The following is a 115343-nucleotide window of genomic DNA, read 5'->3' as shown; positions in this document are numbered from 1 at the left end:
CCGTGGCCTTCGCCGTATAACTCCATCCATGGACATATCCGCTCCCGGCCGTCCGTGGCCTTCGCGGTATAACTCCATCCACGGACATATCCGCTCCCGGCCATCCCGGACCCTGGTGGTGTAGCCCCTGCACCCGGATCAGCGGATCACGCTATTCTCAAGTGACAACAGCGTGGCATTGCCACCGATGGCCGTGGTATTTGTTGTCCGTGTTCTTTCCGTGGCAAACCGCAGCAGGTAGTGTGGACCACCCGCTTTGGGTCCGGTGCCCGACAGACCGAGGCCGCCAAACGGCTGTACTCCCACCACCGCGCCAATCTGGTTCCTGTTAATGTAGACATTTCCCACCCGTACCCTGGTGTCGATATAGCGACTGGTGGTTTCATTGCGCGAGTGTATTCCCAGGGTGAGACCATATCCCGAGTTGTTGATCTGTAGAATCACATCATCCAGCCGGGAGGCCTTAAAACGAATCACATGTAAAACAGGGCCGAAGTGCTCTTTACTGAGCTGATCCATGTGCTGGATCTCAAACGCCACCGGTGCCACAAAGCAGCCCGCCTCGGCATTCAGCGGCAGCGGAGTCTCGGCAATCAGGGTGGCCTGCTCGCGCATTTCGGCAATGTGCCGCTGCAGCGTGCGGCGCGCCTCCTCATCGATCACCGGCCCCACATCGGTATCCAGCTCGCAGGGGTCACCCACCTTCAGTTCAGCCATTGCCCCCTTGAGCAGTGCCAGTATGCGCTCCGCCACATCGTCCTGGAGAAACAGTACCCGTAGCGCGGAACAGCGTTGCCCGGCGCTGGCGAAAGCGGAGGAGATCACATCCTTGATCACCTGCTCCGGCAGGGCCGTGCTGTCCACGACCATGGCATTCTGGCCACCGGTCTCGGCCACCAGTGTGGCGACTGGACCGTTGCGCATGGCCAGTGAGCGATTGATCAGCCGGGCCGTCTCGGTAGAGCCGGTAAAGGCCACGCCGGCAATGCGTTCATCGGCCGTGAGCAGCGGCCCGATACGGCTGCCCTCCCCCGGCAACAAGTGCAACACGCTATCCGGAATACCGGCCTGGTGAAACAGCTCCACGGCTCGGGCGGCGATCAGGCTGGTCTGTTCCGCCGGTTTCGCAATCACACTGTTGCCGGCCGCCAGGGCCGCCATCACCTGGCCGGTAAAGATGGCCAGCGGAAAATTCCAGGGGCTGATACAGACAAACAGCCCCCGGCCCTGCAGATAGAGTTCATTGGCTTCGCCGGTCGGACCGTCCAGCAATTGCGCCGAATCAAAGTGCAGTCGCGCCTGCCAGGCATAATAGCGGCAGAAATCCACCGCTTCCCGCACCTCGTCAATAGCATCCTGGATGGTCTTGCCGGCCTCCAGGTGGCAGAGCGCTATCAGCTCCGCCCGATGCTCCTCCAGCAGATCGGCCGCCCGTTCAAGGGCAACCGACCGCTTGGCCACCGGCGTAGCGTTCCAGCCGGCGAATGCCTCGCAGGCTACGGCAATTGCCTGCCCGACGGTCTGTTCATCCGTCTGAATCAGACTGCCCACATGAATCACCCGATCATGTGGAGCATGAACCTGCACGACCTCACCGGACTCGATCCGTTTGCCCTTGATCAGCGGCGCGGCATGCCAGGACTGGCGGAAGAATGCCTGTACCTCGCGCTGCAGCGGCAGCCATTGATCAGCCACATTAATGTTGACTCCGCAGGAGTTAATGCGCCCTTTTCCATAGATATCCGGGGGCAACGGAATACGCTCATTGGACAGGGAACTGTACTGGCAGAGCTTGGTCAGAGGATGCTCGATCAGGGACTCCACCGGGGTTTTTTGGTCGATCAGCCTATGCACGAAAGAGGAGTTGGCGCCGTTTTCCAGCAGCCGGCGTACCAGATAAGGCAGCAGGTCCTTGTGGCTGCCGACCGGTGCATAGATCCGGACACGGCTTGCATAGCGCTCGATAACGGCCTCATAGAGGGCGTCACCCATGCCGTGCAGGCGCTGAAATTCATACTGATCATGGGTTGCCATGCTGACGACACTGGCCACCGTGTGGGCATTATGGCTGGCGAACTGAGGATAGATCAGACCTTTCAGCTGATCACTCAACAGGAAGCTTGCACAGGCCAGATAGGAGACATCGGTCGCCTCCTTGCGGGTAAATACCGGGTAACTTTCCAGACCCAGCTGCTGGGCATGTTTAATCTCGCTGTCCCAGTAGGCACCTTTCGCCAGGCGTAACGGGATCAGGTCACCCTGTTTACCAGCCAGCGCCGCCAGCCAGAAGAGCACCGGCAGCGCCCGTTTTTGATAGGCCTGGACCACCAGGCCCAGATTGCCCCAACCACGGCTGATCTGATCCCGGTAGAGCCGTTCAAACACCTTCAGCGACAACTCCAGCCGGTCGGCCTCTTCCGCATCAATGGTGATTCCCACATCCAGTTCCCGGGCCAGTTTGATTAGCGCCAGCATCCGGTCACCCAGTTCGCTAATCACCCGCCGCTCCTGCTGCTGTTCGTAGCGTGGATGCAGGGCGGAAAGTTTGATCGATACAGTGGAACGGAAGGAAGTGTCCGAAGGGAAGGTATCGCTGCCTATGGCCTTGATAGCGCCGCTGTAGGCTTCGAAGTAGTGCTCGGCATCCCGGTCGGTAAGCGCCGCCTCCCCGAGCATATCGTAGGAGTAGCTATAACCAGCCTCACGCTGCTTACGACTGTTGGCCAGCGCCTCGGTGATGGTACGGCCCAGCACAAACTGCCTGCCCATGATCTTCATCGCCTGGTGCATCGCCTGCCGCACCACCGGCTCACTCAGCCGGTTGACCAGCCGATTGATCACACTGGCCGGCTCATCCTCAATCCCGGCATCCAGGGTGATCACCTTGCCGGTCAGCAGCAGTCCCCAGGTTGATGCGTTCACCAACAGCGACTTGCTCTGCTTCAGGTGTTGTTTCCAGTCCGCGATACCCAGCTTGTCCTTGATCAGGGCATCGGCGGTGGCGCTGTCCGGAATACGCATCAGCGACTCGGCCAGGCACATCAACAACACCCCTTCCCGGGTATCCAGGCTGTACTCCAACAGCAAGGCATCGATCATGTGCATGGCATCATCCCGCGCCCGCACCGCCCTGACCAGCTCGGCACTCTCGCGGGTGGTCTTCTTCAGCAATTCGGGCGTGGGTCTGGCAAGGGGGATCAGCGTCTCCAGCAGACTTGATTCATCCACGCAATACATGGCGCTGATGCGAGATTTGAGCAGATCAGGGTCTTGCTGAATTGTGGCAATATTTAAGGCAGCACTGGCATCAAATAGGGGCGTCACAGCACTTGGCTCCTTTGGGTGGACCCGCAGACTCACCTGAGTAAAGCGGCCGGTTACCTCTATAAAACTGTAGCATGCAATTATTCCAGTGTTATCTATGCTCCAGACTAACGACAAGCATGGCGTACTGCTGACAAAATGCCACGACCTTTTATTTGATTCTTACGCCTGATCGCCGAAGAAGACGAAGAACCGGCGAAAATGGTTACAAAATAATCTGTCTTCTCCATATCCGGCATTCTTGAAGAGACAGAAACCGGAGCCACCGGCTGCGAAACCGAATCGGCATCAGGTTCTAAAGAATGGCTGCATCCAGACACTTCATTCGACCTGGAGGTTTCATAGAAACAATGCTCAATACCCGGTTGCTGCAGTGCAACCCTGCAGTTAAGCTGGCAGTCCATATTTCAGGCAACTTATTGCCCCGTATGCGCTGCACACCTCGGGCTGCAGGCCGAACGCAGGTTTTGCCACATCACGGTTGGCGTACAAATAATCCTGCGGGAACGATAATCAGGTAAATCCATGCAATCTGAACAAGTAATCACCGAACGGGGAACGGGCACACCACTGGTCCTGCTGCACAGTTCCCTGAGTAGCAAGACACAATGGAGCAAGCTGAGCGAGCAACTGATCACCGGATACCGGATTATCGCGATCGACCTGTATGGCTATGGCGAGAGTGAATTTCCCGACTCTCCCAATCAGTTCAGCCTCGCCAAAGAAGCAGCTCGGATAGCGCGGATTATCAGGCAATACCTGGGCAATGAGCGATTCCATCTGATCGGACACTCCTATGGTGGCGCCACCGCACTGCGACTGGCCCACGAAAATCCATCCCGCATCCTTTCTCTTGGACTGTACGAGCCGGTAGCCTTTTTCCTGCTTGACCAGAGCGAGCCGGCTTACCGGATCATGCAGCAGGTGGAACAGCAGATAGCGTCGAACCTTGCTAAGGGTGATATACCTACCGCCACCGCCCACTTTATCGACTTCTGGAGCGGCCAGGGCACCTACCAGGGACTCCCGGTGGAGAAACAGCGTATGCTGGATCGCTACATCAACAAAGTGTTGCTCGATTTTCAGGCCGTGCTGCGGGAGACCCTCAGGGCCGAAGATTACCGGAATCTGGCACTGCCTGTCTGCCTGCTGCGCAGTCAGGAAAGCCCGTTACCGACCCGTCGTGTAGCCGAAGTACTGGAACATACCCTGCCCCGACTGGAGGCCCACTGGGTCCCGGGAGGTCACTTGGCGCCGATCACAAACGCCGATGAGGTCAATCCTTACTGGATAAACTTCCTGCGACATCTTCGTGAGCCGGCAGGACCGGAAGAGGATGAGCGAGCTAAGCTATTATTGTGACATTGCACAAAAAGTTTGAAATCAGTCCGCTTGAAACGGCAACGTCCAGCGTGATGGAACGGCTGCCCCGAATCGAAGCGGACCATAGTCTGATAACCCATTCCGGAAGCAACGACTGAGTGCCACCAGCTACCGGAAACCCACTACGCCGTATTGCAAGGAGAAGATAATGAGCGAAACCCAATTTCGCGCCCTGGTTATTGAAGAGGCTGAACCGAAGAAATATGTCTGCGGTATCAAGACCCGTTCCGTCAACCAACTGCCGGCTGGCGAAGTGCTGGTTAAAGTGCACTACTCGGCCCTGAACTACAAGGACGCCCTCTCTTCCATCGGCAACAAGGGAGTGACCCGTAACTATCCTCACACCCCGGGTATCGATGCCGCCGGTATCGTCGCCGCCAGCGAACATAGCGATTTTGCGGTGGGCGACGAGGTGATCGTCACCAGCTACGACCTGGGCATGAATACCGATGGCGCCCTGGCCGAGTACATCCGCGTGCCTGCTGCCTGGGTGATCAAGCGGCCGCAGAACCTGAGCCTGAAAGAGGCCATGATGTTCGGCACCGCAGGCCTGACGGCTGGACTGATGATGGATGCCCTGGTGCGCAACGGTGTCACTGCCAATCATGGCCCGATACTGGTCACCGGCGCCACGGGCGGGGTGGGAAGCCTGGCGGTGGCGATGCTGGCCAAGGCCGGATTTTCGGTTACGGCCGTCACCGGCAAGGCGGATGCAGCGGACTTTCTCAAGTCCCTCGGGGCCAGCGAAGTGGTCGGTCGGGAGGCGATTATCGAGACCGAACGCCCGATGCTGAAGGAGCAGTGGGCCGGCGTCATCGATGTCGTGGGCGGTGACATGCTCGCCAGCGCCATCAAGGCGACCCGCTACGGAGGCATTGTCACCTGCGCCGGACTGGTGGGTTCTCCGGAACTAAACACCACGGTCTTTCCTTTCATCCTGCGCGGGGTTTCACTGATCGGCATCGACTCGGCCGAAACCGCCATGGCCAACCGGGTTACCGCCTGGAATCGCATGGCCAGTGAATGGAAACCCGACTGCCTGGAAAAACTGACCACCGAGATCACTCTGGATGAGGTGGCGGATCGGCTGAAGGCGATACTCCAGGGCAAGGCCCACGGCCACTACCTGGTCAAGATAGCCTGACGCCCACCGATCAGGGATAATGGCCGCCCGCGGCAACGCCGCGAGTGGCCATTTTTTATTCCAGACCATCGACCACCACCATGAAAACTGACTCAGAACAGGACCGGGTCTACTCGGACCCCAGAGAACAGGTTGGCGAATTCGTTTTCGACCAACAGGTAGCACGGGTTTTTCCCGACATGATCGGACGTTCCGTGCCGGGCTATGACAGCGTGATCAATCTCAGCAGTGTACTGGCGGCCCAGTATGTGCAACCGGCGAGTCTCTGTTATGACCTGGGTTGTTCACTGGGCGCCACCTCGCAGGCAATCCAGCGCGGCATCCGGGTACCGGGTTGTCGCATTATTGCGGTGGACAACTCACCGGCCATGCTGGAGCAGGCGGTGAAGCGGTTGCCGGCGACCACTGACGCCACACCCATCGACTTTGTCTGCGCAGACATTGCGCAGATGGAATTTAAAAACGCCTCCATGGTGACGCTCAACTTCACCCTGCAGTTCATTCCACTTGAACAGCGGACCGCTCTGTTACAACGCATCCAGGCAGGTCTGCGACCGGGCGGCATCCTGATCCTCTCGGAAAAGATCCGCTTTGACGACCCGGTGGAGGAGCAGTTGCAGATCGAGATGCACCACGCCTTCAAACGGGCCAACGGCTATAACGACCTGGAGATCAGCCAGAAACGCAGCGCCCTGGAAAATGTATTGATTCCAGAGAGTCTGGAGCAACACCAGACCCGGCTTAAGCAGGCCGGTTTCCAGCGCGCCGACCTCTGGTTCCAGTGCTTTAACTTCGTCTCTCTGGTAGCGCGAAAAGGATGATCGACTATCAGGCACTCTATCCGTTGATGCAGACCTACGGACTGGATGGGTGGGCGGAACGGCTACCGGGGCAGTTGGAGCAAATTTTCAAGCAGCGCCCCCATGGCGACCTGGATCGCTGGCTTTCAGCCATTGAGCAACTGCCGGCGCTGGAGCCTGGAGAGGTCACTCTGGATCAGTCACGCATTTCCTCCGCCGGAACCCGTTCCCTGACGGAATCGGAACATGAGACGATCTATGCACTGCTCCAGCAACTGCACCCCTGGCGCAAGGGGCCGTACCAGATCCATGGTATCCATATCGATACCGAGTGGCGCTCGGACTGGAAGTGGGACCGGCTAATCCCTCACATCAGCCCACTTCGGGGAAGAAGCGTGCTGGACATCGGCTGCGGCAACGGCTATCACTGCTGGCGCATGGCCGGCGAAGGCGCGGGACTGGTCATCGGCATCGACCCGACCCAGCTGTTTCTGGCCCAGTTCCTTGCCATCCGTCATTTTCTGGGAGCCCACTGGCCGGTTCATCTGCTGCCGCTCGGCATTGAGGATCTCCCCAACGATCTGCGCGCCTTCGACACGGTATTCTCCATGGGGGTGCTCTATCACCGCCGCTCCCCCATAGACCACCTCTATGAGTTGAAGGCGGCATTGCGGCCCGGTGGCGAACTGGTCCTGGAGACCCTGGTGATCGAAGGCGAACGGGGCCAGGTGCTGGTGCCGGAGGGCCGATACGCCAAGATGCGCAATGTCTGGTTTATCCCCACCCCGGATACGCTTTCGGGCTGGCTGGAACGTTGCGGATTCCGGGATGTGCGGGTGGTGGATGTAACCCAGACCACCACCCAGGAGCAGCGCGCAACCGACTGGATGCGCTTTGAATCCCTGGCCGACTATCTTGACCCGGCGGACAACCGCCGCACAATCGAAGGGCATCCGGCGCCGCTACGGGCCACCCTGCTGGCCACCGCGACATAATCCAATTATTCAGTCCGCACCCTGGTGTTGGGGTCTTCCCTCGCCCCATCCTACGGGCTATTCAGGCCGTAGGGTGGATAAGCCCGGAGGGCGCATCCACCAAACACCATTGCCTGGTGGATGCGCTTCGCTTATCCACCCTACGGTGTTTGGTGGCCACCGCGACATAATCCAATTATGCAGCCGCCATTTCCGGGGGCTACTTGCCGCCCGCCGCCATTTTCAGCGATGCCTCGATCGCATCCGGCGCATCGGATATCTTCATAAAGGTAGACATGGTCAGATCGGGAAAACTCTGGGCGATGCGAAACTTGCCGTGCAGCATGTAGACCTTGTTGCCGGAAACCAGCAGATCATAGGGCAGATGAGCAGTGTGCCGCATCTCGGCCTGATCGATAATCTGCATCACCGGCGCATCGGCACCAACTCCCTCTTTTACCGCCACATTGAACAGAGACTCCTCCTTGCCAATCACATCGACTCTGGAGATTTTACTCACCCCCCCTTTCCCGGCGGCAAGGCCCGCCTCGACGGCATCCAGCGCAGCCTGATGCGAGTCATAGCTGGCCAGTTCCACCTGGTCGTCAAAATAGGGCATGAACATCATGTAGTGATATTCACGCAGATTCTCTGCCGTGCGACCACCTTCCGAGCCAAAGGTTTTCTCCCGGCCCAGGGCGGCCTGCAGACGACTTGACAACGCCTTGAAATCACCGGCCATGCGGTAGACATTGCCCATCCACTGCGGATCGGTATAACTGACCTGCACCACTCCATCCCGTTCTGTCAGGGAAACCCTGATGGCAGCCCCATAGCCACCCATCGGAGACGCCGAAGCCTGCTTGCGCAAGCTCTCATCGGTAATAATCAGGATATGAGCCCCGGCATAGGGGGCATATTCACCGGCAATAGAAAAACCTGCCTCACCCAATGCCGCCTCGACCGTTTGTAACTTGGCATCCAGTGGGGCCGATACAGTCTCCGCCAGCACAAAGGGCCTGACCCGGTCTGCCTCCTGGGCGACAAGTGAAAGCGTGGTTAAACAGAGTGACAGCAGCACGGCTGCAAGATGGACAGTTCGCATGGTTTCCTCCCAAAGTTGTCATGGACCTTTGTAGCGGTCTCTTTTATCTGCTCACGGGTGAGCAGTACGAATCTAGCAGATCAACCCGAAGAATAACATTCGATCTTTTTATTTTAGTAATAAGTCGCCAACCACAGAAACCCCGGGATGAGCAGGTTTACGACATCTTCAGAAGCCGGTTGGCTACAGACAACGAGCGAACACAATTACGCAGTCCGATAATCCCGGTTTTGCTTTTGTGCCTGATATTGGCCATGCTACAAAAGTGATGAAAAAACCCAACTTCTACAGCAGCCAGGGGTTTGACCGGCTGGATCGGTATCGGGATGATCCGGCATGGCTGGAGAGCATACTCAGCAGCGAAAACAGTCGCCTGCTTCCGGTATGGCGTAATCAACACCTGGTAACCCGTCAGCACCGACCGGTCTCTTTTCCCGCCAATCGGGATGGCGGACTGCTGGCGCTGTCCGGTGAACTGATTCTGCTGGGCAGCGACCCTGAAGGCGTCATCTGGCTGGCTCTGGATATCTCCCATCTGGAGCAGCCCGAGAAGATGCTGCCCGGGCGGGAGGCACAGAGTTTTCGCGATCTCCGCATTGTCGGCCCGCTGATTGACCGCCACAGCGGCGCGCTGCTTGCCCATGCCCGGGCAATGACCTACTGGCACCGGCATCACCGATTTTGTGGCGATTGCGGCAGCCCGACCGAATCGACCCGGGCCGGGCATATGCGCATCTGCGGCAACCCGGCCTGCCAGAGGGCACACCATCCCAGGACCGATCCCGCCGTGATCATGCTGATACATGACGGGGACTACTGCCTGCTGGGCAGGCAGCCAAGCTGGCCACCGGGGATGCACTCCACCCTGGCGGGCTTCGTCGAGCCGGGAGAAAGCCTGGAGGATGCGGTAGCACGGGAAGTGAGCGAGGAGGCCGGTATCCGGGTGACCGATATCCGTTACCACTCATCCCAGCCCTGGCCATTCCCTTCATCCATCATGCTCGGTTTCTACGCCAGGGCGGCCAGTACCGATATTCAGGTGGATGGTGTGGAACTGGAGAGCGCCGGCTGGTTTCACCGGGATCAGTTATTGAATTCACCCGAGAATGAGCAGTTCCATCTGCCGAGAAGGGACTCCATCTCCTGGCGTTTGATCGAGACCTGGATGCACTCGGAACAACGGGATTAATCAACTATGCCAGTGGCATGGACATCCGGGGCGTTGCCCAGCTATGGTCTGATACCGTAAATAAAGCTGCGAATCACTTGGGCAGATAGTCGTTCAGCGCATCAACCATCTGTTTGGCCGAGATACCGTGGGCAAACTTGGTGATGAATTCGCCGTTGGGCGCCATCAAATAGACGCTGGCCGAGTGATCCATTATATAGAGATCGGGATCACCGCCCTCCTCGATCACCTTCTCATACTTCACCTTGTAGCCACTGGCTACCCGATCGATCATCGTCTTGGTACCGGTCAGACCCACCAGATCCTGATTGAAGTATTTCACGTAATTTTTCATCACCTGGGCATTATCCCGCTCCGGATCCACGGTAATGAAATAGGGCTTGATCAACGCAGCCCTCTCACCCAGCATATCCAGCGCCAATGACATTACCTGCAACGAGGTGGGGCAGATATCAGGGCAGAAGGTGTAGCCAAAATAGACCAACTGGAACTTGCCCAGCATATCCTTCTCCGTGACCAGCTTGCCGTTATGGTCGATCAGCATGAATTTGGCGCCGACTTTGGCGGTCTCCGGCTGGAACTGATCCTCAGCGGCTAGCTGTACCGGTTCACCGCTGTACTGAAGACAGCTTTTGATGGTATCGGTGTTTTTCTCCATGAGCTCAAAATAGAGCTCCGGTCCCGCTTTCATTCCAGCTCCAAAACTGTCCAGGGTACCGACATTGATATCAACACCCTCGGTCAACAGGGGCAACTCTGGCATCGGCATACTACGTTCAGTCAGCAGACAAGCATAGTAACCCTCTTTCAGCTTCGCATGATTCTGCAGCAATGAAAGTGCATCTACCGGCTGTTTTGGCGATTGGGCCAACACACCCCGGATTTTCAGTGCATAGGCTTGTTCGAAATACTGCAGGGTGTCGTAATAGGCCATTCCCACGCCACTTTTCAGTCCCCGATAGCCGTACTCCAACTTGCGGTCCAGTTCGGCCACCCGTGCCAGCATTTGAGCACGGTTTCTCCGGTACAGATGAGCCCTGCCGTTGTCCGCATCCATCAGCGCCCTGGCGAGCTCATCCACCAGGATCAGAACATTACGGCTGTCCATCCAGAAAAACGGGTCACGTTCCGTGGAATCTTCACCCTTGCTCCAGCGGGACGGCAGGATCTTCAGTTCCGGATTATCCAGCAGCGTGACTACCCGCACACCCGACTGCAGGACCTGGGCAACCGGCTTAATCAGAAACCGCTCCAACTCCGGCCCCACCCAGACAACCAGATTGGCCTCGGCCAGGCCAGCCTGCTGGGATGCACTCATCTGATAATCAAACGGCTGATTATCGCCATCTACCAGCAGTTCAGGACCTTCCGTGCCGACCATCAGACCGGACAGAATGGAGTGAATCGGCTTTATGCTGGCAACTACCCGGAACTTCGATTCCGCAAGCAATGACTGGCTGCCAAGCAACAGCAAGAGCGCCAGGAATACAGAGTGTCTGGAGTTAAAAAACAGTGCGGTTAACCTGTTCACGGATATTTACCCACCTACATTTGTCACGACCCAGTGAATGGATCTATTGATTGGCGAATTCAGATTCCAGTACCAGGATCGCTGCATCAACCTGCTGGCTGAATGCCGCTTCGGCCGGGCATTCCGCCTTGGTCTCAATGAATTTCAGAAAAGCGGTATTGGTGGCGCTATCAAATGCCTCACCATATTGGCGACGTTTTGGAAGCGCCAGCACCAGTGCCTTTTTCATGCGCCGGGTTTCGTTAAGAAAATGGCAGTTAAGTGCCACACCATTCAGCTCACCCAGTTTTTGTATGGCATCGAACTGCTTGTCGTCCACGCCCTCGGCCAGCGCCAGACCATTGACCAGCAGTGCCAACAGAAATGGAGCAGCCCATCTGATAACCATCATTGTTTTCATCGCCTGAAGTTAAAGGAATATAAATATGCAGCGCGGATTATAAGGACATGACACTACAAGGTAATTGCTCAAAATCAATCATTGGCCTATCAACAGATCAGGCCCGCACTCCGAAATAGCCGTTCAGCTCTCATCATCCCTGGCACCGGTGTAGAACTCCGGCCAGCGCGCCTTGACCTCCGGCCCGTCGCTGGCCAGGGCGATACAGGTATCGAGGATGCGTGGCCGGCTGCGCACCGGCTGCTGGTTAGCACGCTCCTCGAGGGCCGAATGCATGGTCTGATAAGCCGTGGTGGCAAGCGGTCCGAGCAACTCCATCAGGTGCGTGCAGCTCAACTTGCGCTCGACCCGGTTTCTTACCTCGCGCATCCAGCCCGGCCCGATTTTCAATCCAATCAGCTTGCGCATGGTTTCTGCAGTCTGCTTGCACACCGGATACGGTGTATCGTCAGAGACGGCAATTACATCATGAATAACAAAATCGAGATCCATGGTCACCCGCAGATGCAGCCCGTGCACCGGCGCACCCGGCTGCATATAGCCGCGGTGGGTGGTGTCAAACCCAAAGGTTTTGGTATCGGTCAGATGGGCTTCCAAATCCCACAGCCCATCCTTGCGCAGATAGCCTTCACAGGTAATTTTGCGGGTGTGGAGATGTTCACGTTCAACAGGTCTGGGTAGTGGCACAGTGGTTCAATCTCATCAGTCTACGAAGATTGGGAAAGATAATGTCAACGGCAACGAATATCAAATCAGAAGCGTATACCTATCCAATATCGGCCGCTATCAAGGACGGTTCACCCAACGGATTATAACTGCGTACCGCTATCAATACTTGATATAAGCCAGGTAAGAAAAGTCCGACCGGTGTATGGGTTTTAACCAGAAAGACAAAGGCCCGAAGTTTGACTTGCCTGAGTAGCTTGACGCCTCCCACGGAGCGGCATATCGTCAGCGAATATGTCACCATTTCAACGTCTTGCCTTATTCCTGATCCTCATTCCCCACTGCGCCCTGGTTGGCGCTGCGAGCTTGGTCGGACAACCGATTAACATCGCCGATCATATCCGCAACGGGGACCGCTTCATGGGCATCGAACTGCTGGGAAGCCTGTCGCTGAGGGGAGATCCGGCACTGGCGGAACTCTCCGGGCTGGCCTGGGACGAAGACGAACAGCTCCTGCTGGCGATCTCCGATCAGGGCCGGGTGCTGAAGCTGGCGCCCCGCTTCAGCAATGGCCATCTCAGCCAGATTGAACTGATAGCGGCTCACCCCCTGCAAGACCGGCGGGGTAAACCACTGCGTGGCGGCTGGAGCGACGCCGAGGGGCTGACCCTGGAAAACAGTGCCAACGGCGTCCGGGGAGACAGCCGGCTGGTCATCTCGTTTGAACGGCACCACCGCATCGAGCGTTATCAACCGGACGGCGTATGGCACTCTACCCTGCCCCTGCCGGATCTGTTGCGGCGGAGCGGTTACCGACCGAAAACCAACCGGGGCATGGAGGCCGTCACCCTGCACCCGCAACAGGGTATCATTACCGGTCCGGAATATCCGCGCGCAAACCAATCCCACTATCTCATCAGCATCTCCGGCCGGACCTGGCAATACCAGCCCAAAGAAGCTGATGGCGCCCTGGTGGCGCTGGAGGCGCTGCCCAACGGCGATCTGGTACTGCTGGAGCGGGCCTATACCTCGATCTTTTCCCCCTGGGTGATCAGCCTGACCCGCATACGGGCCGCCGACCTGGTCTCTTCGAGCAGCGTGACAACTGAATTGATCGCCCGGTTTGACAGCGGTCAGGGCTGGCTGATACAGAACATGGAGGGGCTGACCCGCCACCAGGGGATGCATTTCTTCATGGTCAGCGATGACGGCAACAAACCCTGGGCACAGACCCAACTGGTCTATTTCAAAATCGTGGGGGAGTGAGCGCTCCCCATACCGCCTGCCATCTCTTCGTCCAGCAGCGGCTGCAGTTGTGTCCAGACATGTTCCAGCATCAGCGGCTGACCCGCCGCGTTGGGATGAATTCCGTCCCCCTGCATCCAGTCCGGCCGATCCGCCACCCCTTCGAGAAAGAACGGCACAAGCGGTACTCTGCGCTGCTCGGCCAGATCCCGGTAGATCTGCAGGAACTTCTCGGTAAACGCCTTGCCGAAATTCGGAGGCAGCATCATCCCCAACAGCAGTGGACGGCTATGGGCAGCCCGGGCAAGTGTTATCATCTGATCGAGATGATCGCGGGTCTGATCATTTCCGAGTCCCCGCAGGCCGTCATTGCCGCCCAGTTCGATAATCAGGATATCCGGCTGGAACTGTTCAAGCGCCTGGGGAAGACGTGAAAGACCGCCGGCGGTGGTATCACCCGATATGCTGGCGTTAACCACCCGATGGGGATAACCCGCCTGTTGCAGGCGATCTTGCAGCAGGGCGACCCAACCGCGGCTACGTTCAATACCGTAGGCCGCGCTCAGACTGTCACCGAGAACAAGAATCACCGGCTCGGCAGCCGGCACATTGGATATAACAAACATCAGCAGCAGGAAAAGTTTTTTCATGGACACAGATCATAACCCAGATAGCATCCTGGTAAAGGCCAACGGTGTCGGCAAACAAGTCAACGGTCCGGGCGGCAACCTGACCATTCTGCAGGATGTGTCACTGCAACTGGCCAGCGGTGAAGTCACCGCTATTCTGGGCGCATCAGGTTCGGGCAAGTCGACCCTGCTGGGACTGCTGGCCGGACTGGATGAGACCAGCAGCGGCGACATAGAGCTGTTCGGCACATCCCTGAACTCGCTGAATGAAGACCAGCGCGCCGCGCTGCGCGCCGGCAAGGTCGGCTTTGTATTTCAATCCTTTCAGCTGCTGCCCGGCATGACTGCCCTGGAAAACGTGATGCTGCCGCTGGAACTGGCGGGCGTCTCCCACCCGGCAGAGGGCGCCACCGAGGCGCTGCGCCAGGTGGGCCTGACTGATCGGCTGCACCACTATCCCGGCCAGCTCTCCGGCGGCGAGCAGCAGCGGGTGGCCATTGCCCGGGCTTTTGCCTCCGGCCCCAAGCTGCTGTTTGCCGATGAGCCGACCGGCAGTCTCGACCAGGCAACCGGCAGCCGCATAATCGACCTGCTGTTCCAGATGCGGGAACAGACCGGCGCGGCACTGCTGCTGGTCACCCACGACGAACGGCTGGCGGCACGCTGCGACCACCGCCTGCAGATCGAAAACGGCCAACTGGAGAGCAGCGCATGAACACATTCGTGCTGGCCCTGCGCTTTCTGCGCCGTGACTGGCGCAGCGGGGAGCTGCGGCTGCTGGTACTGGCCCTGATCATTGCCGTATCGGCAGTAACCGCAGTGGGATTTTTTACCGATCGCGTGGAACAGGCGATGATCCTGCAGGCCAACCAGGTGATGGCGGCCGACCTGGTGCTCTCCAGCAGTCGGCCGGTGCCGGAAAGTTTCGAACAGCAGGCGGAGGCGCTCGGCCTGCGGACCGTCCACACCCTCAGCTTTCCCAGCGTGATCATGCACCGGGACGAGACCCAACTGGTGGAGGTCAAGGCGGTAAGCCGTGGCTATCCCCTGCGGGGGGAACTGCGTGTCCGCACCCAACCCTCGGCTGAAGAACAGAGTGTCACCGAACCGCCCATCCCCGGTAACCTGTGGGGCGAGGCGCGCCTGATGGCTGCCCTCGGGCTGCAGCCTGGCGACCAGGTCTCACTGGGCGAGACGAACCTGGCCCTGGAACAGATCCTGAGTCGCGACTCGGCTCTCGGCAACAGCTTCTTCCGACTCGGGCCGGAAGTACTGATCGCCCTGGAGGATATTCCCAAGACCGGGCTGGTCACCCCGGCCAGCCGGGTGCGCTATCGCCTGCTGGTCGCGGGCGATCAGACCCAGGTGGAGGCATTCCAGCGCTGGACCGGATCACGGCTCCCGCGCGGGGTGCGACTGGAGCACCTGAGTAGCGCCCGTCCCGAACTGCGCAATACCCTGGACCGGGGTAGCCGCTTCCTCAGTCTGGCCGCACTGGTAGCGGTGCTGGTGGCCGGTGCCACGGTTGCGCTTTCCACCCGACGGTTCGTGGAACGTCAGTCGGACACCAGTGCCATCATGCGCTGCCTCGGGGCCAGTCAGTCACTGATCCTGCGGGTACTGCTGCTGCGCCTGCTGCTGCTCGGCCTGCTGGCAAGCCTGCTGGGGATTGCCGGCGGCTGGCTGGCGCAATATCTTCTGGCCGGCCTGCTCAGCGACTGGTTCGGTGGCACACTGCCACCCCCGACCCCGTGGCCGGTGCTGGTCGGCCTGGGCACCGGACTGATCACCCTGATCGGCTTCACCCTGCCACCGGCCCTGCGGCTCGGGGCGGTGCCACCGTTGCGGGTACTGCGGCGCGACCTGGGGGCACCACCCGCGAGCACCTGGCTGTTGGCCCTCTGCGCACTCGGCGCCATGGCGTTGCTGATGCGCTGGCAGGCCGGTGACGCCACCCTGGCCGGTTGGGTACTACTCGGCACCCTCGGCACGGTCTCTCTGCTGCTGTTGGTGGCCTGGGCGCTGATCCACCTGCTCAGACCGTTACGCCACCGCGGCGGTACCCTGTGGCGACAGGGACTCTCCGGACTGCTCCGGGACCCGGCCATGACCGCCCTGCAACTCTCCGGCTTTGGCCTCGGGATACTTGCCATGTTGTTGCTGGTAATAATCCGCGTGGATCTGCTGGATGCCTGGCAACGGACTATCCCGGAACGGGCACCCAACCATTTTCTGATCAATATCCAGCCGGAAGATGCGGAGACGATGGGTGAGTTCTTCCGCCAACAGCAGATCGAACAGGCCGGCATCTACCCGATGCTGCGCGCCCGCCTCACCCGAATCAACGCCAGTCCGGTGTCGCCCGATCAATATCAGGATGACCGTGCCCAACGGCTGGTGGAGCGCGAATTCAATCTCTCCTGGGCGGTTGAGCCACAGAAAGAGAACCACATTGTGTCCGGTCACTGGTGGGACGCATCGAATCAGGAGTCACCGCTGTTTTCGGTAGAGACAGGGATAGCGGAAACACTTGGCATCAAGCTGGGTGACAAGCTCAGTTTCGATCTGGCCGGGGTGCCCATCGAGGCAGAGGTGTCAAATCTGCGGCAAGTGCGATGGGACTCTTTCCAACCCAACTTTTTTGTCATCGGCACGCCGGCCCTGCTCAGGGATCATCCCACCAACTACATCACCAGCTTCTATCTGCCACCGGGTCAGGAGGCATTGCTGGCGCAACTGGTCAAACAGTATCCATCCGTCACCATTATCGATGTCAGCGCCATCATGCAGCAGATTCGGGAGATCATGCAGCGCGGCTCGCTGGCGGTGGAGTATGTGTTTCTGTTCACCCTGGCGGCCGGCCTGCTGATGCTCTATGCCGGGATTCAGGCCAGCCGCGAACACCGGCGGCAGGAGTCGGTGGTGCTGCGAACCCTGGGCATGCAGCGCAAAGGGCTGATCCAGGCGGCCGGAATCGAGTTCATCACCCTCGGTATGCTGGCCGGTACCCTGGCCAGTCTCTGCGCCACCGTCACCGGCTGGTTCATTGCCACCGAGGTGTTCGGTTTTGCCTTCCAACCCAATGCCTGGACCGCCATCATCGGTATCCTCGGCAGCGGTATCGCCATCGGACTGGCCGGGGTTTTGGCCACCTGGCCACTGACCGTGCAACCGCCGTTGCGGATGCTGCAGAATCGCTGATGCCTCGACAACAATACAACGCCTTTCTGCTGACCCGTCACTGGCGTGACGGGCCCAATGGCGTTGAACTGCAGTTCTGGGCACATTCACCAGCCGGACCGTTGCGGCTGGTCTATCCGGAGCAGAAAGCGGTCTGCTTCATTGCACGCGATAGCGAACTGCCAATGGATGGGTTCAGGATGGAACGCAAGCCATTGAAGCTGACCGATATGCTCGGTCAGCCGGTGGATGGCCTCTATTTCCGCCAGCAGCGCCAGTTGCAGCAGTTTCGCGAGCGCACCGCCGGCAGCAGCACCCTGCTGCTGGAGTCGGATATCAAGATCGCCGACCGTTTCCTGATGGAGCGCTTTGTTACCGCGCCCTTACAGGTCACCGGCAACCCGGTTCAGCGCAACGGTTATCTGGAGCTGGTCAATCCGCAAATCCGACCGGTCGATTTCCAGCCCGAACTCAGTTATCTGAGCCTGGACATAGAGACCGACGGTACCGCCAACCAGGTGCTGTCCATCGCCTTCTGCGGACCGGGAGTGTCCCGGATCCTGATGCAGGGCGAGGCTGCCGAATGGCCCAGCGATCTGCCGATCCACTGGGTCAGTGATGAGGCACAACTGTTGCGGCTGTTTCTGCAGCAGATGGAACAACTTGACCCGGACCTGATCCTGGGCTGGAACCTGGTCAATTTCGACCTGGACTACCTGGAGCGGCGCTGCAGGGCGCACCACATCCCCTTCAGCCTGGGCCGGGGCGGCGAACTGGCCGCCATCCTGCAACCACAACAGAGCGGGCAGGCCCGGGTGGCGAGCATTCCGGGGCGGGTGGCGCTGGACGGCATTGACAATCTGCGCGCCGCCTTCTGGTCATTTGAGAGTTTCGCACTGAATCATGTGGCCGGCGAGCTGTTGGGGCGTAAAAAACTGATCAGTGACGGCCAGGATAAGCTGGCCGAGATACGACGCCAGTTCCGCGAAGACCGACCCGCCCTGGCCGCTTACAATCTGGAGGATTGCCGCCTGGTCGAGGATATCTTCCACAAGACCGACCTGATTAACTTTATCCGGCAGCGCGCCACCATGACCGGACTGTCACTCGGCCGGCAGGGGGGATCGGTGGCCGCATTCGATAACCTCTACCTGCCACTGTTGCATCGGGAAGGCGTGGTGGCCCATGACATCGGCGCCTTTCGTCATTCACAAACCAGCCCCGGCGGCTATGTGATGGATTCCCGGCCGGGCCTCTACCAGAATGTGCTGGTGCTGGATTTCAAGAGCCTTTATCCAAGCATCATCCGTACCTTCCGCATCGACCCGCTGGGCATGGCCTTTCCCGGCGACGACCCGGTTCCCGGTTTTCTGCAGGCCCGGTTCGCCCGAGAGCGCCACCTGCTTCCGGGCATTATTACTGAACTCTGGGCCAAGCGGGATCTGGCCAAGCAGCAGCAGGACAAGGCGCTCTCCCAGGCGATCAAGATCATCATGAACTCCTTCTACGGTGTGCTCGGTTCCAGCGGCTGCCGTTTCTACGACCCGCGCCTCGCCAGCAGCATCACCCGCCGTGGTCACGAGATCATCACCCGCAGCCGTGACTGGCTGGAGTCAGCCGGCTATCCGGTGATCTATGGCGACACCGACTCGGTGTTTGTGCTGCTCGGAGAAGACTATGACGAGGCGCGCTCCCGGGAGACCGGCCAACAGCTCGCCCGGGATCTCAATAGCTGGTGGAACGACACCATTGCACGGGAATTTCGTGTTGAATCAGCCCTGGAGATCGAATTCGAAACCCACTTTATTCAATTCATTATGCCCACCATCCGCGGCACCGAGACCGGCAGCAAAAAGCGCTATGCCGGCGTGATCCGTAATTCCCAGGGTGAATATGACCTGGTGTTCAAAGGCCTGGAGAGCGTACGCAGCGACTGGACCCCGCTGGCCCAGCGTTTCCAGCGGGAACTCTATCGGCGCATCTTCTTCAACGAACCCTATGAGGCCTATATCAGCGATCTGGTCGGCCGGCTGAAACGCGGTGAACTGGACCGGGAACTGGTCTATCGAAAACGGTTGCGCCGCAAACTGGACGACTATCAACGCAATATCCCTCCCCACGTACAGGCGGCGAGAAAGCTGAACAAGCCAGGTCGCACCATCAATTACCTGATCACGCTCAACGGTCCGGAACCGGTGGAGCACTATTTTAATGGCCGGGGAACCAGCCCGATCGACTACCAACACTATATCGATCGCCAGATCGAACCGGTGGCCGATGGCATCCTGCACTTTCTCGACGACAGTTTCAAACGCATCACTGCCGATCAGATGGCACTGTTCTGAACAGCAACAATCTGTTCAGCGATATCGGCGTGCGGACACCGGATCGACCTGGCAAGTACGAGCCATGATAAGTCCAGGTAGAGGTGTTAAAATATTTTCATGTATCTGCTGCTGATTGAAGACAATCCCGACCTGATCGAGAACCTGTGTGAATTCTTTGAATCCATGGGGCACACCGTGGATATCGCCTATAACGGCCTCGCAGGTTTGGGGTTTGCACTCGAAAACAGCTATGACGTGATTGTTCTCGACCTGATGCTGCCTGGCATGGATGGCCTGGAGGTCTGCTCACGGTTACGCCGGGAGGGACACGGCACCCCCGTCCTGATGCTCACCGCCCGCGATACACTCCATAACAAACTGGAAGGCTTCGCCAGTGGGGCCGACGATTATCTGGTCAAGCCTTTTGCGCTGCCGGAACTGGAAGCGCGCCTTAACGCCCTGTCCCGGCGTGGTCGCAGCGAAATTACCCGGCGACGCCTGATCGTCGGTGATCTGCAGTTTGATCCGGACACGCTGCGCGTGGAGCGCGACGGACGGCGTATCGAACTGGCGCCCATTCCACTTAAAATTCTCGCCCTGCTGATGCGCCGCTCCCCGGGTGTTGTGCGACGGGTGGAGATCGAGCGCGAGATATGGGGGGACGATCCACCCGACAGCGACACCCTGCGCGCCCATCTGCATGCCCTGCGAACCGCCATTGACCGTAATTTCAAACCCGCCTTGCTGCACACTATTCGAGGCATGGGTTACCAGCTAACCGGCCCCGATGGCCGCTAGCTGGACCCTGCGCAACCGCGTTGCAATCACCCTGGCCCTGTTCGGCGCGGTGGTGAGTCTGGCGTTGGCCACCACCATTTACTTCGCCTCGCATGATCTGGAGGCACGCCTGATTGATGACACCCTGACGGCAGAACTGGATGATTATGTCGCCCGGCGCCAACGTAATCCGCTCTCCCTGCCCGAACACACGGCTACCATCCGTGCCTATGTGGTGGCCGCGCAGGGAGGAACCCGCCCTATTCCGGACGAGATCAAGACACTCGCCCCGGGGCGTCACAATCTCGTGGTCGATGGCATCAGCTATCGTGCCGCCGTGCGCAAGGTACGCGATCAACGCTTTGTCGTGCTCTACGACACCAGCGCGCTGCACCAGCGGGAGACCAGCTTCCTCATCCTGCTGTCGGGGAGCGTGCTGATCGTTACGCTCATTTCCGCGCTGGCCGGACGCTGGCTGGCCGCACTCATCATTGCACCGGTTACCGAGCTGGCACGCCGTGTTGCACAACTTCATCCCGAAGATGAACCCACCACGCTGGCACGGGAGTTTCCCTGGGTGGAGATTCACCAGTTGGCGGGGGACTTTGATACCTATCTCCGACGTTTGCACGATTTCATTGAACGGGAGCGCCTCTTCACCGGTGATGTCAGCCACGAACTGCGTACCCCCATTGCCGTCATAAACGGCGCCACTGAACTGATGATGCTGGATACCACGCTCGATGATAAGAACAGAAACCGTGTTGCACGAATATCCCGGGCCGCCATCGAGATGGGTGAAATCTCTGCGGCCCTGCTGGCACTTGCCCGGGAACAGGGTGATGCGGGCAGCCCGTCGACGGAATGTGATGTCCTGCCGGTTGTCAAGGAAGTCATTGAGCGCTATCGCGACCTGTTCCGCCACAAACCGGTTACCTTGGTGCTGGACGTCGGGGCGCCATCGCATATACAGGTCGATCACGCCATTCTCTCCATGGTGCTGGGTAACCTCCTGCGCAATGCCCTGAGTTTCACCGAACGGGGTGAAGTGCGCATCCGGCTTGATGCCGATAACATCCGCGTGGAAGACTCGGGTCCGGGTCTGGGTACGGAAAACCCGACTGAATTGTTCCAGCCCTATGTACGGGGTAGCCGGAGCCGCGGAGCGGGTTTGGGGCTCTCACTGGTATGGCGCCTGTGCGAACATGAAGGCTGGCGGATTATCCTGGAAAATCGTCCCGATGGCGGTACCCTGGCACAACTCTCCCTGACCTCGGGAAACTGAACCTGATTCGGTTTCCAGGCCGCCCTATACACTCCGTAAACATTGCCTATCCATTCGCTATACCACCGCTTCGGTAGAGTACCGCTCGAGTGAAAGCCGAGTAGTGACTCCCCTGCCCCTCTCTTTCTGGAGAGGGGCAAAATACTCCCTCTCCACCCGGTCAACGACCCGCTGAAAGTCAGGTGGGCGTTTAACCAAATTGGGAACGCTGGCCCAGTGATGAGGCGTTGTAACGGGTATTTCCTGCAAGGCAAATATAACCGGACATGACATCTTCGCCATACCTGTCAGATGGCACTAATCAACCAGGATCTGCCATGCAGTACCTTAACACGCATCCCGACACCCGCCTGCCAGCTGGTTTGCGGTCAATCCGCATCAGATATCTATTCCTGATTCCGCTGCTACTACTGGCGGCTTTCGAACTGAGTGTTATCCAGTTGATTTTGCTCACACTGGCATTCGGGCTGGGATTGAGTTTCGTCGAGCGGCTAAATCAATTATCAAAATCCAGTCCACGGTCCAACTCCTCCGGCATGCGCAACCTGAAAGCCTTTGATGGCGGTTCATTTCCAGCAGATCGGACACCTTCGCCAGCACAGAGCAGCGGACGGGCTGTCTACGACGGCGGCAGTTTTGAGCGCGCCCACTTAACACGATGAAAGCATTATCCGGAAATCCCAATCTCTTCACCGGCGCAGATCGGCCGCTGTCGATGCCTCAGCGCCTGTTGCTCCTGTTGCCTTTTCTGCAGTGGCTACCCGGTATTACACGTCAGAGCCTGCAGCGTGACCTGATGGCCGGGTTGACCGGGGCGGTCGTGGTGCTGCCTCAGGGCGTCGCATTTGCCACCATCGCTGGCATGCCGCCTCAGTATGGCCTGTATACGGCCATGATCACCCCCATCATTGCAGCGCTGTTTGGCTCATCACGTCACCTGGTTTCCGGACCGACCACGGCAATCTCAATCGTGGTCTTCTCCTCCATCAGTCAGTACGCCACCCCGGGCACACCCGAGTTTGTACAACTGGTGCTGACCATGACTTTTCTGGCGGGCATCTATCAGCTCGCCTTCGGCGTGGCACGACTGGGGGTGTTGGTAAATTTTGTTTCCCATACCGTGGTGGTCGCGTTTACCGCCGCGGCGGCCATCCTGATCGCCACCAGCCAGATCAAACATGTGCTGGGACTGGAACTGGCGCGCGGACACTCATTTGCAGATACCTGGCTCGGTGTCTTCCAACATTACGACCAGAGCAATGGCTACGTACTTTTTATTGCGCTCGCCACACTGGCCGTGGCGCTGTTCAGTCGTCGCCTGTCACGCAAAATGCCACACCTGCTGCTGGGCCTGATCGTCGGCTCGCTGACCGCCTTCTTTCTCGGCGCCGACGCCCACGGCGTCGCCCTGGTCGGCAGTATTCCGGCCCAGCTGCCACCCCTCACCAGCCCATTGTTCAACATGGATGCCATTCGGATGCTGGCGCCCCAGGCTTTTGCGGTAGCGCTGCTTGGCCTGATTGAGGCCGTATCCATCGCCCGTTCTGTCGCCACCCGCTCCAATCAACGTATCGACGGCAACCAGGAGTTTATCGGTCAGGGTCTCTCCAATATCGTTGGCAGTTTTTTCTCAAGCTATGCGGGTTCAGGCTCATTCACCCGCTCCGGGATCAACTACGACTCAGGGGCACAGACCCCCATGTCGGCCATCTTTGCCGCAGTTATCCTGATGGCCATTGTGTTACTGATAGCACCTCTGACCGCCTATCTCCCGGTCGCGGCAATGGGCGGGGTGATTTTACTGGTCGCCTATAACCTGGTCGATTTTCATCACATCCGTGCAATCTTCAATACCAGCCGGCCGGAATCTGCAATCTTTCTCGTCACCTTTTTTTCCACCCTGTTCCTGGAACTGGAATTCGCTATCTATATCGGCGTACTGTTGTCCCTGGTGATCTTTCTGGCCAAGACATCAAAACCAAAAATCACCCTTTTGGCGCCAGACCTGACGCAGAAAAACCGGGCATTTACAGATATCGAAACCAAGCCGCTTCAGGAGTGCGGACAACTCAAGGTCGTGCGCGTGGACCGCTCCATCTATTTTGGCTCAGTCAGTTACCTGCAGCTCAAATTGCAGATGATCTCCGCGACTTACGGTGTCAAACATATCCTGTTGATTGCATCCCGCATCAATTATATCGATATGGCGGGCGCCGAACTGCTCGCTCAGGAGGCCAGACGTCTGAAGGCGAATGGTGGCGGACTCTATGTCTATGGTTTAAAGGACGAGCTCTGGCAGTTTCTTGCCGAAGGCGGCTATCTGAAGATGATAGGTGCACAATATTTCTTCGATAACAAAACGGATGCCATCAGCGCCATCTACCGTAAACTTGACCACCAGACATGTCGTCAGTGCAGCAAGCCGATCTTCATCGAGTGTCAACGCGAACAAGCGGTCACATCTTGATTATCTTTCTCCCCTGGTAATGTGTCGGCCCTGCAATCGGCGTCAGTTATTGCGGACGGTTAGTCTTCGAGGGCATGTCACTGTTACAGCAGAAGCGCAGCCAGAGCCATCCCATGATACCGGCCAACAGGGAGGCCACCAGGATGCCCGACTTCGCCGCGATCAGCTGATCCTGCTGGGCAAAGCCAAGATCGGCAATGAAAATGGACATGGTAAAGCCCATACCACCCAACATGCCGATGCCGACAATGTGCCGGAGATCCAGGCCATCCGGGAGGCGGCCGAGTCTGAATTTAATCGCAATCCATGCCATCAGCGGGATACCGATACTTTTACCCACCACCAGCCCCAGAACAATACCCGAGGTGATACCACCATCCCAGAGGTATTCAAGCGTGTTGTAAGAGAGCGGAATACCGGCATTCACCAGGGCAAACAGCGGCAGGACGAACAGAGCCACGGGGTGTTCCAGTGCCCGCTCCCATCGGCGTAACGGAGTGGTGGCCTTTGCCGCGGCGACCTGGACCCCCTCCACAATATCGTGCTGGTCAATATTCTCGAGAATATTCTCGCTGCTGTCGCTCTTTCGCTCCATCCGTTCAAAACGGCTCATCAGGCGATGTGTTTTCTGCAAGAACCAGCCGGTGTCACGCTTTGGGCGTGCCGGTACGGTAAATGCCACCATAATGCCGGCTACCGTGGCATGCACCCCAGACATATACAGCATGCTCCAGAGAATCACTCCGCCTGCCAGGTAAATCCAGGAGTTACGGATACCCAATAGATTGACAAGCAATAACAAGACAAACGCCAATGCCCCAGAAGCCAGGTACAGGACATCGATTGATTCAGTATAAAAAAACGCAATCACGAGAATCGCACCGATATCATCAATAATGGCCAGTGCGGTCAGAAAGGCGAAGGCAGACGCCGGAATCTGTCGGCGCAACAGGGCCAGGATACCAACCGCGAAGGCGGTGTCGGTTGCCATGGGAATACCCCATCCATGCTCGGTTTCGGAACCGAAGTTGAGCAACAGAAAAAGTAGCGCCGGAAACAACATGCCACCGATTGCTGCGGCAATAACCGGCAGTGTACGGCTAAAATCCTGCAGCTCTCCCGCCAACAGTTCCCGTTTTATCTCAAGGCCCAATAAAAAAAAGAATAGGGTCATGATGGCATCATTAACCCAATGGTGCAGACTCAAGCTAAAGGAATGGTCATCCACTACCAATCCAAGAGGAGTTTCAATAAAGGACTGGTAGCTGGTACTAAACTGCGAGTTGGCAAGAAAAAGTGCGATACCGGTGCAGAGAATCAGCAGTATGCTACTGGTGGTTTGATCCTTAATAAAATATTGAAACGGCGTTATTACCTTTTCAAATTGCCTTTCCAGGTCGGTTTGAACTGTACTCCTGTGTGCTGATTGTTTATCCATGAGATAATTATTCCAGGGTATCAATCTTAAATCGCCCCTTCACCGGGTAGGGATTAACAGAAACAATCAACCTATTCGTCTGTTTGATAAGGTTGATTGCTCTCTATCATGTAGACTGAGTGCAATGCTTGTCGCATGACTATTAAAACTAATAGACAGGTTATCGCCTATGCACAATCTAGTTTTAGGAATCAGTTTACCAATCCTGGCGGTCTACACATTAATGTTTGCCGGTGCGGTCCATGCATCCGATATCACTCTCGCCGCGGCCAATTCAACCTGCACCACCATCAAAGCGGTAGGTGAACAATTTTCCCAGACCCGTGACATTAAAATCAATTACATCTGTAAATCATCGGGACTGCTGGCCAAGGGGATTCGTGGAGGTGCAATCCAGGCCGACATCTATATCTCAGCCAATAAACATTGGATGGATTATATGATTCAAGGTGGCTTTGTGGCTGCCGATAAGGTTATTAGCCCCTGGGGCAATCGCCTGGTGGTAGGCGCACCTGCCAACAGTCCTCTGGAACTCCACGAGTGGAATGATTTGACATCGGATAAAATAAAAAAAATCCTGATTGGTGATCCATCTACCGCACCCTTTGGCCGCTATGCAAAACAGGCCATGCAGAAGACCGGTGTCTGGGAACGGGTCAAGCAGAAAATTACCACGAAAAAGCATATCACCCTGCTGGCCGAAACGCTGGCGCAATCCGATAACAATACCGTCGGTATACTTTTCTCAACCAATCTCAGCGACCGGGTACGACCACTCTACTCAATCGATCCTTCCTGGCATCCAGACATCCGATACTACATGGCGCCGGTTGAACAATCCGCCGGTAAATCAGCGACAGCCGACTTGTTGGATTATATTCGCAGCGACCCCGGCATCGAGATATTCAAAACCGCCGGTTTTGATGTAAGCCTGCAGTGAACAGATAGCAGCCTATGATCGGAAAGCTGGGAAACTGTTCTCTATATCGGCAACTGATCATACCCATGTTCAGTATCGGCCTTATCTCATTGCTCGGTACGGTCTATTTTTCCCACATCCTCAAAGAATCAGTCGCCGCACTTGATACGGTATATGTTGATGGTGACATCAGACTTCGCAATCTGGAGAAAATTGAAAAACAGGTCACCGCTTACCGTGCGCTTAGCCTCCGACACCTGACTACCGAAAGTTTCTCTGCCATGGAGGAGATCAGCCAGGAACTTGACCGGACCAGACTGGCCATCATCGACACGTTGCCGGCTTCCCGCCACCGCATTCAATTACATGAGTACACCACACCCCAGACCAATGATTATTCACTGGATCTTTCCGGTATTCTCAACACTTACTTCAGAGAGATAGGGGTTATTATCAAACTAAGTGCCGATTTTGAAAAAGAGGCGGCATTTGTCCTGCTGAGTCGCACAGAATCGGAATACATACCCCGTATCAAGGAGATCACATCACAGCTGATCCGCCATGAGTTTGGGGATATTGCTGCTTCACGCCAGGCGTTGATGTCCGTTGCCACGCATAACCTCTACATCACCATTGCCATCGGCGTTGGTGGTGGGGGCTCACTGCTGTTTATCGCATTTATTGTGATACGCAATGTTACCCGCCAGTTGTCCCAACTCCTGGTCTGGTCCCGAAAAATATCCCTAGGTGATTATTCCGCACCGCTGATCCAGGACTCCAGCAACGAGGTGGGCCAGCTCACCGACGCAATGGCGGAGATGGCACAGAGCATTTCCGATGCCCATAACAAGCTTGAAATGTCGAAAAGAAGTGCGGAGTCGATTGCAGAAACCTTAAAAATATATGCCAACGCCTTCGAATACAGTGGCGAGGCCATTCTCATTACAGATAGGGACAACCACATAATCAATGTCAACAGGGCCTTTACCAAGCAGACCGGTTATGAACTGTCGGATGTTGCAGGCAAAAATCCACGAATGCTGTCAGGCGGTGATACCAGCGTGGAGCTCTACCGAGAGATGTGGCGTGACCTGGAGAGAGACAGCTTCTGGCAGGGCGAGCTCTGGGACAGGAAAAAATCCGGCGAAATCTATCCCAAGTGGGCGGCGATTTCCGCCATTCGCGACCAGGATGGACAGGTACTTTTCCACATTGCCAGCTTCACCGACATCAGCGACCGCAAAGCTGCGGAAGCCAGAATAGAACATCTCGCCCACTATGACATGCTCACCGGACTGCTCAATCGCTTCAGCCTGGAAAGCCGCATGGAGCAGGCCGTATTGGCAGCAAAAAGGGATCGGCAACAACTGGCGGTACTGTTTGTCGACCTGGATCGCTTCAAATATATCAATGACTCGATGGGACACCATATCGGTGATCAACTACTGATAGAAGTGGCCAATCGGTTGAAAAACTGTCTCAGAGAGAGTGACATCGTTGCCCGGATCGGTGGCGACGAATTTGTCATCGTGCTTACGGGACTCAAGGAAATGAACCAGGTCCCTACCCTCGCCAGATATCTCATCGACCAGTTGTCACAGCCCTATAGCATCAATGACAACGTCTTTGACAGCAGCCCAAGTATCGGTATCAGCATCTATCCCAATGATGGTGACAATATTGACGAACTGTTGAAAACCAGTGACATCGCCATGTATCACGCGAAAGACCAGGGCAGAAAGAACTTCCAGTTTTTCACTGAGAGCCTGCTGGTTGCCTCCGAAGAACGTCTTGATTTTGAACATCAACTGCGCAGTGCTCTCGAACTCGACCAGTTCGAACTTTATTACCAGGCGCAGGTACATACCCTGGACAACCAAATTTATGGTATGGAGGCGTTAATACGCTGGAATCATCCGACTCGGGGATTTATCGGACCGGACAGATTTATTCCAATCGCCGAAGAGATCGATGTAATCCATGAACTGGGGGCATGGGTAATCGACAAGGCCTGCCGGCAACTGGCGATATGGAAACAGACCACCCATACCCCCCTGCAGATTTCAGTCAACCTCTCCGCAAAGCAGTTGCACTCGGATACGCTGATCCAAACCGTCCGCACCGCCATCGAAAAACATCAAATCAGGGATGGAGAACTCGAACTTGAGATTACCGAAACGGTTGCCATGTCCGATCCCGAACTGGCCGTACAACAACTGAACGGACTGAGTCAACTCGGGGTGAGTCTGGCGATCGACGATTTTGGCACCGGCTACTCCTCCCTCGCTTATTTGAAAAAGCTCCCCATCAATACCCTCAAACTAGACCGCGCCTTTGTCGGGGATATTGAAAATGACAGAAATGACGCCGAAATCTGCATGGCAACCATCGCCCTGGCACACAATCTAGGCCTCAAAGTGGTCGCCGAAGGAGTGGAGACCACTGTCCAGCGCGACTTTCTGACCGAGCACTGCTGTGACTACCTGCAGGGTTACCTGTTCAGCAAACCGCTGCCACCCGTTGCAGCGGGCAGATTGCTCGAGACCAGATACTGCCGCCAGCAGGCAGAGACCAGTCTGTAGTTGTTCGAACCACATCAGAACGGTCACGCCGACAATCGCCTTAACACAGGTTGGGAGCACCTCCCTGACACCGCATAAAAAGTCGCAAAGATATTACAGGCGCTCTCCCGGGAACCTGGAGCCAAATACTCTAATTCATATACTTACCAGGCCGGTGGCGCAAGTCAGGAAAAAATGCAGTTAGATTCGACCCGCTGTTATGGCAAAACGGGGAGCGCCGACACTATATTTTTCATTTCGCAAAAATCACTGAAAGATACTCGCCAGTCTCCGGGTCTTCTACTGCAAGGACCACTACCCGGGTCCATTAACCCAAACGTCAGGAGACTCATCATGAAACTTTCCAGCAAACTGTTCGCAATTGCCTTTGCATCAATCCTCTCCACGGGCGCCGTGATGGCCGAGGATATAGGCCAGGACCTGCTCTATGGATCACAAGCTACAGAGACTGACTTCAGCCGCATGCCCGCGACCGCCGCCGGTAACGTCTCTCACCAAGCTTCTATGAATGATAGTCATGGCGTCGTCGCAATTCCGGATTATCTGGAAGGTCAGAACTTCAACCAGTAAGCGCTAACGCCCTACCAAAAAGAGCCGGCTATGGAAACGTAGCCGGCTTTCCCTATGGAGACGTTCAAACGTCTGTGTCAGCCCGACTTGACGGTGCCATGTGGGCATCCAGCCGTCCCTTGAAATGAATCGCCAACGGTGACAGCGTGAGACCGGGCATCCAGTTAGGCAGGCCAGGAGAGTGAAGATGACAAGGCGGATCACCTCACGCTAGATACTCCAACTTGCACTGGAAGTAGCCGTTGCATTCACCCAAGGCCAGGCACCAGGATAACGAGCCACCAAAACAATACAGAGTCTCTGTCGAAAACCCGGGACTGATGCTACTAATTCGGGCATTAGCCAGTAGTGCAGACACTATTTTTTTCAAAATCCGAAAAATCAGTGAAAGATACTCACCCGCCCCCGGGTCTTTTATTGCAAGGACCACTACCCAGGTCCACTAACCAAAACATCAGGAGACTCATCATGAAACTTTCCAGCAAACTGTTCGCAATAGCCTTTGCATCAATCCTCTCCACGGGCGCTGTAGTGGCCGACGATATAACCCAGGACCTGCTCTATGGATCACAAGCTACAGAGACTGACTTCAGCCGCATGCCCGCTACTGCCGCCGGCAAGGCTTCTCACGAAACCCCAATTGATGAGAGTATTGGCGTCAGTGCGATTCCTGACTATCTGGAAGGCCTGAACGCCCGTTAGCAAGCATGGATGCTGTGACAAATAGAGCCGGCCATGAGCACATAGCCGGCTTTTTCTATGGAGGCATTTCACGATCTGCAGATTATTGAGTGTATAGGCCTGCCCTGTCATTGCCGCGTAGGCAGATAATGCATGCGCACAAATCCTTACGCCTGATTGTTGATACGCCTTTATCCTCTCCTTCTCCCTGGGGGAAAAGGAAGGATCTCTCTTCCCCGTAATACCAGAGGTGTCGACGTTTCGGCAGGAAGCGAGCTAAAACTGCCGTCATTGAATTGTTGCTCCCACCTGGGTACCGGATTACGTCTTCTGCTTCGGCAGCCGTCCCAGCAGATAGAACTCATCGTTGGTACGCATGCTGGTGAGGTTGACCATGCGATTGGAGAGGCCGAAGAAGGCGGAGATAGCACCAATATCCCAGATATCCTCATCCGTGAAGCCGTGCCCCCGCAGCAGTTCATAGTCGGTATCGCCAACTTCATAGGCACGCTGGGACACCTTGATAGCGAAATCGAGCATCGCCTTCTGACGCGGGGTGATATCCGCCTTGCGGTAATTGGCGGCAACCTGGTCGGCGATCAGCGGGTTCTTTTCCCGGATGCGCAATATGGCGCCGTGTGCCACCACGCAATAGATGCACTGATTGGCGCTGGAGGTGGCGACCACAATCATCTCGCGCTCACCTTTGCTGAGTCCGCTCTCTTTCTCCATCAGCGCGTCGTGATAGGCGAAAAAGGCTCGGAACTCATCCGGACGGTGGGCCAGAGCCAGGAAGACATTGGGGATGAAGCCGGATTTCTCTTGCACATCCAGGATGACGGTTTTGATATCTTCCGGCAGTTCGTTGATATCAGGGATGGGGAATCGGCTGATCGGTTTATCGGACACTTTTACCTCCGCTCTGTAGGGTGATTGTGTTATTTCCGCTGTAGGGTTCCGGCCCAGCAGGGCATCCCACCTCCGAACAATGACTTCGGTATAGGGCGCCCTATGGGTGGCACTCTGTCGCAGAAACAACATACGTGCTCGCCCTACCAGGCCTGTCGATTCAGTCTTTGCCGGTCAGGGCACGGGCGACTTTCGAGGCGGACCCCCGCTGCAGGTGATCGTTGATGTACTGACCGGCCAGCAGCAATTTATTCATGTCGATACCGGTCTCGATACCGAGACCGTTGAGCATGTACAGTACGTCCTCGGTGGCGACATTACCCGATGCCCCCTTGGCATAGGGGCAACCGCCAAGACCGGAGACAGAACTGTCGATCACCGACACGCCTTGTTGCAGTACAGCGAACAGATTCGCCAGCGCCTGGCCATAGGTGTCGTGAAAATGAGCGGCCAGCTTCTCCACCGGAACCAGCTGCGCCACGGCGTCGATCATCCGCTGGGCCTTGAGAGGCGTGCCGACGCCCACGGTGTCGCCCAGTGAAATTTCGTAACAACCCATGTCGTACAGTCGCCGCGCCACCCCGGCCACTTTATCGGTGGCGATCTCGCCCTCATAGGGGCACCCCAGCACGCAGGAGACATAACCGCGCACCTTCAGCTTATGTTGCCTGGCCTGCTCCATCACCTCGCTGTAGCGGGCGATGCTCTCCTCGATGGAGCAGTTGATGTTCTTTTGCGTGAAGCTCTCGGAAGCGGCGGCAAAGATGGCAATCTCCTTCACACCCACCGACAGGGCACTTTCCAGCCCCCGCAGATTGGGTACCAGCATGGGATAGCTGATGCCGGGTTTCGGGTCGATGGCGCTGAACACCTCAGCGCTGGAGGCCATCTGCGGCACCCACTTGGGGGAGACAAAACTGCCCGCCTCGATCACCGACAGCCCCGCGAGTTCCAGTCTGCGGATCAGCTCCAGCTTGACCTCGGCGGGAACCGGTGTGGATTCGTTCTGCAGTCCGTCCCGGGGTCCCACTTCGACAATCTTTACCTGTTCGGGTAGTTGCATGTTTGTTCCCTTGCAGTTGGCTGCGCTATCTGACATGCGATTATTTAAAGGCCTGGGGCAACTTGTTGGGTTACGGTCATTGGGTACCACTACTGTTGTTTGGTGGTTATTTGTTGGGTTACGCCCTTTGGGCTAACCCAACCTACACGGGTATTCTCCCTATTCGATCACCAGCAACGGCTCACCATCTTCCACCTGGTCGCCCACCGCGAAACGGATCTCCTTCACTGTCCCGTCGGTCGGGGCCGTGATGGTGTGTTCCATCTTCATGGCCTCCACAATCATCACCGCATCACCCTGTTTGACCACATCCCCTTCGACCACGTTGATGGCAATCACGTTGCCGGTCATGGGCGCCACCAGGCTGCCTCCGGCTCCCTCGCCCTCCAGCGCTTCCAGCCGCGGATCGGTGAGTGCGAGCTGCCAGGAACGGCCCTGATGCAGAATAGTCAGTTCCTGACCGTGCTTGATCACCGCCACCTTGAAGCGGCGCCCACCCAGATCCGCCAGCAGATCACCATTGTCCAGGATTTCGCCGGAAACCAGACACTCGCCACCCGGCAGTTCCAGCAGGAAAGCAGCGTCCCGATAGTGGGCCACCACGCTGCCATGGTCACTTTCGGTGGCCCAATGCAGGGCATGGAAGCTGTCCTGGTTCATGCGCCAGCCGGTAGTCCGGCCCCAGGGAGAGAACGGATCGTTGGAGTGGGCCTGGCGCTGTAACGTCTGCCGCTGCTCACCCAGCAGTTCGTAGAGCGCCGCGATCGCCAGGATATCATCCGACAGCACCTCGGCCGCCGGAAACAGCTCCGCCTCATGCTTTTCTATAAAGCCGGTGTCCAGCTCGGCGTTGGCAAAGGCCGGCAGTGCGCAGAGGGTGGAGAGAAACTCAAGATTGGTAGTGACGCCGACGACCCGGTAATCGGCCAGTGCCGCACGCAGCTTGTGCAGCGCACTGGCCCGGTCCTCGCCCCAGACAATCAGCTTGGCAATCATCGGATCGTAATGGACACTCACTTCATCGCCCTGCTCCACCCCGGTATCGACCCGCACACAGGGGCCCTGCTCCGGGGTCTGCAGATAACGCAGCCTGCCGGTGGCGGGCAGGAAATCCTTTGCCGGATTCTCGGCATAGACCCGTGCCTCAAAGGCGTGACCATTGATACGCAGCTCGGACTGGTTCATCGGTAACGCTTCACCGGACGCCACCTTGAGCTGCCACTCCACCAGGTCCTGTCCGGAGATCATCTCGGTTACCGGATGTTCCACCTGCAGCCGGGTATTCATCTCCATGAAGTAGAATTTACCGTCGCTGTCGAGCAGGAATTCAACAGTCCCAGCACCGACATAGCCGATTGCCTGGGCGGCATTGGTGGCCGCTTCGCCCATCGCCGCACGCAGTTCGGGAGTCATACCGGGGGCCGGCGCCTCTTCCAGCACCTTCTGATGGCGACGCTGTACCGAACAGTCACGTTCAAACAGGTGTACCGCGTTGCCCTGGCTGTCGGCAAATACCTGCAGCTCCACATGACGTGGCGCCAGCAGATAACGCTCCAGCAGCACCTTGTCGTCGCCAAAAGAAGCAATCGCCTCTCGCCTGGCGGCATTCAGGCCATCCATGAATCCTTCGGCGTTGTTGACTACCCGCATGCCCTTGCCTCCGCCACCGGCGGTAGCCTTGATCAGCAGTGGATAACCCATCGTGTTGGCTTCACGCTTCAGAGTCTCGGGTGACTGGTCATTGCCATGATAGCCAGGCACCAGCGGTACATTGGCCTCACTCATGATCCGTTTCGCCTCGCTCTTCGAGCCCATGGCGACGATGGCAGATGCAGGTGGACCGATAAAGGCGATACCCGCCGCCTGGCACGCCTCGGCAAACTCGGCGTTTTCCGACAGGAAGCCGTAGCCGGGATGTACCGCCTGGGCGCCGGATGCCTTGGCCACCGCCAGGATCTTGTCGGCCCGCAGGTAACTCTCCTTGGCGGGTGCGGGCCCTATCAGATAAGCCTCGTCACACAACGCCACATGCATCGCCTCGGCATCGGCCTCTGAGTAGACAGCAACCGTGGTGATGCCAAGACGACGGGCGGTACGGGCGACCCTGCAGGCAATCTCGCCCCGGTTGGCAATCAGTATCTTGTCAAACATCACTGTAGATCCTCGGATATCCAGGCCGGTGTGCGTTTGTTCAGGAAGGCGCCCAACCCCTCCTTGCCCTCATCCGACGATCGGGCAGCAGTAATTCTTCTGGCGGTATCCTCAATCACTGCCTCGCTGGTCGGCTGACGCGACACAGCGAAGATGAGGGACTTAGCAGCCGCCTGTGAACCGGGGCCACCCTTCAGCAACTCCTCAATCAAATCATCGACCTGTGCTTGTAACTGTCCTTCCGGCACCACCTCATGCAGCAGACCCAGACGCAATGCCTCCGTGGCATCAAAGCGCTCGGCGGTGAGGAAGTAACGACGCGCAGCGCGTTCACCCATGGCCGCAATTACATAGGGGGAGATGACTGCCGGGATCAGACCCAACCGTACTTCAGAAAGAGAGAACTTCGCCCCTGCCACCGCCACCGCCATATCACAACAGGCCACCAGCCCGACACCGCCGCCAAAGGCCGCGCCCTGTACCTGAGCAATGGTTGGCTTGGAGAGACCGTTAAGTTTCTCCATCAGACTGGCCAGCATGCGCGCATCAGCGAGGTTTTCCGCCTCGCTGTAATCGGCCATACGCCGCATCCAGTTCAGGTCGGCACCCGCCGAGAAGCTCTTGCCTTCGGAACGCAACACGACCACCCGCACCCCGGGATCGACCTCAACCGAGTCCAGGGCCTGCAGCAGCCTCGAGATCAGGACATCATCAAATGCGTTGTGAATCTCCGGACGGTTGATGGTGAGCGTTGCGACACCGCGCTCATCCACCGCCAGTATTACCGAGTTTTCTGCCATCATCTCTGTCAATTCCCTGTTACATCCTGAAGATGCCGAAAGTGGTCTTTTCCACCGGCGCATTCAACGCTGCCGAGAGGCCCAGTCCCAGCACCGTGCGGGTATCCGCCGGGTCGATAATTCCATCATCCCACAGGCGGGCACTGGCGTAGTAAGGATGTCCCTGGTGTTCGTACTGATCACGGATGGGCGCCTTGAAGGCCTCCTCGTCCGCCGCCGCCCAGCTTTCACCACGCGCCTCCAGGGCGTCACGCTTGATCTGCCCCAGCACGTTGGCGGCCTGTTCCCCACCCATCACCGAGACCCGGGCGTTGGGCCACATCCAGAGGAAGCGGGAGCCGTAGGCACGGCCACACATGGCGTAGTTGCCGGCACCAAAACTGCCACCGACGATAATGGTGAACTTGGGTACTTTGGCACAGGCCACGGCGGTCACCATCTTGGCCCCGTCCTTGGCGATGCCACCCGCCTCATACTTCTTGCCCACCATGAAGCCGGTGACGTTCTGCAGGAACACCAGCGGGATACCGCGCTGGGCACAGAGTTCGACAAAGTGCGCACCCTTCTGCGCCGACTCGGAAAACAGGATACCGTTGTTGGCGACAATGCCTACCGGGTAGCCGTGGATATGGGCAAAGCCGCAGATCAGGGTGGTGCCGTAGAGCTTTTTGAATTCGTCCAGCTCGCTGCCGTCCACCACCCGGGCGATCACCTCGCGGATATCGAACGGCTTGCGCAGGTCGGTGGGCACGATGCCGTAAATATCCTCCTTCGGATAGAGCGGTTCCACCGGCTGGCGCAGCGTTACCTCGGGCCGCTTGTCACGGTTCAGGGTGTTGACCACGCGGCGCGCCAAACCCAGCGCGTGGGAGTCGTTCATGGCGTAGTGATCGGTAACACCCGAGGTGCGCGAATGCACATCCGCCCCGCCCAGCTCCTCCGCCGTCACCACCGCGCCAGTGGCCGCCTTCACCAGCGGCGGGCCGCCGAGGAAAATAGTGCCCTGCTCCTTGACGATAATGCTCTCATCCGACATGGCCGGCACATAGGCACCACCCGCGGTACAGGAACCCATCACCACGGCAACCTGAGGGATGCCCTGGGCCGACATGTTGGCCTGGTTATAGAAGATGCGACCAAAGTGTTCACGGTCGGGAAACACCTCGTCCTGGGTCGGCAGATTGGCGCCACCCGAGTCTACCAGGTAGATACAGGGGAGCCGGTTTTCCCGGGCGATCTCCTGCGCGCGAATATGCTTTTTCACCGTCATCGGGAAATAACTGCCGCCCTTCACCGTGGCGTCGTTGGCAATGATCATGCACTCCTGACCACAGACCCGGCCGATGCCGGTAATCACCCCCGCCGCCGGCACCTCGTTGTTGTACATGCCGAAGGCGGCAAACTGGGACAGTTCCAGAAACGGCGAGCCGGTATCCAGCAGTACGCGGATACGTTCACGCGGCAGCAGTTTGCCCCGCTTCAAATGCTTTTCCCGGGCCCGCTCGCCACCACCCTCGGCAATCACCTCCACCCGCTCACGCAGATCGGCCACCAGCGCCTGCATGAACACCTGGTTCTCCCGATACTGTTCACTTTTGCGATTGATACTGCTCTTGATGACCGACATTACCAGCCTCCTGTCGCTAACCAGCGGTCGACCTGCTCCAGCCGGTCATTACCCCAGAAGGGTTCACCGTCCACAAAGATATAGGGCGAGCCAAATACCCCACGCGCCACAGCCGCCTCCGTTTCCTGTTTCAGTCGCGCCTTCACTTCCGGACTCTGCATCCCCAGTAGCAGTTGCTCCCGATCAATACCAAGTGGAACGGCCAGATCAGCCACCAGGTTGGCGTCGGTGCCATCACGCCCGTCGCCAAAGGTGGCGTGGTAGATTTTTCTGGCGAGGGCCTTCGCCTTCTCCGGCTGTGCATCCACCAGCCAGTAAAAGGCGCGGGAAGGAGCCAGGGCCGCCTTGGGAAAGTTGTCAGGCAGCTGGAATGGCAGGCCCTGTTCACGGGCGCAGCGTCGCATGTCATGCAGTGAATAGTCACCCTGCAGCGGGATATCCACCAGTGGACGGGCGCCGGTCAGGGCGAAGGTCGCCCCCACCAGAAAGGGCCGCCAGATCACCTCCCGCCCATGTTTGGCGGCAATCTCATCAATGCGGGCACTGGCCAGATAGCCATAGGGTGAGTAGAAATCGAAATAGAACTCCAGCGGGGCACTCATGGCTCACTCCTCGGCAATGGCACGGGAGATGACAATACGCTGTATGTCACTGGTGCCTTCATAAATCTGCGAGATACGCACATCACGATATATGCGCTCCACCGGAAAATCCTTCAGATAGCCGTATCCACCATGCACCTGAATCGCCGCCGAACAGATCTGTTCCGCCGCCTCGGAGGCAAACAGCTTCGCCATGCAGGCCTCTTTGAGACAGGGCTGACCCGCATCCCGCAGCACCGCCGCGTTCATCACCATCAGGTGGGCCGCCTCCAGTTGTGTGGCCATATCGGCCAGCCGGAAGGCCACCGCCTGGTGATTGATAATCGGCGTGCCAAAACTCTCCCGCTCCCGCGCATAGTCAAGTGCCGCCTGATAGGCCGCCCGTGCCATGCCGACACACTGGGCGGCAATGCCGATGCGCCCACTCTCCAGATTGCTTAGCGCAATCTTGTAGCCCTCACCCTCCTGCCCGATCAGGTGATCCGCCGGGATGCGGCACTCGTCGAAGAAAATTTGTGCGGTATCCGAGGCGTGCTGGCCCATCTTCTGCTCGATATTGGCCACCTTGTAACCCGGGTTGTCGGTAGGTACCACGAAGGCGCTGATCCCCTTCTTTCCTGCCGCCGGATCGGTCACGGCAAACACGATCGCCACCTGGGCATACTTGCCAGAGGTAATGAACTGCTTGGTGCCGTTCAGCACATATTCATCGCCATCGCGCAGCGCACGCATCTTCAGCGCCGAGGCATCGGAACCGGCCTGGGGTTCGGTGAGACAGAAGCAGCCAAGCATCTCGCCGGAGGCGAGCGGCTTCAAATAGGTCTGCTTGAGATAGTCGCTGCCGAATTTCAGCAGCGGTCCGCAGACCACCGAGTTGTTGACACTCAGGATAGTCGAGCAGGCGCCATCACCTGCGGCAATCTCCTCGATCGCCAGGGCAAATGAGAGATAGTCGGTGCCTGCGCCACCCCACTCCTCGGGAATGGTCATACCGAACAGGCCGAGCGCCCCCAGTTCCTTCAGTTCATCGGATGGAAAGATACTCTCCCGGTCCCACTCGGCAGCATTGGGAGCAAGGCGCTCCCGGGCAAAGTCCCGTGCCATGTCACGGATCATGCGCTGTTCTTCAGTGAGGATCATTCAACGGCTCCTGTGGGTCACTATTTTGTTATTCATACCAGCCCGCTCCAGGCCGGTTGTTCGCGGCGAGGCGCCGCTCCTACGGGCAATTTCGCGGCAGGAGGCCCGCCCCCGGGCCGATAATCACGACGGGGACGCCGCTCCTGCAGTATGTGTTACAGCCGCTCAATGGCAACCGCAGTGGCCTCACCGCCACCGATGCAGAGGGAAGCGACACCGCGCTTCAGCCCCTGCTCTTCCAGCGCCGCCAGCAGGGTGACGATGATACGTGCGCCGGAGGCACCGATCGGGTGACCCAGGGCACAGGCGCCGCCGTTGATGTTCACTTTTTCATGATCCAGTCCCATCTCGCGCATGGCCGCCATGGTGACTACGGCAAATGCCTCGTTGATCTCCCACAGGTCCACATCTTGTTTGTTCCACTCCAGCCGCTGCAGCAGATTCTGCATGGCGTAGACCGGGGCGGTGGTGAACCAGCAGGGCTCGCCGGCATAACCGGCATGGCCATGGATCACTGCCCTGGGAGAGAGACCGCGTCGTTCGGCTTCCGAGGCACGCATCAGCACCAGGGCCGCCGCGCCGTCGGAGATGGAACTGGAGTTGGCCGGAGTCACGGTGCCGTCCTTGCGGAAGGCGGGACGCAGGCTGGGTATCTTCTCCGGGCGGGCCTTGCCGGGCTGCTCGTCAATGGCCACCTGGGTATCACCACCGCGCCCCGAAATGGTCACCGGGACTATTTCACGCTCGAAACGGCCCGCCTCGATCGCGGCATTGGCACGACTGAGGGAGGCAATGGCAAACTCATCCTGCTGTTCGCGGCTGAATTTGAAGTGATCGGCACACTGTTCGGCAAAGGTTCCCATCAGTGCACCCCGGTCGAAGTAGGCGTCTTCCAGACCGTCCAGGAACATATGATCCATCACCTTGCCATGGCCCAGGCGATAACCGCCTCGTGCCTTCTCCAGCAGATAGGGGGCGTTACTCATGGATTCCATGCCACCGGCCACCATCACCTGGTTGCTGCCGGCCTTGATCAGGTCATGGGCCAGCATCACGGCCTTCATACCGGAACCGCACACCTTGCTGATACCGGCACAGGGGGTGCTCAGGGGAATACCGGCACCGAGCGCCGCCTGGCGCGTGGGCGCCTGGCCGATACCGGCGGTCAACACGTTACCCATCAGCACCTCCTGGACATCCTCGGGACTGATACCGGCCCGCGAAACCGCTGCGGCGATGGCCGCCGAGCCGAGCTGAGGCGCGGTCAATGCAGCGAGGGCGCCCTGAAAACCGCCCATCGGGGTACGGGCGATATCAACGATGACAATTGGATCACTCATGGAATAACTCCGGTCTGTTCAAATACTCAATTTTGTGTGGGACTCTACCGGTAACAGATGATGGGGTTCGCTTCGCTCACCCCATCCTGCGACTCGCCCCTATACCTGCCGTGTCCAGGCTGCCCGTCAGTACCGGCTAGCGGGTCTCGTTGAACAGCTCCCGACCGATCAGCATGCGACGGATCTCCGACGTACCGGCACCGATCTCGTAGAGCTTGGCATCCCGCAGGAAGCGGCCGGTGGGATACTCATTGATGTAGCCGTTGCCGCCCAGGGTCTGGATCGCCTCCAGGGCCATCCAGGTGGCTTTTTCCGCAGAATAGAGAATGGCACCGGCGGCATCCTTGCGGGTGGTCTCGCCGCGATCGCACGCCTTGCCGACCGCATAGACATAGGCCTTGCAGGCGTTCAGGGTGGTGTACATATCGGCCAGCTTGCCCTGCATCAGCTCAAACTCACCGATGGGGCGACCAAACTGTTCGCGCTCGTGAACGTAAGGCACGACCACGTCCATGCACGCCTGCATGATGCCCAGCGGACCGCCGGAAAGCACGGCGCGCTCGTAATCGAGACCGCTCATCAGCACTTTGACGCCCTGATTGAGGCCACCGAGTATGTTCTCCTCCGGTACTTCCACATCCTCGAACACCAGTTCACCGGTGTTGGAACCGCGCATGCCGAGCTTATCCAGCTTCTGGGCACTTTTGACGCCGAACTCCCGTTCGATGATAAAGGCGGTAATGCCTTTCGCACCGGCACTGGGATCGGTCTTGGCATAGACCACCATCACATGGGCATCCGGGCCATTGGTGATCCACATCTTGTTGCCGTTAAGAATATAGCGATCCCCCCGCTTCTCGGCCTTGAGGCGCATGCCGACCACGTCGGAACCGGCATTCGGCTCGGACATGGCCAGGGCACCAATATGTTCACCGGTAATCAGTTTCGGCAGATATTTCTCTTTCTGTGCCTGATTGCCGTTACGCTTGATCTGGTTAACGCAGAGGTTGGAATGGGCGCCATAACTGAGACCGATAGAGGCGGAGGCGCGGCTGATCTCTTCCATGGCCACCATGTGAGCCAGGTAACCCATTTCACTACCGCCAAATTCTTCGGAAACAGTGATACCCAGCAGCCCCATATCACCCAATTTTTTCCACAGATGGTTGGGGAACTCGTTCTTTTCGTCCGTTTCCGCCGCGATGGGTGCAATTTCGGCGGCGGTAAACTCCTGCACGGAATCACGCAACATCTCTACGGTTTCACCCAGATCAAAATTCAACGAAGGCAGGTGGATCATTCAGATTTCTCCTTAACAGATGCTGCCGCAGGCAGACAGCCTCTCAAAATATACGGCGTGGATACTGTCACCCGTCCGCCAAGAGATGCAGACGCGTGCCAAATGGGGCAACCACACCAAACCGGTAATCATTGGTCAAAACCGAAATCCGCCGGAACTCAACAACCGACGCAAAACATAACTTACGTTTACGTTAACGTCAACTGCAATGTATTTATAATACCTGCTGTTACTCAACTATAGAATGAAGAGGAAAACAGCGTTCAGAAATTCAAACAGCGGCAATTAAGTAGAATGGACAAGAGAGGGATGAAGATGAAAAGGACCGCAGCTGTATGGGGCAAGCCAGCTTTTGTCCACCCACCGGGTATTTAACTCGCTTACCAAGGGGCACGGAAGAGTTAACGGGTATTTATGGGCGATGGTTTCTGAATAACAGTGGCAGGCCAAAAAGGCGCCACTATCAACCATCGCTATCCAGCTCGCTGAGCACATTCAGAGCGCGCTTCTCGACGCTTTCCATCTCGTGCAGCACCGCCTCGATATCCTGACGCTGCTGTTCCAGCATCTCGCGCCGGGCCTTGATTTTATCAATCAGAAAGCGCAACTGGCCGGACTCACCGGGCGAGGTATCGTACAGATCGAACATCTCTTTTACTTCGGAGAGTGGAAAACCGAGCCGCTTGCCCCGCAGCACCAGTTTAAGACGCACCCGATCGCGTTCACGATAGACCCGTCGCCGTCCTTTCCGACTGGGGGAGATCAAACCCTGATCCTCATAGAAGCGGATAGCTCTTGGGGTGACATCGAACTCCTTGGCCAGTTCGGAGATGGTATAGGTGGTGCCTTTCATGGTTTCGACATCGTCAGCCGGATCGTCGTGTAGTTTATCCATTAGCATATTCTATCCCAGTTAACAGTGCTTTTTATAGATCGGTACACCGTGCTGTCCGTCGCCGGCTCCTGTTTACGGTGATGATAATTTCCGGGCAAAACTGACCGCAGTTTGCTTTTATGAGTGCCATACTCAACGGTGACGACGCTGAACGGCAAAACCTGCTGCCTATTGTTATAACCTACGTTTACGTAAACGTCACTATACTTTCTATTCCTAACATGGTCGAGTCGCCCAATTTGCGACCTCCGTCGACCGAGAGCATATCATTGACGTTTACGTTAACGTAAGGTAGCTTTAGTCTGAATACGATCCGAGAGAGTGCCCCGGACCGGACACCCAATCAACAGTAAAACGATATTTATTTTATTTACAGTAAGTTACAGAATTACACCGGAGACATTATGTCGAACGTCCTTCAGGCAAACAATGTGGTCGGCATTGCTCACCAACAGAACAAAATACGCTTTGTAACGGCTGCCAGCCTGTTTGATGGCCATGACGCTTCCATCAACATCATGCGACGTATCCTTCAGGCCCAGGGCGCCGAGGTGATCCATCTGGGGCATAACCGTTCGGTTGCCGAGATAGTCAATGCCGCGCTGCAGGAGGATGTCCAGGGCATCGCCATCAGTTCCTATCAGGGCGGCCATGTCGAATACCTGAAGTACATGGTGGATATGCTGAAGGAGCGCGGCGGTCAGGAGATACGCGTCTTTGCCGGTGGTGGTGGTGTGATTGTGCCGGAAGAGATCAAGGCACTGCACGACTACGGCGTGACCCGCATCTTCTCTCCGGAGGACGGCCAGAAAATGGGCCTGCAGGGAATGATCCAGTTCGCCATGGAACAGAGCGATTTCGATCCCGGCCAGTTCGCCCCCGACAGCCTTGAGCCGGTCATAAAGGGTGATTGGCGGGCACTGTCCCAGATCATCACCCGACTTGAGAACAGCGACAACACCCTTTCGGAACAGGTTTCCGAAGCAGCCCTGACAGTAAAGAAGCAGATCCCGGTACTGGGTATCACCGGTACTGGTGGTTCCGGCAAGTCTTCCCTGACTGACGAGCTGATCCGCCGCTTCCGGCTGGGCCAGCAGGACCAGCTCAAGATCGCCATTATTGCCGTCGATCCGACCCGCCGAAAAACCGGCGGTGCCCTGCTGGGCGACCGTATCCGCATGAACGCCATCGAGCATCCGAATATCTTCTTCCGCTCGGTCGCTACCCGTGACGCCAGTGGTGAGGTGCCGGACTATGTGGCGGATATCGTCAAGGCGTGCAAACTGGCCGATTTTGACTTCATCATTGTCGAGACCCCAGGCATCGGCCAGGGCGATGCCGGCATTGTGCCGCTGGTGGACGCCTCACTTTATGTGATGACTCCGGAGTTCGGCGCCCAGAGCCAGCTGGAAAAGATCGACATGCTGGACTTTGCCGACTTCATTGCCATTAACAAGTTCGACCGCAAGGGAGCGGAGGACGCCTTTCGGGATGTGCGCAAACAGGTACAACGCAACCAGGAGGCGTTCAGCACGCCGGTGGAAGAGATGCCGGTCTACGGCACCATTGCGGCCCGCTTCAACGATGAGGGCGTGACCGCCCTGTATCATGGCCTGCGTGACAAATTGGCGGAACTGGGCATGACCGTCAGCGAGGACAGCCTCCCCCGCGGCGACGAAAAATGCTCCACCGGCAAGCAGGTGATCGTGCCGCCCCAGCGGGCGCGCTATCTGGCGGAGATCGCGGAATCGGTACGTGGCTATAAAAGGACGGTGGCAACCCAGGCACGGATTGCCCGCGAGCGGCAACAACTGAGCGAATCCAAACGCATGCTGGGCGAGGCCGGCAGCATGGTTGCGGACCTGGACCGGCTGATCGCCGAACGTGATGAAGCGCTGGACCAACGGGCGAAAAAGCTGCTGGAGATCTGGCCGCAGGTGAAACAGAGTTACGCCGGCGATGAGTACGTGGTGAAGATCCGCGACAAGGAGATCCGTACCCAGATCACCCGTACCACCCTCTCCGGCACCAAGATCCCCAAGGTGGTACTGCCGAAATACGAGGACCACGGCGAGCTGTTGAAGTGGCTGCTGCTGGAGAACGTACCCGGCACCTTCCCCTACACGGCCGGGGTGTTCGCGTTCAAGCGTGAAGGCGAGGACCCGACCCGCATGTTTGCCGGTGAAGGGGATGCATTCCGCACTAACCGTCGCTTTAAGAAGTTGTCAGAACACTCTGATGCTAAAAGACTTTCTACCGCATTTGACTCGGTCACCCTGTACGGCTGCGATCCTGACGAACGACCCGATATCTATGGCAAGATCGGCAACTCGGGCGTCTCCATCGCCACCCTGGATGACATGAAAGTGCTGTACGACGGGTTCGATCTCTGCAATCCGAGCACCTCGGTATCGATGACGGTGAACGGCCCGGCACCGATGATCCTGGCCATGTTCCTTAACTCCGCCATCGATCAGCAGATCAACAAATTCGAAACCGACAACGGCCGCCAACCCACCGATGAGGAGATCGAGAAGATCCGCGCCTGGACGCTCTCCAATGTACGCGGCACGGTGCAGGCGGATATTCTGAAAGAGGACCAGGGGCAGAACACCTGCATCTTCTCCACCGAATTCGCACTCAAGCTGATGGGCGATATCCAGGAGTACTTCGTGCACCACCAGGTGCGCAATTTCTACTCCGTCTCCATCTCCGGTTACCACATTGCCGAGGCCGGAGCCAACCCGATCTCCCAGCTCGCCTTCACCCTGGCCAACGGCTTCACCTATGTGGAGACCTACCTGGCCCGCGGCATGGACATCGATGAGTTCGCCCCCAACCTGTCGTTCTTCTTCAGCAACGGCATGGACCCGGAGTACACCGTCATGGGCCGGGTGGCGCGGCGCATCTGGGCCACGGCCATGCGCTTCAAGTACGGCGCCAACGAGCGCAGCCAGAAGCTCAAGTACCACATTCAGACCTCCGGCCGCTCACTGCACGCCCAGGAGATGGATTTCAATGATATCCGCACCACCCTGCAGGCGCTGATCGCTATTTATGACAACTGCAACAGCCTGCACACCAACGCCTATGACGAGGCGATCACTACCCCGACCGAGGAGTCGGTACGCCGCGCCCTGGCGATCCAGTTGATTATCAACAATGAGTGGGGCCTGACCAAAAACGAGAACCCGAACCAGGGCGCCTTCATCATCGACGAGCTGACAGAGTTGGTGGAAGAGGCCGTGCTCAGCGAGTTTGAACGCATCTCTGAACGGGGCGGCGTGTTGGGTGCCATGGAGACCGGCTACCAGCGCGGCAAGATCCAGGATGAGTCCCTCCACTACGAACACATGAAGCACGACGGCTCCTTGCCAATCATCGGCGTCAACACCTTCCTCAACCCGAAGGGTAATGAAGAGGTGACGATCGAACTGGCCCGCTCCACTGAAGAGGAGAAGCTGAGCCAGATCAAACGGCTGCGTGAGTTCAATCAACGCCATGCTACGGCGGCCGATACCGCACTGGAGCGGATTCGCAGCGCCGCCATCAACAACGAAAACATCTTCGTTGAGCTGATGAATGCCGTTCGCAGCTGCTCCCTGGGGCAGATATCCAACGCCCTGTATGAGGTGGGCGGGCAATACCGCCGCAATATGTAACCAAATTCATGGGGGATTCCGCCCCCATGTTTATTTACTGGCTACTTCAATAATCAAAGGTAACTTACTGTTTATATTATTTATTAAAAATAACAGATAAGCAGACCATTGCGGTCGGGCAATTGCTTTTGCACTCCGCAGAAAAATCCTTTGTAATATGTAATATATTTCACGTTTACCAGAGGTTGATATGCAAGTTAATTCAGTTGGTGTCATCGGGGCCGGTACCATGGGGAACGGCATCGCTCAGGTCTTTGCCGCCGCAGGATTCAAGGTCATCCTGCATGACATCGCCGACGCTCCACTTCAACGCGGCCTGGATACCATTGAAAAAAATCTCGACCGGATGCTGCAGAAAGAGAAGATCAGTGCAGCGGACAAGTCCGCCACCCTGGCCAATATCAGTGGTGTGACCAGTCTGGATGAACTGGCCGGAGCTGATTTGATTGTGGAAGCGGCCAGTGAAAACCTGGAGATCAAGAGCAAGATCTTCCAGGAGCTGGATCGCATCTGTAAACCCGAGGCGGTACTCGCCACCAACACCTCCTCCATCTCCCTCACCCGAATCGCCCGTGAGACCCAGCGCCCGGAGAAGGTGATCGGCATGCACTTCATGAACCCGGTCCCGGTAATGAAGCTGGTGGAGGTGATCCGCGCCCTGCAGACCAGTGACGAGGTGTACCAGCTGATCGACGACCTGTCGAAAAAGATCGGCAAGGTGCCGGTGGAGGTCAACGACAGCCCGGGTTTTGTCTCCAACCGCATCCTGCTGCCAATGATCAACGAGGCGATCTACACCCTGTACGAGGGCGTGGCCACGGTCGAGGCGATTGACGAGGTGATGAAGCTGGGCATGAACCACCCCATGGGTCCGCTGGCCCTGGCAGACCTGATCGGCCTGGACACCTGCCTCTCCATCATGGAGGTACTGCATGAAGGGATGGGCGATACCAAGTACCGCCCCTGCCCCCTGCTCCGTCGCATGGTGGATGCCGGCTACCTGGGACGCAAGAGCGGCAAGGGTTTCTACGATTACTAATCATCGGGCCACTGATCGCGGCGGGGGCGCCGCTCCTACAGACAGGGTTCACTTGTAGGAGGCCCGCCCCGGGCCGATTACTAACCCGGCTAGCCCGGGTTAGTGCATAAATCGTGGCAACAACCATCGATCAAACAGCCAACAGGCGAGGCCACTATGGAATTTGAAAACATCCTCCTGGAACAGGTTGAAACCGGCATCTACAAGCTGACCGTCAACCGCCCGCGCAGCTTCAATGCGCTCAACAGCGCCACCCTGGATGAAATCTACGCGGCCGGTGAACAGCTCGCTAACACCCCGGACGCCCGGGTGCTGCTGGTCACCGGCGCCGGAGACAAGGCCTTTGTGGCCGGTGCCGACATCGCAGAGATGCGGGACAAGAGCGCCATCGAAGGGCAGGTCTTCTCGCAGAAAGGGATGCGCGCCTTTCGGCGCCTGGAAACCCTGGATATCCCGGTCATCGCCGTGGTCAACGGCTACTGTCTCGGCGGTGGCAATGAACTGGCCATGAGCTGCGACTGGATCATTGCCTCGGAGAAAGCCCAGTTTGGACAACCGGAGGTCAATCTTGGTGTCTCCCCGGGTTTTGGCGGCAGCCAGCGGCTGACCCGGTTGATTGGCCGGGCCAAGGCGATGGAACTGCTGGTTACCGGTCGCCAGATAAAGGCCAATGAAGCTCTGGCCTGGGGCCTGGCGAATCATGTTTACGCCGCCGATGAGTTGATGGAGAAGGCGCTGGAGACGGCCCGACTGATCAACCAGAAAGGACCGGTATCCGTACGCCTGACCAAACAGGCTGTGCAGCGGGGCCAGGACCTGGACCTGGACAACGCCTGCCTGCTGGAGAGCCAGGTGTTCGGCCTCTGCTTCTCCACCGAAGATCAGAAGGAGGGCATGGGTGCCTTCCTGGAGAAACGTGCAGCGCAGTTCAAGGCGCGCTAAACCGGAAGGGGTCGGAGTCGAATGAGAAAAACCACGAGGCTCCGATCTCACCGCTCCGTCAAAATCAACCCCGCCCCCTGCGTTTCGCGTAGGCAGGCAGATCCCGAATCACCGCTCTCGTTCCCATGCTCCGCGTGGGAACGAGGACACCACTCCCGCGGCAAGAAACGGGCTGTCTGGTTTGAGTAACACTCACAGACACCGGTCGCTTTTACAGCTACCCCCCTTGCCTCCCCCGGCAGTCTCCTGTCTAATCCTGCAGTCGGCCCCATCCAAAAGAACAAAATAAACTCATAACAATGCATCAATTCGCATCACGCTGGAAACTGCTCTTTATTCTGGGTGCCATCCTGGTATCCGGCTTCGTCGTGGTGAACTTCGCCAACTATCTGGTCTCCAGCAACTCGATACGCTCCGCACTGATAAACAATGAACTGCCGCTAACCAGCAACAACATCTACTCGGAGATCCAGGCCAGCCTGCTAAGACCGATCTATATCTCGTCACTGATGGCTAATGACACCTTTCTCAAGGACTGGGTGATAGAGGGTGAAACAGACCTCAACAAGATCACCCGTTACCTTACCGAGATACAGAAGAAGTACCAGGTTGCTTCCACTTTTCTGGTTTCTGCCAAGACCCATCGCTATTACCACACCAAGGGAGTACTGAAGAGCGTTTCGCCCCAAGTACCGAAAGACAGCTGGTTCTTCAGCATGGAGTCCCATGAGGGAAACTACCGGGTGGATGTGGATGCCAACGAGGCCAACCGTAACCACTTGACCATCTTCGTCAATCATAAGCTGCACGACTTTGACGGCAATTTTATTGGTGTCACGGGACTGGGACTGGATGTAGTGAATGTGGCAACCATGATAGATCGCTACACCGAGAACTATCAGAGAAGCATCTATTTTGTTGATCGTAAAGGGTTCATCAAGAGCCACACCGATGAATCGATGATCGACACAGTCAATATCCTGAAGCTACCCGGTATTTCTACTGTCGCGGACAAATTGCTGACCGGCGACAGTGGCTTTCTGATCTATGACCGGGCACAGGATACTGTACTGCTCTCCTATCGCTATATACCGGAGCTTGACTGGTTCCTGTTGGTGGAACAGACCGAGGATGTGGCACTGGCACCGCTTCGCAATGCGCTTTTCTTCAATCTGATCATCAGTGCGGCGATTACCCTGCTGGTGCTGCTGATCAGCGGCTTTACCATTCACCACTTTCAGTCCCACCTGGAGTCGATGGCCAAGACAGACAAGCTTACCGGCCTGTTCAACCGGCAATACTTTGACGTGCTGTTCGCCCATGTGATTAATAACGTGGGGCGTCACACCAGCCGTCTATCCCTGGCACTGTTCGATGTCGATAACCTGAAGACGGTCAATGATCAGGAAGGCCACTTGGGAGGCGACCGCCTGTTGCAGTCAGTATCACTGCTGGCGCGGGAACATATCCGCAAAAACGACGTCATCGCCCGCTGGGGTGGCGACGAGTTCGTCATCCTGTTTCAGGACTGTGACGCCAAAACCGCTGCTCAACTGATGGACAGAATACGCCTGCGCATTTTCTCCACCGCCAATCAGGAAGAGGCGCTGGTGCAAAAATCGATCAGCGTTGGTATTGCCGAATTTGAACCCGAAGATACCTGTGAAACCCTGCTTGCTCGAGCGGATACCCAGTTGTACGAGGCGAAACGCAAAGGACGCAACCGCATTGAGGGTTAGATTGCAGGATTAGAATCACCTTCCCCCTTCCAGCCAGCATTCGAACGGGCGTTATCCACTGCCCGAGCTACACTCTCTATACTTCTACCGGTTCCACCGGCTATTAAAGCGTCGAAGATCAGAAAAAAAACCGTCAAGGTAGTATTCGGGAAATTCACCTGTTGACCACCCGAGTTTTTTTAATTAGTGTTGCTCACAAGTTACGTTTACGTAAACGTAATTCTATTTTCAGGTTTGGTGCGTTACCGCGAATATATTTACAAACAATAGCGGCAGCCAGCGATCACCAAGGCTATCCGCATAAGGGAGAAACCGCTCCATGGCATTGAAAGACATACTTGTTCATATCGATGATACGCCGCAGTGCGACAAGCGGGTAAAGATTGCCATCCAGCTGGCCAAGCAGAACAAGGCGGGATTAACCGCACTGTTTGCCCGCGCCGATCCTGGTCTGAAGGGTTTTGAACCGAACATGGCCAAGCGTCACCAGGCCCACGAAGCACTGAGCGAGCAGATCCACGGCAAATACGCGAAACTGGCCGAGAAAGCCGGGGTTGAGCTGGTCTGGATAACTGCCAAGCTGCCGAGCAATCTGGAACAGCTGATGAATCAGGTAATTCAACAGACCCAACAGGCGGATATGATTATTGTCGGCCAATATGATGAAAAGAGCGCTAGTGGCAGTATCCCGGAAGAGATGCCGGAGCACCTGGTGCTGGAGAGCGGAAGGCCGGTGCTGATTATCCCCTACGCAGGTGATTTCAAAACAGTCGGCAAAAAAGCGGTCGTGGCCTGGACCCCAGGCCGCGAGTCGGTTCGCGCGCTGAACGACGCTATCCCATTGATGACAGAGGCAAAAAAGGTCAAGGTTATCGCCATTAACCAGAAGAAAAAGGACAAACGCCCTTCCGGGGTGACGGTTGATCAGGCTGCCGCACACCTTGCCCGTCACGGGATCAAGGTGGAGAGCGATCAATTCTCTACGCGAGGCGTGGATGAAGGTAATCTGATCCTCAACTGCCTCTCGGATGAACGAGCTGACCTGTTGGTAATGGGCGCCTATGGGCATCACCGCCTGCGACAGCTGATCCTGGGTGGAGTTACCCAAAAGATATTCGAGCATATGACCACGCCGGTACTGATGTCGCACTAAACTTCTGGATTTGGGGGATACCACCCTGCGAGTCACTTGTGGGATGCAGCAATGGATTCCACGTAAAGACAGGATCCGTACCGAACGATGGAATAAAAGAGGCACGCCTTATTGACCATTCAAGCGTTTTTAATTAGTGTTGGCTATAATTTACGTTTACGTAAACGGAAATAATTATTTATTGACGTTTACGTAAACCGTCATTAAACAATATAACAATAGAATACGATCCATCACGCTTTTAACGCCTGAATTCGGCGTCAACAGATAACAAATCTCCCGGCGCCCCGACGCCGGACCATTGACAGTGAGAGGAGTTGAGGGAATGTCATTATCCCCAAACCAACCCGACGGGCAGACGAACGCTACCCTTGATACTTTCCCAAAGCTGCTGCTGAACCACGCCCGGGTTCGCGGCAACAAGGTGGCAATGCGTGAAAAGGATCTCGGCATCTGGCAATCATGGACCTGGTCGGAAGTGTCCGATGAAGTCAGGGCGCTGGCCTGTGGCCTGGCGGCGCTGGGGTTCAAGCGCGGCGACAAGCTGGCCATCATCGGTGACAACCGCCCCCGACTCTACTGGGGATTCGCTGCCGTACAGTGCCTTGGGGGCATACCGGTACCGCTGTACCAGGACTCAGTGGCCGATGAGATGGCCTATGTACTGGGGGATGCCGAGGTGCGATTCGCCCTGGTGGAGGACCAGGAACAGACTGACAAGATGCTCGAAATCACCGAGCAGTACCCGGCCCTGGAGGCGGTGATCTATGAAGATCCCAGGGGTTTGCGCGACTACGATCAGGGCTTTTGCACCTACATCGAGACGTTGCAGGCGCGGGGCCGGGAGTTCCACTCCCAGCACCCGGACTACCTGGACCAGGAGATCGCCAAGGGACGCGGCGATGACATCTCGGTAATCCTCTACACCTCGGGCACCACCGGCAAGCCGAAGGGGGTGTGCATGACCCATCACGCCTTCATCGAGGCCGCTCGCGGAAGCGCCGAGTTTGACGGGCTCAATGACAACGACAGCATGCTCGCTTATCTGCCCATGGCCTGGGTGGGCGATCATCTGTTCTCCTACGCCCAGGCGCTGGTAACCGGTTTTACCATCAACTGTCCGGAATCGGCGGAAACGGTAATGACCGACATGCGGGAGATCGGCCCCACCTACTACTTCGCACCGCCCCGGGTGTTCGAGAATCTGCTCACTCAGGTAATGGTTCGCATGCAGGATGCCAGCGCTATCAAGCGCCGCATGTTCGACTACTTTATGGATGTTGCTCGCCGTTGCGGCGCCGAGATACTTTCCGGCAACAAGGAGGTATCCACTCGCGATCGGCTGCTTTACCGGTTGGGTGATTTCTTCGTTTACGGACCACTGCGTAACGTGTTGGGGATGAGCAAGCTGCGCATCGCCTATACCGCGGGTGCCGCCATCGGCCCCGACCTGTTCCGCTTCTACCGCTCACTGGGTATCAATCTCAAGCAGCTATATGGTTCCACCGAAACCTGCGCCTATGTCTGCCTGCAGCCCAACGGTGACGTCAAGTTGGACACCGTGGGCATACCGGCCCCCAAGGTGGAGATCAAAATCGCCGACAACGGCGAGGTACTGGTCAAAGGCCCCATGCTGTTTGCGGAGTATTACAACCGGCCGGAAGACACGGCGGAGACCATGAACGCCGAGGGTTACTTCCTCACCGGCGACGCCGGGTTTCTGGACGAGGACGGTCACTTGAAGATCATCGATCGCGCCAAGGATGTCGGCAAGCTCTCCAGCGGAGCCATTTTTGCCCCGAACTATGTGGAGAACAAGCTCAAGTTCTTCCCCCACATCAAAGAGGCCGTGGCGTTTGGCCATGACCGGAACCAGGTTTGTGCCTTCATCAACATCGACCTGGAGTCGGTGGGTAACTGGGCAGAGCGTCGCGGCCTGCCCTATTCCGGCTACACCGATCTGGCGAGCCGGCCGGAGGTGTACGACCTGATCCTGGAATGCGTCAACCAGGCGAACCGGGACCTGGTCGACGATCCCATGCTGAGCGAATCCCAGGTGCACCGCTTCCTGATCCTGCACAAGGAGTTGGACCCGGATGACGACGAGCTGACCCGCACCCGCAAGGTGCGCCGACGCTTCATCTCGGAGAAATATCACGACCTGGTGGAAGCGCTCTACAGTGATATCGACGAAATCCACACCTCAACCGAGGTGAAGTATGAGGATGGGCGCAGGGGTGTAATCGAGGCTGACTTGCGTATCCGCAATGCTGAGACCCATGTGACCGAACCGCTGAAGAAAGCGAGTTGAGGAGAAACCCGATATGAAAGAACGCGCCATTGGGGAAGTGATCCTCGACCTGAAGAACATCTCGCTCTCCTTCGGGGCAATGCGGGTGCTGAACAACATCAGTTTTGACGTCCGCAAAAGCGAGATCCGCTCCATCATCGGACCCAACGGGGCCGGCAAGAGCTCCATGCTCAATGTGATCAACGGCGTCTATCACCCGCAGGAGGGGGAAATCAGCTTCCGCGGTGAAGTGCGCAAGCAGATGAAGGTGCATGAGGCGGCCGGATTCGGTATCGCCCGCACCTTCCAGAACATCGCCCTGTTCAAGGGCATGAGCACCCTGGACAACATCATGACCGGGCGCAACCTGAAGATGAAATCCAGCATGTTCTCACAGGCCATCTATTGGGGAAAAGCGCAGAAAGAGGAGATCGAACACCGCCGGAAGGTGGAAGAGATTATCGACTTCCTGGAGATCCAGGCCATCCGCAAGACCCCGGTGGGCCGCCTCCCCTACGGCATGCAGAAGCGCGTGGAGTTGGGCCGGGCACTGGCGGCGGAACCGGAAATTCTGTTGCTGGATGAGCCGATGGCCGGCATGAACGTGGAAGAGAAGGAGGATATGTCACGCTTCGTACTCGATATTAACGACGAATTCGGCACCACCATCGTGTTGATCGAGCACGATATGGGCGTGGTGATGGATATTTCCGATCGCGTGGTAGTGCTCGACTATGGCCGTCAACTGGCCGATGGCACACCCGACGTGGTGCGCAACAACCAAGACGTGATTGATGCCTATCTTGGCGTTTCACACTAATTCGGGAGAGAAATAATGCGCCTCGAACGCGATGTCATATACATCATCCTTGCTTCACTCCTCCTGATGGTGGCCATCCCATGGATGGCCGGCACATTGTCAGAGGATATCTTCTTTGAATGGCCCTTCTTCTTTGAAGTCGCCATCGGCGGCCTGCTGTCTGGCGTCATGTATTCCCTGGTGGCCCTTGGCTTCGTGCTCATTTTCAAGGCCTCCGGTGTGTTCAACTTCGCCCAGGGTGCCATGGTGCTGTTCTCCGCCCTGACCCTGGTCGGCTTGAACGAGATGGGGCTGCCGATGTGGCTCTCTGTCATCGTCACCCTGTTGGTGATGCTGGTGCTGGCCATTGCCATCGAGCGGGTGGTGCTGCGCTCCCTGGTGAACCAGGAGCACATCATCCTGTTCATGGCCACCATCGGTATTGCCTACTTTCTTGACGGCTTCGGCCAGACCATTTGGGGTTCTGAAGTAAAAAACCTGGATATCGGCTTTTCCCAGGAGCCCGGATTCTACTTTGACGGTCTGATCCTGATAAATGATTTCGACCTGATCGCGGCGGTTATTGCCGGCATCCTGGTGATTGTGCTGGCCCTGTTCTTTCAGTACACCCGCATTGGACGCGCCCTGCGCGCCGTGGCCGATGACCACCAGGCGGCCCTGAGCGTCGGCATCCCGCTGAAGCATATCTGGGTCATCGTCTGGGCAGTGGCCGGTATTGTGGCGCTGGTCGCCGGCATCATGTGGGGCAGCAAACTGGGGGTCCAATTCTCCCTGGCCCTGATTGCTCTGAAGGCACTGCCGGTGTTGATTCTCGGAGGATTCACCTCGGTGCCGGGGGCCATTATCGGCGGACTGCTGATTGGTGCCGGCGAAAAGCTGGCGGAGGTATTTATCGCGCCTATGATAGGCGGCGGCATCGAGGACTGGTTCGCCTACATGCTGGCGCTGGCCTTCCTGGTATTCCGTCCGCAGGGGCTGTTCGGCGAAAAGATCATCGAGAGGGTGTAACGCATGTTTTACCGTGAAGCTGGAGAGTTCAAGGCATCCTACAAGGCGGATCAGGCGATCCTGCCCATTCGTCAGGATCGCTGGTTCATATGGGCCATTTTGGCCATTGCCTTCCTGGTGATCCCAACAGTATCAAGTGATTACTGGCTGGGCACCATCATGCTGCCGTTCCTGATCCTGGCGCTCGCCGCACTGGGGCTCAATGTCCTGACCGGCTATGCCGGACAGTTAAGTCTCGGTACCGGCGGTTTCATGGCCACCGGCGCCTTTGCCGCCTATAAACTGGCCACCATGTTCCCGGGCATGCATATCCTGCTGGTGTTGCTGTTCTCCGGCACCATCACTGCCGGGGTCGGTATTCTGTTCGGTATTCCATCCCTGCGCATCAAGGGCTTCTATCTGGCGGTGGCCACCCTGGCATCACAGTTTTTCCTGATCTGGATGTTCAACAAGTTTGGCTGGTTTACCAACTACAGTTCATCGGGCGTGATTACGGCTCCCCCCATGGCTGCGATTGGCGATGTGCTGGTTACCGGGGCATACGCCACCGTAACAGCCAAGTATCTGTTCACGTTGAGCATCGTTACGCTCCTTGCCCTGATCACCAAAAACCTGGTGCGCTCCAATATTGGACGTGAATGGATGGCTGTGCGTGATATGGATATCGCCGCGGAGATCATCGGCATCAAAATGCTGCCCACCAAACTGAAGGCTTTCGCCTATAGTTCTTTTTTATGTGGCATTGCCGGCGCACTCTGGGCCTTTGTACATACCGGATCGGTAGAACCACTGGCATTCGATGTCAACCGTTCCTTCCAGATCCTGTTCATGATTATTATCGGTGGTCTCGGCTCAATCATGGGTGCATTTCTCGGCGCTGCCTTTATCGTGCTGCTGCCGATCTTCCTGTCCAATGCGCCCCACTGGTTTGGTCTCGATATTCCGGTGGATCTCATATCACACATCGAAGCGATGGTTTTCGGTGCGTTGATTATCTTTTTCCTGATTGTCGAGCCGCACGGTCTCGCCCGGCTCTGGCAGATTACCAAGGAAAAACTGCGGCTCTGGCCGTTCCCTTATTGATTAAGGGTATTTAGACATGCAAGTTCAACAATCCGCTCAGGATAACTTGTAACTGTTCAGATGGAGGAAACAACGAGTGAAAATTAATAAAGTGAAAACCGGTATTATCGCTGCCGCAGTGGGTATGGCCAGCCTGATATCCACACCAACGGTCATGGCGGCAGATGCCCAGTACATCGGTTCGCTGGTATACCGGACCGGCCCCTATGCACCTGGCGGCATCCCCTGGGCTGATGGCTTTGCCGACTACATCAACCTGCTCAACGAGCGCGATGGCGGTATCAACGGCGTCAAGTTGAACCTGGAAGAGTGTGACACGGCCTATAACACCGACAAGGGTGTGGAGTGTTATGAACGACTTAAAAACAACGGTCCTACCGGTATGCCGGCTGTCATGCCGCTGTCGACCGGCATCACCTATGCCCTGCTCGATCGTGTGGTGGCCGACAAGATTCCACTGATCACCTCCGGTTACGGACGTGCTGATGCCGCTGACGGCACCATCTTCCCCTACGTGTTTGTGCCACCGGCAACCTACTGGGGTGGCGCGGACATTGCCATTAACTACATGGCCAGTGAGGAAGGGGGGTATGACAACCTGAAGGGCAAGAAGATCGCCCTGGTTTATCACGATTCCGCCTATGGCAAGGAGCCAATCAAGACCCTGGAAGCACTGGCCGGAAAACACGGCTTTGAGCTCTCGCTGTTCCCGGTACCGCATCCCGGTCTGGAGCAGAAGGCAACCTGGCTGAAGATCGGTCGTCAACTGCGCCCCGATTATGTACTGATGTATGGCTGGGGTGTGATGAACGCCACCGCCATCAAAGAGGCCGCAGCCGTCAACTTCCCACGTGAAAAGTTTATCGGTATCTGGTGGTCAGGTAACGATGTCGATATGGTGCCGGCCGGCAAGGCCGCTGTGGGTTACAAATCCCTGCAGTTCAACGGCGTAGGTGCCGACTTTGATGTGCACAAGATGATCAAGCAGGTGCTGTACGCTAACGGTAAGGGTTCAGCCGATTCTGAAGCCGGGATTGGTGAAGTGGCTTATAACCGGGGTCTGCAGAGTGCCGTTCTTCTGACTGAGGCCCTGCAGGGCGCCATGAACGAGTTTGGCAACAAGCCGGTAACGGGCGAGCAGGTGCAGTGGGCACTGGATCGTCTCGACATTGATGAAGCACGCCTGAAGGCCATCGGCGCCGAGGGTCTGTTTGACCCTATCAAGCTGAGTTGTGCGGATCATCTGGGTAAGGGTCGCGCCAAGATTACCCAGTGGGATGGTACCCAGTGGAAGGCCATTACCGACTGGATCCAGCCCAACAACGAGATGCTTGACGTCATGTACAAGGAGTCTGCGGCGGCCTACGCCAAAGAGAAAGGCATCACCCCCCGCGCTTGTAACTGATCGCGGTTATCGGTGGACCTGATCCACCGAACGAGGTCCCCGCGGCCTGAATGGCCGCGGGGACATCTCCCAACATACAGAGAATGAACAGGCACAGCATGACTGACAACGCACATGCCTTTTTAGAGGTCAACAACATCGAGGTGATCTATGATCACGTCATTCTGGTGCTGAAGGGTGTCTCCCTGGAGGTACCGAAAGGTGGCATTGTCGCCCTGCTCGGTGCCAACGGTGCAGGTAAGTCCACCACCCTCAAGGCCATCTCCAATCTGCTCGGTGCAGAGCGTGGCGATGTCACCAAGGGCAACATCCTCTACAAGGGTGAGGCGGTTGAAAGCCTGAATCCATCAGACCTGGTGAGACGCGGTGTCGTGCAGGTGATGGAAGGGCGTCACTGTTTTGAACATCTGACCATTGAAGAGAATCTGCTGACCGGCGCCTACACCCGCCGTGATGGTCGCAAGGCGATCGCCCAGAGTCTCGAAATGATCTACGACTATTTTCCCCGACTGCGCGAACGACGCAGCAGTCAGGCCGGTTATACCTCCGGTGGTGAACAGCAGATGTGCGCCATCGGTCGCGCCATGCTGGCACAACCGGAGATGATCCTGCTGGACGAGCCCTCCATGGGCCTGGCTCCTCAGCTGGTCGAAGAGATCTTCGAAATCGTCAAAAAACTGAACCAGAATGAAGGCGTCAGTTTCCTGTTGGCGGAACAGAATACCAACGTCGCACTGCGCTATTCCGACTATGGCTACATCATGGAGAATGGGCGCGTGGTAATGGAAGGCAACGCCAAAGAGCTCAGCGAGAACGAAGACGTCAAGGAGTTCTACCTGGGCATCTCCACCGAGGGACGCAAGAGCTTCCGCGATGTAAAGAACTATCGCCGTCGCAAGCGCTGGCTGTCGTAACCTCTTTTCTGGTGACGACCGTGGGTCGTCACTGATTCCATCAAGGCTGTTTCACGGGTATCTGAGCCAAACAGATGCCGGGCAGCCGGAGGCATCCAGGCGCAAACACAAGGCCTGTTTGAACCGGACTGACTAATCACATCGGATGCGGGCTGTATCATGACAAACTATTACGACGAACTGGAAACCCAGGATCCCCGGACACGACAGCAGTCGCTGATCAAGGCCGTCGCCGCCCAGGTTGCCCACGCCAAAGCCGAGGCTCCGGCCTACGGCAGGATTCTGGCCGATATTGACCCGGCCGATATAACCTCCACAGAGGCGATAGCCCGGCTGCCACTCACCCGTAAGTCGGCATTGATCGAACTGCAGCAGAGTTCCCACCCCTTTGGTGGCATGGCCGCTGTCAAGTCACCCCAGCTTGCCTATGTGTTCGCCTCGCCCGGCCCGATCTACGAACCGGGCTCAAAGCGCCAGGACTTCTGGCGTTTCGCACGAGCCCTGTTTGCTGCCGGCTTCAGAACGGAAGAGCTGATTCATAACTGTTTTTCCTACCATTTCGTACCGGCCGGTGCCATGCTCGATAGCGGCGCACACGCCCTGGGCTGTTCGGTCATTCCTGCCGGTGTTGGCCAGACCGAACTTCAGGTGCAGACCATCGTCGATCTCAGACCGGACGGCTACGTGGGCACCCCCTCTTTCCTCAAAATCATTCTGGAAAAAGCGGATGAGACGGGCGCAGATGTCAGCAGTTTGAAAAAAGCGCTGGTCTCGGGCGAGGCGCTCCCTCCCCCCTTGCGTGATGGATTCAAAAAAAGAGGCATACAGGTCCTGCAGTGCTACGCCACAGCCGATCTCGGTGTTATCGCCTATGAAACCGCAGCGATGGAAGGACTGGTGATTGATGAAGGGGTGTATGTTGAAATTGTCCGTCCCGGCACCGGTGAACCGGTCGCCGATGGCGAGGTGGGCGAAGTGGTAGTAACCAGCCTCAATCCGGACTACCCGCTGATCCGCTTTGCAACCGGTGATCTCTCAGCCATCATGCCGGGAATCAGTCCCTGTGGCCGCACAAACCGCCGCATCAAGGGCTGGATGGGACGTGCCGACCAGACTGCCAAGGTACGGGGCATGTTCATTCATCCGGAACAGGTGGCCCGGGTCATCAAACGGCACCCGGAGATCCACAAGGCACGGCTGGTAGTCGAGTGGATCAATGAGAGCGATCAGATAACCCTGCAATACGAAGCGGAGACCGCATCACCTGAACTCGACAAGGCCATTGCCGAGAGTATCCGGGATATCTGCAAGGTCCGCGGCGAAACAGACCGCCTGCCCCGCAACTCCCTGCCCAATGACGGCAAGGTGATTGACGATATCCGCAAGTACGACTGATTTGATAGGCACCACTGCGCCTGGCACATTCTGTTGCTGTGACCATCAGGCTGGATAAGCAGACCGCCAGCTTGCGAACCGCATTATTCCAATAAAAATACAGGCTAAACTGTATTTTTCTGGCAAAATAGTCCGATGAAAAACCAAAGCTTTCTTGCCGGCTATCGAGTACTGGACCTGTCCCAGTATATTCCCGGCCCCTTTGCCACCCGGATGCTTTCCGATCTGGGTGCCGATGTGATCAAGGTGGAGCCACCCCGTGGCGATCCCATGCGCAACTTCATGCTCTCGGACAACGCCACCCCTTCGGCGCTCTACCGGCACCTGAATCGCGGCAAACGGGTCGTCAGGCTGGATCTGAAATCAGACGCCGGAAAGACTGAGCTGAGCCGGCTACTGAAACAGGCCGATGTGCTGCTTGAATCCTTCCGGCCCGGGGTAATGGAGCGGCTCGGTTTTGACCGAACCCGGCTGGAGCTACTTAATCCGCAGCTCATCCATTGCGCCCTCTCCGGATTCGGCCAGAATGGTCCTTACCGTGATCACGCCGGACACGACCTGACCTACTGCGCTGCCAGCGGCGCATTGAGTGCCACCGGCACCCTCTCCCAGCCGATGATTATCTTTCCGCCCCTGGCGGATCATGCCGGGGCCATGCAGGCGGTAACCGCTATCCAGTCGGCCCTGCTGGGCCGGGTGAAAAGCGGTAAGGGAGCATTCATTGATATCAGCCTGTTCGACTCGGCCATGGCCTGGCAATACCTGGGCCTGAGCGAAGCGAAAGAGAACGCCGGACTGCAGCGTGAGCAACTCCTGCTGAATGGCGGCGCGGCCTGCTACAACATCTATGAAACGGCGGACAACCAGTTTCTCGCCCTGGCGCCGCTGGAGGCTAAATTCTGGCGCGCCTTCTGCGAGGCGGTGGACAGGCATGCCTGGATACCACGACAGCTTGAAAACATGCCCCAGACCGCCCTAATTCAGGAGCTGCGCGAACTGTTCCTCTCCCAACCGCTGGAACACTGGCAGCATCTCCTGGGTGATGTGGACTGCTGCTTTGAGACCATCCCCACCCTGGATCAGGCCAAGAACCATCCGCAGGTGGAGGCCCGGGGTCTACTGAACAATTGGGAACCGGCCTATCCAGCCTGGATCAATGGCGCGCCCTGTCGATTACCAAACCGGCTGATCGAGATTGGGGATGGAGAGAGTGTGGAGTGGCTGGCCGAAGAGCCCTGAGTAGCGCATTCCACATTGCAGGAGCGGCTTCAGCTGCGAATGGCGATTGATTTGGCGCCCCTGTCGCGGCTGAAGCCGCTCCTACGGTTGATAGTTAGCCGGTCGGGGTAAGTCACGACCCCCAACGTCACCACCGTTAACCAATCCGAATCTCCGGCAAGACCGGTTTCTCCAGCCGTACCTTCCATTCCGGCGCAATCACCCGGGCATCACCCTTGGCCACCAGTACACCGTCCTGGTTGTGCACCTGACAATCCAGGGAGACATGGCGTTTGGCGTCATCCAGCTTGCCGGTCACGGTCAGTTGCACGGTGATTTCGTCACCGGGCCTGACCGGGCGGCGAAACTGCAGGTTCTGCTCCAGATAGATGGTTCCGGGCCCGGGAAGCACCGTGGCCACGGCAGCGGAGATCACCGAACCGGTCCACATGCCATGGGCGATACGGCCTTTAAACGGGGTATCCCGGGCAAACGCCTCATCCAGATGTACCGGGTTGACGTCTCCAGAGATGCGGGCGAACAGCACCAGATCATCCTCCGTCAGGGATTTGCTGAAACTGGCAGCCGTCCCAATCTCCAGCTCGCTATAGGGTATATTTTCCATTGTAGACATACGGGGCTCCCCGGTTCTGAAAAAAATATGCCGGGAAGGTTAAACCATTATTGTGGTTTTATATCCTGTGTCCCAGCTTGCGCAGATGCTGCCTGACGTTCTGCTCTGCCAATGGTATCAGCTTCTGATTAATGCCACGGTAGAGTCTTTTCACTATCTGATTCAGGTCATCTCCCTGTTCCAGCCGGGTGCGAATCTGAGCCTCCCGCTCCTGACGATGTTGCAGGGTCTTCTCCAGCAGATGGGTGCCACCAATGGGAATCCCGTGAGATGAGATGATGGCCCTGGGTTGCAGGTCAATAATCCGTTGCAGGGTGTCGAAGTAATCCTGCATATTCCCTTCCGGTTCGGGTATTACCACCGTCGCCAACGGCTGCACCAGGTCGGCCACAAAGAACCAGGACATATCGGTCGGCGCCAGGCCGATCATGCCATCATCGTGTCCCGGGAGTTCATAGCAGTGCACATCCCGACCCAACCACTGAGTCAGCCGGGTTCCCTCCTCTACGTGGACAATCTCGATCCCGTCCAGGTAGTCGGTGCCATTGCATGCCAGTAGACGCTCCCGGGTCTTGCGGGAGCAGAGCATGGGCAGACCAAGCTGACGGGCGATTTCGGGTGATCGCTCATGGTGATCCCGATGGTGGTGGGTGATCAGAATACCATCCACCGGATACCGTTCCAGGGTATTGAACATCCGATCCAGTATTTCGTCCGAAGCCGGGGCCGGATCCACCAGATAACGTGGTGCGGCGCCGTCACCAATAATCAGCGCATAAGTGTATTCGGCGGGTGGCAGCGTGTTTGACCGGGTTGGGATATACCCGAGGCCCCGTATCATTTCCAGATAGGCAAGTTCGCGGTTTTCATCATAATCAAGATTGAACGGCTCTATTACGCTGGTTGTCAGATCTTTCGCAAATGCGCGTGCTGTGCGCATGACCGGTATCACCATCAAACCTTCACCGGACTCATAGCGTGCCAGGAACGCCTCCCGGTGCAACCAGTCCGACCAGGCAATCTCATTGCTGTCGGGACGAAACGCCGGTTTGGATTTCAACACGATTTTGTAATAGTGGGCGTGAAAGCGGACATGTTCGAACGACGGGGTAATGGCAATGCCCATCAGTTCGATCCGTTCCACCTGGTCCTGCTCAAGAGCCTGCTGCAGATCGAAACCCAGTTCCTCGTCCAGCTCCCGGATCAGAGCCCGAATGCGCTCCGGCTTAAACTCGGTAATCTGTGGATGGCTGTAGTCATATCCGGCATCCTCGTCATCCACCTTGCCACCGGGAAAAGCATAATAACCGGGAAAGGCGCGCAGGTAGTCCTGGCGTTTGATCACAAACACCTCTTCACCATGTACAAGTACGGCAGTTACAGCATCACGCATTACACATTCCCGGTCCAGATCTGTTTCAGATGATACCATAGGGACCGGTCACCGGGAGCAATAGCACATTATCCCAGTGGTATTCACGCCTGAGTGGTCCAGGTCAAACCACATAGGCGCAGGGGAAATATTCCAGAATGGACTGGCATAACTCCATGCCCGGCAGACCAAATGCCATCCACTAGGGCTTTGCCGGTAACCAGCCACCGGTCGCCTGAAGCGGGCGCAGACGGTCCGGCTCACTAACCCAGGCAACCAGTGCATGACGCTTGGCATCGGTCGGCCTGATCTCCGGCAGTTGCATCTGCCAGTTCAAATCCGCTGCGTCGCTTGCACTCATACCCACCACGACAAACTCGTGCGCCAGTTGACGTCCGCGATTTTCACCCGCCGCTATTTCGCTGGTCAGGCCAAAGGCCAGGATTGCCAGATGCAGGCGCATCTCGCCCGCCGGTTTCCTGGTCGACGCAAACCGGACCGTTACATGGTTACCGGTGACCTCCAGTGTCAATGCACCAGGCGTTTCATCCGCCACGCCGGGACGCTGGCGAGACCAGCTCCGCCACTCCTCACCATTGAGCAGCACACCCGGCGTATAGACCGTGCGGATACCCCCCTCCTGCTGATAGCGATACTGGCGGTCGGAAAAGCGCGATTGGGCAAAACGGTCCTTCCAGCCGATGTAGTCCCAGTAATCCACATGAAACGCCACCGGGATCACCCGATGCCAGAGATCTTCATCCTTAAGGAATCCGTTCAGCCAGGCCTCCGCCGGCGGACAACTGCTGCACCCTTCCGAGGTGTAGAGTTCAACCAGGGTTACCCGCTGCTCACCACTGGATATCTGCAAGGTTGCCGCAGACAGGTTGGCGCCGGCCAGCACCAACAGTGCGAGCATCCAGGATACAGTCACTGTTTTTACAGTCATCATCGTTCCTCCTTGAGCAACCGGTGACGACGCTGCATCGGCAGCATGCGCCCTGACAGATCACTGAGCTTCGAGCGTATCCGGGGCGGCAGCCGGAACAGCATCAGCCCCAGGAACAGCGTCAGATAGAGTAGCGGTGACAGGGTGTCCGCCTTCACCAGCCAGAGATAGTGCAGCACCCCGCCCAGACCGCAGAGATACACCAGCCGATGCAGCCGTTTCCAGCGCCTGCCGCCCAGCAACCGGATGATCCGGTTGTGCGAAGTGGCCGCCAGTGGAATCAGCAGCAGGAAGGCGCTGAAACCCAGGGTGACATAGGGGCGTTTCACCACGTCTGCGAAAACTGCACCGATATCCAACCCATGGTCCAGCACGGCATAGGTGGCGAAATGGAGCAGCGCATAGAGAAAGCTGAAGAGCCCGGTCATGCGGCGCAGGCGAACAAAATCATTAATGCCTGTAACCCGGCAGAGCGGCGTAAGCGCCAGGGTGAGCAGCAGCAGACGCAACGCCCAGAGCCCGGTCTGGTGGGTAATGGTCTCCACCGGGTTGGCCCCCAGAGTATCGGCAAAGCCCCGCTGTACCAGCAGTGCCAACGGCAGCAGCAGCAGGAAAAACAGTGCCGGCTTGAGCAGCCGGGTTATGATCTGTACACGCGTCATCCAGGCCGTTCCCGATTAAAAATATTTTTTCAGATCCATGCCGCTATAAAGCGACGCCACCTGATCGGCATAGCCGTTGAACATCAGGGTCTCCTGCTTCAGCCAGTTGCCGATGCGCCGCTCCTTCTTCTGGCTCCAGCGCAGATGATCCACGTTCGGATTCACATTGGAGTAGAAACCGTATTCCGACGGCTGTACCTGGTTCCAGGTACAAACCGGCTGCTCCTCGGTGAAGCTGATACGGACAATTGACTTGATGCTTTTGAAGCCGTATTTCCACGGCACCACCAGGCGCAGCGGCGCACCGTTCTGGTTCGGCAGTTCGGCGCCGTACATGCCGACCGCCAGCATCGCCAGCGGATGCATCGCCTCGTCCATGCGCAGTCCTTCCCGGTAAGGCCACTCCAATACGCGCCGCTTCTGCCCTGGCATACGTTCCGGATCGTGCAGGGTATAAAAGGCCACATATTTGGCCCTGGAGGTAGGCTGGAAACGCTTCAGCGCATCCCCCAGGGAAAAACCGACCCAGGGGATCACCATCGACCATGCCTCAACACAACGCAGCCGGTAGATACGCTCCTCCAGCGTATGGGGACGCAGAAAATCCTCCAGATCATAGGTTCCCGGCTTTTCACAGGCCCCATCCACCACCACCGACCAGGGGCGGGGCACAAAGGCTTGGGCATGCTCCTTTGGATCACTCTTGCGGGTGCCGAATTCGTAGAAGTTGTTGTAGCTGCTGGCGTCATCGAAATCCGTCAGTTTCTCAGCGCTGCTGAAGGGACTCTGTATCCGGCCAGGAAACGGTTGACGGGTCGCTCCCTCGGCCCAGGAGTTTTTCACCCAGGGCAGTCCGGCCAGCGCGGAGGCAACACCAATGCCCAACAGACCGCTGTCACGGATGAACTGCCGTCGGTTCAGATAGATGGCCTGATCGGTAATCTCGGAAGGTTTGATAGTCTCGGGCTTTTTAATCAGCATATTGGTATTTCCGGTGATATTGCCTTTACATAAGTATGGGAGAGACTATGCAGAAAACAGCTCACCCAGACATCGTGCAAACATCACAATTTGATAACATTTGGCCCAGAAGGCCACTGCCGACTACCATCATACAGGGGTGACACCAGAGACGCCGGGATGGCGTACACTTCCCATATATCGGATAGCAACGGTTTTCAACATGACGACAATGCAGGCGCTGGTAAAAGCGGAAGCCAGGGAAGGGATCTGGCTGCGAGAGGTTCCCCGGCCGGGAATCGGCATCAACGATGTGCTGATCAGAATAAAACGCACCGCCATCTGCGGCACCGACATGCATATCTACAACTGGGACAGTTGGGCGCAGAAGACCATTCCGGTACCGATGGTGGTGGGCCATGAATTTGTCGGTGAAATTGTCGAAGTGGGCAGCAATGTGATTGATTTCAGCCCGGGTGAGATCGTCTCCGGGGAGGGTCATGTGGTGTGCGGACGCTGCCGCAACTGCATGGCCGGCCGGCGTCACCTCTGCGCCCACACCAGCGGCATCGGCGTCAACCGAACCGGCGCCTTCGCCGAGTACCTGGCACTGCCCATGTCCAACGTCTGGGAGCATCGCCCGGGCATCGACCTGGATGTGGCGGCCATCTTTGATCCCTTCGGTAATGCGGTACACACCGCCCTGCAGTTCGATCTGCTGGGGGAGGATGTGCTGATTACCGGTGCCGGGCCGATTGGCGCCATGGCCGCGGCGGTCTGCAAGCATGCCGGGGCCCGGCATGTGGTGATTACCGACGTCAATCCCTGGCGATTGGAGCTGGCTCAACGGCTGGGCGCGGATCGCACGGTGGATGTGCGCAAGGAGAGCCTGGAGGATGTGAAACGGGAGCTGCACATGACCGAGGGTTTCGATGTGGGGCTGGAGATGTCCGGCAATGCCGACGCTTTCAACCAGATGATCAGCCACATGTGCCATGGCGGCAAAATCGCCCTGCTCGGCATTGTCGGCGAAGAGACAAGGATCGACTGGAACACGGTGATCTTCAACATGCTCACCATCAAGGGAGTCTATGGCCGGGAGATGTACGAGACCTGGTACAAGATGTCGGTGCTGATCGAGGCAGGCCTGGATATCGCCCCCATCATCACCCACCACTACCACTATACCGAATTTCGGGCCGGCTTCGACGCCATGCTGTCGGGACAGGCCGGTAAAGTGATATTGAACTGGGAAGCGTAATGTACGGACAATTTCAGCAACATTTGCAGCAGCAGCTCGACGCGATCCATAAAGCCGGGCTGTATAAGGATGAACGGGTCATCTCCTCTCCACAGGGAACCCATGTCTCGGTAAACAGCGGCGCAGAGATCCTCAACCTCTGCGCCAACAACTATCTGGGACTCGCACAACATCCGGCCATCCGTAATGCAGCGGCGCGGGGACTGGAAACCTGGGGCTATGGACTCGCCTCTGTACGCTTCATCTGTGGCACCCAGGCCATCCACAAGACCCTGGAGACACGCCTCAGCCGGTTCCTCGGCATGCAGGACACCATCCTCTACCCCTCCTGCTTCGACGCCAACGGCGGCCTGTTCGAGACCCTGCTGGGAGATGAGGATGCAGTCATCTCCGACGAGCTCAACCATGCCTCCATTATCGACGGCATACGGCTCTGTCCCGCCCGGCGTTACCGTTATAAAAACAGTGACATGGCCGATCTGGAGCGGCAGCTGCGACAGGCGGATGCCGCCGGCGCCCGCTTCAAACTCATCACCACCGATGGCGTCTTCTCCATGGACGGCTATTACGCCCAGCTGGACCGGATTTGCGACCTGGCAGAGCAGTACAACGCACTGGTCCATTTCGATGACAGTCATGCCGTCGGTTTTGTGGGCGCAACCGGACGCGGCACCCATGAACATTGCGATTGCATGGATCGGGTGGATATCACCACCGGCACCCTGGGCAAGGCCCTCGGCGGGGCCAGCGGCGGCTACACCAGCGGCCGTCGGGAGATAGTGGAACTGCTGCGCCAGCGCTCACGCCCCTACCTCTTCTCCAATACCGTCGCGCCGCCGGTGGTGGCCGGTGCCATCGCCGCCCTTGATCTGCTGGAAGCTTCCGGTGAACTGCGTGAGCGGCTGGAGCAGAATACCCATCTGTTTCGCAACGGCCTGGAACAGGCCGGTTTCGACCTGTTGCCAGGCAGCCACCCGATTGTCCCGATCATGCTCTATGATGCGCCAAAAGCGGTTGAGTTTGCCCGACGCATGCTGGACCAGGGGATCTACGTCGTGGCCTTCTCCTATCCGGTGGTACCCCAAGGGCGGGCGCGTATCCGTACCCAGATCTCGGCGGCCCACACGCCTGAAGACCTGGCGTTCGCCATTGAGGCCTTCAGCCGGGTTAAGTGGGAAATGGGGATCTGATTGGCGACGATGTGTCGACACCGGGCGGATCACCCGGTGAGTGCCACATCCGTAACAGTCATGTCGCTGCGTATTCGGCCCACGGACAGGCCTCCTGCACCGCTAAAGATGGACTAGCCGGAGCCAGCGTGGAGTTGTCGGAGCAGTTCATAGGCCTCGCGGATCTCAATGAAGCGTTCCTGATCACCCCCCTTGTCGGGATGATGAAGGGCAATCATTTGACGGTATCTGCGCTGTATCGTGGACCATGACGGCGCTTCGCACCCGGCCAGTCCGAGCAGGGTCAACGCCTCGGCCTGACGATCCACCGCATAATAGCGCTCCCAGAAACCCTGCAACAGATCAGCCACATCGGATTCGGAAGTCCGGTGCAGGTTGTCCCACTCCAGATAGTAGCGACGCAGCGGCTCATCCCGGGCGATCTCTGCCGCATGCCTGTCGGTGCCCTCCCCGCTTTCCACAAACCGGATTAACAGGGGATCTATCAGCAGCAGAAGCCCCTCTTCCAGCAGTTTATCCTGCAATTGATAGAGCGCATTCATCACCAGAAAGTGTTTTTGAAACAGCGCCAGATCACCGCCTTGTGCCGTCCCGGAAAAGCATTCAGCCTGCTGCTGCAGCCGTTTAATCAACTCATGCTCGCTCAACCCCGAGGGTGACATTCGCAACAGTGAAAGGATGGGTGGAATCAGCGGGTTGTTATGCATGGCGTCATTATCCATACTTTCACTCCAGATCCCTACCTGATGCGGAAAATGCAACAATGTGCACCCTGGTTATCCTGTTTCAACCCGGACATCGCTGGCCCCTGATACTGGCCGGCAATCGCGACGAGATGCGCGACCGCCCTTCCTCGCCGCCCGGCCAGCACTGGCCGGCACAGCCGGAGGTGACGGCCGGCCTGGATCATCTGGGCGGCGGCACCTGGTTGGGCATGAACCGGCAAGCTGTGGTGGCTACGGTAATGAACCGAGAGGGGACCCTGGGACCGGCCAGGGATAAAAAGAGTCGCGGGGACCTGGTACTGCAGGCACTGCAACATCCCACGGCAGAGGCGGCACTGCATGCCGTGCTTGCCCTGCCGACCGGCGATTATCGTGCTTTCAACCTGTTTATTGGCGACAGAGAAAACGCTTACTGGCTACGCAACCGGGATGATGAGAGCGGACTGGAACATTTCACCATTCACCCGGGACTGCACATGCTCACCTCCCGGGAGCTGGATGACACCAGCCATCCGCGCATCCAGTTCTGGCTTCCACTGTTTCAGTCAGCCGCCCCCCCCGTGCCGGAACAGCAGACCTGGAACGAATGGATATCGCTGCTTGCGGGGCGAATGAATACCGATTTTGCCAATCCCCATGCCGCCATGAACATGGACTTGCCGATGGGATTCGCCACGGTCTCCTGTTCGCTGATCGCACTCCCCCGATCACCGGATCAGGATCGCCCCATCTGGCTCTATGCCGATGGTTCTCCGGACCGGGCGGAGTTCTCACCGGTCAGGATCGGTAGACCGGTGACTGAGTGACCGATGGTTCGATACATCATGGCAGGTGTAAATTTCCAGTCATGGGGGGTAATTTTCCAGAACCAAAGGTAAAATCGTCCGTATTGCAACAAGGTCAATAATTTTTTAATGGATGCAGCAGCAACCGGGGAGATGGGCATGCAGCATGACAGGCAACGTAATCCAGGGTGGATCAGACTGATCTTTATCTGCCTGCTGTTATCCGCCGGCAGCGTTTCCGCCCAGGATTGGGTCTATACCGTGGTGCCGGGGGATAACCTGTGGAACTTCTGCCAGAAGTACCTGTACAAGGTCGGCTACTGGAAACAGATCCAGCAGATCAACAACATCAAGAATCCCAAGCGCATGCAACCCGGCACCCGGGTCAAGGTCCCAATGAAGTGGATCAGGGTGAACGCCGCGCATGCCGAGGTCGTTGCGGTACGAGGAGAAGCGATACTGATCAAGCCGGACGGAACCCGCCAAAATGACATCACACCCGGCACCCGCATCACCCTGGGGGACCGGCTCGAGACGGGACCGGAGAGCAATGTCGCGGTCCGTTTTGCCGACCAGTCGCTGATTACCCTGCACGCGGAGAGCAATATCCGCTTCGATCACCTCTCGGCCTATGGCGACACCGGCATGGTGGACTCACGCCTGCATCTGATTGACGGCCGGAGCGATACCCGCATTACCCCGGCCAGCGGACCGGGCAGCCGGTTCGAGATCCACACGCCCTCTGCCATCAGCGCGGTGCGTGGTACCGAATACCGGCTTTCCAACAGCCAGCAGGTCCAGGCTTCCACCTTTGAAGTGTTGAAGGGAAAGGTAGCTGTCTCGGGTGAACAGCAGACCAAGCTGTTGCCGGCCAGTTTCGGCACCCGGGTGGAGGCCGGCAAACCACCCCTGCCGCCGCGCAAACTGCTCCCTCCCCCGACCATCGACGAACTGCCGGCAAAGATTGAACAGCTGAACTGGCCGATCACCTGGCAGGCCCTGGATAACGCCGCGGGTTATCGGGCGGAAATATCACAACAGGCGGATTTCATCTCGCCACTCTGGCAACAGCAGGTAACGGCCGCACGCGTCCCCCTGCCCGATCTGCCGGATGGGCGCTACTATTTCCGGCTCCGGGGCATTGATGATATCGGCCTTGAAGGGATCAACCAGGTTCAACAGTTCAATCTGGATGCCCGGCCACAACCGCCGATCCCGCTGTCGCCAAACAGCGGCCAGCTATTCAGGGGAGAGCAGCCCGATCTGAAGTGGAGCGACTCCTCCGACGCCGTCGCATATCGTCTGCAGATTTCCGACACTCCGGCATTTGACCATCTGCTGATCGACCGGGAGAACATTACCAGCACGGTTTTTGATACAGCTGAGTTCAAGGCGCCAGGCCAATACTACTGGCGCCTGTTTTCAATCGGCACCGATCAGGAACAGGGGCCCGTCAGCGACAGCAGGAGCTGGGAGATCAAGCTGATACCCGACAAGCCTGAAACCAGCCTGGCCATTTCTGAATCGGGCATCACCACCTCCTGGCGTCCGGGGATTGCCGGCCAGAGTTACCAGGTTCAACTGGCGACGGATGCCGATTTCACGACGCTGCTACAGGAAGCTTCATTGCAGGAGCCGCAATTCATATTGCAACCGGTATCAGGGCAGGTGCGCTACTTCCGGGTGCGCTACGTGGAGCCGGACGGATTTGAGGGGCCCTGGGGGGCGACACAACGGATTGATCCGACACCGGACAACAGTTGGATCTACACCATCCTGACCGGGGTTCTGGGTCTCCTGTTGATCTGATGCCGGCGACTATAATCTAACTGCCCCGGCAACTCCCTCGAGAGCTCCCGCCGGAAACTGGAGAAGTGACAATTCGCATGAACTGCGTCATAACCGCATGGGCCAGCCACGAAGCTGAGCTCCGACACTATCTGCGCAGACAATTGCAGGATTCGGCCTTGGCCGAGGATCTGTTGCAGGATACGTTCCTCAAGGCACTGGCAGAGGGTAGCCGTTTCTGCCAACTGGAGAACAGGCGTGCCTGGCTGTTCCGGGTGGCAAAAAACCGCCTGATCGACTACCACCGCACCCACAAGGCACACGAAACCATTGTCGGTGATCTGCCGGAATCACCTGCCAATGAAGCACCGGTGGTGGATGATCTCAGCCAGTGCCTGCCACGTGCGCTCACCGAGTTGTCGCCGGCGGACAGTGAAGTGATCAGGTTGTGCGATATAGAAGGCATCAGCCAGGCCGAATATGCCCGACTGAAGGGCCTCTCACCCGCCGGGGCCAAGTCCCGCATCCAGCGGGCGCGAAAACGTCTCAAATTACACTTGAAAGCTGCCTGTCAGGTTCGCTACGACGAGAACGGCAAGGTTTGCTGCTTCACCCCGCGCCCACCCGACTCCACGCCAAAGCCATAACCCCGCGTCTCCCCGCAAGCGGCTTGAATCCGGCCTCCTGCTTTGCCTTACCTCCTCCATCCGTGGAGTCGTGTGCTTCGCGGTACAGGATCCTCCCCGGGTGGATAGTAAAAAAAACTGCATCCTTCTGCCGCTGCCATCGTCTTCAGGCTAAAGACCACTGTGGTGACAATACTGTCTGGAGACCTTGCTAGTGAACGATACAGTCCAGGAAACACTCCGTAAAAGCCCATTATCCAGAACTTTTTTCTGGCTGACGGGGCTGGCGGTTACCGTGCCGCTCTGGTTTCTGGTCTATTTCCACCTCACCGACTTCGCCGATTTCATCCTCTCCCTGACCGGCTATACACGCAGCAGCCATCTCGGTGAGGCGATCCATTTCTTCTTCTATGACACCCCCAAGGTACTGTTGCTGCTGATCGGTATTGTCTTCCTTATGGGCATCATCCAGACTTTTTTCGCCCCCGAGCGGACCCGTGCGCTGCTGGCGGGCAGGCGTCTTGGGCTGGGCAATACGCTGGCGGCACTACTCGGTATCGTCACCCCGTTTTGCTCCTGTTCGGCGGTACCACTGTTCATCGGTTTTCTCTCTGCCGGCGTACCACTGGGTATCACCTTCTCATTCCTGATTGCGGCACCCATGGTCAATGAGATTGCCCTGGCACTGCTGCTGGGCCTGTTTGGCTGGCAAGTCGCCGCGCTCTATCTCGGCCTGGGACTGGCAGTGGCGATCTTTGCCGGGCTGCTGATCGGCAGGTTGGGCATGGAGCGATACCTGCAGGATTGGGTGCGGGATATTCAGGCCGGTAACAACGTGCCGGTTAACACCGCCGGCATGCGCTGGGAGGCTCGATTCCAGGCCGGCTGGCAGCATGTCAAAGAGATTGTGGGCAAGGTCTGGCCCTATATCCTGATCGGTATCGCGGTCGGCGCGGCAATCCACGGCTACGTGCCGGAGGATTTCATGGCGACATTCATGGGCAAGGAGGCCTGGTGGTCGGTGCCCGCCGCCGTGGTCATGGGCGTGCCCATGTACACCAACGCCGCCGGTATCATCCCGGTGGTCGAGGCACTGATCGGCAAGGGCGCCGCCCTTGGGACTACCCTGGCCTTCATGATGAGCGTGATCGCCCTTTCGCTACCAGAGGTGCTGATCCTGCGCAAGGTGCTCAGGTTGCCACTGATCGCCACCTTCGTTGGCGTGGTCGCGTTTGGCATCCTGGTGGTCGGCTACCTGTTCAATCTGCTGATCTGACAAGGATCACTACGTTTCCGTTTAATTTTTCCATTAGGAGAATCTCAATGAAGACAATCAAAGTACTCGGCACCGGTTGTGCCAACTGCAAGACCACCCTCCGGTTGATTGAAGAGGCCGCCCAGGCTGCAGGGGTGGAGGTCACCCTGGAGAAGGTGGAGGAACTCAGTGAGATCATGAAATACGGCGTCATGAGCACGCCGGGCGTGGTGCTGGATGGCCAGGTGGTGCACGCCGGCGGTATCCCGTCGAAGGGGGCAATCGACGGCTGGCTGGCTGACAACCGCTGATGCGGATTGACCTAGCGCAGTCACGGGCCGATTAGTCTCAATCCACCGACAAACCGAAGCCAGCGGAACTATAGTTAAATCAGAAAGGAGGTCTTCGCCTCCTGGAGAGTTATCGTGACAGGTGTGATTAAGGACCAGACGGACTGCACGACGATACGGCTCGTCGCCAGCTATTTTTCACCCTTTGCACTTCCCCGCATGGCTCCCGGGAAGCATGCCAGCCGGGGCGAACGGGAGCGGGTTCATCGGATTAACATGCTCAACCTGCAGCCCTTCATGCGACGCTACATATTCCGCTCGGGTCAACTGGTGGTGGGGTGCTTCATCGCCTCTCTGCTGTTCGCCAGCCTGCTGCCGTTTCCACCGCTGGCCATCGCCGCCAGTATTGGCGTCATCCTCGCGGTTCTGCACACGGTCCTGCTGATCTTTATGCAGCAATGGGTAAACCAAGTCGCTGCCCGTGAGGGGCCAAATAACGACCAGACCGAACGCTAGGAGTCCGTCGGACTTAACACTGATCTACTGCGGAAAAGCCGGACAAACTACCGGGACGGGTCAACCGAAGGAAGACCTGTCCTGCTTTTTCGAGTCCGACCACTGCTTCAGGGCACAACCGGCTAGAATGGCGCATGTTTGGGTGTGCGGGGGAACGGAATGGCATCACGGATATTCTCCATCCCGGTCACGTAGTTCACTACTCGCTCAAAACCCATACCGAAACCGGCATGCGGGACAGTCCCGTAACGGCGCAAGTCCCGATACCAGCTCATATCCCCCTGGATGCCAAGTTGGGTGATTCGCCGGTCCAGTACATCCAACCGCTCCTCACGCTGACTGCCGCCAATAATTTCACCAATACCAGGCACCAATACATCCATGGCCGCCACCGTTTTCCCATCATCATTGAGCCGCATGTAAAAGGCCTTGATGGATGCCGGATAGTTCATCAGGATTACCGGACGCCCGACATGCTGTTCCGCCAGGTACTGTTCGTGTTCCGACTGAAGATCCAGCCCCCATTCGACCGGAAACACGAATGACTCTCCACAGCTGCGCAAGATATTGATCGCATCGGTGTATTCCATATATTCAAAATCACTTCGAATTACCGTCTCCAGCCGTTCAATCGCCTCCTTGTCGATCCGCTCGGCAAAGAAAGCCATATCGTCCTGCCGCTCGTCCAGCACCGCCGTGAAGATATATTTGAGGAAATCCTCGGCCAATCCGGCATTGTCGTTCAGATCGGCAAAGGCAACCTCCGGCTCGACCATCCAAAACTCGGCCAGGTGCCGGCTGGTATTGGAATTTTCCGCACGGAAGGTGGGGCCGAAAGTGTAAACCTTGCTCAGCGCAAGTGCGTAGGCCTCCGCATTCAACTGACCAGAGACGGTCAGGAACGCCTCACGGCCGAAGAAATCACCTTCAAAGTCAATTGCACCACCCGCGGATCGCGGCAGGTTGTTCAAGTCCAGAGTACTGACCCGGAACAACTCACCGGCCCCTTCACAATCACTGGCGGTGATGATCGGGGTGTTGACCCAATGATATCCCCGTTCATGGAAATACCGATGGATCGCGCTTGAAAGGGTCGTGCGTACGCGTGAGATGGCGCCAAAAGCGTTGGTGCGGGGGCGAAGATGGGCCACCTGACGCAGGTATTCGAAGGTGTGGCGCTTCTTGGCAATGGGATAGGTATCTGGATCATCCACCCAACCGATAACTGACAGCGCGCTCGCCTGGATTTCACAGGATTGACCCTTGCCGGCCGACTCGCTCAGCAGCCCGCTGATTTCCACGGCGCAGCCAGTGGTGATTTTCAACACATCACTACTGTAATTTGGCAGGGAGCTGGGCACCACCGCCTGGATGGTATCGAAGCAGGAGCCGTCATAGACATTGATAAAAGAGATGCCGGCCTTGGAGTCCCGCCGGGAACGCACCCAGCCACGAACAGTTACTTCATTTCCGATGGCGGTGCCACCGGAGAGCAGGAATTTGATATCACGATTGTGCATGCTAATCATCCGAATGTTCTGGGCGTATTATCCCGAGAGACCTCAGCGGGGGCTGCCTGGCAAACGAACAAGCGCCTGGTGTACCACCGGTTCATCCAACCGGAGAGGATTCCGGAATTATACATGGTAGTTTGACGGGAGACATCGGTGGAAAAAAGGTCGGCAATTCAAACAGCAGACGATACGGTTCCGCTGGTATCAGGCATCCAGCTAGCGACCCGCTTCGGCAGGCTGTTCATTTGGCAGACGTTGATCATGCATCGCCTGCAACAGCTCCCGGGATTCATTCCGCAACTGTGAGGCCAACGCACTACTTCGAGGTCTTGTCAGAAGAAAGGAGTCCAGTGCACGCGCCGCCCTGGCGGCGTTTTGCCACTCGCCCGTCTGCGCATAATCGAGTGCAACCTTGGTGTAATATCGGCTGGCGGCGGTGAGCTGAAAGTCGATTAATTTTAACTGTAAGGCGGCTCGCTCGGAAACTGCCAACTTACGTCCGAAGGTCTGGCTATCCAGCAGCCCATAAATTTCGTTCAGACCGATGACATAGCGATTAAGCGAATCAACCGATGTGATGGCGGCAGAATTAACCGATGTGGATCCGTCCGGTTCTGTCCGGGCCCGTTCTTCCGCCTGCACAACCTGCTGACTGATGTGTGGTTTCCTGGGGAACACCTGGCGAATGGTAATATATCTGGCGAGGAGTTCATTGCGCAGTAATTTTCCAACACCGGAAGGCAGACCACCTCCCCGGCTCTTCTCCAGCGCCTCCTCGATCTGCTGAACACCGACCATCAAACGTTGCACCGCAAGACGCTTGGCGGCCATATACTGTTCATATTTTTGTGCCAGACTGCCAACCAGCAGCAACAGAAGCAGCAGCCCGCCAATTACCGCGAACAGGCGCAGATGATCAGGAATCAAATCCAACATCGTTGATACGCCAACAAAAATTACCGGCCACGTCCGGATGAAATTGCCAGGCGGTCAACCCGCCCTTCATCATCAGGGATGACCGCTCAGAATCTCCTGTAGTTTGGCCGCCAGCTCGACCGGCTGGAATTTCGGCACATAGGCATCGGCACCCACACCTTTTCCCAACTCCTGATTGGCATCCGCGGATAGTGACGAGTGCATGATGACCGGAATACCGGCCAGTCGTGGATCCTGCTTGATATTCTTGGTCAATACATAACCATCCATTTCAGGCATCTCCACATCGGTTAGAATCACCTGGACATAGTCACTCACGTTATGACCGGTCGCCTCTGCCCGGTCCGCCAGATCCTTGATCTTCTCCCACGCTTCGGAGCCGTTTGACGCACTCAGGTGTTTAACGCCGATATGGTTCAGGGTTCTGACAATCTGATCCCGGGCCACGGCGGAATCATCGGCAAAAAGTACCGTTACATCATCACGATCAAGCTTCTCGATACCTTCAAACAGCTCTTCACCTTCACCGAACCCTGAGGTCTTGGCCAGTACCATCTCGACATCCATGATCATCACGATGCGTTTGTCGGTCAACTCGGTCACAGCCGTCACCAGTCCACCGTGCTGCTGGGCCATCATGTTGGGTGGAACCTTCACATCCTCCCAGGCAAGCCGCACTATATTGTCCACCGAGTGCACCAGAAAGCCCTGCACATTCTTGTTATATTCCGTGACAATGAGAATACTGGGTTTTTGCTCGGAGTTGACTCCGCAGAATTTGGGCAGGTTAATGATCGGTATCATGCTGCCGCGCAGGCTGACCATTCCCTCCACCGAGGCGGGCATGTCCGGTGCACGTGTAATCTCCGGGATATGCATCACCTCCCGCACCTTGAAGACATTGACGCCGAAAGTCTCTTCTCTTCCAGTCACGGAGTCGCGACCCAAACTGAACAGCAGCACCTCCAGCCTGTTGGTGCCTGCCAATTGTGTGCGACTGTCTACAGAATCGATGAAATTTGCCATTACCTACCGCCAATCAATGGGTTGAAGTGCTTTGTTATGTTGTGCCTGAAGGGCCCGGTTCTAACTCCAGTTGAGTAAGATAGCGGCCGCTCAGAAGATTGCTTTAGTCAAATACATACCACGACAAATATTTCTTCTAATCAATTGTTTTGAATAACAATTAATCCTATATTCGAGGAATAAAAACTATCTGGATCACCTTTAAATTCGTATACATAAAGACAATCCATCTTATTTCATCGACACCTTGCATTGCGGGATAGAGGGTTGGCCAGGTTCAGTCATGAACATATCGACATTGGAGTTGGTGGACTATCTGGCCAACAATTGAGAACCAGTGCGTTAAATATTAACCGGGAATTGCCGTTATCTGGCTATCCTATGTATACAGGATCATTGCTCTTTACCGTCAGCACGGCTGCCCCGGGCACAGTAGGCCAGGCGCCTCTCGGGCTTAACACTGATCTGGTGCGGAAAAGCCCGACAAACTCCTAGACGGGAAAAAGCGACACTCCGGCCGGGTAGATCGGACATTCTTGAAACTATATGTGCCATACAACAGTTAACTGAGGATTCCAGATTTATGGAGCTATCGGTACAGCAAGCAGCACTGCTGGAGAAGTATGACCGCCAGGACATATTGGGGCTGATCCGCCTGGTCGATCAGATCAGGAATGCCCCAGACTATATGGCCACCTATCGGCGTCTGCTCGCCGCGGGAAAGCTGTCATCCTCATCGATAAAACAGGAGCAGCTGGCCGCCGCGCTGATCAGCGAGCTGGAAGATATCCTGAATGCCAGCGCCGAACGATCCATCCAGGCCAACTATTTCGAGGTCGGCGAACAGATCAGGAAAAAATTTGGCCCGGATGCCGCCGACGTCTACCTGGCATCCAAAATGCCGGACGACTTCCTCACGGCTATACGGCAGAACCCGGACCATGGCGACAACAAGAAACTGTCTGACGACCTGGTGGATGAATACAAGAGTGCCCTCATCCGTATAGAAAAGGGTCGCAGAACCATTTCTGACCTGCTGCAACCTTACAGCAATTTTCCACTGAAAAATGCCGCGCTTCTCAACGCCCAATTCAACCAGCTCTATAATCTTCTGAAGACCGATTACAAATACCTCTCGGTCAAGCCCTACCTGATGAAGATCGTCCAGTTAATGCTGGAGAAACAGCCCAGCCAGGTAAATGGCCCGGAGACTGAAGGGGAGCCGTCCGAATTCAATCTGTTCTGGGACTACCGGTCGAGTGGTATCGAGCCCACCATAGCGACTCAGGTGTCGTTACATCTGGCATTCATCAATCTGCTGAAATATATAAAAAAACATCAGCTATTACCGGACGAAATCCATCACAAGATTGCCAGCCAGATCTCACATGTTCTTCAATACAAAAGTTCTGACACATTGTCGCCAAAAGCGAGAAAAATATTCAGTGATCTGCTGGAACAGATTAACAATGATGAACCGGCGATTCTTCGCAAACTGGCGGCCACCTTCGTCGATGAGTACCTCTGTGCAGAGGAGCAGATGCGTATCCGCCACCGCATGATCGAAGGCGAACTGGCCTTCACCAATGAATTCCTGAAACAGATTGCACCCAGTGCCGACCAGCTGTCGGGAGAACATGAGGCAAAAGTCAAGATTGCCCTGGAGAAACTGATTTGCCTGAAAGAGGTGTTTGAACTCTCCACCAGACAAATGCAGAATGCGGCCAGCAAGCCCTTTGCTGAACTGGAACGGTCCGCTCTCAGTATCTCCACCGCCTTGAGCCCGACCCAACTGGCCAGTTGGATCAAGATATATTCCATTCTCTTTTCCAACGCCAACCTGTTGTCACACGGCAAGGCCATTGTTGCCAAAGAGCGTGCAATAGAACTGGAAAAGATGCGCAGCCTGATTTCCGATCTCACCACCTATCACCTGATACAGAATATTGCCCAGCTGAAAGTGGTGGTGGATCGATCCATCCTGGTGCCTGATGACGAGAAGATCGCTCAATTCAAACAGTTCAGCGATATTCTTAGAATTAAACTGCAAGGACTGATGGATCAGGAAAGGCAGAAGGAGAAATCACTCCGGGAGATGATCGATGAACTGGTTTTTCTGAACAACGAATCAGCCCAGTTCGTGATCGCCGAGACCTTCGCCGGATTTCAGGATATTGTCGATGCCTTCAATTCCGGTGTCAGCGACTATTTCGTACGCGACAAGGAGGCGCTGCTGAAGGAGTCCCGTGCCCTGTACAATGAAATATGCAATCAATGCCTCAAGGGCGTGATCAAGCGGCCCGTACTATTGCGACAACATAAAAGCGAAACCGTACCAGAGGCGCGAAAACGCTCTTGGCTCGGCCGTCTGTTTTCATAATGTCTACTACGCTCTCCATCAAATCACTTTCCACACTGTTAACCGGGACGTGCGATCATGTTGGTCTACGCGGGTGAAGCCCTCGCACGATACGGTTTCGGTGAAGGTCACCCACTGGGCCCCGACCGTTTCAACGCCTTCTGGCAAGCCTTCCAGCGATCGGCACTGCTGAAGCTCAGCACCGTCAAGGCTCCGGTTCAGGGCACTGCCGAAGATGCACGGCTATTCCACAGCGCCGAATATGTACACCGGGTTCAGCAACTGTCCGATCTGGGCGTGGGGATGCTGGACATGGACACACCGGTGTTCCCCGGTATATTCGAAACCGCGCTGGTAGTGGTCGGCAGCGTGCTGGATGCTGTGAATGAGATCATGTCGGAGCATGCCTCCCAGGCATTCGTGCCCATCGCCGGCCTGCATCATGCCAGTCGAACATCCTCTGCCGGATTCTGTGTATTCAACGACTGTGGTATTGCCATTGAAGCTCTGCGCAGACGACACCGGATTCACCGGATACTCTATATCGATATCGACGCGCACCATGCCGACGGAGTCTTCTACGCCTTTGAGCAGGACCCTGATCTGCTGTTTATTGATGTGCATGAAGACGGCCGCTACCTCTATCCAGGTACCGGTAGTGCAACCGAATGTGGCAGCGGTCCGGCACGAGGCACAAAACTGAATATCCCGATGCCGCCCGGCGCAACGGATGAGATTTTTTTCAACTACTGGCCGAAAATAGCCGAATTCATGGAGCAGCATCCACCTGAGTTCATTATCCTGCAGTGTGGTGCGGACAGTCTTGCCGGTGATCCCATCACCCACCTGCAGTTCAGCCCGGAAGTGCATTACCAGACGGCAAAGCGGATCGGCGAATACGCACGGACCGTCTGCAATGGACGGGTTCTGGCACTGGGAGGTGGCGGTTATAACCGGGCGAACATCGCCACGGCATGGCTGCAGACAATTCGTGGGTTATTAACAGGAACAGCCGAAAACTCGCCTGGTTCCTAAAATAGATATATACTCTCCACAGCTCCACCAGACCCATCAGGTCAAACTCACAATAATAAATAATCGCCAAGCGGCTACTACACAGGATGATCAAAAACCGCCACGTCGTACTTTATGAACAGAGAGCTGCCACTGACACCACAAAGAGTTCTATTTGCATCGAGCGAGATCGCATCGCTGAACGGCTTCAGTGAGCAAGCCGAATTCATCACCACCCTGACCTCGACACTCAGTGCGATGGAGCATGATGTACGCCTGATAGTACCTGCCTACTCCTGGCTGCTGTCACAGACAGACGCCGTTATCCAGACATCCAGAATCAGATTGCCCGGCGATAATCGGGAAGCACGAATTCTGCAAGGGCAAGCAGGACAGAGCATCCCCCTCTATCTGGTAGACATACCAGGACAATTCGACCGGCCGGACAATCGTGGTCCAGAAGATGCCATCCGCTTCGGACTGTTCAGTCGCATCGTCTCATTAATGGCAATCAATCAGGCAGGAATCAACTGGCAACCGGACCTGCTGCACTGCAGCGGCTGGCAGACAGCACTGGCCATTCCACTGCTCGGGGGCGCATGGAGTCGTCCCGCAACGATCTACTCCATGCATGAGGCGAAACACCAGTATTGCCACACCGAGCAGATCAACGCGCTCTCCATACCAGTTGAACTGCTGAAATCCGGTGCTCTGGAGATGCAGGGGCGCTTCTCGTTCGAAAAAGGGGCGATCCTGATGGCTGATCAACTGATCCTGCCGAGCCCCGGTTATCGCCAGGAGCTGCTGAATGATCACACCTTACACCCACTGGCGCCCCTGCTGAAAAAACGCACTGACCGGCTGACCGGCATCCCGTCCGGCATCGACTATCAGCGCTGGAGCCCAACCACCGATGTGCATATAGAACAGCACTTTGACAGCTCATCATTCGAGCTAAAAGGACTCAACCGGCAACGCTTGCAATCGGAACTGAACCTGCCCCTGGATGAACATGACCTGCTGATCGGCTATCTCGCCACTGGTCGCGACACTAGCGAGCCTGAGCAGATTGCCTCCCTGCTGCAAACCATTGCACCCGACACGCCCATTCACATACTGGCTGCCGCCGGAGAAAACGATCCCGCACTTCAGCCGTTGCTCGACAGCGCCGAACGATTTCCACAACGACTCAGTGTGCGGCATGCAACCGATGAGGCTCGCTGGCACAGAATCCTGGCCGGCAGCGACTGCCTGCTCATGCCCGCCCGACACTACCCATCGGCACTTCAGGCGCAATGTGCGCTCAGCTATGGAACGGTTCCCATTGCCCACGCCTCGACTTCAATACGGGAGATCGTAACTGACGCCACCCCGGCCAATCTGCTGCATGGCAGCGCCAGCGGTTTTCTCTATTACAAGACAACACCCGAGCAACTGGCCGACGCAATCAGCAGGGCAAGCACATTTCGTGCAAAGCCGGCGATCTGGTGGCAGAAGCTGGCACTACAGGGCATGGCCCAGAGTTTTCATGCCGCCGAGACCACCAACAGGTATCTGCAGTGCTACCAATCGGCAATAGACAATCCGGTAGCCACGCCCGCTCACTGAGCATCCCGGTTTACCCCACGAACCCTGCATTGATCCCCATCTGTAATGGTGTCAACATGAAACGCAATTGACACAGCAATAGCAAAACCGGGGCGGCACCAGCAGATGACCATTTCCAACCTCCTTAAAAACCAGGCCTATATCAACGGCGAGTGGATTTCCGCCGACAACGGCCACACCTTTGCGGTCACCAATCCCGCAGACAACAGCGAGATCACCCGGGTGCCCTCACTCGGTGCGGCAGAGACGAGACGCGCCATCGAGCAGGCTGATCTGGCCTTTCGAAGCTGGCGCAAGCGTACTGCGCAGGAGCGCAGCAATCTGCTGCGCCGCTGGTTTGAACTGATCATGGCCAATCAGGAGGCGCTGGCTCAACTGCTCAGTCTGGAGCAGGGTAAACCGCTGGCGGAAAGTCGCGGCGAAATCGCCTACGGCGCCAGCTTTATCGAGTGGTTCGCCGAAGAGGCGAAACGGGTATACGGTGACGTGATCCCGGCCCACGCGGCGGACAGGCGTTTTGTAGTGATCAAGCAGCCGATCGGGGTAGTAGCCGCCATCACCCCCTGGAACTTTCCCAACGCCATGATCACCCGCAAATGTGCACCGGCCATGGCGGCCGGCTGTACCGTGGTAATCAAGCCGGCACCGGACACCCCGCTCTCCGCACTGGCATTGGCGGCCCTGGCGGATGAGGCCGGCATACCGCCCGGTGTGTTCAACGTCCTGCCCACGGAAAATGCCGTGGCGGTGGGTGGCGAACTGACCAGCAACCCGATCGTTCGCAAACTCTCCTTCACCGGTTCCACCGCTGTCGGGAAGCTGCTCATGTCCCAGTGCGCCGGTACGGTTAAAAAGGTCTCCCTGGAGTTGGGTGGCAATGCCCCCTTCCTGGTGTTTGATGATGCCGATATCGACGCTGCCGTGGCTGGTGCGCTGGCATCAAAATACCGCAATAGCGGCCAGACCTGCGTCTGCACCAACCGCTTCCTGATCCAGGAGAGTATCTATGACGAGTTTGCCGAAAAGCTGACCCGGGCGGTCGACGCACTGCAGGTAGGGCCAGCACTGACCAGTGATTCCCAGCAGGGACCGTTGATCAATCAGGCCGCCGTGGAGAAGGTGCAGCGTCATGTGGATGACGCCGTGGCAAAAGGCGCCCGGCTGATGACCGGGGGGCAGCGCCATACCCTGGGTGGCACCTTTTACCAACCAACTATCCTGGCCGGCGTCACGCGTGAAATGCACATTGCCTGCGAGGAGACCTTCGGCCCCGTCGCCCCCCTGTTCAGCTTCAAGACCGAGCAGGAGGCGATCGACCTGGCCAATGACACACCCTTCGGACTGGCCGCCTATTTCTATGCCCGCGACATTGGCCGGGTCTGGCGCGTGGCCGAGGCCCTGGAGACCGGTATGATCGGGATTAACGAAGGCATTATCTCCACTGCGGTCGCACCATTCGGCGGTATCAAGGAGTCAGGAATCGGCCGCGAGGGTTCGCGCTACGGCATGGATGACTTCATCGAGATGAAATATCTCTGCATGGGTGGTCTCGGTCAGGCGTAAAGGATTCCGTTGACTCGGCCCGGGCGATCCCTATAGACCACCCGCTGGTCACCATCGGATATATCAATCCCGCTTGCGGACATTCTGAAACCGTCGGATCCAGGGAGACTCGATGGGGTTGTCGGCCAGCAGCCGGTCTTTCGCCTGCGTCGCCTGCTGCATACTGTCGAAACTGCCAGCGAGCACCCCGAACCAGCGGTAACCGAAACGATCGAAAGGGAAAATAGCGACACGCCATGAACTCTTCAACATACGCGCCACACGTTCGGCGCTCTCCCGCTTGTCGCTGCTGAAAAGCTGCAAGGTAAAATTGTCTTCCGGCTGGTCCTCTATCCAGGCCAGATCATTCTGACTGGCTACGACCGCCACATCACCGGTCGGTGTCGCCGACAGCAGTGCCGATTCATCAACCGCCAGGTCCGCCGGAGTGACGGTCTGCCCCAGCAGGCGGGCACTCTGCCGTGATGCAACCAAAGTGACCGCATCCGAACCGGTTCCGGATGCCGCCACGCCGGTGGCCATCAGTCGCAACGCGGCGTCACTGACGGCGACCTGCATGACATCCACCGACCCGCTGTAGATTGGCGAATCGGCAAACTCCAAATGGTCCAGCATGACCAATGCCCGTTGCGATCCGTTATCCGCCGCGCGCCGATACCATTCGAGCGTCTTTTCATGATCCGGCTCGACCATCCACCCCAGGTAGTGAAGTGCAGCCAACCGAAGCTGTGCCGCCACATCGCCCTGCCCGGCCGCCCGACGCCACCAATAAAGCGCCCGTTCCCCATCCTGTTCGATCAACTCACCGGTATGATAGAGATTACCCAATCGATACGCTGCCGCGGCATGCCCACCCTCGGCGGCCAGCATCAACAGGGTCAACGCCGTCACCTCACTGGGTTCGACTCCCAGGCCATCACGAAACAACCTGCTGAGATAAAACTGTGCTTCGGCATTGCCCCGGTCAGCCTCGGGCACCCAGTACTCGTAGGCATCGCGCCACTGCTGCTGTTCAAAGGCACGATAGCCGGCCTGTACCGGATCAACGGCGGCCGCGCACTGGGTACCCCACAGCAGTCCTGCAATCAACAGCAGTTTACCCGACAGGGTTCGCTTCATCATGCGGGCGGGAATATCACTGGCGGGGGTTTGACACCGATTCCGGTGGACTCGGCGACCACCGCCACCGCCTCCTGACGACCCAACTCGAAAGCCTGGGTCTGCGGCACTGTCTCCCCCGGTTGAGCAGGGATGTCTTCCGTTCGCATATACAGCGTCTGGGTGGGAAAGGCGAACTCAACACCCAACCGCTTGGCCAGGCGCAGGATATCCAGCATAAAACGGTGGCGTTCACGCAGCTCGGTATTCCATTCCGGCGTCTCCCAGAACACATACAGCAGTACATTCAGCGAAGAGGCGGCGAATTCGTTGAGGTAGACCTGATAATAGTCCTTGCGCATATAGGGATGCTGTCGAATCAGCTCCCGCACACCCTCACAGAAGGCCTCGATCCGGTCTGGCGGCGTATCATAGGTCAGTGAGAGTTTGCAGGAGAGGCGGCGGTAGCGCCGCTCCCCCATGTTGTCGACATCGGCGGTGATGAACTTGGAATTGGGCACGGTAACCACCGAGTTGTAGAAAGTGCGGATTCGGGTACTCCGGAAACCGATCCGCTCCACCGAGCCTTCCACCCCACCCACAATAATCCAGTCACCCACACTAAAGGTGCGGTCCATCAGCACGGTGACGGAACCGAACAGGTTCTGCACCATATCCTTGGCCGCCAGGGCAAAGGCCAAGCCGCCCAGTCCCAGGCCCGCAAGGAGACTCGATATGTCCACATTGATATTATCGGCAATGAAGACAAAACCGATGACAGTGACAAAAATCTTCAGGGTGCGCGGAATCAGCGGAACCAGGGCGTCGTCCAGCTTGCTTTCGGTCCTGAGTGCGCGACGCAGCAGATAGATCGCGACGATATCCACCAGTCGGTAGGCGGCCCAGACACCGGACAGGCTGGCGAGAAATTTCACCGCGACAAGCAGTACCAGCAGGGAATCCTCGCCCAGTCCGAGGAGATGATGCCGACCCACCAGATAACCGCCATCACCATCAGGCCAAGCGGTCGCAGGACCTGGTCGGACAGGGCCTGGAATTCGTCACCGCTACTGCGGTTCTTCCACCGCCGCACCAAACTGCGCAGCACCAGGGAGACCAGCTTATCGGCAACCACACCCACCAGAATAATGATGAAAATACCGATCCACTGCCAGTTCTCAAGCAGAAAGTCTTTCTGTTTGAGACGTTCGGGTATCTGTTGCCTCAGACGCAGATGCCACGGGAGATATTGCGCATCATCATCCCCCTTTACCCGCTTGGTCGCCGCCAGTTCATCCAGTATCATCGGCAACCGGCTGACGCCCTCCCGGTCGAACAGCCAGCGCCCATCTTCCATCGGCGCAATGCGGATAACACCGCTTTTATAACGGGCAAACAGGTAGGGCTCACCGGTGGGGTTGGCCGGAATCCGTCCGGTATCGATCAAGCGGGTCCGGTCCATCACCTCCAGCAGCATCCAGGCCAAATCACGCCCACGCTCCCGGCGCACCAAAGGACTGACATCGGACAAGTCCAGTGTGGTTACCGCATCGTCTATCCGCTGCGGTTCCCCCCGTTTGATATCGTTCATGGCATGGAGAAAGGTCTCCATGGTGGCCCGGGGGGAAATGAGAGTATCGGGCGGTGCCGCCGCCTTGACAGCTGCACTCTCCGTCCCCGTCACCCCCTCCTGGCTATAAATCGATTGGGACAACCCCGACAACAGCAATAACATCGGTAGCAACAGACGCCACATGATCAAACGACTCCTTCACTTCCGCTCACATAAACTGGGGTGCAGTCTACCCGTCCGGCCCGGGAGTGTCTAAAACACTGGGCAGAATCTTCGTTTCACAGGCAAGTCACTGCAACTTTGTCCCCATTGTCGGCCATGAGGTGGGGTCGCCATCACAGCAGCACGACGGATCACGGCGCCGACGCGGCGCCCTATGGAGATGGAACCGGAATTTGGGCAGGTGAATGGTGAATCGACCGGTTAGGGGTCTCTATTCGAGGGTCAACTGAATGTTATCGATCAACCGGGCCTTACCCAGATAAGCCGCTGCGAGAATAACCAGAGATGTATCATCCGCACCCGGCTCTGCCAGATCAGCCGCACGGCGAATGGCATAGTAATCGGGCGTAAAACCTTCCGACTCCAACCGGTTGATCGCCTGACGCTCCAGCGCCGCATAATCGTGCTTGCCGCGTTTTATCCCGACCACCGTCTGTTGCAATTGCCGATAAAGAGCCGGCGCTATGGTACGTTCGGTATCGCTCAGGTAACCGTTTCTGGAACTGCGCGCCAGCCCATCCACCTCGCGTACCGTCGGCAGTCCATGGATGGTGACGGGAATCGAGAGATCCTGAACCATCTGCCGAATCACCAGCAGTTGTTGGAAATCCTTCTCGCCAAACAGTGCCAGATCCGGCTGAACCATGTTGAACAGCTTGCAGACCACGGTGGCGACACCCACAAAATGGCCGGGACGCGAGGCGCCACAGAACAGACCTGACAATCCCGGCACTTCGACCCGGGTCTGCTCCTGCTGGGGTCGGGCGTACATTTCGGCGACCTGCGGCGTAAACAGTAAATCGGTGGCTGCCGCACTCAACTTATCCGAGTCATCAATCAGGGTTCGCGGATAAGTGGCGAAATCCTCGCCCTCGCCAAACTGAAGCGGATTGACAAAGATGGAGACCACCACCCGATCTGCCAGGGATCGCGCCTTTCGCACCAGATCCAGATGGCCTTCATGCAGATTGCCCATGGTGGGAACCAGCGCCACCCGTTCTCCGGCCGCACGCCAGCGGGATACGGTATGCCGAAGGTCAGCAACAGTTTCAACGGTAATCATTTAAAGCTGTGCTCCTCACCGGGGAAGCTGCCGTCCTTGACTGCCTTGACATAATTAGCGATCGCCTCGGAAATGGAGTGGGCGCTCGGCAGGAAATTTTTCACGAAGCGCGGCAGCTGGCGCGGGGTGATGCCAAGCATGTCGTAGATTACCAGTACCTGGCCATCGCAGCCGGGCCCGGCCCCGATACCGATCACCGGAATCTCCAGCGCCTCGCTGATCTCCCGTGCCAGCCCGGTGGGGACACACTCCAGCACCAGCATCTGGGCACCGGCCGCTTCCAGCGCCAGGGCATCCTCTTTCATGATCCGGGCCGACTCGTCATCCCGTCCCTGTACCCGGTAACCGCCCAGTTTGTGCACCGACTGGGGCAGTAGTCCCAGGTGGGCACAGACCGGAATGCCGTTGGCGGTCAGCTGACGCACGGTCTCCAACTGGGTGGCACCGCCTTCCAGTTTCACCATGTGGGCGCCGCCATCCTTCATCAGCCGCCCGGCAGTCCCCAGCGCCTGCTCGGCCGAGCTGTAACTCATGAACGGCATATCGGCAATCAGCAACGCCTTGCGGCGGCCACGGGCCACACACTGGGTGTGATAGACCATCTCCTCCACGTCCACCGGCAGCGTGCTCTCCTGTCCCTGAATCACCATCCCAAGCGAATCACCGACCAGGATCACCTCCACACCCGCATCTTCGATCAGGCTGGTGAAACTGGCATCGTAACTGGTTAACACAGCAATTTTTTCATGCTGTTGCTTCATCTGTATCAGTGTTGCGGTTGTCACATGGGACATGATTTTTTTACCCCGTTTTCTCTCTTTCCACTGTTAGTCGGAATCGGATAACCCGCATTGTGCAGTGCAATATTACAACAAGAGTGGTGCAGGATTGAAATAATGTTTTCCGCTGCGTACGCTGCAGATCCGCTCCAGCAGCAGCCGGTAGTCACTCTCCCGCTCAATCGGATTGATCTCCGCTGCATTGACAATCAGCAGAGGCGATTTCTCATAATGGTAGAAGAAATCGGTATAGGCGTTGCTCAGGCGTTGCAGATAAGCGGCTTCCATACGCCGTTCCTGGACCCGGCCTCGCTTCTGAATTCGCGTCATCAGCACATCCACCGGCGCCTGGAGATAGACCACCAGATCCGGAGATGGCGCCTCCATGGAGAGTCGCTCGTAGACCTGCTCGTAGAGATTCAGCTCTTGTGCATCCAGGTTGATTCCGGCAAACAGCCGGTCTTTTTCCAGCATATAGTCCGCCACCAGGGCTCGACGAAACAGATCCTGCTGACGCAGCCCCGCCAGTTGTCGGCTGCGCTGAAACAGGAAAAACAGCTGGGTGGGAAAGGCGGCCTGGCGGCCATCATTATAAAAGCGCTCCAGGAATGGATTCTCTTCCGCCTCTTCCAGCAGGGTTTCAGCCGCAAAGCTCTGCGCCAACCGGTTCACCAGGCTGGTCTTGCCGACGCCGATGGGTCCCTCCACCACGATATAACCGGGCGGTGTTGCGAGTGACTCATGCATGGCGCTTCAAGCCATTTTTCGGGCAATTGGCTACCAGTGCCGCCAGAGGTCCCAGCCCCGGTATATTCAGCATGGGGGCAATCTCCTGTAGCGGATAAAGCACGAATGCCCTCTCCGGCATGCCGGGATGGGGCACGGTCAGCGCCTTGTCGCTAATGATCTGGTCCCCGTAGACCAGCAGATCCAGGTCCAGCGTGCGGGCGCCCCAACGCACCTCACGGGTACGTCCCTGGGCCTGCTCTATGGCCTGGATACCGGCCAGCAGATCATAGGGTAAAAGGGTGGTTTCAAGGGCCGCCACCGCATTGACGTAGTCCGGCTGATCCGCCGGCCCCATGGGGGGACTGAGATAGAGACTGGAACATTCAAGCAGGCGGGTTTCCGGCAGCTGTGTCAGGGCCTCACAGGCACGTCTGACCTGCAACACCGGTTCAGCCAGATTACTGCCCAGCCCTATGTAGGCGGTTACCATGGGCTTATTTGCACTGCTTCGCATCAGTCGTCTGGCTAGCTCGGGTCGGCCGGTTTGGCGGGACGCTTGCGCCGGCGCCGGCGGCGGCGGGGTCTATCGCCACTGCTGTTCGCCTGCCGAACCATCTGGTTGCGTTCATCGCCGTCCTGCTCCTGAAAATGGGTCCACCAGTCGGCCAACTCCTGGTCGACCTCTCCCGCTTCTGCGCGCAACAACAGAAAATCATAGGCCGCACGGAAACGGGGATGGGTTAGCAGTCGGTGGGGACGTTTTCCCGCTCGCTGCTCAAAGCGGTGCTGCAGATTCCAGATCTCGCGCATCGGGATACTGAACCGCTTAGGTATCGATACCCGCTCAAGCTGGGTCATCAGGATATCACTGCCCGCCTGCTGCATGGCCGGCAAGGGCGCTTCGCCGTTCTCCCGCAGACGTTCTGCCAACAGCCTGACCGGTTCCCACAGCAGTACCGCAAACAGGAAGGCCGGCGTTACCGGCTTTCCCTCGCGGATACGGCTATCGGTATTCTGCATCCCGCGGATAACGAAAGTGATGGGGAATTCGTGATCTTCGTGGGCCAGACACTCCTCCGTCTCCGGAAACAGCTCACCAAACAGGCCATAGTGACGCAGCTTTTCAAAACTCTGTAACGCCACGCCCGCCATGAACAGTTTCAGCACCTCCTCAAACAGGCGTGCCGCCGGCACACTCTGCAACAGGGAACCCATTTCAAACAGAGGCTGTTCGCATGCCGGATTGATCACAAACCCAAGCTTGGCGGCGAAGCGGACGGCCCGCAACATGCGCACCGGGTCTTCCCGGTAGCGGATATCGGGATCACCCAGCAGCCGCAGAACCCCTGACTGCAGATCCGCCATGCCGCCGGCATAATCCACCACCGAGAAGTCCTCTATATTGTAATAGAGGGCATTAATCGTGAAATCGCGGCGCAGGGCGTCCTCTTCGATGGAGCCATAGATATTGTCCCGCACCAGCATGCCATTCTCAGTCTCCCGGTCTCCCGGTTCGGAGGCATCCTGCATACTTCTGAAGGTGGCAACTTCGATAATTTCCCGCCCGAAGTGGACGTGGGCGAGGCGGAACCGGCGGCCGATCAGGCGACAGTTGCGAAACACCGCTTTGACCTCCTCCGGGGTGGCGTCTGTCGCCACATCGAAATCCTTGGGTTCCCGGCCCAGTAGCAGGTCGCGCACACCACCGCCGACCAGATAGGATTGAAACCCTGCCGCCTTCAGGCGATAGAGTACCTTGGTGGCATGTTCGCTGATATTCGCCCTGGAGATGTTGTGCTCAGGACGGGGAATGATATGGGGCGTGGCTATTTTAAATATTCCTTATACACTTCAAAAAGATTGCGGCGCCCAGAGTGTACAGAATCATGCCACTAAAAAAAATGGTCATTACAGCTTGAGCCAAAACAAACTGTGGGTATAATACGCCACGCCTGAGCGCACTGCTCCCTTCGTCTAGTGGCCTAGGACTCCGCCCTCTCACGGCGGCAACAGGGGTTCGAGTCCCCTAGGGAGTACCACTTAAAAATCAAGAGGTTGCGATATAAAGCAACCTCTTTTTTTATGCCAAAAATACCGTTTGTGTATAGTTTGTGTTATAGAGAAAACTTGATTTTTGAGCCTTGTCCCGCAATTTAGTCCGCCCTCACCCGGCTGGTCAAACTATCGAACCAATATCGGCGTTCCATCTTCAGTTCCGGATGCGACACCAGGTCGGAAAAAAACATTTAGAATCAGCATCCTATTATTCTAAGCAACTGTATCAGACCTGTATCAAATCATCGCCAATTCGCCCTCCATTGCCACACACCCACCGGCATCCGTAAAGGCATGCAATCTCAGAGAAAAATCGGCAAAAGAAATCACGGAACTTCGTCATTTTCGGTGCCCCCCCCTGTACGGCAATTCTCAAGGACGTTCGAAAACTGGTTTTTTCAATGGGGTGCCGGTCTATTTCTGGTGTCTGTCGGAGATTGGCGTTCAGCTCTACTTATGCTACGTTTTCAAATTTTACCAACTACCTTTCTGTGAGCCGGAACGCGTAGGAGGTACGTTGGTAAAAGCCGGTCAGGTCCCAGAGGCATTCCGTTGCCTCTTCTATGATGGATAGGCGGTTGGGTCTCCCTGCCGTTTTTTAAACGCTTCACGGCAATCTGCTGGCTTTACTGCCTGTGGATCAATAAAGAGGTCATCACGGATACTCCCCCCCCCATTTCACGGATGAAAGACCGGCTCAAGGATATTACCCGTTAGGTATTGACGCATGAATGGTGGCGAATTGTGGGCGAGTAATATATTCACCCCACCAATAACGTCAACTGAAGCCTGGTTTACAGGGTGTTACCCATTGGGTATCGGCGCATGGATGGTGGCTAGATATGTGTGGGTAACGCCTTTTGCCACCACATATATCCCTATAGGGTCAATCAGGTGGTACATCTAGAGCCTATCGTGTTTATTCACGAGTTTTCACGCCCGATCATTCAAAATATCAAACCAATGTGGAGCTGCCCCATAATTATTGCCCTCCTGGGCCAATCGAGGCACTAGCGTTACGGATTTCATCCTCCTTGCTCTTGATTGCTTCCGCGTACTCGCTGCGCCGATTGGCAATCTCCTGCTGGATTATCATCACATCCGCCTTTGTTACTGCGCGCCGCATTAAGGAGCGATAGCGTGCCATCTCTCTATCCCTCTTGTTTTTTAGGATTGTCAGATCCTGCTTAAGGCTTCTAAGCTTCCGCTCTCCTCGACGCTCATTGATCGCCGCATCTAGCTCCTTATTTGCTTTCTTATAGTCATTAGCGTTACGGGGATCTCCAGATGGAGGTGGAGCCGCCTTAATCTCCACCTCGGACATCTCGCCTTCACAGGGCTTTTGGCTGTAAGTTGTTTTACCATCAAGAACACATTTATATACACCTGCCTCAAGAAGAGTTGTCTGAGTACAGATTAAAGCCAAAATTAATAACACGATCCCTTTCATGTTCTTCTCCCTGTAATACATCATTCTATAGCTTATAAATATCCCTTCTTTTAAATAAAAACGCAATTCCCGGACATCACTGCAAGGGTGATTTAGTCTCACCCTATGAGGTACCTATTACTCACTTTTCATTCCCTCTATCTGCCTCGCTTTAACGCCTCCTGATGGAACACCCTTTGGATAGCATTAGCCACATCTTGATCTGCTTGCACCGGGAATTTTTGGCCATCTAAATAGAGGTTGATGGGGGTACCAGTGTTGGTATTAGGGGCCGTATATTTGAATGAGGGCAAAGCAGGCGCACCGATCAGGCCGCCATCGGCAAAACGCGGCAGTTGCCGGCGGCGGATCAGTTCCATAAACCCCCGGCCGTAATACTGTACGCTGGCTTCAGGCTGCATGAACTCACCGTTTGAGCCCCACATCAACACGCTGTCGCTGGTTCCGGTACCCGGGCCCACAATCGGCCCGCCGCCGGCGCGTTTGATGGGCATGGGCTCGGCCACACCCTGCACCGCCTGTTCGGTGGGAACGTTGATATCACCGCTCTGGCTCAACACCACCGGGATCACCAGCGGGTTGGCGGAAAACTGGGCTTGTAAGGCGGCCATCAGTGAGGTGGCCTGCGCCTGGGCGGCGGCACTGTCCAGGCCCACTTTCAGCGCCTTCAGCTCTTCGGCACGGGTCAGCAGGTCGGTAATCACCTGGTTGGTCTGTTGCAGGGACGCATCACTGCTTGTCTTAATGCTGCCTAATGCATTCAGCTCCGCATCTTCGGCGCGTTTCAGTAACCCGCGCAGTACAATGTCACTTTCTCCGCCAGCATCACCCAACTCTTTGATCATGTTGCGGGCTTTTTCTGCTGCCTTTGCGGCACCTTCGTAATCACCCTTATCAAATAGCTGTTCTGATTTTTTAGACTGGCCGGAAATATCAATAATGTCAGGCGCACCCCCTTTATTACCTATGCCACTGCGAATATCGGCATAGGCTTCTTTTACTTTTTTAATACGGGCGACGTATTCGTCCACTTTTTGCGCCTGCTCTTTCTGCAGGATGATGGCGGTTTTTAACTGCTGGTTGACATCCTTCAGGCTTGCTTCATAGTCCTCAGCGGCATCGGCTTGTTCGGTATGCTGCTTTCCGGACTGGATGGCCCTGACGTTTTCATCCTGCATGGCTTTCAGTTCTTTGTTGACTGACTCCAGTTCGGATTTTAGATTTTTCAGTTCAGCGACATAATCCACATAGGGCGACTTTGTGTTGTCAGCAACATCTTTTTCAAGCCGCTGAATCTCTTTAGTCAGCCTTATCCGCTCTTTAAACAACAGGTTGAATTTATTCATGCCGGTGGGATTAACGTAGGTTCCGGCGGCCGCCAGGTTGTTAGCGATACGATTCATAACCCAGGCAATACCTGTAGTGGCATTAGTCGCATGATCCAGATCCGCCAGGAACTTCTTCATCGCTTCATCAAGTATTTTGGTGGCACGCTGCAAGTTGACGGGAATTTCGGCAAATTCTTTTGAGACTTCACCAGACTGATCCAGCAACGCTCCAAAGGCATCTTTCGAAAGTAGCTTGCCGTCCAGCACCATCTGGCGAAGCTCACCTTTTGACTTACCTAAGCCGATAGCAATACGGTCAACAACAGCGGGAATGTTCTCTACCCATGAGTTGAATTCTTCAGCACGAACAACCACTCCGCTCATGGCTTGGCCAAACTGCAACAGGCCCGCCTGCATGGCCGTTCCACTGGCCCCGGACATTACGCCCAACTGCTGAACGGTTTTTGTGACCGTTATAATCTGGTCATTGGTGGCACCTAACTCTTTACGCGCCAACGACAACCGTTGAAAGGTGGCCACAGTGTCGGCCATGGCTGTGCCGGTTTCCTGGGCGCTTTCAAACAGTTGTTTATTAACTTTTACAAAATCGCCAGTTTGTTTGGTGGCGGTTTTTATGCGCTGTTCCAGTGTGCGGAATTCATCGGCCATATGCAGGGCTTTTATGGCTGAAGCAATAACAAGATAGGCGGCAGCGGCGGCACCCATCGTACTGAAGGCAAGCCCTAGATTATTAATGGGTTTACTGGCGCTTCTTGCAGCGCCACCTGTTTTGGCAATCTCATCAGACATTCGGCGCATATCAGCCTGCGCCTTGGCAATATCTGCACTAACCCGTATCAGAAACTCTTTGTTATTCCTGGTCATAGAAAAGCCTCAATAAGCTTCGATCAGCTAATAGGAGCCCGGCTTTTCGCTTAAAACGTTTTACCTGTGGGCGTAGAAATATTTTAGTGTTGGCGGATAACTTCCCGGTTATCTTCATGAGTAAGATTTAATGCTTTGCTCAAATGCTCTTCTACCGTTGAAAACATATGATCTAACTCCGGATTCTTTCGATGTATCGGCTGGTTTCGAAGTGCTTGGATCATGGCGATTTTCTCATGTAACTGACAAGTTACGGCTCTGAGTTCCTGTTCAGTAATGGTCATGCCATTATTATGATCCATAAGAATCTGATGGATACCGTCTATCTGAACCAAGAGTTCTTCAAAGGCGTCTTTAATTTCATTCATTATTTTTTTCATGACACTATTCTCCGACCTGACAGTTGTAGTTCGCTTTGCAGTAAAACAATGTGCCTATCTTTGGCAGTAAGATCTGTAGACATTTCCTTTATTTTTTTTCTGTTTTCCACGTCTTTCGCCTTTAGGTAAGCATTCTCCATCATTAGATTTGCGTGTACTTCTACCAATGCAGCAAGCGTGGCTTCTTGGGCTGCAACTAATACTCTGGTTTCGTCATAATTTAATGTATCCATATCCTATGCCTCATAAAAAAAGCCGGTACTCCTAATAATGGAGTACCGGCTTTTTCGCTTGGTTGCTGCTGTCATTTACAGTCAGCGCGTTATTGCCTTAGTGGGTGGCCATCGATTATCGAATTAAGCAAAATGGAACTGCCCTATCGTTCGATGCCACCGTAAGCTATGTGCTGCAGGTCAACCTCGAGTGACAAACACCTTTTTGCTTGTCTGGTCAGGGTCACCACCGCTATTCTTTAATACCTCAGTTAGTTGATCGTCAACAGACTGTAGCAAACAATATAACTCCCAGCCCGTGAGCACCAGCGAATCCGTTTGGTCTACCACTAAATTGGCAAGACCACGAATCTGTGTCCGCGCCTTGTATGTAAGGCTATGAGGATCTTCATTCATCATGGCCCACCTCCTGCGTGCTAAGACACACCTGATATGAAATAATATTCTTACCCATAGTTGACTCCTATAAGTCAGTTGTGGTCAGAGCCCTCATCAGGTTGCCGCCTGTTGAGGGTTCGCTACTTTACAGCCTTTTTCCTAAGCCTGGCTGCGTAGGCTTTCACTTCATCAGCAAGCTTTTCCGGAACCCAAACACAAACCTTCCGAAGCCCCTCGGCTTTCTTCCGGTCCCGGTATCGGGCAGTCCGGTCTTCTTTTCTATTCTCAACCATACTTCTGCACCAGTGTGGTAATACCAAGTATTTTATAACCGTGGTATTACCACAAGTCAAGCCCTGACCTTCATCAGATCCAAATCCAGCTGACTGGCTCCTTATCACCAACTCAGATTTCACGTAGGAGCGCAGTGTGTAGTTAGTGCGGCAGGCCGTATCCACAGCCTGCCGGTGCCTGTCACGTCTCGAAGTAATGAGGACTTAGACCACAGGCTCTCGGGGTTTTACTGGGGCACTAGGCCGAGTGATCCCCCCAGTCCGGAACACACGGAACTGGATGCTCAACGATTACCGCGCGACCCTGCCAGACGATGAGTACAAAACCAGACTAGTAAATGCACCCTTGAGTGGCGTGGGTGTGTGGACGGCAATGAACTGATCGCCATAAGCTTCTTTCTGGCCGGTATACCGCCCATTTGGCCCGCGTTGATTCTCGATGCCGTTCATCACCCAGGGTTTGAGCATGCGGTACCGGGTGATCCCTTTTTGACCGATAAGAATCCGCTGATCGCCGTACCAGAGCCCCGGGCCGGCTGTCTTGTAATTTGGTACATCCTTTATACGCCCGAGATCCCCATCAAGAGAGAGATCCGTTCCCGGAACCTTAAAGTTGGCGCTGAATTTCTTAGCCTGCTCGACATGGGACATTGCCGTTCCCGACATCAAACCAAAATCAGGTGTGTACCGACGATCATCTTCGAGCGCCGCCTTTCGCAGGCCGTAGCGATAAAGAAATTGGTCCCAATGCTCATCAACATCAAGAGATCCAACATCGGTATCGAACGCATAAACGTTGGGGCTGTAACTGTAGCTGATAGTGTAGGATGTCCCGTCGGCAGGGATTTGCAGATCTCCCAGTTCATCGACCAGTTGTATCTCACCCTGGTTATAATCCAGACGGTAATAGGTTCCAGGTGTTTGTAAACCCGATCCATTGTATTCACTCAGCGCCACCGCATTGTAAATGACCGATATTGGGTTTGTTGTCACGCCAACCTGGTTGCCCTGAATATCGTAGGCCTTTCGAGGCCGCACAACGGGAAATTTGGCCAGTACAAAAGTGGATTTAACTCCATCAGCCTGGGGCTCCAAATCCTCCCCGGCCACCGCCACGGCGGCATACTCATCAGAGGAATGAAGCATTTCATTTAGGATCAGGTGGTCCGTATCCTCACTGACTATCCGAGATGCATTAAGCGCATTTTCACGCATGGTATCCCAATTGATGTGTGACGCAGAGGTAAGGTGACGCATTTCATCCGAGACAGAGAAGGATAGCTTTTGAGGAATCGGGTAGGTCTCTTCTGCACTCTGAATCACTCCGGAACGCTGAATTTCCTGCCCCTCATAAACACGAGTATTTGACCGGTCGGCCGCGCTGGGATCACGATATGAAAACGGAATACTCACTGTAGGCCCATACGCCTGCTCACCCGCATCGACAAACTCAAGCCCCTTCATTGCATAGAGTGCTTCCCGGATCACGGTTCGCTCATAGACGGCAGGTACCGCAGCATCGGACACCATGCCGGAACCGGCAGAAAGCTGCCGCGCCTCCCGGAGAAGACGTGGAAGATTTTCGGCGTCAAAGCAATTCAGGATTTTGTTTGCCGCCTTCCTCCCAGCCTCGGACACGTTAACTCTGTTTCTTTTGCTGCCCGAACATTCCTCATGGAATCCCAGTCGCTTATCGATGGTCTCCTGTAACCGTTTGATGTCGGGAAATGCTTCAAATGCCAGGTTGTCTTTCATTATGTTTACTCCATAAAAAAAGCCGGCCTCCATGAATGGAGTGCCGGCTTATCGCTTGATCGCGTTATTGCCTTAGTGGGAGCCGTCGTAGGTGACGCCCCTTGAATTATCTTACTGCTCGAACAATAGATCATTTCTTTTACCACTGCAACCACGGTGGACGGCGGTTTATCGGTGGCTATAACACCAATTTTAGAATTGGTGCAGACATCCAGGCACCCCCCCCCAAGGGGGATCGGCCTGGCGCTTGGACGACACACGCGCATAAATCACGGCCGTTTTTTCTGGCGTATCACGCACGTGAAACCGCCGGCGGCGCCATAACGCCGAATCGAAAAATAGTGCAGATATCCAGGTACCCTCCCCCCTGCTGGAAGATGCCTTGATCCTGTGCCGAGCCCCCACCCCCTCGGTGTGCTTGTGTCTGCATCGATGGCGGTCTAGACTTTCCTTAATTTGAATTGTTTAAGGGAAAGTTACCCAACACAGGAGCAGCAACCATGCAGCGTACAGGCAAGGCCAAAGCATCACCCCAAACATCGAAAACGGGAAAGATAAAGAAAGCCGGCAACCGAGGGATCGGTAGGCCTACCAATGCAGCAGTAAGAACCCGTGAGCATCTTACAGAGAAAGAGGTCAATGCTCTGATCAAAGCAGCAAAGAAAACGGGGCGCCATCAACACCGCGATGCCACTTTGATCACACTGATGTATCACCATGGCCTAAGAGTTTCAGAGGCCATATCTCTTTGTTGGGATCAAATAAATTTTGAGCGAGGCCTTATTTATGTAACACGATTGAAAAATGGTACACCCAGCTCTCACTTCATGATTAATACCAGCGATCGAGGAAATGAAATGCGTTCTCTGAGGCGATTGAAGCGAGAGCAGCAGACTTCCCCCTATGTCTTTACAACAGAGCGTGGCGGCCCCATGACAGCCTCAACCGTGCGAAAAATGATCACCCGGGCCGGAAAGATTGCTGACCTACCCTTCCCCATCCATCCGCACATGCTCCGGCATGCCTGCGGCTATAGGCTGGCCAATGACGGCCACGATACCCGATCCCTGCAGCACTACCTCGGTCACCGAAACATCCAACATACCGTCCACTATACTGAAATGTCACCCGACCGCTTTAAAGGATTCTGGAATGACTGATGATCCCATCGATACAAAAACTGAAATCCCCGACTTTCTGACCAAGCGGGGAATCACCAAACTCACAGATAACATACCTGAAGGCCACCAGATACGAGCCCCAGCCAAACTCTTTGCTACGTTATTCAAAGAAGAGATCGTGGAGGCCTGCACCAAGCCCGCCTCTACTGATACCCATGTACCACCTGATTGATCCACCAGCAGTAAAGTCAACAGATTGCCGTAAAGCGTATTAAAACGGCATGGAGACCCAACAGCCAATTGCCTGCAAAGATGAGCCCAGGCTGTTCAAGCGGATCCACAAGGCTATTGGCGAACAACATCCAGGACTGGATAGCAGAACCCCGGGACCTGGAACAAATTACCGAAGTGAAAGCCACCATAGAAGAGGCAACGGAATGCCTCAGAGAGAGCGGCGCCTGCCATTGAAAAAACCATTTTTTAAACGCCCCTGAGAATTGCCGTTTTGTGATGTTTTATTCTTATTTTGCTATTGCCTGTTTTTTGGGTCATTTTCCGCCACCCCCAGCCCCATCCTGCAACACCCGCTAATACTGCAATCACTACCAACCACAGCGCCCTGCAATATGAGTTTTAGGACGGTCATTTATCCAAGACATGGGTCAGGCCACTGACAGGCGTATTGATCTTGGCAAGCGGGTTGCCCTTTCGCACCGCATCTTGAAGCCGTTTTGTTGCCGTGTGTATGTAGAGCTTTGTCGACTCCAGTGTGGCATGCCCCATCAGTTGCTGAACCGTAGTCAGGTCGGTATCTGACTCAACCAATTCCGTCCCGTACAGATGCCGTAGCGCATGTGGATGACAGAACTTCAGGGGAATGCCAGCCTTGGCCCCATAGGCCACAATCATGCGGCGAACGCTTCGTGCTGAAAACCGACGGTGTTCTCCACAGTTGTTAAAGTGCTTCACCGTGGGGTTCCTGGTGTTCACAAACAGTACCTGGTCGCCATCAGAGAGCGTTCGATCAATGTCCGCGAGCTCCGGATGACCAAGATAGGCCCTGATAAGCAACAGCGTCTCTGGTGGTGCCGGGACCAGGCGCTCATGCTCCCCTTTTTCTTTGACCTTTAAAAAGACTATCTGGCGGCCAACATCATCAGCGCCGAAAATTAAATCGCCCTGGTTGAGTCCAGTCACCCCTGAAACACGAAGACCACAGCCAGCCAAGCAGGCAATCAAGGCCGCATCGCGAACGCCTTTGAAGTCATCGAGGTTTATCTGAGCAAAGAGGCGCTCCACATGCTGCAGTGATATGAAATCGGGAATCTTCCTACCCACACTTGGATAAAAGATTGCCTTTGCTGGATCTTCACTCACAAGGCCCTGGGCAAACATCCACCGATAAAAACCTTTAACCGCCGCAATGGCCGGTTTTCGTGATCGAGGCAGGATACCCTGCTGGTGAAGGTATAAACCGGTGAAACGTTCCAGATCACCCCGACTTGCGGTTAACAGGCGTTGTCCAGACTGTGCGAGAAAATCCACCAACCTGATAAGGTGGCGCCTGTAACCATCGACTGTTCCAACAGTCCGGCCTTTGCCTATTTCAAGAAAAATCAGGAAATCGTCTATCAGGCCCTTGTCTTGATTATCATGCACGATTGAGTGATCCATCATCCAATAGCAAAATTGAATTTCCACGCCGGAATACTTGGCGCGGAACGCCGTAGTGAATGCCAGTACCTTTATATTGGCCGGTGCGTTCATCCAGGCTGACCCGTTCTGCCGCGGCGAACATCAGGGGCCAGGCTTTTAAATTGAAGATACACAGCTCATCTTCAATTTTCAGGATAAAACCGGCTTTATTGTGCACCTCTCCAATGGCCAGCACTTTGAACTTGCCGGCAACTGGATCCCTATAAAGTCCACCTTCTATCGGTTTTGATGTGCTCATGTAAAAAAATTTTCCCCTGTTTCTGGTACCTGGAGCCCGACTAAGTTATTGATTGGCAGGCATTGCCCTGATGTTGGAAACTATTTTTTGTTAGTTTCACGCACCTGCAAGCAATATAACGTCTTGTAAGCCCTTGTAATTCGTTAAAAAAAAGCGAAACTAGGGCTTAAGGTGAGATTCTGTACTAGAGGAATGAAGAACGCTGAACTTGCCTTAAAGCGGGTCCCCTGGACCAACAGGGGACCCTATTTCTAAGGCATAACGCTCAATATGGGTGTGCCGCCGCAATTCTGACCATGAGACTATGCAAAACATAGTGAACGCACAACGAAGTTTAGACACCCGCCGAGGCAAAGGTCAAGGTGTCGTGGGCGTCCGCTCCATGCATAGTCCTCTATCGAGGGCTCAAAAATGCTCCACGCTAATAACTTTTCCAATGACATCCTTTCCCGCATCCAGCTACTGGCCCAAGACGGCGCACTCACTGCCCTGGAGCCCACTGGGATGATTGAGTCGACAATTAAACAGGTAGGTGACGGCTGCTATCCAGATGGTGACTTCATGGCCAAGGCGTCCTGGATATGCGGACTCAGCCCATCATGGATTTTGAAGGGAACAGGCTCATCCTATCCGGTCTGGATAGTTGACGATGAAAACGGCGCAGAAAAGATTGATTTACTGCTCTCCGAGGAGGATCACACCATCGACGTGATTACCGCACCCGATGGCAGATTTTGCGTGCAGATATCTATCCCCATCAGGTGGGAGGTGCTAGGCGAGTTGATCCATAGTCACTCTACAGAACTGATTGCTGGCGATCTTGGGACGGCTGTACAAAAGCGACTGAGGAAGGCCAAGAGCACCCACAGGGTAAACAAAGTTCAGGTTTCGACAGCGGAATATGACCGGATCAGTGGAGGCTGGGGGCGTTTAGCTTGCTAATCCGCACGGGGCCGCGAGCAGCGCTATCCTCGGCACGGTTTTGGTAATCGCCAGGCGAAGCCCACCAATCTCTGGAAATCGCACCAGTGCGGTCTTGCACAGTGACCGGGTTGTCACATAAATATAAGGCCGGACCCTCAGCAGTTCGACCATGTAGCCCGTGATACGACCAGCCATTCTGTCGCCTCCCGGTCGGTGTTGTCTTGGCAGATCAATTCTACCACTCCGGAATCTGCACTGTTTATGGTCAATTAACTATCAAGAACCGCCAGGAGAAACTTTCTTCGATCTTTCGAGGAAATAACTCCTGGCATCCAGGACGTTGTCACATTTGTCCAGAATTTCGGTGATAGTGATCGGGTCTATCTCTTCGATGAAATCCAGCCACTCCCTGATAGCCCGTTCCTGTTTCCCCGTCATACGTGAAGTTTCCGGTTCAATTTGATCCAGCTCGGCCAGCCAGTCAGTCATGACGCCCCCACGAAAAAAATAGTTCAAAACCACCACCCAGCGAACTGACAAAACTGACAAAACTGCAAAAAACACCTAAAGCCAATGGTTTTGTCAGTTTTGTCAGTACCATGACTAGTATAATTTCAGGATTTCCCATTATCGTTGATCTGAAGATTTGGATTCCAGTAGTAGCTGAACGATGGCCTCCCGCCGTTCTCATTTTTAACTGGTCGCTCGATCAAACGACCGGTTGCTATCAACTCGCTAATAGCCGCCCTAACATCATCCGCAGCAGCTAGCCCAGCCCATTGTTTTCGGTGGACATCCCGCGCTGTGAATTCATCGGGTAGTTTGTCTCGCCGTTCCAGTATGGTGATGGCGTTCTGAGCCCCTGAATCTATGGACGCACCATAGATACGATAAGCGTGCTTTTCCAGATAAGTGCACCAGGCCGCTGCTTTCCGGGCAGACGGCTTCGTTACAGGTTTAAGGTGGCCTTCATCACACTCATTCAAAATAAGCGCTAAGGAGGGCATGAGACTTCGGTACTTGGTTAGGTGGGACTCGATTGCAGGGTGAATATCCGGAGCTCTGATTTTATTTTCAAGTTCATGGCGCCACTGATCAAAGACCTCCTGTCCCTCATCATCAAAGTGAACACCGGAAATACGGCCCTCTTCATCTGGCTCCAGTAAGGGTAAGTCATCCAGTCGTTGAAACAGGGCAAATGCACGCTCCTTAGCATTCGCATCTGGACGACGATCGACATTCTTCCACTCGCCTGTATTGTCCGGCCATACGGCCAATTGAAGACGCTGGATCAATCCATCATCACATGTATCCTGCCTGATGGCGCTATGGACATACGGTCGCAGCTTGGATGGCTGAATGCCTCCGATAACAGATAGGGTCAAGTTATTAATGTGTATAGTACCGCGCCCAATTCGATCATACGTATAACTGCCGTCGCCGTTGAAGCATTCCAGATAAAACGCTCGATCACTCGATCGGTCTTCCCGGTCAAGACTTCGCAACCACCCGGTGAGCTCATCGCGTTCCAGTAATAGACCGGCAGGATTCTCGTTTAGCAACTCGCCCAACTTCTCCGAGGTTGGATCATTTACGATATACCGCTTTTCCGTAACCGACTGCGACTGTTGCTGTAAACGTGCATAATCGGCCCGGGCCGCCTCAATCTTTGTCGAATCTTTAGTTTTTAGCGCTTTTTTTATTGCAGACCTGGCTAACTCTTCATTCGACTTACTTATGGCTTCATCCACCCAGCACTCACACTGATCTTCCTCAAACTGTTTTCGTGCCGCGATAATCAACTGCTTAATCGGTCTCATCCCTTCACTCATGGCTGGAGTCTTCATAGCCGATGGCCTGCCGATCAATGCCCCCCACAGATTGCATATAACCAACCAGTCATCGTTTTGTTTAGGATGAATCGCAGCCCTTCGCCCCAGCAAGGATGCAAGCGCAGTCATGGCGGTAACCGCCACAAAATCAGGCGGGCAATGCACACGCTCCGCTATATCGCGTACCCAGTCAATCAAATCACTTGGCAGTAATCGGTAATTGAATTCTGGCACTTCGGGCAGGTCTGCGGATAACGGAATGATATTGGGCATATCATTATCTGTCACCAGGGCGCACAAATTAGAGCCTGACTTTTCGATTGACTCGGTCAATGGACTCATTTTCCATCCCCCTGCAGAATTTTCAGGGTGTGAATTAGTCTTCCAATGGGTGAATAAGCTATAGGCACCGGCACCCATCGCTTGCACCGGAATTTTGCCTCACCCCCATTCGGGGTGAGCCGCACCACACGACTTTTTATAACGATTCCATCGAACAAAACGAATCTACATGTTGGGCATTTTATAGTTGAACGAATGTTGTCAATCATTGTTGTTCTGTATCCCCAAGGCACCTACAAACACCCATATCCAGATAGATATGAATCCTGCTTTTTCTTTCAACACAGTGAAAATTTTCTGGCTCATCAATCAGCACACGGAGTCTGATTTTCATCGAAGAGTTAGGCGCAATTGCCAGATTGGCCGCTGGTGTTATTCGATGCGCGATGTTTTTTTATTGGACGCTTGGGTACCAATTCAGGCGCTACTTCTTCATGCGCCAGCTGAAAATCCAGAATTGCCTGATGGGATACGAACCGTCGTTCACCGACGGTGTAGGAACGGATTTTTCCTTCCCGTATCAACTTGTAGAAAGCGGTGCGTGAAAGCCCAGTTGTTTGCAGGACTTCATTTACCGAGTAGGCGAGTTTTTGTTTTTCCATATCCATAACCATCTTTTGTAATCCAGCATAGTGTGGATATCTTTAAGCAGGATTATGGGCGATACAATTAATCATTTTCCCGCACCGGTGCGGGAGTGAGTGAAATTCACGGCACCGTTAAATCGCTCCCGTAACCGTTTACGGGAGCGATTTTCGGAACTCAACCAGCCAGTTTCTTATCGTCCCGTCGGCTATCGGTAACCCTTTCGATTCCAGGTGGCGACTGATAATCTTCCAATTTTCCTTTTCCCCAGCCTGCTTTTGCTGATCGAAAAACGCCTTGGCCACCGCTTTCGCCTGCCTATGATTGGGTGATCGTTTGTTGGCAATGATCTTGTTTCTGATGGTAACCGTATGAGGCAGATCCAACAGTTTTTGAGTCTTTACGGCACAGATAACGGCTTCCGCGGCATTCCCATCGACCAGGCACTGCAACGCCATATCTGCCAAGCCCAGCAGCTCCACCGCGGTGGTCAGCTCTGCCGGAACCGTCTCCCCCGGGTAGCTCCGGAGTGTTTCGGTCGCCTCCGGACTCGCTCCATATTCGTATGCACGATGAAACGGCGTGTTGATGGTGTTCTCGGTAACCTCGAATTCACGCAGGATGCGTCGGGCCAAACCATCAACCGCCAGGAAGAATTCCTCCACACCATCATCGATATCCGGCATAAAGTCGAACAAACGACCATCTATCCATTCAGACTCTCGGGTATCTGGCTCAACCCGTTCGATAATAAGGCTTCCAATGACCGGGCGCTTGTTCATGTATCTCTCCTGATCGTTTTAAGTACCACCACATTATCCTCCGCAACGCCAACCGTTGGAAGATTGGCGCGAATGGTGTCTTTTACGTAGTTGGGGCACAGGTGTGCATAGTGCTTCTCGGTAATGCGGGTATCGGCATGGCCCAGGACGGCGGCAATCACCTGCAGCGGCACCCCGGCTTTTGCCAGTGAGGCGCCATACGTATGGCGTAAAATGTGAAAAGAGACCGGTGGATTGATCCCGGCCGCCGCGCTGGCCTGGCGCATGCGGCGGGTCTGGTGCGCGCGCCTCCAGGGTTCACCGTCCGCCCGGCGAAAGATCCACTGTTCCGCCTCGAGATCCACCACCAAGCGATCGAAAAAGGCTTGCCCCTCATCGGTCAGCGGAATGTGACGCGCCTTGCCGGACTTGCTGTAGCGAATATGGATAGACCCATTGGCCGCGTCATAGTCCTCGGCCCGCAACCGAATGAGCTCGCCATAGCGGCATCCGGTAAGCAAAGCGGCCTGGACCAACGAACGGAAATCGGCCTCGCAGCCGTGCGAGAGCTTGCGGGTCTCTTCCGGGTCCAAGAAACGGATCCGGGGGGCATCCACATTCTGGAAGGGGCGCACCATGCGCCAAGCGCGATCCTCGATCGTCAGGCCCTGACGGAACGCATGATTGCAGATCGCCTTCAACAGCGTCAGCTGGGTATTGGCCGTCGAACGCTGCGCCCGCAACCGATCGGGGTCCTGCTCATCGACTTGGACCAGGCTGTTCAGCCAGGTGCGAATCCGGGCCGCGCTCAGCTCGGACAGGCGCACGTGGCCAAAGCGTCGGCGGATATGCTTCTTGTAGCGCTGGCGCAGCCCTTCGGTCTGCTTGCCGCTGCGCGCCTGGTAGTCCCTCAGGTAGTCGTCGAAGGCCTCGCCTACGGTGTAGGTGGTCGGATTGGCCCCGGCCGCCTCCTTTTGCCGTTCGCCCTTGGCGAACTCACGGGCCCGGGCCTGGGCCTGGAAATAGTCCAGCACAAAGGAGCCATCGGCGGTTTCGTGGTCATCCGGCTTGACTCCTTTCAGTGTCACCACCTGATAGACCGGTTGGCCGTTGTCCCGCCGGGCACCGGTGGTCAGGCGCACCACCCAAGCGCTCCCCTTGCGGTTTTTGCGATAACCCAGGGCCAGGTCCTTGCCGATGGTTATCCAATAAGGGGCGCTGCGCTGCTTGAGGCGTCCCCGGGCAGTGCGGGTTTCCAGTGTGTAAGAGCGAGAGGCGCGGGGCATGATGTTGCTCCTGGTTCACGGCGGCAACGGGGCCAAAAAGCCGATTTCGTGTAAATATGTGTTATATACGGGAGTCAATCTGGCACAACTACATGATACAACATTACACGCATAGCTCTTTATTATCAACAAGTTATGTTATATTTAAGTGATTGATTATATTTGCCGTTTAGAGTTCTCTCACGGCGGCAACAGGGGTTCGAGTCCCCTAGGGAGTACCAAATTCGTGAGAAAACAAAGGGTTGGCAGGAAACTGCCAACCCTTTGTTGTTCATCCCAAACGATCACACAGCCAATAACCGGCTCACGCACCGCGCCGCCAGGCATGGAAACGCTCCACCCATCGCAGCAACCGCACCGGGGCATGGGCGCGCTTCCAGTTACCGGCGGCAAATTTGTTCGCCTCGGTCCAGGTGGGATAGATGTGGATGGTGCCGAGGATCTTGTTCAGCCCCAGACCGTGACGCATGGCGGTGACAAACTCGGCAACCAGGTCTCCCGCATGCTCACCGACGATGGTTGCGCCCAAAATCTTGTCTTTACCGGGCACCGTCAACACCTTGACAAAACCCTGCGCCTCACCATCGGCAATCGCGCGGTCCAGATCATCCAGCCCGTAGGTGGTGATCTCATAAGCCACGCCCCGCTCCTTCGCCTCCAACTCATTCAGCCCCACCCGTCCCACTTCCGGATCGGTAAAAGTGGCAAAGGGTATGACCGAGTAGTCCACCTTGAATTTACGGAACACTCCAAACAGGGCGTTGACCGCGGCATACCAGGCCTGGTGGGCGGCGGTATGGGTAAACTGATAAGGGCCGGTCACATCGCCACAGACATAGATGTTGGGGAAATTGGTCTGAAGAAATTCATTGGCTTCCACGGTACGCCGGTCACTGACCCGCACGCCCAGCTCCTCCAGGCCGAAGCCGGTGGTATTGGCCATTCGGCCAACCGCGACCAATACCTGATCGAAGGGGATTGAGATGGACTCCTGCTGATATTCCGCCGTCAGCCTGTTTTCCCCCTCCACCACTTCAAACGATTTGGCGGTATGTCCGGCAAGGACTTCGATCCCCTCCGCCTCGAACCGCGCGGTGACCAGTTCCACAACATCCTCATCCTCACGGATCATCAGGCGGGGAGCCATCTCCACAATGGTCACTTGTGAACCGAAACGGGCAAAGCACTGGGCCAGTTCGCAGCCGATCGGGCCACCGCCCAGCACCAACAGCCGCTTCGGCAACTCACGCAGCGTCCACAGATCATCAGACGTGAGATACTGGACCTGATCAAGCCCTGGAATAGGTGGCACAAAGGGCCGCGCACCGGTCGCAACGATAATGTTACGGGTCGTCAGGGTCTGGCCGTTCACCTCGACTTCATAAGGGGACCTGATCATCGCCTCCCCTTCAATGACCTCCACGCCGAGTCCGGTGTAGCGCTCCACCGAGTCATGGGGCTCGACGGTTTTCACCACCCGCTGTACCCGCTCCATCACTTGTGAAAAATCAAACTCCGCAGTCGCCGACTCGAAGCCATACTCCTGCGCCCGGCGGGTCTGCTCCAGAAAGCGCGCCGAGCGGATCAGCGCCTTGGACGGAACACAACCGGTATTGAGACAGTCACCACCCATCTTGTGCTTTTCAATCAGGGTGACTTTGGCCTTGACCGCGGCCGCGATATAGGCCGAAACCAGCCCCCCCGAACCGGCCCCGATCACCACCAGGTTGCGATCAAAAGTGGCCGGCTTGTGATAGGCCTTGAACACCTTGCGCGCCTTGACACCGTCCAGGATCTTGCGGGCCATAAGCGGAAAGATACCCAGTAGCACGAAGGAGAGGATCAAACCCGGCGAAAGAATGCCCGACAGCGATTCAATTTTACCGAGTTGGGTGCCGGCATTCACATAAACAAGGGTCCCCAGCAGCATGCCCACCTGGCTGACCCAGGCAAAAGTGAATGTCTTGAGGCTGGTAAGGCCCATGGCCAGATTGATCACGAAAAATGGAAACAGGGGCACCAGGCGCAACCCGAACAGATAGAAGGCACCGTCTTTCTCGATACCCGCATTGATCGTCTTCAGCTTGTCGCCGAAGCGGTTCTGGACCATATCACGCAGCAGAAAGCGTGAAATCAGAAAAGCCAGCGTGGCACCCAGGGTGGAGGCGAAGGAGACCAGCACGGTACCCCAGAACAGGCCGAAAATAGCACCGACCGCCAGCGTCATCACCGCCGCGCCCGGCAGGGAGAGTGCCGTCACCAGCACATAAACCACGAACATCACGGCGGCGGTCTGCAGGGGATGGGCCTGCCGATAATCTTCCAACGCGGCCTGCTGCGATTTGAGAAACTCCAGGCTGAAGTACTGTCCCAGATCAAAAATAAAAAAGCCGGCGATCACTATCACCAGCACGATTAGCATCACTACCCGGTTGCGGCTCATCTTACTCCCCTGACTTATCAACATTTCTTATGGCAGTTGACCGCGCTACGACTCTTTTTCTTTCGCCCTGCCCCAATCTTAGCGAACATTCACCCTTCCAGCCCGGGGTCATGGGCGCCCGATGGCTCAGGAGATTCCCTGCATAACCTCTCGACGGGGATAAATATTCAATTCAACCGGATCGCTTGCGTTATAATATCCCGTTTTATCCCTGACGATTAACCTGACACAAGACAGCCTGACGATCCATGGAAAAGACTTACGACCCCCACAGCCTGGAAAAGCGTTGGTACCAGACTTGGGAGGAGCGCGGTTATTTCGCCCCTTCCGCTGATGCCGACAGCCAGCATCCCTACTGCATCATGATCCCGCCGCCCAACGTCACCGGCAGCCTGCACATGGGCCACGCCTTCCAGGACACCATCATGGATGCGCTGACCCGCTACCATCGTATGAAGGGTGACAAGACCCTGTGGCAGGCCGGTTCCGACCATGCCGGCATCGCCACCCAAATGGTGGTGGAGCGGCTGATCAACGCCGAGGGTAAGACCCGGCACGACTACGGTCGCGAAAAATTCCTCGAGAAGGTGTGGGAGTGGAAAGGCCAGTCCGGCGGCACCATCACCAGCCAGCTACGCCGCATGGGCGCCTCGCTCGACTGGGAGAACGAACGCTTCACCATGGATGAAGGTCTCTCCGATGCCGTGAAGGAGGTGTTTGTCCGGCTGTTCGAAGAGGGACTGATCTATCGTGGCAAACGGCTGGTCAACTGGGACCCGAAACTGCACACTGCCGTCTCCGACCTGGAAGTACTCTCCGAAGAGGAGAATGGCTTCCTCTGGCATATGCGCTATCCCCTGACCAATGGCCAGGGCCATCTGGTGGTCGCCACCACTCGCCCCGAGACCATGCTGGGCGACTGCGCGGTGGCGGTACATCCCGGCGACGATCGCTACAAACACCTGCTGGGCGAGTTCGTGGAACTGCCCCTGACCGGCCGACGTATTCCCATCATTGCCGATGATTATGTGGATCCGGAGTTCGGCACCGGCTGCGTCAAGATTACCCCGGCCCACGACTTCAATGACTACCAGGTATGGCTCAGGCACCGGGACGAGAAGGCAATCGCCGAGCAGCCCCATGGCGGCCTGATCAACATCTTCACCAGCGATGCGGCAATCCGTAACCACGAGGTCGATGAAGATGCCATTATCCCGGCCGCCTTTATCGGTATGGACCGGTTCGAGGCCCGTAAAAAAGTGGTGACCGACCTGGAAGCACAGGGTCTGCTGGAGAAAATCGACGATCACAAGCTGATGGTGCCGCGCGGCGACCGTTCCGGCTCGGTGATCGAACCCTTCCTCACCGACCAGTGGTACGTCAAGGTGGAGCCTTTGGCCAAACCGGCCATCGAGGCGGTGGAGAATGGCAGCATCAAGTTTGTGCCGGACAACTGGAAGAACACCTATTACGAGTGGATGCGCAACATCGAGGACTGGTGCATCAGTCGCCAGATCTGGTGGGGACACCGTATCCCCGCCTGGTACGACGACGAAGGTAACGTCTACGTCGGTCGCTCCGAAGCCGAGGTGCGCCAGAAGCACAAGCTGGCAGCGGACTATACCCTGACCCAGGACGAGGACGTGCTGGACACCTGGTTCAGCTCCGCCCTCTGGCCCTTCTCCACCCTGGGCTGGCCGGAACAGACCGAGCGGGTCAAGACCTTCTACCCCACCAGCGTGCTGGTGACCGGTTTCGACATCATCTTCTTCTGGGTCGCCCGCATGATCATGATGGGCATCAAGTTCATGGATGATGTGCCGTTCAAGGAGGTCTATGTGCACGGCCTGGTGCGGGACAGCCATGGCGACAAGATGTCCAAGTCCAAGGGCAATGTGCTGGATCCGATCGACCTGATCGACGGCATCGACCTGGAAGCGCTGGTCAGCAAGCGCACCAGCGGCATGATGCAGCCACAACTGGCAAAGAAGATCGAGAAGGCGACCCGCAAGGAGTTCCCCGACGGCATCCCCAGTTTTGGCACCGATGCGCTGCGCTTTACCTTTGCCTCCCAGGCCACCACCGGCCGCGACATCAAGTTCGACATGGGACGCATCGAGGGTTACCGCAACTTCTGCAACAAGCTGTGGAACGCTGCCCGCTACGTACTGATGAACACCGAAAATCAGGATTGCGGCCAGTCCGGTGGCGAGATGGCGTTGAGCATGGCGGATCGCTGGATCCTGTCACGCCTGCAATCCACCATCAGCACCGTCAGCGAGGCCACCGACGGCTACCGGTTTGATCACGCCGCCAAGGCGATCTACGAGTTCACCTGGAACGAATACTGCGACTGGTACCTGGAGCTCTCCAAACCGGTACTGACCGGTGACAGCGCCAGTGAAGCGGCCCGACGTGGCACCCGGCATACCCTGGTCAAGGTATTGGAGACGCTGCTGCGCGTGGCCCACCCGATCATGCCCTACATCACCGAGGAGATCTGGCAGCGTGTTGCCCCGCTGGCAGGCCGCGGTGGCGAGACTATCATGACCCAGCCTTTCCCGGTACGCGACGATGCCCTAATGGATCAGGCAGCGGTGGCAGAGATGGATTGGGTGATGCAGTTCATCCTCGGCATCCGCAAGATCAAGGGCGAGATGAATATCGCCCCGAGCAAACCGCTGCCGGTGCTGCTGCAGAATGCCAACCCCGAGGATCAGGCCCGCCTGATTCGCAACCGGCACTACCTGGATTTTCTGGCGCGGCTCGAATCGGCCACCCTGCTGGGCAGCGATGACCAGGCACCCGAGTCGGCCATGGCCCTGGTGGGCGGGATGAAACTGCTGATCCCGATGGCCGGCCTGATTGACAAGGAGGCGGAACTGGGCCGCCTGAACAAGGAGATCGGCAAGCTGAGGGAAAATATCACCCGCCTCGAAGGCAAGCTGAACAATCCGAAGTTTGTTGATAAGGCCCCCGAAGCCGTGGTACAGAAAGAGCGCGACAAACTGGCGGACGAAATCGCCGCGCTGGAAAAGCTGGAGCAGCAGCTGAAAAAGATCCAGGCGCTGTAATTAAGCCTATGACGGCCGCGGACTGGATGCCGGAAAGAATTGCACATCAGTCCGTGGCCACTACACTTTAACCAGTATGAGCCTTTAAGAACCGGCCTATGATCTCCATCGACGCGCAACATGAAGAGTTGAGAAACCGACTGTTCGAAATCCGGCAGGAACACCGGGATCTGGATGTGGCCATCGCCGCCCTTACCGAGGCGGCCTATAAAAACGAGCTGCAACTGAAACGCCTGAAAAAACGCAAGCTGCTGCTGAAGGATGCCATCGCCAAGCTCGAAGATGAGTTGATCCCCGACCTGGATGCCTGATCGTTAACACCAAGTGCAGGAACCGACCAATGAAGATCACCCGACTGAATGAGTGCGAGACCACCCCGGTCAACATGGAGGGCATCAAGGGAGTAACCAAGCAAGTGCCTATCGGCAAGGCGGACGGCGCCCCCAACTTCTCCATTCGCGTATTTACCCTGGAACCGGGTGGCCATACGCCGCACCACTCCCATGAGAGTGAGCATGTGAACTACATCCTGGAAGGAAATGGCGTGGCCATGGAGGGTGATACAGGACATCCGATACAGAAAGGCGACTACCTGCTGGTGAAACCCCACGAGGTACACCAGTATCGCAATACCGGCGATAGCCCGCTGGTGTTCATGTGCATGGTACCCAGTGCCTACGAGTAATCCCCGTTGATCAGGGGCAGGGCCAAACAGCTCACTACCAGCGGTTTAACCCCGATTTCCGCCTATTGTCGCCGGGCACCTAGTGGCACGAACTGTTAAAGAAACTTTACAGTTTGTTCAATTCTGCAACCAGTTCAAATCCGGCACTCCTTATACCTGACTGTTTTTATTGGTTATTTTATTATTGGCATGCACCGTGCTGTTATTTAGGCAGAAAGGAGCATGGACCATGAAACAGATCACCGAACAATTGACCGAATTGCCATCCCCAACAGAGGTGGACGGTAAACGGAAGATCAAGCGCCATGGGCTATTGAGTCAGCGAGCGCTGGCACGGGAAAACCATGCATATGCGGCCACGGCGGGTGTAAGCAAAAACTGTCAGAGCGGAGGATTTGTCCCGGCCTTTTATGACACCCTGTCGGATTGCAGTGTTATTTCCCGTTACCCCGACGGCAGCCCGGCACCCATTCATCTGCTGGACGGCGTTCCAGTCGAGTGGGTTTCAGACTATGACGCAGAGGGTCATGTAGCTGCCCTGCGCCCAGGCGTGATATCCGGCTTCCTGCGGGCTGGGCGTTTCTACACCCGAGAACAAGTAGCGAACGCCGGTTGATCAGCCCCAGAACTCAAGACCGGGAGCGATTCGCCAATCTCTTCAACACATGTGCGGTGGCCACCATGGCAAAAGTCGTCGTAACCGTCATGGCCGAACCAAAACCGCCGCAGTGCAGACCCGCGCCAACACTCCCTCCTTCCGGCTTTATACTACATACCTCCCCCCTGCCATCCGGGTAGACCTGCTGCTCGTCCGAGTAGACACAGGGGACATCGAACCGCCGCTTAGGATTTTTTGGGAAGTCATACTCCTTGCGCAATAACTTCCGGGTCTTGGCCAGCAACGGATCATGCTGGGTCTTGTAGAGATCGGTCAGACGGATCTTCAGCGGCTCGGTCTGACCACCTGCGCCGCCCACGGTGATGATACGGATCTTGTTTCTGCGACAATGGGCAATCAGCGCGGCCTTGGTCTTAAAAGCATCAATGCAATCCACCAGATAGTCGTATTGGTTGCCGATCAAGCGCTCCAGATTGTCAATCTCAACAAACTCTTCCCAGGTGATAATCCTGCATTCAGGATTGATTCCCTGAATACGCTCAGCCATTGCATCCACCTTGGCGCGGCCAAACTGACCCTCCAGGGCATGGATCTGTCGATTGACATTGGATTCCGCCACATTGTCCAGATCGATCAAGGTCAGGGTCCCCACCCCACTGCGGGCCAGCGCTTCCGCTACCCAGGAGCCGACTCCGCCGATGCCCACGACGCAGACATGCGACTCGGCAAAACCGCGGAGTCCCGCCTCGCCATAGAGTCTTGCTATACCACCAAATCGTCTTGCGTAATCCATCGGCTACCTGACTGATTAATCATCACGCCGGTCATTGGTTTCTCCAGGCCCGGTCGAGGGGCCCATTCTAAGTGGCCTGACACAATATCCCAACAACTGATTGACCCGGCTTCACGCCCTGGGATATGGTAAATATACCGAACGGTATATTTTTCTAGTCTATGGAAACCAAAGGCGAACGCACACGACAACTCATTATCGAGAAATCACTACAACTTTTCTCCGTAAAGGGTTATCACAGCACATCTATTTCAAATATTTTGGACGCGACAGGCCTGACCAAAGGGGGGCTGTATGGTCACTTCGAAAGCAAAGAGGCGATCTGGTATGCCATCTATGACGAGGCGGTAAGGCGCTGGCGCCGCGTAGTGTTTGACGGGGTTCACGACATTACCGACCCACTCCGGCGGATCGAAAAGGTGATTGAAAACGACCTGATGAACTATCTGGGCAAGGATATCTTTGAGGGGGGGTGCTTCTTCCTGAATGCCCTGGTGGAGCTCTCGGGTCAGTCACCGGAGATGAGCCGTCACATGCTGCGCGGATTCATCGGCTTTTC

100 protein-coding genes and 1 tRNA gene (1 of these 101 running past the window's edge) are annotated in these 115343 nt (G+C 56.4%); 51 read left to right on the top strand and 50 right to left on the bottom strand.

Going from position 1 to position 115343, the window contains the following annotated elements:
* Nucleotides 1–138: 138 nt before the first annotated feature.
* Nucleotides 139–3324, bottom strand: a complete 3186-nt coding sequence (gene putA, locus ACHZBF_RS07420; RefSeq protein ID WP_321528088.1) for a bifunctional proline dehydrogenase/L-glutamate gamma-semialdehyde dehydrogenase PutA — start codon at nucleotides 3322–3324, stop codon at nucleotides 139–141.
* Between the two features lie 525 nt (nucleotides 3325–3849).
* Here putA and ACHZBF_RS07415 point away from each other — a divergent pair.
* The 4 genes from ACHZBF_RS07415 (at nucleotide 3850) to cmoB (ending at nucleotide 7646) form a co-directional block, all read left to right on the top strand.
* On the top strand, nucleotides 3850–4686 hold the full coding sequence (locus ACHZBF_RS07415) for an alpha/beta fold hydrolase (protein ID WP_321528087.1): 837 nt from the start codon (nucleotides 3850–3852) through the stop codon (nucleotides 4684–4686).
* 169 nt (nucleotides 4687–4855) lie between these two features.
* Nucleotides 4856–5851 carry a YhdH/YhfP family quinone oxidoreductase gene (locus ACHZBF_RS07410; protein WP_321528086.1) on the top strand — a complete coding sequence of 332 codons (996 nt, stop codon included), beginning with the start codon at nucleotides 4856–4858 and terminating at the stop codon, nucleotides 5849–5851.
* A gap of 80 nt (nucleotides 5852–5931) precedes the next feature.
* Nucleotides 5932–6672, top strand: a complete 741-nt coding sequence (gene cmoA, locus ACHZBF_RS07405; protein WP_321528085.1) for a carboxy-S-adenosyl-L-methionine synthase CmoA — start codon at nucleotides 5932–5934, stop codon at nucleotides 6670–6672.
* Nucleotides 6669–7646: a tRNA 5-methoxyuridine(34)/uridine 5-oxyacetic acid(34) synthase CmoB gene (gene cmoB / locus ACHZBF_RS07400; protein ID WP_321528084.1), complete on the top strand. Its 978-nt coding sequence runs from the start codon at nucleotides 6669–6671 to the stop codon at nucleotides 7644–7646. Before cmoA ends, cmoB begins: the two co-directional genes overlap by 4 nt.
* Before the next feature lie 199 nt (nucleotides 7647–7845).
* On the opposite strand, the gene ACHZBF_RS07395 is transcribed toward cmoB, so the two are convergent.
* A complete protein-coding gene (locus ACHZBF_RS07395) occupies nucleotides 7846–8730 on the bottom strand; it encodes a hypothetical protein (RefSeq protein ID WP_029133963.1) in 885 nt (294 codons plus the stop codon).
* Nucleotides 8731–8998: 268 nt separating this feature from the next.
* Between ACHZBF_RS07395 and nudC the strand changes: the two genes are divergently transcribed.
* A complete protein-coding gene (gene nudC, locus ACHZBF_RS07390) occupies nucleotides 8999–9919 on the top strand; it encodes an NAD(+) diphosphatase (protein WP_321528083.1) in 921 nt (306 codons plus the stop codon).
* Between the two features lie 73 nt (nucleotides 9920–9992).
* Here nudC and ACHZBF_RS07385 read toward each other — a convergent pair whose 3' ends face one another.
* The 3 genes from ACHZBF_RS07385 to ACHZBF_RS07375 form a co-directional block, all read right to left on the bottom strand.
* Complete coding sequence (locus tag ACHZBF_RS07385; RefSeq protein ID WP_321528082.1) at nucleotides 9993–11450, bottom strand: metal ABC transporter solute-binding protein, Zn/Mn family; 1458 nt, start codon at nucleotides 11448–11450, stop codon at nucleotides 9993–9995.
* A 43-nt stretch (nucleotides 11451–11493) separates the two neighbouring features.
* The gene (locus ACHZBF_RS07380; protein ID WP_321528081.1) at nucleotides 11494–11841 is read right to left on the bottom strand and encodes a hypothetical protein; all 348 of its coding nucleotides are present in this window, start codon (nucleotides 11839–11841) and stop codon (nucleotides 11494–11496) included.
* 132 nt (nucleotides 11842–11973) lie between these two features.
* A complete protein-coding gene (locus tag ACHZBF_RS07375) occupies nucleotides 11974–12537 on the bottom strand; it encodes a DUF2889 domain-containing protein (protein WP_029133966.1) in 564 nt (187 codons plus the stop codon).
* 273 nt (nucleotides 12538–12810) lie between these two features.
* Between ACHZBF_RS07375 and ACHZBF_RS07370 the strand changes: the two genes are divergently transcribed.
* Entirely contained in the window at nucleotides 12811–13782 is a 972-nt protein-coding gene (locus ACHZBF_RS07370) for an esterase-like activity of phytase family protein (protein WP_321528080.1), read from the top strand.
* Here the strand turns inward: ACHZBF_RS07370 and ACHZBF_RS07365 are convergent.
* Entirely contained in the window at nucleotides 13758–14411 is a 654-nt protein-coding gene (locus tag ACHZBF_RS07365; protein WP_321528079.1) for an arylesterase, read from the bottom strand. The two genes, ACHZBF_RS07370 and ACHZBF_RS07365, sit on opposite strands and share 25 nt — an antisense overlap.
* Here ACHZBF_RS07365 and ACHZBF_RS07360 point away from each other — a divergent pair.
* The 7 genes from ACHZBF_RS07360 (at nucleotide 14410) to ACHZBF_RS07330 (ending at nucleotide 24426) form a co-directional block, all read left to right on the top strand.
* Complete coding sequence (locus ACHZBF_RS07360) at nucleotides 14410–15105, top strand: ABC transporter ATP-binding protein (RefSeq protein WP_029133967.1); 696 nt, start codon at nucleotides 14410–14412, stop codon at nucleotides 15103–15105. The genes ACHZBF_RS07365 and ACHZBF_RS07360 overlap by 2 nt on opposite strands.
* Entirely contained in the window at nucleotides 15102–17591 is a 2490-nt protein-coding gene (locus ACHZBF_RS07355; RefSeq protein ID WP_321528078.1) for an ABC transporter permease, read from the top strand. The genes ACHZBF_RS07360 and ACHZBF_RS07355 overlap by 4 nt, the downstream gene beginning before the upstream one ends.
* Nucleotides 17591–19915, top strand: coding sequence for a DNA polymerase II (locus ACHZBF_RS07350; protein WP_321528077.1), 2325 nt, complete (start codon nucleotides 17591–17593; stop codon nucleotides 19913–19915). The genes ACHZBF_RS07355 and ACHZBF_RS07350 overlap by 1 nt, the downstream gene beginning before the upstream one ends.
* Nucleotides 19916–20014: 99 nt before the next feature.
* Entirely contained in the window at nucleotides 20015–20695 is a 681-nt protein-coding gene (locus ACHZBF_RS07345) for a response regulator transcription factor (RefSeq protein WP_321528076.1), read from the top strand.
* A complete protein-coding gene (locus ACHZBF_RS07340) occupies nucleotides 20685–21959 on the top strand; it encodes a sensor histidine kinase (RefSeq protein ID WP_029133971.1) in 1275 nt (424 codons plus the stop codon). The genes ACHZBF_RS07345 and ACHZBF_RS07340 overlap by 11 nt, the downstream gene beginning before the upstream one ends.
* Nucleotides 21960–22276: 317 nt before the next feature.
* A complete protein-coding gene (locus ACHZBF_RS07335) occupies nucleotides 22277–22621 on the top strand; it encodes a hypothetical protein (RefSeq protein ID WP_029133972.1) in 345 nt (114 codons plus the stop codon).
* The gene (locus ACHZBF_RS07330) at nucleotides 22618–24426 is read left to right on the top strand and encodes a SulP family inorganic anion transporter (protein WP_321528075.1); all 1809 of its coding nucleotides are present in this window, start codon (nucleotides 22618–22620) and stop codon (nucleotides 24424–24426) included. Before ACHZBF_RS07335 ends, ACHZBF_RS07330 begins: the two co-directional genes overlap by 4 nt.
* Before the next feature lie 46 nt (nucleotides 24427–24472).
* Here the strand turns inward: ACHZBF_RS07330 and nhaA are convergent, their stop codons facing one another.
* Nucleotides 24473–25864, bottom strand: coding sequence for a Na+/H+ antiporter NhaA (gene nhaA, locus ACHZBF_RS07325; RefSeq protein ID WP_321528074.1), 1392 nt, complete (start codon nucleotides 25862–25864; stop codon nucleotides 24473–24475).
* 169 nt (nucleotides 25865–26033) lie between these two features.
* Between nhaA and modA the strand changes: the two genes are divergently transcribed.
* From modA to ACHZBF_RS07305, 4 genes are all read left to right on the top strand, one after another.
* Nucleotides 26034–26804 carry a molybdate ABC transporter substrate-binding protein gene (modA, locus tag ACHZBF_RS07320; protein ID WP_321528073.1) on the top strand — a complete coding sequence of 257 codons (771 nt, stop codon included), beginning with the start codon at nucleotides 26034–26036 and terminating at the stop codon, nucleotides 26802–26804.
* A 14-nt stretch (nucleotides 26805–26818) separates the two neighbouring features.
* Entirely contained in the window at nucleotides 26819–29365 is a 2547-nt protein-coding gene (locus tag ACHZBF_RS07315; protein ID WP_321528072.1) for an EAL domain-containing protein, read from the top strand.
* A 333-nt stretch (nucleotides 29366–29698) separates the two neighbouring features.
* The gene (locus tag ACHZBF_RS07310; protein ID WP_029133976.1) at nucleotides 29699–29935 is read left to right on the top strand and encodes a hypothetical protein; all 237 of its coding nucleotides are present in this window, start codon (nucleotides 29699–29701) and stop codon (nucleotides 29933–29935) included.
* A gap of 468 nt (nucleotides 29936–30403) precedes the next feature.
* Nucleotides 30404–30637 (top strand): hypothetical protein, encoded by a 234-nt coding sequence (locus ACHZBF_RS07305; protein WP_321528071.1) that lies wholly within the window; start codon nucleotides 30404–30406, stop codon nucleotides 30635–30637.
* Nucleotides 30638–30937: 300 nt separating this feature from the next.
* Here the strand turns inward: ACHZBF_RS07305 and ACHZBF_RS07300 are convergent, their stop codons facing one another.
* The 10 genes from ACHZBF_RS07300 to ACHZBF_RS07255 form a co-directional block, all read right to left on the bottom strand.
* Nucleotides 30938–31525 (bottom strand): peroxidase-related enzyme, encoded by a 588-nt coding sequence (locus ACHZBF_RS07300; RefSeq protein WP_321528070.1) that lies wholly within the window; start codon nucleotides 31523–31525, stop codon nucleotides 30938–30940.
* Between the two features lie 160 nt (nucleotides 31526–31685).
* Nucleotides 31686–32588, bottom strand: coding sequence for a hydroxymethylglutaryl-CoA lyase (locus ACHZBF_RS07295; RefSeq protein ID WP_321528069.1), 903 nt, complete (start codon nucleotides 32586–32588; stop codon nucleotides 31686–31688).
* Between the two features lie 159 nt (nucleotides 32589–32747).
* Nucleotides 32748–34739 carry an acetyl/propionyl/methylcrotonyl-CoA carboxylase subunit alpha gene (locus tag ACHZBF_RS07290; RefSeq protein ID WP_029133980.1) on the bottom strand — a complete coding sequence of 664 codons (1992 nt, stop codon included), beginning with the start codon at nucleotides 34737–34739 and terminating at the stop codon, nucleotides 32748–32750.
* The gene (locus tag ACHZBF_RS07285; RefSeq protein ID WP_321528068.1) at nucleotides 34739–35542 is read right to left on the bottom strand and encodes an enoyl-CoA hydratase/isomerase family protein; all 804 of its coding nucleotides are present in this window, start codon (nucleotides 35540–35542) and stop codon (nucleotides 34739–34741) included. The genes ACHZBF_RS07290 and ACHZBF_RS07285 overlap by 1 nt, the downstream gene beginning before the upstream one ends.
* Nucleotides 35543–35558: 16 nt before the next feature.
* Nucleotides 35559–37166, bottom strand: a complete 1608-nt coding sequence (locus ACHZBF_RS07280) for a carboxyl transferase domain-containing protein (RefSeq protein ID WP_029133982.1) — start codon at nucleotides 37164–37166, stop codon at nucleotides 35559–35561.
* Nucleotides 37166–37768 carry a 2-hydroxychromene-2-carboxylate isomerase gene (locus ACHZBF_RS07275; protein WP_321528067.1) on the bottom strand — a complete coding sequence of 201 codons (603 nt, stop codon included), beginning with the start codon at nucleotides 37766–37768 and terminating at the stop codon, nucleotides 37166–37168. Before ACHZBF_RS07275 ends, ACHZBF_RS07280 begins: the two co-directional genes overlap by 1 nt.
* 3 nt (nucleotides 37769–37771) lie before the next feature.
* Nucleotides 37772–38908 carry an acyl-CoA dehydrogenase family protein gene (locus tag ACHZBF_RS07270; RefSeq protein WP_321528066.1) on the bottom strand — a complete coding sequence of 379 codons (1137 nt, stop codon included), beginning with the start codon at nucleotides 38906–38908 and terminating at the stop codon, nucleotides 37772–37774.
* A 155-nt stretch (nucleotides 38909–39063) separates the two neighbouring features.
* Nucleotides 39064–40248 carry an acetyl-CoA C-acyltransferase gene (locus tag ACHZBF_RS07265; RefSeq protein WP_029133985.1) on the bottom strand — a complete coding sequence of 395 codons (1185 nt, stop codon included), beginning with the start codon at nucleotides 40246–40248 and terminating at the stop codon, nucleotides 39064–39066.
* Between the two features lie 136 nt (nucleotides 40249–40384).
* A complete protein-coding gene (locus tag ACHZBF_RS07260; protein WP_029133986.1) occupies nucleotides 40385–41548 on the bottom strand; it encodes an isovaleryl-CoA dehydrogenase in 1164 nt (387 codons plus the stop codon).
* Nucleotides 41549–42011: 463 nt separating this feature from the next.
* On the bottom strand, nucleotides 42012–42443 hold the full coding sequence (locus ACHZBF_RS07255) for a MerR family transcriptional regulator (protein WP_037375503.1): 432 nt from the start codon (nucleotides 42441–42443) through the stop codon (nucleotides 42012–42014).
* Nucleotides 42444–42847: 404 nt separating this feature from the next.
* Between ACHZBF_RS07255 and icmF the strand changes: the two genes are divergently transcribed.
* From icmF to ACHZBF_RS07190, 13 genes are all read left to right on the top strand, one after another.
* Complete coding sequence (gene icmF / locus ACHZBF_RS07250; protein ID WP_029133988.1) at nucleotides 42848–46105, top strand: fused isobutyryl-CoA mutase/GTPase IcmF; 3258 nt, start codon at nucleotides 42848–42850, stop codon at nucleotides 46103–46105.
* A 190-nt stretch (nucleotides 46106–46295) separates the two neighbouring features.
* On the top strand, nucleotides 46296–47144 hold the full coding sequence (locus tag ACHZBF_RS07245; RefSeq protein WP_029133989.1) for a 3-hydroxybutyryl-CoA dehydrogenase: 849 nt from the start codon (nucleotides 46296–46298) through the stop codon (nucleotides 47142–47144).
* A gap of 156 nt (nucleotides 47145–47300) precedes the next feature.
* Entirely contained in the window at nucleotides 47301–48086 is a 786-nt protein-coding gene (locus ACHZBF_RS07240; RefSeq protein WP_321528065.1) for an enoyl-CoA hydratase-related protein, read from the top strand.
* A 299-nt stretch (nucleotides 48087–48385) separates the two neighbouring features.
* The gene (locus ACHZBF_RS07235) at nucleotides 48386–49825 is read left to right on the top strand and encodes a sensor domain-containing diguanylate cyclase (protein WP_029133991.1); all 1440 of its coding nucleotides are present in this window, start codon (nucleotides 48386–48388) and stop codon (nucleotides 49823–49825) included.
* Nucleotides 49826–50144: 319 nt separating this feature from the next.
* Nucleotides 50145–50978: a universal stress protein gene (locus tag ACHZBF_RS07230; RefSeq protein ID WP_321528064.1), complete on the top strand. Its 834-nt coding sequence runs from the start codon at nucleotides 50145–50147 to the stop codon at nucleotides 50976–50978.
* Between the two features lie 325 nt (nucleotides 50979–51303).
* On the top strand, nucleotides 51304–53289 hold the full coding sequence (locus ACHZBF_RS07225) for an AMP-dependent synthetase/ligase (RefSeq protein WP_029133993.1): 1986 nt from the start codon (nucleotides 51304–51306) through the stop codon (nucleotides 53287–53289).
* Nucleotides 53290–53302: 13 nt separating this feature from the next.
* On the top strand, nucleotides 53303–54088 hold the full coding sequence (locus ACHZBF_RS07220; protein ID WP_029133994.1) for an ABC transporter ATP-binding protein: 786 nt from the start codon (nucleotides 53303–53305) through the stop codon (nucleotides 54086–54088).
* A 15-nt stretch (nucleotides 54089–54103) separates the two neighbouring features.
* The gene (locus ACHZBF_RS07215; RefSeq protein WP_335340052.1) at nucleotides 54104–55096 is read left to right on the top strand and encodes a branched-chain amino acid ABC transporter permease; all 993 of its coding nucleotides are present in this window, start codon (nucleotides 54104–54106) and stop codon (nucleotides 55094–55096) included.
* Between the two features lie 3 nt (nucleotides 55097–55099).
* Entirely contained in the window at nucleotides 55100–56179 is a 1080-nt protein-coding gene (locus ACHZBF_RS07210; RefSeq protein ID WP_029133996.1) for a branched-chain amino acid ABC transporter permease, read from the top strand.
* Nucleotides 56180–56255: 76 nt separating this feature from the next.
* Nucleotides 56256–57584 carry an ABC transporter substrate-binding protein gene (locus ACHZBF_RS07205; protein ID WP_321528063.1) on the top strand — a complete coding sequence of 443 codons (1329 nt, stop codon included), beginning with the start codon at nucleotides 56256–56258 and terminating at the stop codon, nucleotides 57582–57584.
* 98 nt (nucleotides 57585–57682) lie between these two features.
* A complete protein-coding gene (locus ACHZBF_RS07200) occupies nucleotides 57683–58498 on the top strand; it encodes an ABC transporter ATP-binding protein (protein ID WP_029133998.1) in 816 nt (271 codons plus the stop codon).
* A gap of 159 nt (nucleotides 58499–58657) precedes the next feature.
* Nucleotides 58658–59893, top strand: coding sequence for a phenylacetate--CoA ligase family protein (locus ACHZBF_RS07195; protein WP_321528062.1), 1236 nt, complete (start codon nucleotides 58658–58660; stop codon nucleotides 59891–59893).
* A 135-nt stretch (nucleotides 59894–60028) separates the two neighbouring features.
* On the top strand, nucleotides 60029–61132 hold the full coding sequence (locus ACHZBF_RS07190) for a CaiB/BaiF CoA transferase family protein (protein WP_029134000.1): 1104 nt from the start codon (nucleotides 60029–60031) through the stop codon (nucleotides 61130–61132).
* Between the two features lie 136 nt (nucleotides 61133–61268).
* Here ACHZBF_RS07190 and ACHZBF_RS07185 read toward each other — a convergent pair whose 3' ends face one another.
* From ACHZBF_RS07185 to msrP, 5 genes are all read right to left on the bottom strand, one after another.
* Nucleotides 61269–61745, bottom strand: coding sequence for a MaoC/PaaZ C-terminal domain-containing protein (locus tag ACHZBF_RS07185; RefSeq protein WP_321528061.1), 477 nt, complete (start codon nucleotides 61743–61745; stop codon nucleotides 61269–61271).
* Between the two features lie 58 nt (nucleotides 61746–61803).
* Nucleotides 61804–63138, bottom strand: coding sequence for an MBL fold metallo-hydrolase (locus ACHZBF_RS07180; protein WP_321528060.1), 1335 nt, complete (start codon nucleotides 63136–63138; stop codon nucleotides 61804–61806).
* 181 nt (nucleotides 63139–63319) lie between these two features.
* Nucleotides 63320–64069, bottom strand: coding sequence for a DUF1223 domain-containing protein (locus ACHZBF_RS07175; RefSeq protein ID WP_321528059.1), 750 nt, complete (start codon nucleotides 64067–64069; stop codon nucleotides 63320–63322).
* Nucleotides 64066–64728 (bottom strand): protein-methionine-sulfoxide reductase heme-binding subunit MsrQ, encoded by a 663-nt coding sequence (locus tag ACHZBF_RS07170; RefSeq protein WP_321528058.1) that lies wholly within the window; start codon nucleotides 64726–64728, stop codon nucleotides 64066–64068. The genes ACHZBF_RS07175 and ACHZBF_RS07170 overlap by 4 nt, the downstream gene beginning before the upstream one ends.
* Before the next feature lie 15 nt (nucleotides 64729–64743).
* Nucleotides 64744–65709 carry a protein-methionine-sulfoxide reductase catalytic subunit MsrP gene (gene msrP / locus ACHZBF_RS07165; RefSeq protein WP_029134004.1) on the bottom strand — a complete coding sequence of 322 codons (966 nt, stop codon included), beginning with the start codon at nucleotides 65707–65709 and terminating at the stop codon, nucleotides 64744–64746.
* Between the two features lie 202 nt (nucleotides 65710–65911).
* On the opposite strand from msrP, the gene tdh reads away from it, so the two are divergent.
* Complete coding sequence (gene tdh, locus ACHZBF_RS07160; RefSeq protein WP_462691996.1) at nucleotides 65912–66949, top strand: L-threonine 3-dehydrogenase; 1038 nt, start codon at nucleotides 65912–65914, stop codon at nucleotides 66947–66949.
* On the top strand, nucleotides 66949–68139 hold the full coding sequence (gene kbl, locus ACHZBF_RS07155; protein ID WP_321528057.1) for a glycine C-acetyltransferase: 1191 nt from the start codon (nucleotides 66949–66951) through the stop codon (nucleotides 68137–68139). Before tdh ends, kbl begins: the two co-directional genes overlap by 1 nt.
* A gap of 113 nt (nucleotides 68140–68252) precedes the next feature.
* On the opposite strand, the gene ACHZBF_RS07150 is transcribed toward kbl, so the two are convergent.
* Nucleotides 68253–68861: a DNA-J related domain-containing protein gene (locus tag ACHZBF_RS07150; protein WP_321528056.1), complete on the bottom strand. Its 609-nt coding sequence runs from the start codon at nucleotides 68859–68861 to the stop codon at nucleotides 68253–68255.
* Between the two features lie 41 nt (nucleotides 68862–68902).
* Here ACHZBF_RS07150 and ACHZBF_RS07145 point away from each other — a divergent pair, with 41 nt between their 5' ends.
* The 6 genes from ACHZBF_RS07145 to ACHZBF_RS07120 all read left to right on the top strand — a co-directional run bounded on the left by ACHZBF_RS07145 (nucleotide 68903) and on the right by ACHZBF_RS07120 (nucleotide 74124).
* The gene (locus ACHZBF_RS07145; protein ID WP_321528055.1) at nucleotides 68903–69670 is read left to right on the top strand and encodes an NRDE family protein; all 768 of its coding nucleotides are present in this window, start codon (nucleotides 68903–68905) and stop codon (nucleotides 69668–69670) included.
* Nucleotides 69671–69778: 108 nt separating this feature from the next.
* A complete protein-coding gene (locus tag ACHZBF_RS07140; RefSeq protein ID WP_321528054.1) occupies nucleotides 69779–71458 on the top strand; it encodes a FecR family protein in 1680 nt (559 codons plus the stop codon).
* A 77-nt stretch (nucleotides 71459–71535) separates the two neighbouring features.
* Complete coding sequence (locus tag ACHZBF_RS07135) at nucleotides 71536–72084, top strand: sigma-70 family RNA polymerase sigma factor (RefSeq protein ID WP_029134010.1); 549 nt, start codon at nucleotides 71536–71538, stop codon at nucleotides 72082–72084.
* Between the two features lie 193 nt (nucleotides 72085–72277).
* Nucleotides 72278–73339, top strand: coding sequence for a permease (locus ACHZBF_RS07130; RefSeq protein WP_335342956.1), 1062 nt, complete (start codon nucleotides 72278–72280; stop codon nucleotides 73337–73339).
* 47 nt (nucleotides 73340–73386) lie between these two features.
* Entirely contained in the window at nucleotides 73387–73629 is a 243-nt protein-coding gene (locus ACHZBF_RS07125; RefSeq protein WP_029134012.1) for a thioredoxin family protein, read from the top strand.
* A 114-nt stretch (nucleotides 73630–73743) separates the two neighbouring features.
* Nucleotides 73744–74124 carry a hypothetical protein gene (locus ACHZBF_RS07120; RefSeq protein WP_321528053.1) on the top strand — a complete coding sequence of 127 codons (381 nt, stop codon included), beginning with the start codon at nucleotides 73744–73746 and terminating at the stop codon, nucleotides 74122–74124.
* Nucleotides 74125–74246: 122 nt separating this feature from the next.
* Here the strand turns inward: ACHZBF_RS07120 and asnS are convergent, their stop codons facing one another.
* The 3 genes from asnS to ACHZBF_RS07105 form a co-directional block, all read right to left on the bottom strand.
* Nucleotides 74247–75644 (bottom strand): asparagine--tRNA ligase, encoded by a 1398-nt coding sequence (gene asnS / locus ACHZBF_RS07115; protein ID WP_321528052.1) that lies wholly within the window; start codon nucleotides 75642–75644, stop codon nucleotides 74247–74249.
* Between the two features lie 210 nt (nucleotides 75645–75854).
* Nucleotides 75855–76574: a hypothetical protein gene (locus ACHZBF_RS07110; protein ID WP_321528051.1), complete on the bottom strand. Its 720-nt coding sequence runs from the start codon at nucleotides 76572–76574 to the stop codon at nucleotides 75855–75857.
* A 72-nt stretch (nucleotides 76575–76646) separates the two neighbouring features.
* Nucleotides 76647–77600 carry a chemotaxis protein gene (locus ACHZBF_RS07105; protein ID WP_321528050.1) on the bottom strand — a complete coding sequence of 318 codons (954 nt, stop codon included), beginning with the start codon at nucleotides 77598–77600 and terminating at the stop codon, nucleotides 76647–76649.
* Between the two features lie 583 nt (nucleotides 77601–78183).
* Here ACHZBF_RS07105 and ACHZBF_RS07100 point away from each other — a divergent pair.
* From ACHZBF_RS07100 to ACHZBF_RS07085, 4 genes are all read left to right on the top strand, one after another.
* Nucleotides 78184–79980: a hypothetical protein gene (locus ACHZBF_RS07100; RefSeq protein ID WP_321528049.1), complete on the top strand. Its 1797-nt coding sequence runs from the start codon at nucleotides 78184–78186 to the stop codon at nucleotides 79978–79980.
* Nucleotides 79981–80037: 57 nt separating this feature from the next.
* Entirely contained in the window at nucleotides 80038–80994 is a 957-nt protein-coding gene (locus ACHZBF_RS07095) for an arginase family protein (RefSeq protein WP_029134018.1), read from the top strand.
* A gap of 114 nt (nucleotides 80995–81108) precedes the next feature.
* Nucleotides 81109–82581 (top strand): glycogen synthase, encoded by a 1473-nt coding sequence (locus ACHZBF_RS07090; RefSeq protein ID WP_029134019.1) that lies wholly within the window; start codon nucleotides 81109–81111, stop codon nucleotides 82579–82581.
* Nucleotides 82582–82686: 105 nt separating this feature from the next.
* Nucleotides 82687–84144, top strand: coding sequence for an NAD-dependent succinate-semialdehyde dehydrogenase (locus ACHZBF_RS07085; RefSeq protein ID WP_321528048.1), 1458 nt, complete (start codon nucleotides 82687–82689; stop codon nucleotides 84142–84144).
* Between the two features lie 63 nt (nucleotides 84145–84207).
* On the opposite strand, the gene ACHZBF_RS07080 is transcribed toward ACHZBF_RS07085, so the two are convergent.
* From ACHZBF_RS07080 to pcnB, 8 genes are all read right to left on the bottom strand, one after another.
* Nucleotides 84208–85266, bottom strand: a complete 1059-nt coding sequence (locus ACHZBF_RS07080) for an SPOR domain-containing protein (protein WP_084610111.1) — start codon at nucleotides 85264–85266, stop codon at nucleotides 84208–84210.
* Nucleotides 85263–86237 carry a mechanosensitive ion channel family protein gene (locus tag ACHZBF_RS07075; RefSeq protein WP_321528047.1) on the bottom strand — a complete coding sequence of 325 codons (975 nt, stop codon included), beginning with the start codon at nucleotides 86235–86237 and terminating at the stop codon, nucleotides 85263–85265. Before ACHZBF_RS07075 ends, ACHZBF_RS07080 begins: the two co-directional genes overlap by 4 nt.
* Complete coding sequence (locus ACHZBF_RS07070; RefSeq protein WP_321528046.1) at nucleotides 86174–86998, bottom strand: hypothetical protein; 825 nt, start codon at nucleotides 86996–86998, stop codon at nucleotides 86174–86176. The genes ACHZBF_RS07075 and ACHZBF_RS07070 overlap by 64 nt, the downstream gene beginning before the upstream one ends.
* A 250-nt stretch (nucleotides 86999–87248) precedes the next feature.
* The gene (gene panC, locus ACHZBF_RS07065) at nucleotides 87249–88100 is read right to left on the bottom strand and encodes a pantoate--beta-alanine ligase (protein WP_029134023.1); all 852 of its coding nucleotides are present in this window, start codon (nucleotides 88098–88100) and stop codon (nucleotides 87249–87251) included.
* The gene (gene panB, locus ACHZBF_RS07060; protein WP_321528045.1) at nucleotides 88097–88894 is read right to left on the bottom strand and encodes a 3-methyl-2-oxobutanoate hydroxymethyltransferase; all 798 of its coding nucleotides are present in this window, start codon (nucleotides 88892–88894) and stop codon (nucleotides 88097–88099) included. Before panB ends, panC begins: the two co-directional genes overlap by 4 nt.
* 72 nt (nucleotides 88895–88966) lie before the next feature.
* Nucleotides 88967–89626 carry a deoxynucleoside kinase gene (locus ACHZBF_RS07055; RefSeq protein WP_029134025.1) on the bottom strand — a complete coding sequence of 220 codons (660 nt, stop codon included), beginning with the start codon at nucleotides 89624–89626 and terminating at the stop codon, nucleotides 88967–88969.
* Nucleotides 89619–90098, bottom strand: a complete 480-nt coding sequence (gene folK / locus ACHZBF_RS07050) for a 2-amino-4-hydroxy-6-hydroxymethyldihydropteridine diphosphokinase (RefSeq protein WP_321528044.1) — start codon at nucleotides 90096–90098, stop codon at nucleotides 89619–89621. Before folK ends, ACHZBF_RS07055 begins: the two co-directional genes overlap by 8 nt.
* Nucleotides 90099–90133: 35 nt before the next feature.
* Entirely contained in the window at nucleotides 90134–91447 is a 1314-nt protein-coding gene (gene pcnB, locus ACHZBF_RS07045) for a polynucleotide adenylyltransferase PcnB (RefSeq protein WP_029134027.1), read from the bottom strand.
* Nucleotides 91448–91571: 124 nt separating this feature from the next.
* Here pcnB and ACHZBF_RS07040 point away from each other — a divergent pair.
* Nucleotides 91572–91647: transfer RNA gene (locus tag ACHZBF_RS07040), tRNA-Glu, on the top strand.
* Between the two features lie 998 nt (nucleotides 91648–92645).
* Here ACHZBF_RS07040 and ACHZBF_RS07035 read toward each other — a convergent pair.
* From ACHZBF_RS07035 to ACHZBF_RS07005, 7 genes are all read right to left on the bottom strand, one after another.
* Nucleotides 92646–93113, bottom strand: a complete 468-nt coding sequence (locus ACHZBF_RS07035; RefSeq protein WP_321528043.1) for a DUF4124 domain-containing protein — start codon at nucleotides 93111–93113, stop codon at nucleotides 92646–92648.
* Between the two features lie 137 nt (nucleotides 93114–93250).
* On the bottom strand, nucleotides 93251–95326 hold the full coding sequence (locus tag ACHZBF_RS07030) for a tape measure protein (RefSeq protein ID WP_321528042.1): 2076 nt from the start codon (nucleotides 95324–95326) through the stop codon (nucleotides 93251–93253).
* 83 nt (nucleotides 95327–95409) lie between these two features.
* A complete protein-coding gene (locus tag ACHZBF_RS07025) occupies nucleotides 95410–95706 on the bottom strand; it encodes a hypothetical protein (RefSeq protein ID WP_321528041.1) in 297 nt (98 codons plus the stop codon).
* A complete protein-coding gene (locus tag ACHZBF_RS07020; protein WP_321528040.1) occupies nucleotides 95703–95939 on the bottom strand; it encodes a hypothetical protein in 237 nt (78 codons plus the stop codon). The genes ACHZBF_RS07025 and ACHZBF_RS07020 overlap by 4 nt, the downstream gene beginning before the upstream one ends.
* Nucleotides 95940–96119: 180 nt before the next feature.
* Nucleotides 96120–96338 carry a hypothetical protein gene (locus tag ACHZBF_RS07015; protein WP_321528039.1) on the bottom strand — a complete coding sequence of 73 codons (219 nt, stop codon included), beginning with the start codon at nucleotides 96336–96338 and terminating at the stop codon, nucleotides 96120–96122.
* A 119-nt stretch (nucleotides 96339–96457) separates the two neighbouring features.
* Entirely contained in the window at nucleotides 96458–96610 is a 153-nt protein-coding gene (locus tag ACHZBF_RS07010) for an antitoxin MazE-like protein (RefSeq protein ID WP_394707553.1), read from the bottom strand.
* A gap of 291 nt (nucleotides 96611–96901) precedes the next feature.
* The gene (locus ACHZBF_RS07005; protein ID WP_321528038.1) at nucleotides 96902–98365 is read right to left on the bottom strand and encodes a hypothetical protein; all 1464 of its coding nucleotides are present in this window, start codon (nucleotides 98363–98365) and stop codon (nucleotides 96902–96904) included.
* 500 nt (nucleotides 98366–98865) lie between these two features.
* Between ACHZBF_RS07005 and ACHZBF_RS07000 the strand changes: the two genes are divergently transcribed.
* Complete coding sequence (locus tag ACHZBF_RS07000) at nucleotides 98866–99525, top strand: tyrosine-type recombinase/integrase (RefSeq protein WP_321528037.1); 660 nt, start codon at nucleotides 98866–98868, stop codon at nucleotides 99523–99525.
* Complete coding sequence (locus ACHZBF_RS06995) at nucleotides 99518–99718, top strand: hypothetical protein (RefSeq protein ID WP_321528036.1); 201 nt, start codon at nucleotides 99518–99520, stop codon at nucleotides 99716–99718. Before ACHZBF_RS07000 ends, ACHZBF_RS06995 begins: the two co-directional genes overlap by 8 nt.
* A 410-nt stretch (nucleotides 99719–100128) precedes the next feature.
* On the opposite strand, the gene ACHZBF_RS06990 is transcribed toward ACHZBF_RS06995, so the two are convergent.
* Together ACHZBF_RS06990 and ACHZBF_RS06985 are read right to left on the bottom strand one after the other, a co-directional pair.
* Nucleotides 100129–101145, bottom strand: a complete 1017-nt coding sequence (locus ACHZBF_RS06990) for a tyrosine-type recombinase/integrase (protein WP_321528035.1) — start codon at nucleotides 101143–101145, stop codon at nucleotides 100129–100131.
* A complete protein-coding gene (locus ACHZBF_RS06985; protein ID WP_321528034.1) occupies nucleotides 101138–101440 on the bottom strand; it encodes a hypothetical protein in 303 nt (100 codons plus the stop codon). Before ACHZBF_RS06985 ends, ACHZBF_RS06990 begins: the two co-directional genes overlap by 8 nt.
* A 504-nt stretch (nucleotides 101441–101944) precedes the next feature.
* Here ACHZBF_RS06985 and ACHZBF_RS06980 point away from each other — a divergent pair.
* Nucleotides 101945–102382, top strand: coding sequence for a hypothetical protein (locus ACHZBF_RS06980; RefSeq protein ID WP_321528033.1), 438 nt, complete (start codon nucleotides 101945–101947; stop codon nucleotides 102380–102382).
* Between the two features lie 258 nt (nucleotides 102383–102640).
* On the opposite strand, the gene ACHZBF_RS06975 is transcribed toward ACHZBF_RS06980, so the two are convergent.
* The 6 genes from ACHZBF_RS06975 to ACHZBF_RS06950 form a co-directional block, all read right to left on the bottom strand.
* Nucleotides 102641–102853, bottom strand: coding sequence for a hypothetical protein (locus tag ACHZBF_RS06975; protein ID WP_321528032.1), 213 nt, complete (start codon nucleotides 102851–102853; stop codon nucleotides 102641–102643).
* A 125-nt stretch (nucleotides 102854–102978) separates the two neighbouring features.
* Nucleotides 102979–104538 carry a YfjI family protein gene (locus tag ACHZBF_RS06970; protein ID WP_321528031.1) on the bottom strand — a complete coding sequence of 520 codons (1560 nt, stop codon included), beginning with the start codon at nucleotides 104536–104538 and terminating at the stop codon, nucleotides 102979–102981.
* 341 nt (nucleotides 104539–104879) lie between these two features.
* Entirely contained in the window at nucleotides 104880–105140 is a 261-nt protein-coding gene (locus ACHZBF_RS06965; RefSeq protein ID WP_321528030.1) for a helix-turn-helix domain-containing protein, read from the bottom strand.
* A gap of 138 nt (nucleotides 105141–105278) precedes the next feature.
* The gene (locus tag ACHZBF_RS06960) at nucleotides 105279–105905 is read right to left on the bottom strand and encodes a hypothetical protein (protein ID WP_321528029.1); all 627 of its coding nucleotides are present in this window, start codon (nucleotides 105903–105905) and stop codon (nucleotides 105279–105281) included.
* Nucleotides 105902–107170 carry a tyrosine-type recombinase/integrase gene (locus ACHZBF_RS06955; protein ID WP_321528028.1) on the bottom strand — a complete coding sequence of 423 codons (1269 nt, stop codon included), beginning with the start codon at nucleotides 107168–107170 and terminating at the stop codon, nucleotides 105902–105904. The genes ACHZBF_RS06960 and ACHZBF_RS06955 overlap by 4 nt, the downstream gene beginning before the upstream one ends.
* A 304-nt stretch (nucleotides 107171–107474) precedes the next feature.
* A complete protein-coding gene (locus ACHZBF_RS06950) occupies nucleotides 107475–109613 on the bottom strand; it encodes an FAD-dependent oxidoreductase (protein WP_321528027.1) in 2139 nt (712 codons plus the stop codon).
* A 248-nt stretch (nucleotides 109614–109861) separates the two neighbouring features.
* On the opposite strand from ACHZBF_RS06950, the gene ACHZBF_RS06945 reads away from it, so the two are divergent.
* From ACHZBF_RS06945 to ACHZBF_RS06930, 4 genes are all read left to right on the top strand, one after another.
* Nucleotides 109862–112687 carry a valine--tRNA ligase gene (locus ACHZBF_RS06945; protein WP_321528026.1) on the top strand — a complete coding sequence of 942 codons (2826 nt, stop codon included), beginning with the start codon at nucleotides 109862–109864 and terminating at the stop codon, nucleotides 112685–112687.
* A gap of 98 nt (nucleotides 112688–112785) precedes the next feature.
* Nucleotides 112786–112998 (top strand): YdcH family protein, encoded by a 213-nt coding sequence (locus ACHZBF_RS06940; RefSeq protein WP_037375515.1) that lies wholly within the window; start codon nucleotides 112786–112788, stop codon nucleotides 112996–112998.
* A gap of 29 nt (nucleotides 112999–113027) precedes the next feature.
* A complete protein-coding gene (locus ACHZBF_RS06935; protein ID WP_273437847.1) occupies nucleotides 113028–113372 on the top strand; it encodes a cupin domain-containing protein in 345 nt (114 codons plus the stop codon).
* Nucleotides 113373–113601: 229 nt separating this feature from the next.
* Nucleotides 113602–113988, top strand: a complete 387-nt coding sequence (locus ACHZBF_RS06930) for a hypothetical protein (RefSeq protein WP_273437849.1) — start codon at nucleotides 113602–113604, stop codon at nucleotides 113986–113988.
* A gap of 13 nt (nucleotides 113989–114001) precedes the next feature.
* Here the strand turns inward: ACHZBF_RS06930 and tcdA are convergent, their stop codons facing one another.
* Nucleotides 114002–114784 carry a tRNA cyclic N6-threonylcarbamoyladenosine(37) synthase TcdA gene (gene tcdA / locus ACHZBF_RS06925; protein ID WP_273437851.1) on the bottom strand — a complete coding sequence of 261 codons (783 nt, stop codon included), beginning with the start codon at nucleotides 114782–114784 and terminating at the stop codon, nucleotides 114002–114004.
* A gap of 161 nt (nucleotides 114785–114945) precedes the next feature.
* Here tcdA and ACHZBF_RS06920 point away from each other — a divergent pair, with 161 nt between their 5' ends.
* A protein-coding gene (locus tag ACHZBF_RS06920; protein ID WP_273437852.1) for a TetR/AcrR family transcriptional regulator crosses the window boundary here: on the top strand, nucleotides 114946–115343 show its 5' portion. Its footprint extends 199 nt past the window's final position; the window shows 398 of its 597 coding nt (coding positions 1–398); the start codon lies at nucleotides 114946–114948; the stop codon falls past the right edge of the window.

It is taken from the genome of Sedimenticola selenatireducens (genome assembly GCF_963675335.2).
GTDB classification, from domain to species: domain Bacteria; phylum Pseudomonadota; class Gammaproteobacteria; order Chromatiales; family Chromatiaceae; genus Sedimenticola; species Sedimenticola selenatireducens.
The sequence above is the reverse complement of the archived record's forward strand: the minus strand, read 5'-3'. Positions and strand labels throughout refer to the sequence as shown.

Coding starts and splice junctions, on each gene's coding strand:
- ACHZBF_RS07415 (WP_321528087.1), top strand. CDS start 3,850: ATGCAATCTGAACAAGTAATCACCGAACGGGGAACGGGCACACCACTG.
- ACHZBF_RS07410 (WP_321528086.1), top strand. CDS start 4,856: ATGAGCGAAACCCAATTTCGCGCCCTGGTTATTGAAGAGGCTGAACCG.
- cmoA (WP_321528085.1), top strand. CDS start 5,932: ATGAAAACTGACTCAGAACAGGACCGGGTCTACTCGGACCCCAGAGAA.
- cmoB (WP_321528084.1), top strand. CDS start 6,669: ATGATCGACTATCAGGCACTCTATCCGTTGATGCAGACCTACGGACTG.
- ACHZBF_RS07395 (WP_029133963.1), bottom strand. CDS start 8,730: ATGCGAACTGTCCATCTTGCAGCCGTGCTGCTGTCACTCTGTTTAACC.
- nudC (WP_321528083.1), top strand. CDS start 8,999: ATGAAAAAACCCAACTTCTACAGCAGCCAGGGGTTTGACCGGCTGGAT.
- ACHZBF_RS07380 (WP_321528081.1), bottom strand. CDS start 11,841: ATGATGGTTATCAGATGGGCTGCTCCATTTCTGTTGGCACTGCTGGTC.
- ACHZBF_RS07370 (WP_321528080.1), top strand. CDS start 12,811: ATGTCACCATTTCAACGTCTTGCCTTATTCCTGATCCTCATTCCCCAC.
- ACHZBF_RS07360 (WP_029133967.1), top strand. CDS start 14,410: ATGGACACAGATCATAACCCAGATAGCATCCTGGTAAAGGCCAACGGT.
- ACHZBF_RS07365 (WP_321528079.1), bottom strand. CDS start 14,411: ATGAAAAAACTTTTCCTGCTGCTGATGTTTGTTATATCCAATGTGCCG.
- ACHZBF_RS07355 (WP_321528078.1), top strand. CDS start 15,102: ATGAACACATTCGTGCTGGCCCTGCGCTTTCTGCGCCGTGACTGGCGC.
- ACHZBF_RS07350 (WP_321528077.1), top strand. CDS start 17,591: ATGCCTCGACAACAATACAACGCCTTTCTGCTGACCCGTCACTGGCGT.
- ACHZBF_RS07345 (WP_321528076.1), top strand. CDS start 20,015: ATGTATCTGCTGCTGATTGAAGACAATCCCGACCTGATCGAGAACCTG.
- ACHZBF_RS07340 (WP_029133971.1), top strand. CDS start 20,685: ATGGCCGCTAGCTGGACCCTGCGCAACCGCGTTGCAATCACCCTGGCC.
- ACHZBF_RS07335 (WP_029133972.1), top strand. CDS start 22,277: ATGCAGTACCTTAACACGCATCCCGACACCCGCCTGCCAGCTGGTTTG.
- ACHZBF_RS07330 (WP_321528075.1), top strand. CDS start 22,618: ATGAAAGCATTATCCGGAAATCCCAATCTCTTCACCGGCGCAGATCGG.
- nhaA (WP_321528074.1), bottom strand. CDS start 25,864: ATGGATAAACAATCAGCACACAGGAGTACAGTTCAAACCGACCTGGAA.
- modA (WP_321528073.1), top strand. CDS start 26,034: ATGCACAATCTAGTTTTAGGAATCAGTTTACCAATCCTGGCGGTCTAC.
- ACHZBF_RS07315 (WP_321528072.1), top strand. CDS start 26,819: ATGATCGGAAAGCTGGGAAACTGTTCTCTATATCGGCAACTGATCATA.
- ACHZBF_RS07310 (WP_029133976.1), top strand. CDS start 29,699: ATGAAACTTTCCAGCAAACTGTTCGCAATTGCCTTTGCATCAATCCTC.
- ACHZBF_RS07305 (WP_321528071.1), top strand. CDS start 30,404: ATGAAACTTTCCAGCAAACTGTTCGCAATAGCCTTTGCATCAATCCTC.
- ACHZBF_RS07295 (WP_321528069.1), bottom strand. CDS start 32,588: ATGCAACTACCCGAACAGGTAAAGATTGTCGAAGTGGGACCCCGGGAC.
- ACHZBF_RS07290 (WP_029133980.1), bottom strand. CDS start 34,739: ATGTTTGACAAGATACTGATTGCCAACCGGGGCGAGATTGCCTGCAGG.
- ACHZBF_RS07285 (WP_321528068.1), bottom strand. CDS start 35,542: ATGATGGCAGAAAACTCGGTAATACTGGCGGTGGATGAGCGCGGTGTC.
- ACHZBF_RS07280 (WP_029133982.1), bottom strand. CDS start 37,166: ATGTCGGTCATCAAGAGCAGTATCAATCGCAAAAGTGAACAGTATCGG.
- ACHZBF_RS07275 (WP_321528067.1), bottom strand. CDS start 37,768: ATGAGTGCCCCGCTGGAGTTCTATTTCGATTTCTACTCACCCTATGGC.
- ACHZBF_RS07270 (WP_321528066.1), bottom strand. CDS start 38,908: ATGATCCTCACTGAAGAACAGCGCATGATCCGTGACATGGCACGGGAC.
- ACHZBF_RS07265 (WP_029133985.1), bottom strand. CDS start 40,248: ATGAGTGATCCAATTGTCATCGTTGATATCGCCCGTACCCCGATGGGC.
- ACHZBF_RS07260 (WP_029133986.1), bottom strand. CDS start 41,548: ATGATCCACCTGCCTTCGTTGAATTTTGATCTGGGTGAAACCGTAGAG.
- ACHZBF_RS07255 (WP_037375503.1), bottom strand. CDS start 42,443: ATGGATAAACTACACGACGATCCGGCTGACGATGTCGAAACCATGAAA.
- icmF (WP_029133988.1), top strand. CDS start 42,848: ATGTCGAACGTCCTTCAGGCAAACAATGTGGTCGGCATTGCTCACCAA.
- ACHZBF_RS07245 (WP_029133989.1), top strand. CDS start 46,296: ATGCAAGTTAATTCAGTTGGTGTCATCGGGGCCGGTACCATGGGGAAC.
- ACHZBF_RS07240 (WP_321528065.1), top strand. CDS start 47,301: ATGGAATTTGAAAACATCCTCCTGGAACAGGTTGAAACCGGCATCTAC.
- ACHZBF_RS07235 (WP_029133991.1), top strand. CDS start 48,386: ATGCATCAATTCGCATCACGCTGGAAACTGCTCTTTATTCTGGGTGCC.
- ACHZBF_RS07230 (WP_321528064.1), top strand. CDS start 50,145: ATGGCATTGAAAGACATACTTGTTCATATCGATGATACGCCGCAGTGC.
- ACHZBF_RS07225 (WP_029133993.1), top strand. CDS start 51,304: ATGTCATTATCCCCAAACCAACCCGACGGGCAGACGAACGCTACCCTT.
- ACHZBF_RS07220 (WP_029133994.1), top strand. CDS start 53,303: ATGAAAGAACGCGCCATTGGGGAAGTGATCCTCGACCTGAAGAACATC.
- ACHZBF_RS07215 (WP_335340052.1), top strand. CDS start 54,104: ATGCGCCTCGAACGCGATGTCATATACATCATCCTTGCTTCACTCCTC.
- ACHZBF_RS07210 (WP_029133996.1), top strand. CDS start 55,100: ATGTTTTACCGTGAAGCTGGAGAGTTCAAGGCATCCTACAAGGCGGAT.
- ACHZBF_RS07200 (WP_029133998.1), top strand. CDS start 57,683: ATGACTGACAACGCACATGCCTTTTTAGAGGTCAACAACATCGAGGTG.
- ACHZBF_RS07195 (WP_321528062.1), top strand. CDS start 58,658: ATGACAAACTATTACGACGAACTGGAAACCCAGGATCCCCGGACACGA.
- ACHZBF_RS07190 (WP_029134000.1), top strand. CDS start 60,029: ATGAAAAACCAAAGCTTTCTTGCCGGCTATCGAGTACTGGACCTGTCC.
- ACHZBF_RS07185 (WP_321528061.1), bottom strand. CDS start 61,745: ATGTCTACAATGGAAAATATACCCTATAGCGAGCTGGAGATTGGGACG.
- ACHZBF_RS07180 (WP_321528060.1), bottom strand. CDS start 63,138: ATGCGTGATGCTGTAACTGCCGTACTTGTACATGGTGAAGAGGTGTTT.
- ACHZBF_RS07175 (WP_321528059.1), bottom strand. CDS start 64,069: ATGATGACTGTAAAAACAGTGACTGTATCCTGGATGCTCGCACTGTTG.
- ACHZBF_RS07170 (WP_321528058.1), bottom strand. CDS start 64,728: ATGACGCGTGTACAGATCATAACCCGGCTGCTCAAGCCGGCACTGTTT.
- msrP (WP_029134004.1), bottom strand. CDS start 65,709: ATGCTGATTAAAAAGCCCGAGACTATCAAACCTTCCGAGATTACCGAT.
- tdh (WP_462691996.1), top strand. CDS start 65,912: ATGACGACAATGCAGGCGCTGGTAAAAGCGGAAGCCAGGGAAGGGATC.
- kbl (WP_321528057.1), top strand. CDS start 66,949: ATGTACGGACAATTTCAGCAACATTTGCAGCAGCAGCTCGACGCGATC.
- ACHZBF_RS07150 (WP_321528056.1), bottom strand. CDS start 68,861: ATGGATAATGACGCCATGCATAACAACCCGCTGATTCCACCCATCCTT.
- ACHZBF_RS07145 (WP_321528055.1), top strand. CDS start 68,903: ATGTGCACCCTGGTTATCCTGTTTCAACCCGGACATCGCTGGCCCCTG.
- ACHZBF_RS07140 (WP_321528054.1), top strand. CDS start 69,779: ATGGATGCAGCAGCAACCGGGGAGATGGGCATGCAGCATGACAGGCAA.
- ACHZBF_RS07135 (WP_029134010.1), top strand. CDS start 71,536: ATGAACTGCGTCATAACCGCATGGGCCAGCCACGAAGCTGAGCTCCGA.
- ACHZBF_RS07125 (WP_029134012.1), top strand. CDS start 73,387: ATGAAGACAATCAAAGTACTCGGCACCGGTTGTGCCAACTGCAAGACC.
- asnS (WP_321528052.1), bottom strand. CDS start 75,644: ATGCACAATCGTGATATCAAATTCCTGCTCTCCGGTGGCACCGCCATC.
- ACHZBF_RS07110 (WP_321528051.1), bottom strand. CDS start 76,574: ATGTTGGATTTGATTCCTGATCATCTGCGCCTGTTCGCGGTAATTGGC.
- ACHZBF_RS07105 (WP_321528050.1), bottom strand. CDS start 77,600: ATGGCAAATTTCATCGATTCTGTAGACAGTCGCACACAATTGGCAGGC.
- ACHZBF_RS07100 (WP_321528049.1), top strand. CDS start 78,184: ATGGAGCTATCGGTACAGCAAGCAGCACTGCTGGAGAAGTATGACCGC.
- ACHZBF_RS07095 (WP_029134018.1), top strand. CDS start 80,038: ATGTTGGTCTACGCGGGTGAAGCCCTCGCACGATACGGTTTCGGTGAA.
- ACHZBF_RS07090 (WP_029134019.1), top strand. CDS start 81,109: ATGAACAGAGAGCTGCCACTGACACCACAAAGAGTTCTATTTGCATCG.
- ACHZBF_RS07085 (WP_321528048.1), top strand. CDS start 82,687: ATGACCATTTCCAACCTCCTTAAAAACCAGGCCTATATCAACGGCGAG.
- ACHZBF_RS07080 (WP_084610111.1), bottom strand. CDS start 85,266: ATGATGAAGCGAACCCTGTCGGGTAAACTGCTGTTGATTGCAGGACTG.
- ACHZBF_RS07070 (WP_321528046.1), bottom strand. CDS start 86,998: ATGTGGCGTCTGTTGCTACCGATGTTATTGCTGTTGTCGGGGTTGTCC.
- panC (WP_029134023.1), bottom strand. CDS start 88,100: ATGATTACCGTTGAAACTGTTGCTGACCTTCGGCATACCGTATCCCGC.
- panB (WP_321528045.1), bottom strand. CDS start 88,894: ATGTCCCATGTGACAACCGCAACACTGATACAGATGAAGCAACAGCAT.
- ACHZBF_RS07055 (WP_029134025.1), bottom strand. CDS start 89,626: ATGCATGAGTCACTCGCAACACCGCCCGGTTATATCGTGGTGGAGGGA.
- folK (WP_321528044.1), bottom strand. CDS start 90,098: ATGGTAACCGCCTACATAGGGCTGGGCAGTAATCTGGCTGAACCGGTG.
- ACHZBF_RS07035 (WP_321528043.1), bottom strand. CDS start 93,113: ATGAAAGGGATCGTGTTATTAATTTTGGCTTTAATCTGTACTCAGACA.
- ACHZBF_RS07030 (WP_321528042.1), bottom strand. CDS start 95,326: ATGACCAGGAATAACAAAGAGTTTCTGATACGGGTTAGTGCAGATATT.
- ACHZBF_RS07025 (WP_321528041.1), bottom strand. CDS start 95,706: ATGAAAAAAATAATGAATGAAATTAAAGACGCCTTTGAAGAACTCTTG.
- ACHZBF_RS07020 (WP_321528040.1), bottom strand. CDS start 95,939: ATGGATACATTAAATTATGACGAAACCAGAGTATTAGTTGCAGCCCAA.
- ACHZBF_RS07015 (WP_321528039.1), bottom strand. CDS start 96,338: ATGATGAATGAAGATCCTCATAGCCTTACATACAAGGCGCGGACACAG.
- ACHZBF_RS07010 (WP_394707553.1), bottom strand. CDS start 96,610: ATGGTTGAGAATAGAAAAGAAGACCGGACTGCCCGATACCGGGACCGG.
- ACHZBF_RS07005 (WP_321528038.1), bottom strand. CDS start 98,365: ATGAAAGACAACCTGGCATTTGAAGCATTTCCCGACATCAAACGGTTA.
- ACHZBF_RS07000 (WP_321528037.1), top strand. CDS start 98,866: ATGCAGCGTACAGGCAAGGCCAAAGCATCACCCCAAACATCGAAAACG.
- ACHZBF_RS06995 (WP_321528036.1), top strand. CDS start 99,518: ATGACTGATGATCCCATCGATACAAAAACTGAAATCCCCGACTTTCTG.
- ACHZBF_RS06985 (WP_321528034.1), bottom strand. CDS start 101,440: ATGAGCACATCAAAACCGATAGAAGGTGGACTTTATAGGGATCCAGTT.
- ACHZBF_RS06980 (WP_321528033.1), top strand. CDS start 101,945: ATGATTGAGTCGACAATTAAACAGGTAGGTGACGGCTGCTATCCAGAT.
- ACHZBF_RS06975 (WP_321528032.1), bottom strand. CDS start 102,853: ATGACTGACTGGCTGGCCGAGCTGGATCAAATTGAACCGGAAACTTCA.
- ACHZBF_RS06970 (WP_321528031.1), bottom strand. CDS start 104,538: ATGAGTCCATTGACCGAGTCAATCGAAAAGTCAGGCTCTAATTTGTGC.
- ACHZBF_RS06965 (WP_321528030.1), bottom strand. CDS start 105,140: ATGGAAAAACAAAAACTCGCCTACTCGGTAAATGAAGTCCTGCAAACA.
- ACHZBF_RS06960 (WP_321528029.1), bottom strand. CDS start 105,905: ATGAACAAGCGCCCGGTCATTGGAAGCCTTATTATCGAACGGGTTGAG.
- ACHZBF_RS06955 (WP_321528028.1), bottom strand. CDS start 107,170: ATGCCCCGCGCCTCTCGCTCTTACACACTGGAAACCCGCACTGCCCGG.
- ACHZBF_RS06950 (WP_321528027.1), bottom strand. CDS start 109,613: ATGAGCCGCAACCGGGTAGTGATGCTAATCGTGCTGGTGATAGTGATC.
- ACHZBF_RS06945 (WP_321528026.1), top strand. CDS start 109,862: ATGGAAAAGACTTACGACCCCCACAGCCTGGAAAAGCGTTGGTACCAG.
- ACHZBF_RS06940 (WP_037375515.1), top strand. CDS start 112,786: ATGATCTCCATCGACGCGCAACATGAAGAGTTGAGAAACCGACTGTTC.
- ACHZBF_RS06935 (WP_273437847.1), top strand. CDS start 113,028: ATGAAGATCACCCGACTGAATGAGTGCGAGACCACCCCGGTCAACATG.
- ACHZBF_RS06930 (WP_273437849.1), top strand. CDS start 113,602: ATGAAACAGATCACCGAACAATTGACCGAATTGCCATCCCCAACAGAG.
- tcdA (WP_273437851.1), bottom strand. CDS start 114,784: ATGGATTACGCAAGACGATTTGGTGGTATAGCAAGACTCTATGGCGAG.